The sequence below is a fragment of the Halorubrum salinarum genome, assembly GCF_013267195.1.
Taxonomy (GTDB): domain Archaea; phylum Halobacteriota; class Halobacteria; order Halobacteriales; family Haloferacaceae; genus Halorubrum; species Halorubrum salinarum.
In genome coordinates this window covers 1449783-1562921 of the sequence record NZ_CP053941.1, presented here as the reverse complement: position 1 = coordinate 1562921, position 113139 = coordinate 1449783, and the positions used below count along the sequence as shown (strand labels likewise).

105 protein-coding genes, 3 tRNA genes and 1 pseudogene (2 of these 109 running past the window's edge) are annotated in these 113139 nt (G+C 70.9%); 60 read left to right on the top strand and 49 right to left on the bottom strand.

The window, feature by feature from the left end; genetic code table 11:
• The 4 genes from HPS36_RS07830 to HPS36_RS07815 all read left to right on the top strand — a co-directional run.
• Positions 1-498: the 3' end of a 50S ribosomal protein L10 gene (locus HPS36_RS07830; RefSeq protein WP_121563137.1), read on the top strand. The gene continues 546 nt to the left of window position 1, outside the view; 498 of the gene's 1044 nt are visible here — the last part of the coding sequence; the start codon falls outside the window, past its left edge; its stop codon occupies positions 496-498.
• A 16-nt stretch (positions 499-514) separates the two neighbouring features.
• Positions 515-859 carry a 50S ribosomal protein P1 gene (gene rpl12p, locus HPS36_RS07825; RefSeq protein WP_137717475.1) on the top strand — a complete coding sequence of 115 codons (345 nt, stop codon included), beginning with the start codon at positions 515-517 and terminating at the stop codon, positions 857-859.
• A gap of 124 nt (positions 860-983) precedes the next feature.
• Entirely contained in the window at positions 984-1175 is a 192-nt protein-coding gene (locus HPS36_RS07820) for a hypothetical protein (protein ID WP_137717474.1), read from the top strand.
• Between the two features lie 57 nt (positions 1176-1232).
• A complete protein-coding gene (locus HPS36_RS07815) occupies positions 1233-1448 on the top strand; it encodes a DUF7472 family protein (RefSeq protein ID WP_137717473.1) in 216 nt (71 codons plus the stop codon).
• 55 nt (positions 1449-1503) lie between these two features.
• Here HPS36_RS07815 and HPS36_RS07810 read toward each other — a convergent pair whose 3' ends face one another.
• The 5 genes from HPS36_RS07810 to HPS36_RS07790 form a co-directional block, all read right to left on the bottom strand.
• On the bottom strand, positions 1504-2664 hold the full coding sequence (locus HPS36_RS07810; protein WP_173229630.1) for a DNA primase: 1161 nt from the start codon (positions 2662-2664) through the stop codon (positions 1504-1506).
• Positions 2665-2769: 105 nt separating this feature from the next.
• A complete protein-coding gene (locus HPS36_RS07805; protein ID WP_173229628.1) occupies positions 2770-3420 on the bottom strand; it encodes an HVO_2922 family protein in 651 nt (216 codons plus the stop codon).
• Between the two features lie 85 nt (positions 3421-3505).
• Positions 3506-4150 carry a protein sorting system archaetidylserine decarboxylase gene (locus tag HPS36_RS07800; protein ID WP_173229627.1) on the bottom strand — a complete coding sequence of 215 codons (645 nt, stop codon included), beginning with the start codon at positions 4148-4150 and terminating at the stop codon, positions 3506-3508.
• Positions 4147-5196: an AAA family ATPase gene (locus HPS36_RS07795; protein WP_173229626.1), complete on the bottom strand. Its 1050-nt coding sequence runs from the start codon at positions 5194-5196 to the stop codon at positions 4147-4149. Before HPS36_RS07795 ends, HPS36_RS07800 begins: the two co-directional genes overlap by 4 nt.
• A 60-nt stretch (positions 5197-5256) precedes the next feature.
• A complete protein-coding gene (locus HPS36_RS07790) occupies positions 5257-5913 on the bottom strand; it encodes a DUF4013 domain-containing protein (protein ID WP_173229624.1) in 657 nt (218 codons plus the stop codon).
• 171 nt (positions 5914-6084) lie between these two features.
• Here HPS36_RS07790 and HPS36_RS07785 point away from each other — a divergent pair, with 171 nt between their 5' ends.
• From HPS36_RS07785 to HPS36_RS07770, 4 genes are all read left to right on the top strand, one after another.
• Entirely contained in the window at positions 6085-7383 is a 1299-nt protein-coding gene (locus HPS36_RS07785) for an ABC transporter substrate-binding protein (protein ID WP_173229623.1), read from the top strand.
• 53 nt (positions 7384-7436) lie between these two features.
• Positions 7437-8423 (top strand): carbohydrate ABC transporter permease, encoded by a 987-nt coding sequence (locus HPS36_RS07780; protein ID WP_173229621.1) that lies wholly within the window; start codon positions 7437-7439, stop codon positions 8421-8423.
• Positions 8420-9364, top strand: coding sequence for a carbohydrate ABC transporter permease (locus HPS36_RS07775; protein ID WP_173229619.1), 945 nt, complete (start codon positions 8420-8422; stop codon positions 9362-9364). The genes HPS36_RS07780 and HPS36_RS07775 overlap by 4 nt, the downstream gene beginning before the upstream one ends.
• A gap of 102 nt (positions 9365-9466) precedes the next feature.
• Complete coding sequence (locus tag HPS36_RS07770) at positions 9467-10585, top strand: ABC transporter ATP-binding protein (protein WP_173229617.1); 1119 nt, start codon at positions 9467-9469, stop codon at positions 10583-10585.
• A 48-nt stretch (positions 10586-10633) separates the two neighbouring features.
• On the opposite strand, the gene HPS36_RS07765 is transcribed toward HPS36_RS07770, so the two are convergent.
• Together HPS36_RS07765 and HPS36_RS07760 are read right to left on the bottom strand one after the other, a co-directional pair.
• Positions 10634-11047, bottom strand: a complete 414-nt coding sequence (locus tag HPS36_RS07765; protein ID WP_173229615.1) for an SHOCT domain-containing protein — start codon at positions 11045-11047, stop codon at positions 10634-10636.
• Between the two features lie 64 nt (positions 11048-11111).
• Positions 11112-11591 carry a DUF192 domain-containing protein gene (locus tag HPS36_RS07760; protein WP_173229613.1) on the bottom strand — a complete coding sequence of 160 codons (480 nt, stop codon included), beginning with the start codon at positions 11589-11591 and terminating at the stop codon, positions 11112-11114.
• A 61-nt stretch (positions 11592-11652) separates the two neighbouring features.
• On the opposite strand from HPS36_RS07760, the gene HPS36_RS07755 reads away from it, so the two are divergent.
• Positions 11653-11726, top strand: a tRNA-Val gene (locus HPS36_RS07755).
• 411 nt (positions 11727-12137) lie between these two features.
• Here the strand turns inward: HPS36_RS07755 and HPS36_RS07750 are convergent.
• The 4 genes from HPS36_RS07750 to HPS36_RS07735 form a co-directional block, all read right to left on the bottom strand.
• Positions 12138-12953, bottom strand: a complete 816-nt coding sequence (locus HPS36_RS07750; RefSeq protein ID WP_173229610.1) for an ABC transporter permease — start codon at positions 12951-12953, stop codon at positions 12138-12140.
• Positions 12950-14044, bottom strand: coding sequence for an ABC transporter ATP-binding protein (locus tag HPS36_RS07745; protein WP_173229608.1), 1095 nt, complete (start codon positions 14042-14044; stop codon positions 12950-12952). Before HPS36_RS07745 ends, HPS36_RS07750 begins: the two co-directional genes overlap by 4 nt.
• Positions 14045-14115: 71 nt before the next feature.
• Positions 14116-16284, bottom strand: coding sequence for an NAD-dependent DNA ligase LigA (ligA, locus tag HPS36_RS07740; protein WP_173229606.1), 2169 nt, complete (start codon positions 16282-16284; stop codon positions 14116-14118).
• 82 nt (positions 16285-16366) lie between these two features.
• Complete coding sequence (locus HPS36_RS07735; RefSeq protein ID WP_173229604.1) at positions 16367-17566, bottom strand: metal-dependent hydrolase family protein; 1200 nt, start codon at positions 17564-17566, stop codon at positions 16367-16369.
• A gap of 118 nt (positions 17567-17684) precedes the next feature.
• Here HPS36_RS07735 and HPS36_RS07730 point away from each other — a divergent pair.
• Positions 17685-19444: pseudogene (locus tag HPS36_RS07730) on the top strand (HVO_2922 family protein).
• Between the two features lie 29 nt (positions 19445-19473).
• Here the strand turns inward: HPS36_RS07730 and HPS36_RS07725 are convergent.
• The 8 genes from HPS36_RS07725 to HPS36_RS07690 form a co-directional block, all read right to left on the bottom strand.
• Entirely contained in the window at positions 19474-19782 is a 309-nt protein-coding gene (locus HPS36_RS07725; protein WP_121563216.1) for a glutaredoxin family protein, read from the bottom strand.
• Entirely contained in the window at positions 19779-20159 is a 381-nt protein-coding gene (locus HPS36_RS07720) for a DUF7126 family protein (protein ID WP_173229602.1), read from the bottom strand. Before HPS36_RS07720 ends, HPS36_RS07725 begins: the two co-directional genes overlap by 4 nt.
• Positions 20159-21076 carry a glutamine-hydrolyzing GMP synthase gene (gene guaA, locus HPS36_RS07715; RefSeq protein WP_137717456.1) on the bottom strand — a complete coding sequence of 306 codons (918 nt, stop codon included), beginning with the start codon at positions 21074-21076 and terminating at the stop codon, positions 20159-20161. Before guaA ends, HPS36_RS07720 begins: the two co-directional genes overlap by 1 nt.
• The gene (locus HPS36_RS07710; protein ID WP_173229600.1) at positions 21077-22732 is read right to left on the bottom strand and encodes a CTP synthase; all 1656 of its coding nucleotides are present in this window, start codon (positions 22730-22732) and stop codon (positions 21077-21079) included. It abuts the gene before it with no gap.
• Positions 22733-22838: 106 nt separating this feature from the next.
• On the bottom strand, positions 22839-24164 hold the full coding sequence (locus HPS36_RS07705) for an outer membrane protein assembly factor BamB family protein (RefSeq protein WP_173229598.1): 1326 nt from the start codon (positions 24162-24164) through the stop codon (positions 22839-22841).
• Between the two features lie 165 nt (positions 24165-24329).
• Positions 24330-24413: transfer RNA gene (locus HPS36_RS07700), tRNA-Leu, on the bottom strand.
• A gap of 30 nt (positions 24414-24443) precedes the next feature.
• Positions 24444-25496, bottom strand: coding sequence for a PAS domain-containing protein (locus HPS36_RS07695; RefSeq protein ID WP_173229596.1), 1053 nt, complete (start codon positions 25494-25496; stop codon positions 24444-24446).
• Positions 25497-25556: 60 nt separating this feature from the next.
• Complete coding sequence (locus HPS36_RS07690; RefSeq protein ID WP_173229594.1) at positions 25557-26438, bottom strand: EamA family transporter; 882 nt, start codon at positions 26436-26438, stop codon at positions 25557-25559.
• Positions 26439-26543: 105 nt separating this feature from the next.
• Between HPS36_RS07690 and HPS36_RS07685 the strand changes: the two genes are divergently transcribed.
• Both HPS36_RS07685 and HPS36_RS07680 read left to right on the top strand, forming a co-directional pair.
• A complete protein-coding gene (locus HPS36_RS07685; RefSeq protein ID WP_173229592.1) occupies positions 26544-27095 on the top strand; it encodes a DUF309 domain-containing protein in 552 nt (183 codons plus the stop codon).
• Between the two features lie 87 nt (positions 27096-27182).
• Positions 27183-27986: a M14 family metallopeptidase gene (locus HPS36_RS07680; RefSeq protein ID WP_137717449.1), complete on the top strand. Its 804-nt coding sequence runs from the start codon at positions 27183-27185 to the stop codon at positions 27984-27986.
• Between the two features lie 37 nt (positions 27987-28023).
• On the opposite strand, the gene HPS36_RS07675 is transcribed toward HPS36_RS07680, so the two are convergent.
• Positions 28024-28404: a cupin domain-containing protein gene (locus HPS36_RS07675; RefSeq protein WP_173229590.1), complete on the bottom strand. Its 381-nt coding sequence runs from the start codon at positions 28402-28404 to the stop codon at positions 28024-28026.
• Positions 28405-28517: 113 nt separating this feature from the next.
• Between HPS36_RS07675 and HPS36_RS07670 the strand changes: the two genes are divergently transcribed.
• The 3 genes from HPS36_RS07670 to HPS36_RS07660 all read left to right on the top strand — a co-directional run bounded on the left by HPS36_RS07670 (position 28518) and on the right by HPS36_RS07660 (position 32934).
• On the top strand, positions 28518-29702 hold the full coding sequence (locus HPS36_RS07670; RefSeq protein ID WP_173229588.1) for a CBS domain-containing protein: 1185 nt from the start codon (positions 28518-28520) through the stop codon (positions 29700-29702).
• Between the two features lie 76 nt (positions 29703-29778).
• Positions 29779-31827 (top strand): DUF460 domain-containing protein, encoded by a 2049-nt coding sequence (locus tag HPS36_RS07665; protein ID WP_173229586.1) that lies wholly within the window; start codon positions 29779-29781, stop codon positions 31825-31827.
• Positions 31828-31947: 120 nt separating this feature from the next.
• Positions 31948-32934: a tyrosine--tRNA ligase gene (locus tag HPS36_RS07660; protein ID WP_173229584.1), complete on the top strand. Its 987-nt coding sequence runs from the start codon at positions 31948-31950 to the stop codon at positions 32932-32934.
• A gap of 21 nt (positions 32935-32955) precedes the next feature.
• On the opposite strand, the gene HPS36_RS07655 is transcribed toward HPS36_RS07660, so the two are convergent.
• Entirely contained in the window at positions 32956-33723 is a 768-nt protein-coding gene (locus HPS36_RS07655) for an endonuclease NucS domain-containing protein (protein WP_173229582.1), read from the bottom strand.
• An 89-nt stretch (positions 33724-33812) separates the two neighbouring features.
• Positions 33813-36155, bottom strand: coding sequence for a DEAD/DEAH box helicase (locus HPS36_RS07650; RefSeq protein WP_173229579.1), 2343 nt, complete (start codon positions 36153-36155; stop codon positions 33813-33815).
• Between the two features lie 201 nt (positions 36156-36356).
• Between HPS36_RS07650 and HPS36_RS07645 the strand changes: the two genes are divergently transcribed.
• From HPS36_RS07645 to HPS36_RS07610, 8 genes are all read left to right on the top strand, one after another.
• The gene (locus HPS36_RS07645) at positions 36357-36719 is read left to right on the top strand and encodes a TRAM domain-containing protein (protein WP_173229577.1); all 363 of its coding nucleotides are present in this window, start codon (positions 36357-36359) and stop codon (positions 36717-36719) included.
• Positions 36720-36811: 92 nt separating this feature from the next.
• Complete coding sequence (locus HPS36_RS07640; RefSeq protein WP_173229575.1) at positions 36812-40867, top strand: LAGLIDADG family homing endonuclease; 4056 nt, start codon at positions 36812-36814, stop codon at positions 40865-40867.
• On the top strand, positions 40868-41167 hold the full coding sequence (locus HPS36_RS07635) for a DUF7854 family protein (protein ID WP_173229573.1): 300 nt from the start codon (positions 40868-40870) through the stop codon (positions 41165-41167).
• 107 nt (positions 41168-41274) lie between these two features.
• Positions 41275-41613, top strand: coding sequence for a DUF7855 family protein (locus tag HPS36_RS07630; RefSeq protein WP_173229571.1), 339 nt, complete (start codon positions 41275-41277; stop codon positions 41611-41613).
• Positions 41610-42425, top strand: coding sequence for a DUF7856 family protein (locus HPS36_RS07625; RefSeq protein WP_173229569.1), 816 nt, complete (start codon positions 41610-41612; stop codon positions 42423-42425). The genes HPS36_RS07630 and HPS36_RS07625 overlap by 4 nt, the downstream gene beginning before the upstream one ends.
• 55 nt (positions 42426-42480) lie before the next feature.
• Positions 42481-43326: a DUF7857 domain-containing protein gene (locus HPS36_RS07620; RefSeq protein WP_173229567.1), complete on the top strand. Its 846-nt coding sequence runs from the start codon at positions 42481-42483 to the stop codon at positions 43324-43326.
• A complete protein-coding gene (locus tag HPS36_RS07615; protein ID WP_173229565.1) occupies positions 43323-43973 on the top strand; it encodes a nucleotide-binding protein in 651 nt (216 codons plus the stop codon). The genes HPS36_RS07620 and HPS36_RS07615 overlap by 4 nt, the downstream gene beginning before the upstream one ends.
• A gap of 75 nt (positions 43974-44048) precedes the next feature.
• On the top strand, positions 44049-44744 hold the full coding sequence (locus HPS36_RS07610) for a M48 family metalloprotease (protein WP_173229563.1): 696 nt from the start codon (positions 44049-44051) through the stop codon (positions 44742-44744).
• 27 nt (positions 44745-44771) lie between these two features.
• Here HPS36_RS07610 and HPS36_RS07605 read toward each other — a convergent pair whose 3' ends face one another.
• Positions 44772-45077, bottom strand: a complete 306-nt coding sequence (locus HPS36_RS07605) for a HalOD1 output domain-containing protein (RefSeq protein ID WP_173229561.1) — start codon at positions 45075-45077, stop codon at positions 44772-44774.
• A 124-nt stretch (positions 45078-45201) separates the two neighbouring features.
• On the opposite strand from HPS36_RS07605, the gene pheS reads away from it, so the two are divergent.
• From pheS to HPS36_RS07590, 3 genes are all read left to right on the top strand, one after another.
• The gene (pheS, locus tag HPS36_RS07600; protein ID WP_173229559.1) at positions 45202-46761 is read left to right on the top strand and encodes a phenylalanine--tRNA ligase subunit alpha; all 1560 of its coding nucleotides are present in this window, start codon (positions 45202-45204) and stop codon (positions 46759-46761) included.
• Positions 46761-48521 carry a phenylalanine--tRNA ligase subunit beta gene (gene pheT, locus HPS36_RS07595; RefSeq protein ID WP_173229556.1) on the top strand — a complete coding sequence of 587 codons (1761 nt, stop codon included), beginning with the start codon at positions 46761-46763 and terminating at the stop codon, positions 48519-48521. Before pheS ends, pheT begins: the two co-directional genes overlap by 1 nt.
• A 119-nt stretch (positions 48522-48640) precedes the next feature.
• The gene (locus tag HPS36_RS07590; RefSeq protein ID WP_158293540.1) at positions 48641-48796 is read left to right on the top strand and encodes a hypothetical protein; all 156 of its coding nucleotides are present in this window, start codon (positions 48641-48643) and stop codon (positions 48794-48796) included.
• Between the two features lie 84 nt (positions 48797-48880).
• Here HPS36_RS07590 and HPS36_RS07585 read toward each other — a convergent pair whose 3' ends face one another.
• Complete coding sequence (locus HPS36_RS07585; RefSeq protein WP_173229554.1) at positions 48881-49519, bottom strand: bifunctional 4-hydroxy-2-oxoglutarate aldolase/2-dehydro-3-deoxy-phosphogluconate aldolase; 639 nt, start codon at positions 49517-49519, stop codon at positions 48881-48883.
• Between the two features lie 203 nt (positions 49520-49722).
• Between HPS36_RS07585 and dgoD the strand changes: the two genes are divergently transcribed.
• The 3 genes from dgoD to kdgK1 all read left to right on the top strand — a co-directional run bounded on the left by dgoD (position 49723) and on the right by kdgK1 (position 52825).
• A complete protein-coding gene (dgoD, locus tag HPS36_RS07580) occupies positions 49723-50874 on the top strand; it encodes a galactonate dehydratase (RefSeq protein ID WP_173229552.1) in 1152 nt (383 codons plus the stop codon).
• 40 nt (positions 50875-50914) lie between these two features.
• Entirely contained in the window at positions 50915-51745 is an 831-nt protein-coding gene (locus HPS36_RS07575; RefSeq protein WP_173229550.1) for an SDR family NAD(P)-dependent oxidoreductase, read from the top strand.
• A 123-nt stretch (positions 51746-51868) separates the two neighbouring features.
• Positions 51869-52825: a bifunctional 2-dehydro-3-deoxygluconokinase/2-dehydro-3-deoxygalactonokinase gene (kdgK1, locus tag HPS36_RS07570; RefSeq protein WP_173229548.1), complete on the top strand. Its 957-nt coding sequence runs from the start codon at positions 51869-51871 to the stop codon at positions 52823-52825.
• Between the two features lie 97 nt (positions 52826-52922).
• Here kdgK1 and HPS36_RS07565 read toward each other — a convergent pair whose 3' ends face one another.
• Positions 52923-53927: a Gfo/Idh/MocA family protein gene (locus HPS36_RS07565; protein WP_173229546.1), complete on the bottom strand. Its 1005-nt coding sequence runs from the start codon at positions 53925-53927 to the stop codon at positions 52923-52925.
• A 149-nt stretch (positions 53928-54076) separates the two neighbouring features.
• On the opposite strand from HPS36_RS07565, the gene HPS36_RS07560 reads away from it, so the two are divergent.
• Positions 54077-54454: a YccF domain-containing protein gene (locus HPS36_RS07560; RefSeq protein WP_173229544.1), complete on the top strand. Its 378-nt coding sequence runs from the start codon at positions 54077-54079 to the stop codon at positions 54452-54454.
• Positions 54455-54511: 57 nt separating this feature from the next.
• Here the strand turns inward: HPS36_RS07560 and HPS36_RS07555 are convergent, their stop codons facing one another.
• Positions 54512-55306 (bottom strand): helix-turn-helix transcriptional regulator, encoded by a 795-nt coding sequence (locus HPS36_RS07555; protein WP_173229542.1) that lies wholly within the window; start codon positions 55304-55306, stop codon positions 54512-54514.
• Between the two features lie 210 nt (positions 55307-55516).
• Here HPS36_RS07555 and HPS36_RS07550 point away from each other — a divergent pair, with 210 nt between their 5' ends.
• Positions 55517-56461: a DMT family transporter gene (locus tag HPS36_RS07550; RefSeq protein WP_173229540.1), complete on the top strand. Its 945-nt coding sequence runs from the start codon at positions 55517-55519 to the stop codon at positions 56459-56461.
• A gap of 151 nt (positions 56462-56612) precedes the next feature.
• On the opposite strand, the gene HPS36_RS07545 is transcribed toward HPS36_RS07550, so the two are convergent.
• From HPS36_RS07545 to HPS36_RS07535, 3 genes are all read right to left on the bottom strand, one after another.
• Positions 56613-56685: transfer RNA gene (locus tag HPS36_RS07545), tRNA-Arg, on the bottom strand.
• Between the two features lie 27 nt (positions 56686-56712).
• A complete protein-coding gene (locus HPS36_RS07540; RefSeq protein ID WP_173229538.1) occupies positions 56713-59298 on the bottom strand; it encodes an efflux RND transporter permease subunit in 2586 nt (861 codons plus the stop codon).
• Positions 59299-61098 (bottom strand): COG1361 S-layer family protein, encoded by a 1800-nt coding sequence (locus HPS36_RS07535; RefSeq protein WP_173229536.1) that lies wholly within the window; start codon positions 61096-61098, stop codon positions 59299-59301.
• A 284-nt stretch (positions 61099-61382) separates the two neighbouring features.
• Between HPS36_RS07535 and HPS36_RS07530 the strand changes: the two genes are divergently transcribed.
• From HPS36_RS07530 to HPS36_RS07500, 7 genes are all read left to right on the top strand, one after another.
• The gene (locus HPS36_RS07530; protein ID WP_137717423.1) at positions 61383-62189 is read left to right on the top strand and encodes a TrmB family transcriptional regulator; all 807 of its coding nucleotides are present in this window, start codon (positions 61383-61385) and stop codon (positions 62187-62189) included.
• A 91-nt stretch (positions 62190-62280) separates the two neighbouring features.
• Entirely contained in the window at positions 62281-64011 is a 1731-nt protein-coding gene (locus tag HPS36_RS07525; protein WP_173229534.1) for a PAS domain-containing protein, read from the top strand.
• Positions 64012-64078: 67 nt separating this feature from the next.
• Entirely contained in the window at positions 64079-64579 is a 501-nt protein-coding gene (rimI, locus tag HPS36_RS07520; protein ID WP_173229532.1) for a ribosomal protein S18-alanine N-acetyltransferase, read from the top strand.
• A gap of 90 nt (positions 64580-64669) precedes the next feature.
• Positions 64670-66469, top strand: coding sequence for an oligoendopeptidase F (gene pepF, locus HPS36_RS07515; RefSeq protein ID WP_173229530.1), 1800 nt, complete (start codon positions 64670-64672; stop codon positions 66467-66469).
• Positions 66470-66597: 128 nt separating this feature from the next.
• Positions 66598-66813, top strand: a complete 216-nt coding sequence (locus tag HPS36_RS07510; protein WP_173229528.1) for a hypothetical protein — start codon at positions 66598-66600, stop codon at positions 66811-66813.
• 123 nt (positions 66814-66936) lie between these two features.
• Entirely contained in the window at positions 66937-67413 is a 477-nt protein-coding gene (locus tag HPS36_RS07505; protein ID WP_173229527.1) for a hypothetical protein, read from the top strand.
• A gap of 408 nt (positions 67414-67821) precedes the next feature.
• Entirely contained in the window at positions 67822-68961 is a 1140-nt protein-coding gene (locus HPS36_RS07500) for an aminopeptidase (RefSeq protein ID WP_173229525.1), read from the top strand.
• 28 nt (positions 68962-68989) lie between these two features.
• On the opposite strand, the gene HPS36_RS07495 is transcribed toward HPS36_RS07500, so the two are convergent.
• Complete coding sequence (locus HPS36_RS07495; protein WP_173229523.1) at positions 68990-70294, bottom strand: O-acetylhomoserine aminocarboxypropyltransferase/cysteine synthase family protein; 1305 nt, start codon at positions 70292-70294, stop codon at positions 68990-68992.
• 159 nt (positions 70295-70453) lie between these two features.
• Here HPS36_RS07495 and HPS36_RS07490 point away from each other — a divergent pair, with 159 nt between their 5' ends.
• The gene (locus HPS36_RS07490) at positions 70454-71665 is read left to right on the top strand and encodes an SPFH domain-containing protein (protein ID WP_173229521.1); all 1212 of its coding nucleotides are present in this window, start codon (positions 70454-70456) and stop codon (positions 71663-71665) included.
• Positions 71666-71811: 146 nt separating this feature from the next.
• On the opposite strand, the gene HPS36_RS07485 is transcribed toward HPS36_RS07490, so the two are convergent.
• The 5 genes from HPS36_RS07485 to uvrB form a co-directional block, all read right to left on the bottom strand.
• Positions 71812-73500: a ribonucleoside-diphosphate reductase subunit alpha gene (locus HPS36_RS07485; RefSeq protein ID WP_173229519.1), complete on the bottom strand. Its 1689-nt coding sequence runs from the start codon at positions 73498-73500 to the stop codon at positions 71812-71814.
• Position 73501: 1 nt separating this feature from the next.
• Positions 73502-74530 carry a ribonucleotide-diphosphate reductase subunit beta gene (locus HPS36_RS07480; protein ID WP_173229517.1) on the bottom strand — a complete coding sequence of 343 codons (1029 nt, stop codon included), beginning with the start codon at positions 74528-74530 and terminating at the stop codon, positions 73502-73504.
• 425 nt (positions 74531-74955) lie between these two features.
• Positions 74956-75540, bottom strand: a complete 585-nt coding sequence (locus HPS36_RS07475) for a hypothetical protein (protein ID WP_173229515.1) — start codon at positions 75538-75540, stop codon at positions 74956-74958.
• Positions 75541-75621: 81 nt separating this feature from the next.
• Complete coding sequence (locus tag HPS36_RS07470; protein ID WP_173229512.1) at positions 75622-76152, bottom strand: hypothetical protein; 531 nt, start codon at positions 76150-76152, stop codon at positions 75622-75624.
• Between the two features lie 98 nt (positions 76153-76250).
• Positions 76251-78305 (bottom strand): excinuclease ABC subunit UvrB, encoded by a 2055-nt coding sequence (gene uvrB / locus HPS36_RS07465; RefSeq protein WP_173229510.1) that lies wholly within the window; start codon positions 78303-78305, stop codon positions 76251-76253.
• 129 nt (positions 78306-78434) lie between these two features.
• On the opposite strand from uvrB, the gene HPS36_RS07460 reads away from it, so the two are divergent.
• Together HPS36_RS07460 and hisG are read left to right on the top strand one after the other, a co-directional pair.
• A complete protein-coding gene (locus tag HPS36_RS07460; RefSeq protein ID WP_173229508.1) occupies positions 78435-78848 on the top strand; it encodes a hypothetical protein in 414 nt (137 codons plus the stop codon).
• Between the two features lie 403 nt (positions 78849-79251).
• Positions 79252-80142: an ATP phosphoribosyltransferase gene (gene hisG / locus HPS36_RS07455; RefSeq protein WP_173229506.1), complete on the top strand. Its 891-nt coding sequence runs from the start codon at positions 79252-79254 to the stop codon at positions 80140-80142.
• A 14-nt stretch (positions 80143-80156) separates the two neighbouring features.
• On the opposite strand, the gene HPS36_RS07450 is transcribed toward hisG, so the two are convergent.
• The 3 genes from HPS36_RS07450 to larB all read right to left on the bottom strand — a co-directional run bounded on the left by HPS36_RS07450 (position 80157) and on the right by larB (position 81627).
• Positions 80157-80405, bottom strand: coding sequence for a GIY-YIG nuclease family protein (locus HPS36_RS07450; RefSeq protein WP_121563268.1), 249 nt, complete (start codon positions 80403-80405; stop codon positions 80157-80159).
• Between the two features lie 109 nt (positions 80406-80514).
• The gene (locus HPS36_RS07445; protein ID WP_004599353.1) at positions 80515-80667 is read right to left on the bottom strand and encodes a DUF7563 family protein; all 153 of its coding nucleotides are present in this window, start codon (positions 80665-80667) and stop codon (positions 80515-80517) included.
• 192 nt (positions 80668-80859) lie between these two features.
• Positions 80860-81627, bottom strand: coding sequence for a nickel pincer cofactor biosynthesis protein LarB (gene larB / locus HPS36_RS07440; protein WP_121563269.1), 768 nt, complete (start codon positions 81625-81627; stop codon positions 80860-80862).
• A 303-nt stretch (positions 81628-81930) separates the two neighbouring features.
• Between larB and HPS36_RS07435 the strand changes: the two genes are divergently transcribed.
• The gene (locus tag HPS36_RS07435) at positions 81931-82098 is read left to right on the top strand and encodes a DUF1931 family protein (protein WP_004047560.1); all 168 of its coding nucleotides are present in this window, start codon (positions 81931-81933) and stop codon (positions 82096-82098) included.
• An 84-nt stretch (positions 82099-82182) separates the two neighbouring features.
• Here the strand turns inward: HPS36_RS07435 and rpiA are convergent, their stop codons facing one another.
• The 3 genes from rpiA to HPS36_RS07420 form a co-directional block, all read right to left on the bottom strand.
• Complete coding sequence (gene rpiA / locus HPS36_RS07430) at positions 82183-82917, bottom strand: ribose-5-phosphate isomerase RpiA (RefSeq protein ID WP_173229504.1); 735 nt, start codon at positions 82915-82917, stop codon at positions 82183-82185.
• 64 nt (positions 82918-82981) lie between these two features.
• A complete protein-coding gene (locus tag HPS36_RS07425; RefSeq protein WP_173229502.1) occupies positions 82982-84106 on the bottom strand; it encodes an ORC1-type DNA replication protein in 1125 nt (374 codons plus the stop codon).
• A gap of 147 nt (positions 84107-84253) precedes the next feature.
• The gene (locus HPS36_RS07420; RefSeq protein ID WP_173229500.1) at positions 84254-85303 is read right to left on the bottom strand and encodes a methyltransferase domain-containing protein; all 1050 of its coding nucleotides are present in this window, start codon (positions 85301-85303) and stop codon (positions 84254-84256) included.
• 84 nt (positions 85304-85387) lie between these two features.
• On the opposite strand from HPS36_RS07420, the gene HPS36_RS07415 reads away from it, so the two are divergent.
• Positions 85388-85948: a TATA-box-binding protein gene (locus HPS36_RS07415; RefSeq protein WP_053770359.1), complete on the top strand. Its 561-nt coding sequence runs from the start codon at positions 85388-85390 to the stop codon at positions 85946-85948.
• Positions 85949-86028: 80 nt separating this feature from the next.
• Positions 86029-86388 (top strand): DUF7473 family protein, encoded by a 360-nt coding sequence (locus tag HPS36_RS07410; protein ID WP_053770358.1) that lies wholly within the window; start codon positions 86029-86031, stop codon positions 86386-86388.
• 60 nt (positions 86389-86448) lie between these two features.
• Here HPS36_RS07410 and HPS36_RS07405 read toward each other — a convergent pair whose 3' ends face one another.
• On the bottom strand, positions 86449-88665 hold the full coding sequence (locus HPS36_RS07405; RefSeq protein ID WP_173229498.1) for an ATP-dependent DNA helicase: 2217 nt from the start codon (positions 88663-88665) through the stop codon (positions 86449-86451).
• Between the two features lie 185 nt (positions 88666-88850).
• On the opposite strand from HPS36_RS07405, the gene HPS36_RS07400 reads away from it, so the two are divergent.
• From HPS36_RS07400 to argF, 14 genes are all read left to right on the top strand, one after another.
• On the top strand, positions 88851-89321 hold the full coding sequence (locus HPS36_RS07400; protein WP_121563274.1) for a histidine kinase: 471 nt from the start codon (positions 88851-88853) through the stop codon (positions 89319-89321).
• A 56-nt stretch (positions 89322-89377) separates the two neighbouring features.
• Positions 89378-89878: an ACT domain-containing protein gene (locus HPS36_RS07395; RefSeq protein WP_053770355.1), complete on the top strand. Its 501-nt coding sequence runs from the start codon at positions 89378-89380 to the stop codon at positions 89876-89878.
• A gap of 227 nt (positions 89879-90105) precedes the next feature.
• On the top strand, positions 90106-91137 hold the full coding sequence (radA, locus tag HPS36_RS07390; RefSeq protein ID WP_173229496.1) for a DNA repair and recombination protein RadA: 1032 nt from the start codon (positions 90106-90108) through the stop codon (positions 91135-91137).
• Between the two features lie 497 nt (positions 91138-91634).
• Complete coding sequence (locus HPS36_RS07385) at positions 91635-93311, top strand: ammonium transporter (protein WP_137716861.1); 1677 nt, start codon at positions 91635-91637, stop codon at positions 93309-93311.
• Between the two features lie 94 nt (positions 93312-93405).
• Positions 93406-94743, top strand: coding sequence for a glutamate-1-semialdehyde 2,1-aminomutase (gene hemL / locus HPS36_RS07380; RefSeq protein ID WP_173229494.1), 1338 nt, complete (start codon positions 93406-93408; stop codon positions 94741-94743).
• Between the two features lie 359 nt (positions 94744-95102).
• A complete protein-coding gene (locus HPS36_RS07375; protein WP_173229492.1) occupies positions 95103-96341 on the top strand; it encodes an argininosuccinate synthase in 1239 nt (412 codons plus the stop codon).
• Positions 96342-97856, top strand: coding sequence for an argininosuccinate lyase (gene argH, locus HPS36_RS07370; protein WP_173229490.1), 1515 nt, complete (start codon positions 96342-96344; stop codon positions 97854-97856).
• 222 nt (positions 97857-98078) lie between these two features.
• Positions 98079-98267, top strand: a complete 189-nt coding sequence (gene lysW / locus HPS36_RS07365; RefSeq protein ID WP_004599337.1) for a lysine biosynthesis protein LysW — start codon at positions 98079-98081, stop codon at positions 98265-98267.
• Positions 98268-98308: 41 nt separating this feature from the next.
• Complete coding sequence (lysX, locus tag HPS36_RS07360; RefSeq protein ID WP_173229488.1) at positions 98309-99226, top strand: lysine biosynthesis protein LysX; 918 nt, start codon at positions 98309-98311, stop codon at positions 99224-99226.
• Positions 99223-100299 (top strand): N-acetyl-gamma-glutamyl-phosphate reductase, encoded by a 1077-nt coding sequence (gene argC, locus HPS36_RS07355; RefSeq protein WP_173229486.1) that lies wholly within the window; start codon positions 99223-99225, stop codon positions 100297-100299. Before lysX ends, argC begins: the two co-directional genes overlap by 4 nt.
• The gene (locus tag HPS36_RS07350) at positions 100296-101228 is read left to right on the top strand and encodes an acetylglutamate/acetylaminoadipate kinase (RefSeq protein WP_173229484.1); all 933 of its coding nucleotides are present in this window, start codon (positions 100296-100298) and stop codon (positions 101226-101228) included. The genes argC and HPS36_RS07350 overlap by 4 nt, the downstream gene beginning before the upstream one ends.
• A complete protein-coding gene (locus HPS36_RS07345) occupies positions 101225-102352 on the top strand; it encodes an aspartate aminotransferase family protein (RefSeq protein WP_173229482.1) in 1128 nt (375 codons plus the stop codon). Before HPS36_RS07350 ends, HPS36_RS07345 begins: the two co-directional genes overlap by 4 nt.
• Complete coding sequence (locus tag HPS36_RS07340; RefSeq protein WP_137716853.1) at positions 102352-103515, top strand: [LysW]-lysine hydrolase; 1164 nt, start codon at positions 102352-102354, stop codon at positions 103513-103515. The genes HPS36_RS07345 and HPS36_RS07340 overlap by 1 nt, the downstream gene beginning before the upstream one ends.
• 57 nt (positions 103516-103572) lie before the next feature.
• The gene (gene argF, locus HPS36_RS07335; RefSeq protein WP_173229480.1) at positions 103573-104472 is read left to right on the top strand and encodes an ornithine carbamoyltransferase; all 900 of its coding nucleotides are present in this window, start codon (positions 103573-103575) and stop codon (positions 104470-104472) included.
• Between the two features lie 28 nt (positions 104473-104500).
• Here argF and HPS36_RS07330 read toward each other — a convergent pair whose 3' ends face one another.
• The 6 genes from HPS36_RS07330 to HPS36_RS07305 all read right to left on the bottom strand — a co-directional run bounded on the left by HPS36_RS07330 (position 104501) and on the right by HPS36_RS07305 (position 110046).
• Positions 104501-104656 (bottom strand): hypothetical protein, encoded by a 156-nt coding sequence (locus HPS36_RS07330; protein WP_173229478.1) that lies wholly within the window; start codon positions 104654-104656, stop codon positions 104501-104503.
• 369 nt (positions 104657-105025) lie between these two features.
• On the bottom strand, positions 105026-105898 hold the full coding sequence (locus tag HPS36_RS07325) for an NmrA/HSCARG family protein (protein ID WP_173229476.1): 873 nt from the start codon (positions 105896-105898) through the stop codon (positions 105026-105028).
• Between the two features lie 314 nt (positions 105899-106212).
• Positions 106213-107073, bottom strand: a complete 861-nt coding sequence (locus tag HPS36_RS07320) for a DUF4097 family beta strand repeat-containing protein (RefSeq protein ID WP_173229474.1) — start codon at positions 107071-107073, stop codon at positions 106213-106215.
• A gap of 157 nt (positions 107074-107230) precedes the next feature.
• The gene (locus tag HPS36_RS07315; RefSeq protein WP_173229472.1) at positions 107231-108130 is read right to left on the bottom strand and encodes an ArsR/SmtB family transcription factor; all 900 of its coding nucleotides are present in this window, start codon (positions 108128-108130) and stop codon (positions 107231-107233) included.
• An 84-nt stretch (positions 108131-108214) separates the two neighbouring features.
• Positions 108215-109072, bottom strand: coding sequence for an ABC transporter permease subunit (locus tag HPS36_RS07310; protein WP_173229470.1), 858 nt, complete (start codon positions 109070-109072; stop codon positions 108215-108217).
• On the bottom strand, positions 109069-110046 hold the full coding sequence (locus HPS36_RS07305; RefSeq protein WP_173229468.1) for an ABC transporter ATP-binding protein: 978 nt from the start codon (positions 110044-110046) through the stop codon (positions 109069-109071). The genes HPS36_RS07310 and HPS36_RS07305 overlap by 4 nt, the downstream gene beginning before the upstream one ends.
• Before the next feature lie 302 nt (positions 110047-110348).
• On the opposite strand from HPS36_RS07305, the gene HPS36_RS07300 reads away from it, so the two are divergent.
• Positions 110349-111734, top strand: coding sequence for an MFS transporter (locus tag HPS36_RS07300; protein WP_173229466.1), 1386 nt, complete (start codon positions 110349-110351; stop codon positions 111732-111734).
• Positions 111735-111867: 133 nt separating this feature from the next.
• A complete protein-coding gene (locus HPS36_RS07295) occupies positions 111868-112287 on the top strand; it encodes a DUF4260 domain-containing protein (RefSeq protein ID WP_137716847.1) in 420 nt (139 codons plus the stop codon).
• Positions 112288-112400: 113 nt separating this feature from the next.
• Here HPS36_RS07295 and HPS36_RS07290 read toward each other — a convergent pair whose 3' ends face one another.
• Positions 112401-113139 carry the 3' portion of a twin-arginine translocase subunit TatC gene (locus HPS36_RS07290; RefSeq protein WP_173229463.1) on the bottom strand. It continues 524 nt past the right edge of the window, so 739 of the gene's 1263 nt are visible here — the last part of the coding sequence; its start codon lies off the right edge, out of view; it ends in the stop codon at positions 112401-112403.

Genomic DNA, 113139 nt, shown 5'->3' with positions numbered 1-113139 from the left:
GAGCCCAAGGAGGTCGGCCTCGACCTGAAGGCCGTCTACTCCGAGGGCGTGCTGTTCGAGCCCGACGAGCTCGAACTCGACGTCGACGAGTACGAGGCGGACATCCGGTCCGCCGCGGCCGCCGCGCGCAACCTCTCGATCAACGCCGCGTACCCGACGGCCGCCACCGCGGGCGCCCTCATCGCGAAGGCGTCCGGCGAGGCGAAGTCCGTCGGCCTGTTCGCGGAGATCGAGAGCCCGGACGTCGTGCCCGACCTGATCGGGAAGGCCGACGCCCAGCTCCGCGCGCTCGCGGCGCAGATCGACGACGAGGAGGCGCTCCCCGAGGAGCTCCAGGGCGTCGAGGCCGCGCCGGCCGCGGAGCCGGCGACGGACGACGCCGACGAGGAAGAGGAACAGGCGGACGACAACACGGAAGACGCCGAGGAGGCCGACGACGACGCCGACGACGACGACGGCGACGACGGCGGCGAAGGACTCGGCGCGATGTTCGGATAACACGAGGTACACACCAATGGAATACGTTTACGCTGCGCTCATCCTGAACGAGACTGGCGAAGAGATCAACGAAGACAACGTCACCGGCGTGCTGGAAGCCGCCGGCGTCGACGTCGAGGAGTCCCGCGTCAAGGCGCTCGTCGCCGCGCTGGAGGACGTCGACATCGAGGAGGCCATCGAGACGGCCGCCGCGGCCCCGGCCGCCGGCGCCGCCGCGGGCGGCTCCGCGGACGCCGAGGCCGCCGACGAGGCCGACGACGACGAGGACGAGGCCGACGAGGCCGAGGCCGCCGACGAGGCGGACGACGACGACGAGGACGAGGGCGACGGCGGCGAAGGGCTCGGCGAGCTCTTCGGCTGAGCCGGCGCGCGACTCCCTCGACGCCGACCGCGTCGACACGCACCGATTTTTTCGCGACGAGCCGCTATCCGGAGTGATAACGCCGGCCGCGATTTTATATATCGATCTCGGGAACGGGGAGGCGATGAAGATCGTCGACGGCGACAAGGCGGAGTGCGACCGGTGCGAGTCGGTGTTCCCGCTCGCTGACGTCTCCCTGCTGGAGAAGGAGACCAACCGCGACTACGAGCGGGTGTTGTGCGACGACTGTCTCGGGGCCGTCGGCGTTCCGCAGGGGTACACGCTGCGGCGGGACATCACGCACCTCGCGACGTGAGCGGCGGGCGGGGCGCCCATCGAAGTCCTTTTTTAGCGGCGACGGGAAGCCGCGAGCATGGAAATCGATGCGGAGTTCCGTCGGCAGATCGCGGTCTCGCTGGCGGCGGCCGCGGTGTTCATCGTCGGGCTGGTCGCCATCGGGGTCACCTTCGGCGGGTCGGCGGTCCTCCCGGAGACAGGGGCGATCGCGCTCGTCGCGCTCCTGACCGGGTTCGTCCTGTTGATGGCCGGCGTCGGGACGTTCCTGATGCGGGCGAACGACGGATCGTAGACCTCCTGAGCCGCCGCGGTCCGTTACTTCTGCCGTCGCGTTCGGTTCGTCGCGCTCACGCCGCTTCCGTCTCGTCCGTCTCGCGGTCCGCCCGCCAGTCGGTCACCTCGTCGGCCGCGGCCACCCGGGTCTCGTAGTACGAGAGCGGGTCGGCCGCGACCTGCATGTGGTCGTCCTCGTTGTGGCAGATCCCGTAGTTCGCGAGCGTCTCGCAGGTCGGCGGGGGGTACTGGGTCCCGCGGTCGTCGGTGAGGAACTCCGTCTGGTAGCGGATCCCCTCGGCGTCGAGGCTCGTGTCGGCGCAGAAGGCGACGACCTCGTCGGGCGTCATGCCGATGCCGACGAGGAACGCCATCAGCGCGAACGACTCGGCCGCGGAGAGCGCGGCGTCGCGCTCCGCCTTCTCGATCAGGTTCGTCATACACGGCGGGAACAGCGCGGGGGCGACGACGTCCGGCGGCTCGGCGTACGTCCGCTCGGAGAGCAGCCGCCGGAGGTCGGCGACGCGCGACTCCAGCGCCGCGGCGATCTCCTCGTCGGCGCCCAGTTCGAAAGGGAGCCCCTCGGCGACCCGCGCCTCGACGGCGGCCTCCAGCGCCGCGAGCAGCTCCTCTCGGGAGACCCGCACCGCGCCGTCGGCGAGCGCCCGGTTGACAAGCCGCCACGAGTCGCCCCACTCGGGGGAGGTGAGCCGGAGGTACGGGCCGACGTCGATCCGGTAGCTGTCGGGGTCGCGGCCGGCCCCGCCGCCCGTCGCGGCCCCCGCGCCGCGGGCGCCGGCGGGCGCGGTCGCGTCCGGTCGCACGGCGTCGACGAGGTCGAACTCGGCGAGCAGGTCGTCGAGCGCGACCGTCGCGGCCGACACGGAGCGCAGTTCGTCGTCGGTCTCTAAGTCGCGGCGGACCCGCTCCATAGCGGTCGCCGCCTCCGCGGCGGCGTACTTCTCGATGGCGGGGTCGGAGTCGAGCAGCGAGACGAGGATCCGCGCGATGGGGTACGAGAGCAGCTCCGCCTGGGTGTCGTACGCGGACTCGCCGGGGAACGCGCCGCTCTCGGAGGCGACGGTCCCCTCGAGGAGGGCGCGTTCGACGCGCTCGCGGGCGCGGTCGACCGCCGGGGCGTCGGTCGCGACGAGCTCCGGCAGCGACACCGCGGCCGACGCGACCGCCTCGCGGGCGCTCGCGAAGAACGGGTACTTGGCGTCGAGCGCGTCCATGTCGCTCAGAGGTAGTGAAGGCCGGCGAATAAGCGGTGCGGTCCGCGGTCGCGCCGCGGGCGGGGCGGCGGTCGGACCGCGGGCGCCTCGCCGCGGGACCGAGATCTACTCCGCCGGCTTCTCGACGGCCGCGCCCGGCGCGTTCGACTTGACGCTGTTGAGGCCCTGTTTCGCCTTCTGCTTGGAGGCGTACCCCTGGCCGCTGTCGGCGATGATGTTGCCGTTGTCGTGACGGAGCCGCCAGCGGTACTCGTCCGCCTTGTCGCGGAACAGCTCGAACGCGGCGTCGCTGCCGCCCTCCTCGGGGGCCTCCTCGTCGCGCGAGACGTCGATGACGTGCGCGCCCGCCGCGTTCCGCTGGACGCTCTCGATGCCGGAGCTGGCGTCGCGCTTGTCGGCGTATCCCTCGCCGCCGTCGGCGATGATGTTGCCGTTGTCGTGGCGGAGCCGCCAGCGGAACTTGTCGGCCTTGTCGGTATACAGCTCGAACGTCGCCTTGCTCGCGCTCGCGTCCTCGTCGACGGCGACCTCCTCCTCGGGCCACTCCACCTCTATCTCGAAGTGGACCGTGCCGTCCTCCCGTTCGAGTTCGACCTCGACGTCGCCGGTCCCGGCCGCGTCGACCGTCACCGTCCCGTCCTCGTCGACCGGCACGGGCTCGCCGCGACCGAGCGCGCGGGCGATCCGGCGGAGGTACGTGGCCAGCCCCTGTCGGGTCCGCGACCGGCTCGACTCGTGGATTGTCTCTTCCGTCATCGAAGACACGGTCTCGCGGACGAAACAAAAGCGTATGGCCCGATTCGAACGGCCGACGCGGCGACCGCGTCGCGACGCGGCGGCGCTACCCGTCGTCGCTCGGGCGCTCCGCGATGATCGTCTCGCCCGCGCGGACGCCGTCGCCCTCGGCGACGAGCAGGTCCTCGCGGCCCACGTCCGCGGGCAGGACCACGTCGGCGCGGGAGCCGAACGAGACGTGCCCGACGCGGTCGCCGCGCTCGACGCGGTCACCCGGCTCGACCGACGGGTGGATCCGCCGGGCGAACCAGCCCGCGATGACGAGCAGCTCGTACTCCCCGAAGTCGATCGCGACCTGCTCGTTGCGGTCCGACTCCTTGTCGAACGCCGGGCGGTTCGCGCCGGGCCGGTGGCGGACCTCGCGCACCTCGCCCGCGAGCGGCGCGCGGTTCACGTGCACGTCGGTGACGTTCATGAACACGCCGACGCGGAGTCGCGAGCCCTCCTCGCGGACCACCGAAACGGTGCCGTCGGCCGGGGAGACGACCGTCTCGTCGCCCTTCGGCGGGTCGCGCTCGGGGTCGCGGTGGAACCAGAGGACCCCGACGGCGAGCGCGACGAGCGCGACGCCGACGGGCGGGACGAACGGCAGCGCGACGGCGCCAGCGAGCGCCGGGACGAGCGCCAGGTCCCACGCGGCGTCGACGACCGGGAAGGGGAGCAGCCGCGAGAGCGGCGGGCGGCGGGTCACGACGCCGCCTCCGCGTCCCGGAGTTCGGGGGAGAGCTCGGTCCGTCCCGCCGCCCACGCCGCGAGCAGGTGGACGAGGTGGGTCGTGTCGTGGAGCCCGTCGGACAGGTCGAGGTCGGCCTCGCCCGCGAGCGCGTGGAGCCGCGCGAGGTCGTCGCCGCCGTACTCGGAGCCGGCGCGGGCGACGCGGAGCGTCTCGCGGAGCAGCTCCTGCCCGTCGTATCCCTCTTCGAGCAGGTCGTCGAGTGCCGAGCGGGCGTCCTTCAGGTCGCCGGCGCGGGCGTCGGCAAGCGCCCCGCGGATCGCGTCGTCGTCGCCCACGTCGCCGAGCGTCTCGTAGGCGGTCGACATGGTGACCTCGCCGCCCTCGACCGCGGTCGCCTGCGCCGAGAGGATCGCCTCCCGGAGGTCGCCGCCGGCCGCGCTGGCGACGAACTCCAGCCCGTCGCCGTCGTAGTCGACGCCCTCGCGCTCGCAGATCGCTTCGAGGACGTCGATCGTCTCGTCGGTGGTCGGCGAGCGGACCCGGACCGGGAAGCAGCGCGACCGGATCGGGGCGATGAGCTTCGAGGGCTGGCGCGTCGCGATCACGAACTGGGTGGTGCGGTGGTGCTTCTCCATCACGCGGCGCAGCGCCTGCTGGAAGTCCTCTCGGATCGCCTCCGCGTTGTCCAGCAGGACCGTCTTGTACTCGCCGGACATCGGCGCGTACGACGCCGACTCCTTCAGCACGCGGTTTATCATGTCGCGTTTCGCCATCGAGCTCCGCCCCGCGAGGAACCCCTCGAACCGCGGGTCGGTCCGGATCTCCTTTTTGGTCCGCCCGAAGAAGTCGGCGACGTTGATCTCGATCAGGTCGGCGTCCGGGTCGGCGTGTGACGCCTCGGCGAGCGCGCGCGCCGCCGCCGTCTTCCCGACCCCCGGCGGCCCCTGGACGACGAGGTTCATCGGCTCGTCGACGGCCCGACGCAGGCGGTCGCGGGCCTCGTCCTGCCGGATCTCGTCGAGGTCGGGCGCGTGCGTGTCCGTCCACAGCGGTCCGTCCATGCCGTGTGAGTCCGGGCCGGGCGGTCAAGAATCGGTCGGTCGCGGCGCCGCGCCGTCCCCCTACCGTCGCCGGGCGCGCTCGACGGCGCGCCCCCAGAGGTACGCGGCCACGAGGAGGCCGTACGCGAGGACGAACGTCCCGAACAGCGGGCCCGCGCGCGAGACGGTGAACAGCGCGCCGCCGACGCCGACGGCGACGACGAGCGCGGTGAAGCCGAGGGTCCACCCGAAGAAGTAGGCGGCGTGGCCGGCGACCGGCCGGAGGGCGCCCGGGGAGAACGCCCGGCGGAGCGACCCCTCCCGACCGTAGGTGATCAGCGAGACGGGCGCGAGGTACGTGCCGAAGACGCCGACGAAGAGCACGGCCGTCGATCCGGCGAGGATGCGGCCGACCGGCGCGTTCGCGCCGGGGTCGAGCGTGACGACGCCGTAGAGCGTCACCAGGAGGGCCGCGAACGGGATCCCGAGGAACACCAGACAGACGGCCGTCCCGCCGAGCGACCGGCGGAGGAGCGTCCGGCCGTCGGCGAGGAAGGGCGGCATCGAGTCGCCCCGCTCGCTGGCGGTCAGCACGCGGACGAGGTAGCCGACGACCGGCAGCGCCGGGAGGACCGGCACGACGACGGCCAGCGCGAACAGCAGCCAGACGGCGAGGAGGGGCCGCTCCCGGGCGTCGCCGGCGACGGGATACGTGACGGCGGCGGTCGAGGGGCGCATGCGTACGCCCATCCGCCGGACCGTAGTATGCCCGTCGGTCCGTCGCCGTCCGACCGGGCGTAAAGAACTCCGATTACGACGGGGGTGACGTGCGAATAGATACTTCAAAAATAGTTCTCAAAGAATGAGTAAGTATATATGGCAATCATCCATTGTACACCGTGAAGTACCATGACAGACCAAGACAAGCGGTTATCGCGGCGACATTTCGTCGGAGCGACGGGGGCGGCGACGCTCGCGGGGCTCGCCGGCTGTTCCGGCGGCGGCGACGGCGGCGACGGCGGCGACGGCGGAAGCGGCAACACGCTCGAAGTTCTTCACGCGTGGACCGGCGGCGACGGCGCCCGCGCGGCGGAGGCGCTCGTCACCGCCTTCGACGAGGCGCACCCGGACGTCGAACACGAGTTCAACCCGATCGGCGGCGGCGGGAACCAGAACCTCGACGCGGTCGTCGCGAACCGGCTCCAGAACGGCGACCCGCCGAGCTCGTTCGCCAACTGGCCCGGCCCGAACCTCCAGCGGTACGAGGGCGTGCTGGGCGAGGTCGACGACGTGTGGGAGTCGGAGGGCTTTGCGGACGTGATGGTGGACGAGGCGGTCGACCTCCACCAGTACAACGGCGCCTATCGCGGCGTCCCCCTCGGCTCGCACCGCCTGAACTGCCTGTTCTACAACACTTCGGTCGTCGAGGAGGCGGGGGTCGACCCCGACTCGCTGACGAGCGTCTCGGCGCTCATCGACGCGCTGGAGACGGTCCAGAACGAGACCGACGCGATCCCGATGACGCACGGCGCGAGCGGTACCTGGACGACGACCCAGCTGTTCGCCTCGACGATGCTCGGGCAGGAAGGGTACGACGCGTACATGAGCTTCATCGACGGGAGCCCGGACGAGGCGGCCGTCCGCGCGACCTTCGAGTCGCTCGCCGAGATCCTCGGCAACTACATCAACGAGGACGCCTCCTCGATCGGACTCACGGAGTCCAACCAGAACATCATCGAGGGGAACGCGGCGTTCATCCACCAGGGTAACTGGGCCGCCGGGGCCTACCGGAACGCCGAGGACTTCAACTACAACGAGGACTGGGGCTTCAAGACGTACCCCGGCTCGGAGAACATGTACATGCTCCACTTCGACTCGTTCCTCTACCCGTCGGACAACCCGAGTCCGGAGGCGACCAAGACGTTCCTCTCGTTCGTCGGGAGCGAAGCGGCGCAGGTCGCGTTCAACCAGTACAAGGGTTCGATCCCGACGCGGACCGACGTCGACATGAGCGAGTTCGGGCCGTACCTCCAGGAGACGCAGGAAGACTTCGCCAGCGCCGAGCAGCGGCCGCCGAACCTACAGCACGGGCTCGGCGTCCCCTCGGAGACGATGACGGCGCTGAACGAAGTGATCTCCAGCGAGTTCTCCGGACCGTACAACGTCGACGCCGCCACGCAGGGCTTCGTCGACGCGGTCTCTAACTGACACCGGTCCTCGATGCGACCGGATTTTAGCGGTTTCGGCACACGACGACCCACATGACACGGAACACAGACACCGGCGACGACAGTGGCGACGCGGTCACGGACGGCGGCGTCGCCGAGGAGCGCGGCGGGTCCGGGTTCAGTCCGATCGACGCGCTGAACGAGCGCTTCGGCAGCGACTTCGTCGAGTCCTCGCAGTTCTGGCTGCCGCCGTTCCTGCTGGTCGGCCTCTTCGTCTACGGGGCGATCATCTGGAACCTCCTGATCTCGCTGACCGACTTCAGCGGCTTCGGAACCCCGGACTACGGCGACTTGGACCTCGAGATGTACAGCCGCGCGCTGGCCGACAGCGGGTTCGTCGACGCCGCGATCAACACCTTCGTTCTGCTCGTCGGGTTCACCCTGGTGACGCTCGCGATCGGGCTCGGCCTGGCGATCCTGATAGACCGGAACATTCGGTTCGAGAACACGTTCCGGACGATCTACCTGCTGCCGATGAGCCTCTCGTTCGTGGTCACCGCCCAGTTCTGGGCGTGGATGTTCAACTTCAACAACGGGGTCATCAACATCGTCATCACGTCGCTCGGCTTCGGCCGAGTCAACTGGATCGGCAACCCCGACATCGTCCTCTGGGCGGTGATGTTCGCGCTGATGTGGCAGTTCGCGGGGTACGCGATGGTCGTGTTCCTCGCGGGCCTGCGGGCCATCCCGAACGAGCACTACGAGGCGGCGAAGGTGGACGGCGCCTCGACGGCGCGGATGTACTGGCGCGTGATCATCCCGCAGCTGAAGGGGTCGACCATCAGCGCCTCGGTCGTCCTGATGGTGTTCGCGCTGAAGGCGTTCGACTTCCTCTACTCGCTCGTCGGCGGCTACCGACCGCCCAACGGGTCCGACATCCTCGCGACGAAGATGGTCCGCGAGGCGTACGCGAACCTGAACTGGGCGTACGCGTCGGCGATCGCCATCACCCTGTTCGTGATGACGCTCGGGATCGTCGGCCCGTACCTCTACTACCAGTACAACCGGGGGAACCTATGAACGACGACGCACGAACGGACGGCGGCACGGCATCGGCGACGGACTCCGGCGCGTCCGCGGGGGCGCTCGCGGAGGTCGACGGGTACCGGGTCCTCCTGTACCTCGGGCTCCTCGGGATCCTGGCGTTCTTCATGATCCCGATCGAGTCCGGGCTCGTCACCTCGTTTAAGACGTCGACCGGCGTCACCGGGTCGCTCCCGTTCGCGCCGCCGACGGGGAGCACGTTCACGCTGGAGAAGTGGCGCACGGCGTTCGACGCGCTCGGACGCGGCCTCATAAACAGCGCGCTGTACGCGATCCCGGCGACCGTCATCTCGGCGCTGCTCGGGAGCTTCGCGGCGTACGGCCTCACGCAGTCCGACTGGAAACAGCGGTACAAGGCGCCGGTCCTCGCGCTGTTCGTCGCGGGGATCTTCATCCCGTACCAGGCGGTGCTGGTGCCGCTCTCGCAGTTCTGGTCGATGATCCCGCTCCAGGACGCCCTCGGCTTCCTGTGGGCGCTCGGGATCAACAACGACTACACCGGGATCTTCGAACTGATCGTCACGCACGTGGCCTACGGGCTCCCGATCTGTACGGTCCTGTTCAGGTCGTACTACAAGAACATGAGCGAGGAGATGATCGAGGCCGCGCGGCTGGACGGCGCGTCCATCCGCCGGATCTACCGCCGCATCGTGCTCCCGCTCTCTGGACCGATGTTCGCAGTGGTCCTGATCTACCAGTTCACGCAGATCTGGAACGACCTCCTGTTCACCCTCGTGTTGGTCCAGACCGAATCCAGCGCGGCGGCGCCGATCGTGTTGATCCTCGCCGGGCTGGGCACGTCGCTCGAAGGACAAGACTTCGCGCTCCGCATGGCGGGCGCGTTCATCGCCGCCCTCCCGACGCTCGCGGTCTACATCGCGTTCGGCGAGGAGTTCGCCGAGGGGGTGGCGACATGAACGGCGCCGTTCGCGGGCAGCAATCCATGACTCGACAGCAACCACGCAGCCGACCGAAGGTATCGCTCTCAAACCGCCGCGCCGTTCCGCGGGGGCGATAGCATGGGGACGCTCGAACTCGACGGCGTGAGCAAGGTGTTCCCCGACGGGGACGGCGAGGTCGTCGCCGTCGACGACGTCGACATCGAGATGCGCGACGGCGAGTTCCTCGTCGTGGTCGGCCCCTCCGGCTGCGGTAAGTCGACCACCCTCCGGATGGTCGCGGGACTGGAGACGGTCACCGACGGCGAGATCCGACTCGCCGGGAGCGTCATCAACGACGTGAAACCCCAGCACCGCGACATCGCGATGGTGTTCCAGTCGTACGCGCTGTACCCGCACATGACGGTGCAGGAGAACATGGCGTTCGGACTGGAGGAGTCGACGGACCTCTCCGACGACGAGATCGAGACGCGCGTCACCGACGCCGCGGGGACGATGGGGATCGGCGAGCTACTGGACCGGAAACCGTCCGACCTCTCCGGCGGCCAGCAGCAGCGGGTCGCGCTCGGGCGGGCGATCGTCCGCGACCCCGAGGTGTTCCTCATGGACGAGCCGCTCAGCAACCTCGACGCCAAGCTCCGCTCGGAGATGCGGACGGAGCTCCAGCGGCTCCAGGCCGAGCTGGACGTGACGACGATGTACGTCACGCACGACCAGACCGAGGCGATGACCATGGGCGACCGGATCGCGATCCTCAACGCCGGCGAACTCCAGCAGGTCGCGACGCCGCTGGAGTGTTACCACGAGCCGGCCAACCGGTTCGTCGCCGGGTTCATCGGGGAGCCGTCGATGAACTTCTTCGAGGTCGAGCGCGACGCCGACACCCTCCTCGGCGACGCCTTCGACTACCCGCTCTCCGAGTCCACCCTCGGCGACATCGGCGACATCACCGACCTCACGCTCGGGGTCCGGCCCGAGGACATCTCGCTGGCGGACGACCCGGCCGGCGAGCACACCTTCTCGACGGTGGTCGAGGTCGTCGAGCCGATGGGCGACGAGAACACCGTCTACCTGCGGTTCGAAGACGCGCCGGAGGGCGAGACGTTCATCGCCACCGTCGGCGGCCTCCAGCAGATCTCGGTCGGCGACGAGGTCCACGTGGAGATCCCCGAGGAAACGATCCACCTCTTCGACGGGACCACCGGCGACGCGGTCCACAACCGCGAGATCGACGAGTAGTCCCGGAGGTCTCCCTCCGCGTCGGCGGCGACGGCTGTCCCGGCGCCGTCACTCCCGGATTCGGTCCACTTCTCGCCGGACGCTCTCTCGCACTCGGTCGGCGACATCGCCGCTCGGATCGGTGACGGTCTCGGCGTCTTCGGTCTCCAAGAGGCGGTCCAGCTTGCGCTCGAACTCCTGTTCGTCGATGTCGCCGCGCGCGTAGCGCTCGCGGAGGGCGTCGAGCGCGGGGTCGCCGGTGGCGTCCGCGCGGTCGTCGGCGTCGTCCTCGGGGACCGGCTTCGTGAGGACGTGGAAGACGGGCAGGACGATGACGAGCCCGAAGAACCACACGAGCGGGAGCCACCACCAGACGCCGGTGAGGAGCGGGGCGGCGACGCCGGCGCCGACGACGCAGAGGGCGAACACCCGCCGCCAGCGGTGGCGGAGGTTCCACGCGATCCGGCCGGGGAGTCCGGTCATGGTCGAGGCGACGCCGGCGAGGCCCAAAGCGGTTTCGTCGACCGACCCGGCGGCCGCAGCGGGATCACTCCCGGTCGATCACGAGTCGGTCGCCGGGGCCGACGCCGTGGCGCTCGCTCCACCCGCGCGGCACTTCGAGGACGTACCGCCCCGTCCCCTCGTAGCGGGTGAGCGGCGGCGACTCCGGGGCCGCCTCGTGGACCGTCGTGACGGTCCCGTCGGCGTCGGCGAAGACGATGTCGAGCGCGAACGCCATGTCGCGCATCACGTAGGCGCGCTCGGCCGCCTCGCCGTGGACGAACAGCATCCCCTCGCCGGCGGGGAGATCGTCGGTCGCGGAGAGCCCGACGTAGCGTTTCACGAAGCCGTCGGCGACGCGGACCTCGACGGTCGCGAGCGTCTCGCCCGTCTCGCCGTCGACGGCCTCGACCGTGGCGGTGTCGTACCCGGTGATCAGGAGGGCCGGGTTCGCGGCGGCGGCGCCGACGGCGGCGAGGGCGATCAGCGCGAGCGCGGCCGCGACCCCGACGAGGCGGCGGTTCACGGTCGATCCTCGCGCCCGAGAAAGAAACCGTTTTCCGCTCCCGGCGGGTTCAGACGGGTGAGGGCTCGTGGTCTAGCTGGTTATGACGCGGCCTTTACAAGGCTGAGATCGGCGGTTCGAACCCGCCCGAGCCCATTTCTGGGACGAACGAAGTGAGTCACAGAAATGTATGCGAGGGCGGTCGAACCCTGAAAGACGCAGCGTCGAGCGAAGCGAGACGACCGTCTTTCTTCGGTTCGAACCCGCCCGAGCCCACTATCGGCGCCGCGAACAATTCGTGAGCGGCGCCGCTGTGACTGGTTGAGGGCGGGTTCGAACCAGGGAGCAGGAGGTGAGCGAGCGCAGCGAGCGAACGGGAGCGACTGAGGTTCGAACCCGCCCGAGCCCACTGTTGCTGTCGCGAGCAAAACCGCGAGCGACAGCGAGGTGCGTGTCTGAGGGCGGGTTCGAAGCAGGGAACGGAGCGAGCGAAGCGAGCGGAGTGAGTGAGGTTCGAACCCGCCCGAGCCCACTACCGGCGTCGCGGATGGCGGCCGATTCGGACCGTTACAGGTCGGCCGCGTCGAACTTCAGAAGGCCGGCGAGCGGCGGCGCGAGCGTCCAGAACACCAACATCGCGGCCGCCGACAGCTGCTGGTTCGCGGTCTCGCCGCTGAACAGCTGCTCCGCGAGGAAAGCGTTCGCGAGCGCCTCGACGGCGGTCGTCGGGTTCGAGGCCCGGAGGAACACGTCGACCTGCGTCGCGGACACGGGCAGGGCGTCGAGGGCGGGCCCGACGGCGCCGACGAGCTGGCCGGTGAGCGGGCCCCACAGCAGGACGAACAGGATGTAAATTCCGACGCCGCCGATGAGTGCCCGACGCTGGGTCGGGAACGCGGCCGAGCAGCCGACGGAGATGGCGACGAACACGACGCCGAGCGCGGCCGCGAACACGGTGTAACCGAGGAACGCGCCGGCGTTGAACACGACCGGCGCCGCGATCAACACCAGCGCGGGCAGCAGGAACCCGACGAACACCGCGAGCGCGATCGCCGCGCCGCGCCCGGCGACCTTGCCCAAGACCACGTCGGCCCGCGAGTGCGGCAGCGACAGGAGCAGCTTCAGCGAGCCGGACTCGCGCTCGCCGCTCACGGCGTTGTAGCCGACGACGACGCCGACGAGCGGGATCAGCGTCGTGACGAGGAAGCGACCGACGAAGGCGCTCAGCAGTAGCTCCGTGGCGAACTGCTCGCTCTCGCCGGTGGGCCGCACCGCGTACGCGAACGCCGCGACGAGCAGCGAGAACAGCACCACTAGCGCGATCATGCCGCGGGACCGAACGGTCTCGCGGAAGTCCTTCCGGGCGACGGCGGCGAGGCTCATCGGTCCACCTCCTCGGTCGCCGAATCGTCGTCGGGCGTCGAGTCGGCGTCGGGCGTCGAGTCGGCGTCGGCCGTCGATTCGGAGTCGGCGTCGGCCGTCGAGTCGGCGTCGGCCGTCGATTCGGAGTCGGCCGTCGGGTCGAGTTCGGCGGGTTCCGAGTCGGTTCCGTCGGGCGCCGAACCGGCCGCGTCGCCCTCGGTGTACGCCAAGAAGAGGTCCTCCAGCGAGGCCTCGCGGGTGTGGAAGTCGTCGACTGCGACCCCGGCGTCCTCCAGCGCCGCGATGACCTCCGTCTTCGCGTCGCTGGCGCAGTTCACCACCAGCTCGTCGCCGTCGCGGGAGACCCCGGAGACGCCGGGGACGGCGCGGACCGCCGCGACCGCGTCCTCGTCGGCGCCCGCGGCCGCGACTTCGAGCGTCTCCTCGCCGCCGACGGCCTCGCGGAGCCCCTCGACGGAGTCCTCGGCGACGAGTTCGCCGTCGCGGAGGATGCCGACGCGGTCGCAGACGGCGTCGACCTGTTCGAGGATGTGCGAGGAGAAGAAGACGGTGGCGCCGCGCTCGGCCTCGGCGCGGACGATCTCGCGCATCTCCTTCGCGCCGGCCGGGTCGAGGCCGGAGGAGGGCTCGTCGAGGATCAGCAGGTCGGGGTCGCCGACGAGCGCCATCGCGAGCGCGAGGCGCTGGCGCATCCCCTTCGAGTACTCGCCGGCGGCGCGGTCGGCGGCGTCGGCGAGGCCGACGCGGTCGAGCAGCGCGTCCGGGTCGTCGGCGGCGTCCTTCGACTCGACGGCGAACTCGACGTGTTTTCGACCGGAGAGCCGGTCGTACACCGAGAAGCCGTCGGGGAGCACGCCCGTCCGCCGCCGGATCTCGACGCCGTCGGTCGCGACCTCGGCGCCGAGCACGCGGACCGTCCCCGCGGTCGGGCGGACGAGGTCCAAGAGCATGTCGATCGTCGTGGACTTGCCCGCGCCGTTCGGCCCGAGGAACCCGTACACCTCGCCGTCTTCGACGGTGAGATCGAGGTCGCGAACGGCCGTGACCTCGTCGAACTCCTTGGTCACGCCCCGTAGCTCGATGGCGGTCATGCCTTCCGGTTCCGGCGTGAGTTGATAAAGGGTTGCGGGTCGGGGCGAGCGTCGCGCGGGCGTCGCGGCGCTCACGCGTCGCTTGCGGGCGGCCACGCCACGCCGCGCTCGGCGAGCAGGTCGGCGAACGCGTCCTCGTCGACGACGGGCACGCCCTCGGCCTCGGCGTCGTCGCGCTTGGACCGGCCCGGGCGCTCGCCCGCGACGAGGTAGTCGGTGTTCCCGGAGACGCTGGACGTGGCGTTCGCGCCGTGCGCCTCGACGTGCGCCTGCGCGTCGCCGCGGGGCACCGACAGCGACCCGGTGAACACGAAGGTGAGCCCGTCGAGCGCGTCGGCCGGGCCGGAGGCCGCGTCGGTCTCGAACGGCTCGGGGTCGACCCCGCGCTCGCGGAGCCCCGCGATCGCCGCGCGGTTCTCCTCGCGGTCGAGGAACGTCCGGATCGACGCGGCCACCTCGGGGCCGACGTCGTCCACCTCGCGGAGCGCGTCCTCGTCCGCGTCGAGGAGCGCGTCGAGCGTCCCGAAGTGCGCGGCGAGCGCCCGGGCCGTCGTCGCGCCCACGTCGGGGATCCCGAGGCCGGCGAGGAAGTCGTCGAGGGGCGGGTTCCGCGTCGCGTCCAGTTCGGCGATCAGGTTCTCGGCGCTCCTCGAACCCCACCCCTCCAGTTCGGCGAGGTCGTCGACCGTCAGGTCGTACAGGGCCGGCAGCGACTCGACGAGGCCGGCCTCGCGGAGCTGCTCGACGCGCTCCGGGCCGAGCCCCTCCACGTCGAGCGCGTCGCGGCGCGCCCAGTGCTCGACCGCCCGTTCGAGCTGCGCCGGACAGCCGAGCCCGCCGGTACAGAACGCGAGCGGGCCGTCGCGCTCGACCGCGGCCCCGCAGACCGGGCAGGCGTCGGGGAACTCGTAGGTCCCCTCGCTGCGCTTCTCGACGACCTCCGGGACGTAGGGGATCACGTCGCCGGCGCGGTAGATCCGGACGCGGTCCCCGACGTCCACGCCGAGGGCCTCGATCTCGGCGGGGTTGTGGAGCGTCGCGCGCGAGACGGTGACGCCGCCGACATCGACGGGGTCGAGCTCGGCGACCGGCGTGAGCCGCCCCGTGCGGCCCACCTGGACCGTGATCCCCTGGACGGTCGTCGTCGCGGTCCGCGGCGGGAACTTGTGCGCGAACGCCCACCGCGGCGCGCGCGACGTGCTCCCGAGCGCCTCGCGGTGCGCGAGGGCGTCGACCTTGATCACGACGCCGTCGACCGCGTAGTTCAGGTCGTCGCGGGCGTCGAGGACCGCGTCGCGGTACTCGATCGCGGCCTCGACGTCGTCGACGACCTCGACCCGGTCGTTCCGGCGGAGCCCGAGCGACTCGAACGCGTCGAGGGCGTCGCGGTGGCGCGCGGGGCGCTCCGGGCCGTCCTCGCCCGCCTCCCACGCGAGCACGTCGAAGAAAAAGACGTCGAGGGGGCGCTCGGCGACGACCGCGGGGTCGAGCTGGCGGAGCGTGCCGGCGGCGGCGTTGCGCGGGTTCGCGAACGGCTCCTCGCCGCGCTCGATCAGCTCCTCGTTGTACGCCTCGAAGGCGTCGCGGGGCATGTACACCTCTCCCCGGACGGCGAGCCTGGCGGGGTGGTCGTCGCCGCGCAGGCGGCCGGGGACGGAGGGGATCGTCCGGACCTGCTCGGTGACGTCGTCGCCCTCGCGGCCGTCGCCGCGCGTGGCCGCGCGGACGTACTCGCCGTCCTCGTAGATCACCTCGATCGAGAGGCCGTCGAACTTCGGCTCGCAGACGTACGCGAGGTCGGCGGGGTCGAAATCGGGGAGGTCTCCGGCCTCGGCGGCGTCCGCGAGCCCCCCGCGGACGCGCTCGTCGAACTCGCGGACTGCGTCGGCGTCGGTCGCGTTGTCGATGGATCGCATCGGCGCGACGTGTTCGACGGTCGCCAGCTCGTCGAGGGGCTCGCCGCCGACCCGCCGGGTCGGGGAGCCCTCGGTCGGGAGGTCGAAGGCGGCTTCGAGCGCCTCCAGCCGGGCGAACAGCGCGTCGTACGCCGCGTCGGATATCAGGGGGTCGGCCGCGACGTAGTACCGGTGGTCGTGCTCGCGGACCGCCGCGCGGAGCAGGTCGGCCTGCTCGGCCGCCTCGTCGGCGGAGAGGTCCTCGACCGGGTCGAACTCGGTCGGCGGGTCCTCGACGTACGGGTTCTCGGCCGGGTCCGCGTGCCGGGTCGACGGAGTCGTCATCGACGGGAGATGGGGCCGACTCGGGGTAAAAATGCCCGTTCCGGCGGCGGGAGGGGAGCGGGTGATCCGGGTTCGGTCTCGGTCAGGCGACGCGGTCGCCGCGCGCGAACACGGCCGCGGGGTCCTGCCACGCCGTCACGTCCTCGGTCGGGTCGGCGTCGAGGACGACCAGGTCCGCCGCGTACCCCTCTTCGACGCGGCCGACGTCGTCGAGGCCGAGCAGGTCGGCCGCGTTGACCGTGGCGGCTTCGAGCGCGCGCTCCGGCGAGAGCCCGTAGTCGACCATGTACGCCAGTTCCTGCGGGATGTCGGCAAAGAAGTTGAACGGCGTGCCCGCGTCCGTCCCCATCGCGATGGGGACGCCCGCGTCGAGCGCGTGGTCCCACGCGTCGTCGAAGCGGTCCGCGGCGTCTTCGGCCTTCGCGACCGCGTCCTCGGGGATACCCGCCTCCACGCCGTTGTCGACGATGCCGCGGAGCGCGCTCGCGGTCGGGACCCAGTAGGTGCCGCGCTCGGCCATCATCTCGGCGGCCTCCCGGTCCATGAACGTCCCGTGTTCGACGCTGGAGATGCCGGCCTCGACGGCGTTTTTGATCCCCTCCTCGCCGTGGGCGTGGGCCGCGGTCGGCGTGTCGGTCGGCGCCGCCGCGTCGGTGAACGCGGCCAGCTCCTCGGGGGTCAGCTCCGGCGCGCCCGTCACCGCGCCCTCGGTGAGGACGCCGCCGGTGGCCATGCACTTGAGCACGTCCGCGCCGGCCTTCAGCTGCTCGCGGGCCGCCTTCCGCACCTCGGCGGGGCCGTCCGCCTCGCGGCCGAACCAGTTGCCGTGGCCGCCGGTCATGATCACGTTGCGGCCGCACGCGAGGACTCGGGGGCCGTCGATCTCGCCCGCGGCGACCGCCTCGCCCGCGTCGAGCGCGAGCGTCCCGCGGCTGCCGAGGTCGCGGACGGTCGTGACGCCGGCCGAGAGGGCGGCGTCGAGGTTGCCCGCGGCCCGGTAGCTCGCGGTGTAGTCGCTCTCGGAGACCGCGGTCGAGACGTCCGGGCGCCCATCCATCATCACGTGGACGTGCGCGTCGATCAGCCCGGGCGCGACGACGCGGTCGCTCGCGTCGACGCGTTCGAGGTCCGCGTCCGGAACGTCGTCGACCGCGCGCTCGACCGCCTCGGGGTCGCCGACCGCCGCGATCTCGCCGTCGACGATCGCCACGTCGGCGGTCCGCGTTCCGTCGGCGTCGGCCACTCGACCGCCCGCGAACAGGTACGCCGCTGCGTTTGCCATGTCCGTGTGAGGGAGAGACGAACGGGTAAACGCTCGGGTCGCGGTAGTCCGGCGCGGCGGTCGCGCCGTCGTGTCACTCACCCACACTTATAAGCGGGCCGCCGGAGTTGTCTCGGATATGTCAAGTGATACCGAACCAAACCGAGACGGCGGACTGTACGAGCGACGGATCGGGACGCCGCGGACGACCGACGAGGTGAACGGCTACTGGCTGTTCGGCTTCGGGGTGCTGCTCGGGCTGGCCGGCGTCGCGGTCTTCCTCCTCACCGAGTCGGCGACGGCCGCGCGCGGCATCGGGTACGCGCTGGCGGCGCTTTCGCCCCGTTCGTCATGCTCGGAGCCGTGATCCGGTTCCCGCTCCGCAGGCCGGGGACCGCCCTCGGCTACCTCGGGACGGCCGTCAGCGTCCTCGGCGTCGTCTGGTTCGTGAACGTCTTCCCCGACGGGTGGTTCAGGGCCTCGGGCGACCCCGCCGTGATCACGGTGTACGGCGTCGGACTCCTGCTCATCGGGCTGGCGGGGACGGTCGTGCCGCTGCTCTCCGACCCCGTCTACGAGGACTACGAGCGGATGCGCGGCGAGGCGGCCGCGGCGACCGCGACCGCCGAGGAGACGACCGCGGAGCTGGACGCGGCGCGCGACGAACTCGCGGCCACCGAGTCGGAGCTGGAGGCGACCCGCGAAGAGCTCGGGGACACCGAGTCGGAACTGGAGTCGACCCGGGACGAACTCGCTGACACCGAGGCCGAACTGGAGACCTCCCGGGAGGAGCTCGCGGCCACCGAGTCGGAGCTCGACGCGGCGCGCGAGGACGCGACGGCCGCGGAGGCGGCGGCCGCGTCGCTCCGCGAGAGCAAGGCCCGGTTCGAGCTGTTCGAGGACGCGAGCGGGCGGCCGCGCTGGCGGCTCCGTCACCGCAACGGCAACGTCATCGCGACCTCCGGGCAGGCGTACAGCAGCCGCGGGAAGGCCCAGCAGGGGCTCCACAGCGTGCGGCGGAACGCGCTCGGCGCCGGCCTCCTCCGGATCGAGACGCCGAGCGCGGAGGCCGAGGCGGTCGCCGACGACGACGGGCCGGAGCCGGACGACGCCGCGGCGCCGGACGTGGCCATCCCCGACGAGGCGGCGGCCCCGGAGAGCCGGGCGACCTTCGAGCTGTTCGCGGACAGCGCCGACGAGTGGCGGTTCCGGCTCCGCCACGACAACGGCAACGTGCTGGGCGACTCCGGCGAGGGGTACGCCTCGAAGTCGAACGCGAAGCGCGCGCTCTCGCGGCTGCGCGACCACGCCGCCTCCGCGGACTACCTCCGGATCGATCCCGCGGCGTTCGAGGTGTACGAGGACGCGGGCGGCAAGTGGCGCTGGCGGCTCGTCCACGAGAACGGCAACGTCATCGCCGACTCCGGTCAGGGGTACGCCTCCCGACAGAAGGCTCGACAGGGCCTCGACAGCGTCAGGTCGAACGCCGGGGGGGCCGGGCTCGAATTCCCCGACGGCGACGACGAGGGGCGCGCGTCCGAGAGCAAAGCGACCTTCGAGGTGTACGAGGACGCGGGCGGCAAGTGGCGCTGGCGGCTCGTCCACGACAACGGGAACCTCATCGCCGACTCCGGCGAGGGGTACGCCTCGAAGTCCAACGCGACGGACGCGGTCGAGCGCGTGAGCGAGTACGCGCCCGACGCGGGGGCGCTGGCCGCCGGGAGCGCGGCGTTCGAGATATACGAGGACACCGCCGGGGAGTGGCGCTGGCGGCTCCGCCACCGCAACGGCAACGTCCTCGCCGACTCCGGCGAGGGGTACGACTCCCGGTCGAGCGCCGTCGAGGCCGTGACCCGCGTGAAGGCGAACGCGCCCGGCGCGGAGACGGTCGAACAGTAGGCGACGCGGGCCGAGCGGGTTTTTCCGAGTCAGGTCGCGGCCAAGAGCTTCAGCCGCAGGTCGCGCTCGTCGACCTCGTACTTGAACGCCGGGTTGCCGTCGACCAACACGTACGGGACGCGCTCGCCGTACTCGTCGGCGAGCTCCGGGTCGGTGTCCACGTCGACCACGTCGAGGGCGACCGTCACACCGTCGAGGTCGGCGGCGACCGACTCGATCGTCTCGCGGGCGACGACGCACAGCGAGCAGTCCTCGCGGGTGTAGAGGGTGACCGGGACGGTCGTCGCGTCCGCGGCGCCCTCGCGTCCGGTCGCGTCGCCGGCGTCGTCCCCGCTCACGGCTCGCCGTCGTCGGAGAGCAGCTCCTCGGCGACCGTCGCGGCGTCCAGCAGGCCGGGGTCGACCGCGAGGTCGGCGACCGTCGCGACGAACTCCGGTAGCGACCGGCTCGCGTAGGTGACGACGCGGACCTCGGGGTTCAGCTCCTTGGCCACCGGGATGCCGGTCGCCTCCTCGACGTCGGTGAGGACGAAGTAGGCGGCGTCGGCGACGCCCGCGTCTTCGAGCTTCGACGCTGTGACGAGCCCCTCGATCCGACGGACCTCGACGCCGAGCGCGGCGAGCTCCTCGCCGAGGCCGTGCTGGTCGGGACCGGCGACGACCGCGAGTTGGCCCTCTGCGCGGCCGCCGTCGGGTCGGGCTGACGGCTCCGCCATCACTCGTACTCGATCGTCGCGGGCGGCTTGTGTGTCACGTCGTACACCACGCGCGCCACGTTCTCGTTCTCGCCGGTGATCCGGCTCTGGATGCGCTGGAGCGTGCTCCAGTCGATCTCCTGTGCCCGGGCGGTCATGCCGTCGCGGCTCTCGACGGAGCGCACGGCGACGACCCAGCCGTGGACGCGGTTGTCGCCCTTGACGCCGGTCGCCTTGCCGAGGACCGCGGCGAACGCCTGCCACGGGTCGTACTCCGCCAGTTCCTCCTCGACGACGTGGGTCGCCTCGCGGGCGACCGCGGCCTTCTCGGGCGTGACCTCGCCGACGATCCGAACGGCGAGTCCGGGCCCGGGGAACGGCATCCGCTCGGAGATTATCTCTTCGAGGCCGAGCGCGCGGGCCACCTCGCGCACCTCGTCCTTGTAGAGGTCGCGCACGGGCTCGACGATCCCCTCGAAGTCGACGACCTCGGGGAGGCCGCCGACGTTGTGGTGCGACTTGATGTTCCCCTCCGACTCGATGCGGTCGGGGTAGATCGTCCCCTGGACGAGGTAGTCGGCGTCCACGTCGCGCGCGACCGTCTCGAACTCGTCGATGAACCCCTCGCCGATGACGTGGCGCTTCTCCTCGGGGTCGGTGACGCCCGCGAGGCGGTCGAAGAACCGGTCTTGGGCCTCGATCACCCGCAGCGACTCCATGAAGTCGAACGTGTCGCGGATCTCCGCGGTCTCGCCCTTCCGCATCAGCCCCGTGTCGACGTAGACGGGGGTGAGCTGGTCGCCGACCGCCTCGTACGCGAGCGTCGCCGCGACCGAGGAGTCGACCCCGCCGGAGAGGGCGATGACGGCGTTCGCGTCGCCGATCGCCTCCCGTATCTCCGCTTTCGCCTCCGCGATGAATTCCTCCGTCTCGACCATCTATAGCCTCACGTCCGCGTTCCGCTCTGTTGTGTCCGTCGATCCCAGCGCCGCCTCGACGAGGGAGACGAACGGCGGGCTCGCGCGGTCCGGGCGCGACCGGAACTCGGGGTGCGCCTGCGTCCCGAAGAAGAACGGGTGGTCCGGGCGTTCGAGGATCTCCATCCGGTTGTCCGCGCGGCCGGAGAAGACGAGCCCGTCGGCCTCCAGGTCGTCGATGTACTCGGGGTTCACCTCGTAGCGGTGGCGGTGGCGCTCCGTACAGGCGTCGGCGCCGTACACCTCGGCCGCGAGCGTGTCGGGCTCGATGTCGGTCTCGTGGGCGCCGAGCCGCATCGTCCCGCCCATGTCCTCCGTCTCGTACTGCTCGGGGAGGAGGTCGATGACGGGGTGGGGCGTGTCAGGGTCGATCTCCGCCGAGTGGGCGCCGTCGAGCCCGAGGACGTTCCGCGCGTGTTCGACGACGGCCATCTGGAAGCCTAAGCAGAGCCCGAGGAACGGCACGTCGTTCTCGCGGGCGTAGCGGACCGCCTCGATCTTCCCGTCCGTGCCGCGGGAGCCGAACCCGCCGGGGACGACGACCGCGTCGGCCGTCGCGAGCCGCTGCTCGTGTTCCTCCCGCGTCTCGTCGGCGTCGACCCACAGCACGTTCACCTCGGTGCCGGTCTGGATGCCCGCGTGCTTCAGCGCCTCGTGGATCGACATGTAGGCGTCTTCGAGGGCGTACTTGCCGACGAGCGCCACGTCGATCTCCCGGTCGCGGTCGCGGGTGACGAGGTCCCGCCACTCGGTCGAGCGCTCCGCCTTCGGGAGCGCCTCGTCGGCGAGGCCGAGCCGCTCCATCACGTACTCGTCTAACCCCTCGTCTTCGACCATCAGCGGGACGTGGTAGATGTCCTCCACGTCGGGGTTCGAGAAGACGGCGTCCGTGGGCACGTCACAGAACAGGGCGATCTTCTCTTTCGTCTCCGGGTCGAGCCGGTCCTCGGAGCGCCCGACGAGGACGTCCGGCTGGAGCCCGATCGAGCGCAGTTCCTTCACGGAGTGTTGGGTCGGCTTCGTCTTCTGCTCGCCGTTCTTCGAGTACGGGACCAGGGTGACGTGGGTGAAGAGGATGTCCTCGTCGTCCTCCTCGTGGGCGAACTGGCGGAGCGCCTCGAGGAACGGCATCGACTCGATGTCGCCGACGGTCCCGCCGATCTCGACGAGGCAGACGTCGGAGCCCTCGGCCGCCTCGCGGATCCGGCGCTTGATGTCGTCGGTGACGTGCGGGATGATCTGGACCGTCTTCCCGAGGTAGTCGCCGGCGCGCTCGCGCTCGATGACGTGCTCGTACGTCTTCCCCGTGGTGACGTTGTGGTCGAACGTCATGTCGGTGCCGAGGAAGCGCTCGTAGTTGCCCAGGTCGAGGTCGACCTCGCCGCCGTCCTTGAGCACGTACACCTCGCCGTGCTCGTACGGGTTCATCGTCCCGGCGTCGACGTTGAGGTACGGGTCCACCTTGACGGCGGTCACGTCGAAGCCCGCGTTGGCGAGAAGGCGCCCGGTGCTGGCGGCCGTGATGCCCTTGCCCAGCCCGGACATCACACCGCCCGTGACGAACACGAACTTCCGACCCAGCGAGGGGTCGTACCCCGTGTCGGGATCTGCTGGCATATCGACCGTCCGTCAGGCGCCGGCAAAACCGTTTCGGACCCTCCGTTTCGGGTGGACGTTCGTGACTGTCCGCTGCGGCACCGCCCGACCCCCGACGGGGGCCGGCTCACTCCGGCGCGGCGAGCCGGTAGCACATGCCGGGCTCGTCGGTGTCCTCCGGGGCGCGCTCGGTGTAGTAGACCCCGTCGTCGGTGACGAACGGCGCGCTGGTCACCTCGCCGTTGCCCTCGACCGCCCAGGTCACCGAGCCGTCCCCGCGGTCGAGCGCGTAGAGGTGGTGGTCGTACGAGCCGACGAGGACGTGCCCGTTCGTCACGGTGACGTTCCCGGTGATCCACCCGTCCGTCGGGGTCGACCACAGCTCCTCGCCGGTCGCCAGGTCGATCGCGTAGACGTTCGTGTCGTGGCTCCCGACGTACACCGTCTCGTCGTGGACCGCCGGCGCGCACATGACGCCGCCCGTGCGGATCGGGTCGGGCTCGTCCGACGGCGACACGGACTCGTCGGTCTCGAACGCCCAGAGCCCGGAGCCGTCGGCGACGTCGACGGCGGTGACGGTGCCCGCCCACGACGGCACCACCGCGATCCCGCGGCTGACGGCGATCGGCGCCTTGACGTCGCCGCCGGTGTCGAAGGTCCACGCGCGCTCGCGGTCGGAGACGGACCACGCGTAGACGCGGCCGTCGTTGGCGCCGAACAGGAAGCGGTCGCGGTCGAGGTCGACCGCGATCGTCGAGTGCGGGTGGTCGGTCGGCCGGCCGTCGCGCCACACCTCCTCGCCGCTCTCGGCGTCGAGCGCGACGGCGGCGCCGCTCGGCGGCGTGAACTCGACGGCGAGGTACAGCGTGCCGTCGTGGTACGTCGGGCTGGCGGCGGCCGCGTCGCCGACGTCGGTCTGCCACTCGATCTCGCCGGTCGCGACCGAGACCGCGGAGACGACGCCGTCGTAGGTGCCGACGTACGCCGACCCCTCGGCGACCGCGGGGGTGCCGTGGCTCCCCCACTTGGCGTCGGAGAGGTCAGTCGCCCAGTTCGTCGTCCCGTCGACCGCGATCGACTGGATCCGGCCCGTGTCGTCGGCGACGAGGACGTCGCCCGCCGGCGTCGGCATCGGGCTGCCCTTCGAGGCGGAGTGCTCGCCGCGGTTCGCCGGCACCGACCACCGCACCTCGACGCTCTCGGGTATCGTCGCGTCGATGTGGCCGTGGTTCCGGAGCCCCTGTCGGAACTGCGACGTGAGCCCGTCCGACGACTGCGGTCGGGCGGCGAGGTCCAGCGGCAGGTCGACCTCGTCGAATCCCGACCCGGCGCCGGCGGCGGGCGAGTCGCCGTCGCCCGGCGAGTCGCCGCCGAGCGAGCTACACCCGGCGAGGCCGGCGACGCCGACCCCGCCGGCGACGCGGAGCCAGTCGCGGCGCGTGCGATCTCTCATAGGGACCGATTCGGGGGTGAGGATAAAAATCCACCTCGCTCGGAGCGAGCGGAGTCGAAGGACGCGACGCGGCCGCGGCTGGTCGGGGCAGCGGTCCGAGTGAAGTTTTGCGAGGGAAGAGCGCTCCGAGAGCGCCTTCCGCATCACGGGGGAGGACCCCGGCGATGCGAGGGGAGGGATTTGAACCCACGGACCTCTACAGGAGCGGAGCTTGAATCCGCCGCCGTTTCCGGGCTTGGCTACCCTCGCACGCGGGCTGGCGTTGGATGGGCGCCTTCTTTACGCCGTCGGTTCCGCGCCGACCAGCGTCGCGCGGAACCCGCCCGCTGCCGACTCGTCGATTTCGAGCGTCCAGCCGTGCGCGGCCGCGACGCGCTCGACGATGGCGAGCCCGATCCCGGTGCCGCCGTCCGGCGAGACGCCGAAGTCGGTCAGCGCCGCGCGGTCGCCCTGGTCGTCCGGAAGGCCCGGTCCGTCGTCGGCCACGTAGATCCCCCGGTCGTCGACTCCGACTCGGACCGTCGGCGCGTCGCCGCCGTGGTCGAAGGCGTTGCCGATCAGGTTGCCGACGGCGCGCCGGAGCAGCGTCGGGTCGCCGGTGACGGGGCCGGCCTCGTCGACGACGAGGTCGGCGTCGGGGGGGCAGTCGCCGAAGTCGCCCGACTCCAGGCAGTCGGCCGCGAGCTCGGAGAGGTCGACCGCGGCGTCCTCGGTCTCGATCTCCTCGGGCTCGCGGGCCATCACGAGCGCCTCGTCGATCATCGTCTCGATCCGGTCGAGCGCGTCCTCGGCCGCCGCCAGCCCCTCCGTCTCGCCGGTCTCGCGCGCGAGGTCGACGTACCCCCGAGCGACAGACAGCGGGTTCCGGAGGTCGTGCGAGAGGAAGCCCGCGAGGCGTTCGAGCCGCTCGTTGAGTCGCTTTAGCTCGCGCTCGCGTTCGACCCGGTCCGTCACGTCGCGGATGACCCCGACCGCGCCGACGATCGACCCGTCGTCCTCGATGGGGGTCAGCCGCGTCTCGACCGTCATCTCGCAGCCGTCGCCGAGCGTCATCGTGAGCTGGACGCGCTCGTCGTCCGCCTCGCCGTCGAGGACCCGTTCGACCGCCGTCCGGTAGCGGTCCCCGGTCTCCGCGCTCCAGTACCCCTCCTCGACGAGCCGCTCCGGGTGTCTCCCGTGGAGGACGGCCTCGTCGAACCCGGTCACCTCGCGGAGGCGCTCGTTGACGAACACCCGGGTCCGGTCGGCGTCGAGGACGTAGGCCCCGTCGCCGAGGGCGTTCACGATCGACTCGGCGTGGTCGATCGGGCTCGACTCCGACGGGGGTTCCATGCGGTCGCTACGGGGCGAACGGTAAAGTCCTCTCGGGTGGCCGACGGCTCGCTCTGCGTGTCAACCAGCTATCATGGCGACGCCGACCACCGCGAGGACGGCCGCGACGAGCCGGAGCCGGAAGTGGCGCTCGCCGAGCAGCACGCCGCCGAGGACGACCGCGACGATCGCCTGCGTGTTGATCACCGGCGAGGCGACGCTCGCGGGCAGCGCCGCGAACGCGACCGTGGTCAGGTGCTCGCCGACGGCGACGAGCGCGCCGGCCGCGAGGAACTTCGGGATGTCTCGCCGGCTCGCGTCGATCGGGGTTCGCACGGCCGCCGGGAGCAGCACGACCGCGACGCCGGCGAGCAGCAGCGGCACCCAGAGCGTGCCGGGGATCGCGAGCTCCTGGAGCGCGACCCGCTTGCCCACGTCGCCGACGGCGTAGCAGGCCGCGCTCGCGAGCGCCAGTTGTGCGGGCCGCGAGCGGGCGGCCCGCGCGAGCGGCGCGAAGAAGCTGCCCGGCTCGTAGTTCGCGACGTACACCGCGAGCGTGGTGACGACGACCCCGGCGACCTGGACCGGCGCCAGCACCTGGCCGAGCAGCCCGACCTCCAGCGGGAGGACGAACATCGGGATCACCTTGTTGATCGGCGCGACGTACGACACCGCCCCGTCCTCGATGGCGCGCAGGAAGAGGACGAACGCCGCCGCCGTCGCGACGCTCGTCCCGGCGACGACGGCGAACCGCCGGGGGACGGCGAGCCCGGCAAGGCCGGCCGCGGCGTCGCCGAACCCGACCGTGAGCCCGGTGCCCGCGAGGAACCACCCGAGCGCCGCGGCGTTGACCGCCACCGTCAGCGCCGCCGGCGGGTACTCGGAGAAGGCGCGCTTCAGGACGAAGAGGTACGCGCCCCAGACGACCGCGGCGGCGACGGCGAAGAGGAGCCCGGTGGCCATTCGTTCGCCCCGAGCGCGACCGGCGGAAAGAGTGGTTCGATCCGGTGCCGCCGGGCGCCGGGCCTCGCGAAACGGTTAGGTCGCTGCCGCGAGAACGCCGCGCACATGGACGACCACACCCGCGACCCGGGCGTCGCCCCGCCGCTCGGGAACCCGACCGGGTGGCACGCGGGCGGCGAGCCGTCCGGCGACGGGGAGGCGTCGGCGGACGGCGCGGGCGACGCGGGGGCCGTCGGGGGGTACTGGGAGCACGCGACGCTCCGGCGCGCGACCGAACACGGGGTCCGGCTGTTCAACGACGGCGCCTACCACGAGAGCCACGACTGCTTCGAGGACGAGTGGTACAACTACGGCCGCGGCACCGCGGAGAGCGCCTTCCTCCACGGGATGGTCCAGGTCGCCGCCGGCGCGTACAAGCGCGTCGACTTCGGCAACGACGCGGGGATGCGGTCGCTGTTCGAGACGGCCCTCCAGTACCTCGACGGCGTCCCGAGCGACTTCTACGGCGTCGACGTCGCGGACGTCCGGGAGACCCTCCGCGCCGCGCTCGACGACCCGAGCGCGGTCGACGGCTGGCGGATCGCCCTCGACGACGCTCGCCCGCCGGCGTACCCCGCGGACTACGAGTACGCGGAGCGCGTCGACGAGGGGCACTGAGGGCGGGCCGGCGACGCCGGCGAGGGCTCGCGGCCGCGGCCGCCGCCGATCCGAACGCCACTTATCCGCCGCCCGCCTGGGAATCGTATGGAGATTCACGACCTGGGCGACGGGGAGCCCGAGGTCGCCGTGGTCGGCGCGATCCACGGCGACGAGCCCTGCGGCGCCCGCGCCGTCGAGCGCCTGCTCGACGCGGACCTCGCCCCCGAGCGTCCGGTGCGACTGATCGTCGCCAACGAGGCGGCGCTCGACGCCGGCGAGCGGTACCTCGACGCCGACCTCAACCGGTCGTTCCCGGGCAACCGCGACGCGGCGGCCCACGAGGTGCGCCTCGCGGCCGACCTCGTCGACGCGCTGGCGGGGTGTACCACCCTCGCGATCCACTCGACGCAGTCGTACGCCGAGCCGTTCGCCGTCATCGACTCGATGGACGAGGTGACCCGCGCGGTCGCGCCGCACCTCCCCGTCGACGCCGTGATCCAGACCGACGCGTTCACCGAGGGCCGGCTGATCGAGCACCCGCACACGCTCGAAGTGGAGGCCGGGCTCCAGGGCTCCGAGGGCGCCGCCGACAACGCCTACTGGCTCGCCCGCGCGTTCCTCGCGGCGACCGGCGCCATCTCCGCGCCCGGCGCCGACGACGTGCTCGACGCCGGCGGCCGCGAGGACGTGTCCGTGTTCCGGCTCCGCGAGCGGATCCCGAAGCCCGACGCGGAGGCGTACGAGGTGTTCGCGCGCAACTTCGAGCGCGTCGAGTCCGGCGAGCGGTTCGCGGCCGCCGACGGCGAGCCGCTGCTCGCCGACGAGCCCTTCTACCCCGTGCTGCTGTCGCCGAACGGCTACCGCGACCAGTTCGGCTACGTCGCCGACCGGGTCGGCACCCTGGAGTAGTCGACCCGCCGCGTCGAGCGCGGCCGGCCTCGCCTCCTTACTCGACGAGCTCGATGGTGTCGTCCCCGTTCGGCACCGCACAGATGAACGCGCCCGGCTCGTCGCCCGCGTTCCGGTACCAGTGTTCGACGCCCGCGGGGATGAGGAGGGCGTCGCCCGGCGACACCCGATGCTCCTCGTCGCCGATCCCGACGACGTACTCGCCGGAAAGGACGTACTGCTCGTGTTCGACCGCGTTGGTGTGGCGCGGGACCTCGGCGCCCGCCGCGAGTTCGAAGCGGCGCATCGCGAAGTTCGGGGCGCCGTCGGACTCGTCGAGGAGGACGGCCTTCGAGAGCCCCTCGGCGGCGTCGACCGGCTCGGACGCGACCGCGTCGGCGCGTTTCACGACCGCCTCGGGATCGCCTGTGTCGCTCATGGGCGTCCGTGACGGGCGGGGGGCACTTAACCGATCACCGCACGGACCCGGTGAGATAACCCATCACCGCACGGACCCGGTGACTTAACCGACCACCGACCGAACCCGAGGGTATGCGTGGAATCAAGATCGGGAGCGCGTTCGGGATTCCGATCCGCCTCAACTGGACGTTCTTGCTCGTTTTGCCGCTGTTCGCGTACCTCATCGGGGGAGAAGTGAGTACCATCGCGGAGGTGATGAACGAGGTCGCCGGGCTCGGCATCGACACGGCCGCGGTCGCGACCGGGACCACGCCGTGGATCCTCGGGCTGTCGGCCGCAGTGGGGCTGTTCGTGGGCGTGCTGCTCCACGAGTTCGGCCACTCGCTCGTCGCCATGCGGTACGGCTACGAGATCGAGTCGATCACCCTGTGGCTGCTCGGCGGCCTCGCCAGCTTCGCCGAGTTCCCCGAGGACTGGAAACACGAGTTCTGGATCGCGATCGCCGGCCCGCTCGTCAGCGTCGCGGTCGGGGTGGCCTGCTACGCCGTCGTCCTCGTCGCGCCGATGGGCTCGAACGCCGTCCTCTTCGTGTTCGGCTACCTCGCGCTGTTGAACGTCGTGCTCGCGGTGTTCAACATGCTCCCCGCGTTCCCGATGGACGGCGGCCGGGTCCTCCGGGCGCTGCTCGCGCGGAACCAGCCGCACGCGCAGGCGACCCAGCGGGCCGCCGCCGTGGGGAAGGTGTTCGCGTTCCTGATGGGGATCATCGGCCTGTTCACCTTCCAGCTGCTGCTCATCGTCCTCGCCTTCTTCGTCTACATCGCCGCCTCCGGCGAGGCCCAGCAGACGACCCTGAAGGCCGCCTTCGAGGGCGTCAGCGTCACCGACGTGATGACGCCCCGCGAGGACCTCCACACGGTGACGGAGGACACCTCCGTCGCCGACCTGATGAGCCGGATGTTCGAGGAGCGCCACACGGGGTACCCGGTCCTCGACGGCGACGACCTCGTCGGGATGGTGACCCTCGAAGACGCGCGGTCGGTCCGCGAGGTGGAGCGCGACGCCTACCGCGTCGACGACGTGATGGCGACCGACCTCGTCGCCGCCGACCCGAACGCCGACGCCCTGACCGCGCTCCAGACCATGCAAGAGCACGGCGTCGGGCGCCTCCCGGTCGTCGACGCCGACGGCGCGCTCGTCGGGCTCATCTCCCGGTCCGACCTGATGACCGCGTTCAACATCATCCAGACCGGCGGGACGCCCGGGGTCATCAGCGGCCGGCGGCGGGGGGCCGGCGACGAGCCGCGGATCCTCTGACCGATCGCTCCCCGGCAGCGGTCGGCCGCACCCCCTCGGCGTGGGGTATATACGCGGCAACGACCTACCTCGGTACGTGACAACCCGGACCATCCGCGCCCGCGACCGGCCGGTGTTCGGCGTCGACGTCCACAGCGGCGACGTCCGCGGCGACAGCCCCTCCTACGCGCTCGTCATCCTCGACCCCGTCGACGAGGACGACCCGGACGCCCCGGACGCGGACGGGCCGATGGCCCGGGTCACCCGCGACGTGGTCTCCTTCCGGAAGCTCTGCCGGCTGATCGACGACCGCGAGCCCCTCTACGTCGCCACCGACAACGCCTACGAGCTGGCGGCCGACAAGAACGAGCTGGTCGGCTTCCTCCGGTCGCTACCGGACGGGACGCGGCTGGTCCAGGTGACCGGCGCCGAGCGCCCGGAGCCGCTCTCGCGGGTCGCCTCCCGGCACGGGATCCCCTACGGGAAGGAGCCGATGAAGGAGGCGGAGGCGGCCGCGCGGCTCGCCGCGGCCAACGTCGGCCACGAGGTGACCGCCTTCACCGACGAGACGACGGTGAAGGTGTCCCGCGGCCGCTCGACGGGCAAGGGCGGGTGGAGTCAGGACCGCTACACCCGGCGAATTCACGGCAACGTCCGGAAGCGGACGCGGCAGGTCCAGTCGAAGCTGAACGAGGCGAACCTCGACTTCGAGCGCGACGTGACCGAGAAGTACGGCGGCTACGCGAACGCGACGTTCACCGTCGAGGCCCGCCCGGAGGACATCCCCGTCTCGGACTCGCGGGCCGGTGACGTGCGCGTCGAGGTCGAGCGCGAGCGCCGCGACGGCATCGAGTACGAGCCCCTCGTCAAGCGGCGCGACCGCGTCATCGTCGGCATCGACCCCGGCACCACCACCGCGGCCGCGGTCGTCGGCCTCGACGGCACCGTCCACGCGCTGTACTCCTCGCGCACCGGCGACACCGCCGAGGTGACCGAGTGGATCGTCGAGCAGGGGCGGCCGATCATCGTCGCCGCCGACGTGGAGCCGATGCCGGAGACCGTCGAGAAGTTCCGGCGCTCGTTCGACGCCGCCGGGTGGCGCCCCACGACGGACCTCCCGGTCGACGAGAAGCTCCACCGCACCCGCGAGGCGAGCTACGACAACGACCACGAGCGCGACGCGCTCGCCGCCGCGCTGTACGCCTACGACGACCACGAGGACCAGTTCGAGCGGATCGCGGCGAAGACGCCGCCGCGGCTCGACCGCGAGGCGGTGATCGCCGGCGTCGTCGCCGGCGGCTCGTCGGTTGAGGCCGTCATCGAGGACCTGAGCGAGGACGACGGCGACGGAGACGACGGGGGCGACGAGGCGGAGACGGACCCCACGGAGCCGGAGCGCACCGAGGAGGAGGAGACGATCCGCCGGCTCCGCGAGCGCGTCGACCGGCTGGAGTCTCACGCCGAGTCGCTGGAGGACGACCTCGACGAGCGCGACGACCAGATCGCTGAGCTGGAGTCGGAGTTGGAGGAGGCGAAACGCGAGGAGCGCATCGAGGCCCGCACGCGGCGGGCGGTCTCGCGGCTCGAACGCGAGACGGACCGGCTGGAGCGCGAGCGCGACGAGGCCCGCGAGCGCGTCGAGGACCTCGAACGGAAGGTGGAGACGCTGAAGGAGCTGTGGCGGCTCGACCACTCGAACTTCGGCGACGTCGCCGAGGGGCAGGGCCTCGTGAGCGTGAAGGTCGTCGAGCAGTTCACGCTCGACGCGCTCGACGCCGCCGACGAGGCGTACGGGCTCGTCGCCGGCGACGTGGTGTTCCTCCGGGACGCCTCCGGGGCGGGCCGCCGGACCGCGGAGCGGCTCGCCGAGGCGGAGCCCCGCGCCGTGATCCGCGGCGAGGGGAACCTCTCGGACGTGGCCGACGAGGTGCTGTTCGAGCGCGGGGTTCCGGTGGTGCCCGCGGACGCGGTGCCGGTCCGCGAGGTGGACGAGCTGGCGGTCGCGAGCGAGGAGGCCCTCGTCGAGGCCGTCGACGAGTGGGAGGAGCGGGCCGCCGAGCGCCGCCGCGACGAGAAGGCCGAGCGGATCGACCGGATCATCTCCGAGCACCGCGCGGGGCGGACGCTGCCCGAGACCGAGGAGTGACCCCGACCCGGTCGCCTCGAAACCGAGGATCCGGCGGTCGACGGCCGCGCTGGCGGCGCTCCGCGTGAGTCGTCGGCACGCATCCAGAAGTCATATGTCCGGGAACGCACACTCGGAGGTATGGACGCTCACGAGCTGATCACCCGGAACGCGGCCGAGGTGGTCACCGAGGCGGAGATCGAGGCGCTGGCCGACGACCCCGAGGGCAAGCGGGCGTACGTCGGCTACGAGCCCTCGGGCGTGCTCCACATCGGTCACATGCTCACCGCGAACAAGCTCATCGACCTCCAGGAGGCGGGCTTCGAGGTCACCGTGCTTCTGGCCGACGTACACGCCTACCTGAACGACAAGGGGTCGTTCGAGGAGATCCGCCACACCGCCGAGCGGATGCGCGACCAGTTCATCGCCTACGGACTTGACGAGTCGAACACGCAGTTCGTCCTCGGCTCCGACTTCCAGCTCGACGACGACTACACGCTCGACCTCCACGCCCTCGAACTGGAGACCACCCTCGCCCGCGCCGAGCGCGCGATGGCGGAGATCAGCTCGGGCGACTCGGTGAAGGTGTCGCAGGCCGTCTACCCGCTGATGCAGGCGCTCGACATCCCGTACCTCGGCGTCGACCTCGCGGTCGGCGGGATGGAGCAGCGCAAGGTCCACATGCTCGCTCGCGACGTGCTGCCGAGCATCGACCGCGAGCCGCCGACGAGCCTCCACACGCCGCTTATCGCCGACCTCGGCACCGGCCGCGGGAAGATGTCCTCCAGCGAGGGCGTCACCATCTCGATGGAGGACTCCCGCGAGGACATCGAGTCGAAGGTGAACGACGCCTACTGCCCGCCGACGGCCGACCCCGAGCCGACCGACGACGGCGCCGAGCGGGAGAACCCCGTCCTCCAGGTGTTCGAGTACCACGTGTTCCCGCGGTTCGACGCGGTGACCGTCGAGCGCCCGGAGGAGTACGGCGGGAACCTGGAGTACGACGCCTACGACGACCTGGAGGCCGACCTGGAGTCGGGCGAGCTCCACCCGGCGGACGCGAAGGGCGCGCTCGCGGAGTACCTCGACCGCCTCATCGCGCCGGGCCGCCAGCAGCTCGCGGAGTAGGCCGGTCGTTCCGCGGCGCCCTCACTCGGAGCCCGCCTCGTTCCTCACCGCGCGACCGTCGAGCGCGCAGGTCCCGTCCAGACAGCCGAGCCCCGCCGCAGTCTCGAAGACGGGGAGCCCGCAGTCGCACTCGTCGACGACGACGCCGGCCGGGAACGAGAAGGTCGTCTCGCAGTCCGTGTAGTTCCCGCAGCCGAGGTAGACGCGGCCGGGCGCGGAGCGGACCCGGAGGTCGCCGTCGCAGTCGGGGCAGTCCCAGACGCCGTCGAAGCGGTCGCTGACGGCCTCCGCCATGGGGTCACAGCCCGGGTCGAGACAGAGGTGGAAGGGCTCGCCGCGCTCGACGCGGATCTTCGGGAGCCCGCAGTCGTCGCAGGTCGCGTCGGTTACGCTGGCGCCCGCCGGCAGGCCGCGCCGCTCCTCGCAGTCCAGGCAGACCACGTCGCCGCGCGAGCGAACGAGCGGCCCGCCGTCGTCGGGGCAGGTCCCGACCGGGACGCCGGCCTCGGTGACGGGGAGCGCGCGGCTCGCGGTCGCCTCCGCCGCGACGACGCGGAGCCGCCGGGAGCCGTCGCGGGCGGTGACGGTGAACCCGTCGCCGTCGCCCTCGACGACGACGCTCTCGGGGCGGGTGAGCCACGCGACGGGCTGGTAGCCGTCGGCGTCGTGGACGAGCGTCGTGTCGTCGGGTTTGATCAGGACGACGACCCGTCCCCGGTGGGTGCGGGTGCGGTCGCCGCGGTCGGTTACCTCGCAGTCGCCGGCCAGCACGCGGAGTCGCTGCGGCATGGGGCGACTGGCCGCGGAATGGCTGAAAAGCGCTCGTGACGGGGTTTATCGGGGATGCGGAGCGCCGGCAGCGGGCGAGGGCGACGCCGTCACTCCACCCGGACCGTCCGCGTCGCGGTGACGGGGAGCAGCGGGAGGTCCGGGAAGGCGACCTCGACGACGAACTCCAGTTCGTCGGCGTCCGGCGGCCCGAACACGCCGACCGGGACCGTCGCGGTCCCGTCGAGGTACGTCGTCGTCGCGGTCATCTCCACGTCGTTGACCGTGACGCGGATCCCGGCGCGCGCGCCGCCGGAAACGGCCTCGACGGCGACCTCGCACATCTCGTTTTCCCCGACCGCGATGGCCTCGGGGAAGTCCCCCCAGTCGACGTCGACGCGGGGGCAGTCGCGCGCGGCGTCGACGATCCGCTCCGCGACGGAGTCGCTCATGCCGGCGCGTTCGAGGCCCGCCGCGCCGGCGTCGACCACGTCGACCGGGGAGGCGAGGCCGGCGTCGGCGAGGCGCTCGGCGCGACCGGAGCCGACCCCCTCGATCGCCGTGAGCGCGACCGCCTCGCGGGAGACGCCGTGCTCGACGCGCGCCTCGACGCGGCGGGCGAGGTTGGCGGCGCGCGGGCCGGCGAAGCGGTCGAGGAACTCCGCGAGCGCGGCGAGCAGACGGAGCGCGTTCTGTCGGATCACCCACGCGTCGGACCGGAGGTCCGAGGGGATCGAGTCCGCCATGCCGGCGAGCAGGATGGCGAACACCTTGCGGTGGCCGTCCTCCAAGTCGGTGTCGCGCCCGTCGAGGATGCGGTCGATCGCGTCCGACTCGGCCGACCGCGCCGAGACGGAGTCGAACTCCCCGGCGGCCGCGACCGTCTCCAGCACCGAATCGACCGTCAGCGTCTCGCGGTCGGCGAGGCGGCGGAAGCGGCGCGCGGTGTCGAGTCGGAGGTAGTACTTCGAGGCGAGCCGGCCGAGGGCGGTCGGCTCGATCGCGAGGTCGTCGTCGGCCGCGACGAACCCGTCGTCGACGAGCGATTCGAGCGTGTCGCGCACGCGGTCGCGGAGCGTCGGGAAGTCGTACGCGTCCGGCTCCGACCGCGCGCGGACGTAGTAGAAGGTGGTCTCCAACCACGCCATCACGTCCTCGAGCCCGCGGATCGTCCCCATCGCGATCTCGGCGTTGAGGTGCGACTCGAGGTCGGCGGCGAGCCGCGACTCGATCTCCTTGCCGTCGCGCAACAGCTCGCGGTACCTGTCGGCGTCCGCGCGGTCGCAGACCACCCAGCCGTACCCCACGTCGTCGTACTCCGGCCGGCCGGCGCGCCCGAGCATCTGGAGCACGTCCAGCGGCGAGATGTCGGTCTCCCCCTCCAGCGGGTCGTGGTACTTGGTGTCGCGGATCACGACGCAGCGCGCGGGGAGGTTCACCCCCCACGCCAGCGTCGACGTCGAGAAGAGGAACTTGATCTTCCCCTGCTTGAACCACTCCTCGACGCGGTCGCGGTCGTCCTTCCCGAGGCCGGCGTGGTGGAAGCCGACGCCGTCCGTGACCGACTGGCGGAGCGTGTCGTTGGTGAGCTCCTTGGCCTCGTTGTGGAAGTCGTAGTCGTCCCGCGAGTCGATCGGGATGTCGCGTTCGGTGATCTCGTCGCGCGCCTTCTTGGCCGCCTGGACCGTGTCCTGCCGCGAGGAGACGAACACCAGGGCCTGCCCGTCCTCGCGGACGTGCGGCTCGGCCAGGTCGAGCGCGCGGTAGAGCCGCCGGTACTTGTCGGCGAAGGCGTTCGAGCCGTGCGAGTACGTCTTCACGCCCGTCTCCAGGTCGACCGGGCGGTACTCGTCGTCGAAGGCGTAGGTCGTCTCCGCGGGCGCGTCCAGCCACTCCGCGACGTCGTCGATGTTCGGCATCGTCGCCGACAGCGCCACGACGCGGGGGTCCTGGAGTCGGCGGAGCCGCGAGACGGTGACTTCGAGCACCGCGCCGCGCTTCTCGGAGTCGAGCAGGTGGACCTCGTCGATGACGACGCAGTCCACGTCGGTGATAAAGGAGTAGCGCGCGGAGTCGTGCTTCCGGGTCGCGCTGTCGGCCTTCTCGGGGGTCGTCACCAGCACGTCGGCGCGCTCGGCGCGGCGCGGGTTGAGGTCGCGCTCGCCCGAGACGACGTAGACGGAGTAGCCGAGCTCCTCGAAGCGCTCCCATTCGCTCTCCTTCTCGTTGGTGAGCGCGCGCAGCGGCGCGACGAAGAGGGCCGTCCCGCCCGCGTCGAGCGTCTTACAGATGGCGAGCTCGGCGAGCGCCGTCTTCCCGGAGGCGGTCGGCGCCGAGGCGACCACGTTGTGGTCGGTCTCTAAGATGCCCGGCAGCGCCTCCCGCTGCATCCGGTTGAACTCGTCGAACCCGAAGGCGTCGGCGAACTCCGGCACCGCGTCCGCGACCTTCACGGCACACCACACCCGTGCGCGAGTCGTCGGGAACCGCGGCTGTGTCGCATCGGATCGAGAGGGGGGCTTCGAGGGCAAAGGCGTTTCTCATGCGGCCGCGGGGGAGCCGAGTCGGTCGGGGGAGACGCAGGCGGGGGGGTCGGCCCCGTCGCGCCGCCGCGTACCCACACCGTTTAGGTGGCCGCGGCCGACCGCACGGGTATGATTCCCACGTCGCCGCTCGTCGTCGGTATCGCCGTGGCGGTCGCGCTGCTCGCGCTGTTCGTGCTCGCCCGCCGGCTCCGCGCGCCGTCGAGCGAGGCGCGCGAGTCGAAACGCGCCCACGAGGCGGCACAGGAGCGCGAGCCGCCCGTCGAGATCGGCGAGACCTACGAGTTCGGCGTCACCGAGCTCACCGACCACCACTCCGGCGACGAGGTCGCCGTCGGGAAGGTCGAGGGGTTCGTCGTCTTCACCGAGGAGATCCCGAGCGGGCTCGAACCGGGCGACGTGATCCGCGCGAAGGTGCTCTCCTTCAACGAGGGGCGTACCTCCGCCGACGCGACGTTCGTCGAACGCGCGTAGCCGAGGGCGGATCGCCGGAGCGAGACGGCGGCCGCGACCACGTCCGCTCCGAACCGGAGGTTCATACGTGATGCCGACGAAGTGGTGTCGCAATGGCTCAGGCCGGCACCCAGGACCTCACGGAGCGGTTCATCCAGTTCTATCGCAACTACTACCGTGAGGAGATCGGACAGCTCGCCCAGCGGTACCCCAACGAGCAGCGCTCGCTGTACGTCTCCTACGACGACCTCTTTCAGTTCGACCGCGACCTCGCCGAGGACTTCCTGAACAAGCCGGAACAGATGCGCGAGTACGCCGAGGAGGCGCTGCGGCTCTACGACCTCCCCGCCGACGTGAGCCTCGGCCGCGCGCACGTCCGCATCGAGGACCTCCCCGAGAGCGTCGACATCCGAGGCATTCGGGTCCACGACGACCACATCGGCAAGCTCGTCTCGATCCAGGGCATCGTCCGCAAGGCGACGGACGTCCGTCCGAAGGTAACCGAGGCCGCCTTCGAGTGCCAGCGCTGCGGCACGATGACGTACATCCCCCAGTCGGACGGCGGCTTCCAGGAGCCCCACGAGTGCCAGGGCTGCGAGCGACAGGGCCCGTTCCGCGTCAACTTCGACCAGTCCGAGTTCGTCGACTCCCAGAAGCTCCGCATCCAGGAGTCGCCCGAGGGGCTGCGCGGCGGCGAGACCCCCCAGTCGCTCGACGTCGACATCGTCGACGACATCACCGGCGAGGTGAGCCCCGGCGACCACGTCACCTGCGTCGGCGTCCTCCACATCGAGCAGGTCGAGCAGGGCAACGAGAAGTCCGCCATCTTCGATCTCTACATGGACGGCGTCTCCATCGCCATCGAGGACGAGGAGTTCGAGGACATGGACATCACTGAGGCGGACAAACGCGACATCATCGAGCTCTCCGAGCGCGACGATATCTACGAGGCGATGGTCGGCTCCATCGCGCCCGCCATCTACGGCTACGAGGAGGAGAAGCTCGCGATGATCCTCCAGCTGTTCTCCGGCGTCACGAAGCACCTCCCCGACGGCTCGCGGATCCGCGGCGACCTCCATATGCTCCTTATTGGCGACCCTGGTACCGGGAAGAGTCAGATGATCAGTTATGTCGAGAATATCGCTCCAAGATCAGTTTATACGTCAGGAAAAGGATCATCTGCGGCGGGCCTCACCGCCGCGGCCGTGAGAGACGACTTCGGCGACGGGCAGCAGTGGTCGCTCGAAGCCGGTGCCCTTGTCCTCGCGGACAAAGGGATCGCGGCGGTCGACGAGTTGGACAAGATGGACTGCGTCACCGGCGACGCGCTGGTTTCTCTCGCCGACGGGCGCGTCGAGCGCATCGGAGAGCTGGCGCGGGAAGCGGCCGAGGACGGCGAGGTCGAGGAGCTCTCGAACGGGCGACGTATCCGCGACATCGACCTCGACGTCTGGTCGATGAACGAGGACGGAAACCTCGTCGAGCGGTCGGTTTCGGCGGTCCACGAGTACGACGTGCCGTCGGAACTGACCCGAGTGACGACGGAGGCGGGCGAGTCCCTGACCGCGACCGCCGACCACCCGTTCTTCGTCCTCGACGACGGCGAGCGCGTCGAGCGCGAGGCGGCCGCGCTGAACGACGGCGACTGGGTGTACGTCCCGCGCGAGATCCCGACGACGGCGGCGGACGGCGGAGCGGTGGCCGCGAGTGGGGGAGAGGGGCCGACGACCGAGCCCGGCGACGGTCCGACGGTCGACGCTGACGGGGTCGACCCCGCTACGGCGAGCGTCCTCGGGTACCTCTCGGGTGACGGCAACGTCTACTACGACCGCGACGAGGGCGTCTACGGCGTCCGGTTCACGAACACTGACGACGACCTCCTCAACGACTTCGAGCGCGCGGCGCGGGCGGCGTTCGACGCGGAGCCGGTGCGGCCGCCGAGCGAACGGCGCGGCGACGGCGTCGAGACGGTCCGGGTCACCGGGAAGGAGCACGCCGACGCCGTCCTCGACGCGGGGATGAACCTCGGTCGGTACGACGAGAAGTGCTTCCCGACCGCCGTGACGACGGGGAGCCGCGCGGCGAAGGCCGCGTTCGTCCGCGCGCTGGCCGACAGCGAGGGCCACGTCGACGAGTCCGCGGGGAACGTCCGGATAGCGTCGGCGAGCCGAGACCTCCTCCGCGGCACCAGGAACCTCCTCTTACAGTTCGGCGTGTCGAGCCAGCTCCAGCACCGTGAGCGAGACGGCGGGCGCGACGTGTACTACCTCACGGTGACCGACGCGGACTCGCTCGCGGCGTTCCGGCGGTACGTCGGTTTCACGGCCACGCGGAAGGCCGAATCTCTCGACCGCATCGTCAACGCCGCCGACGGCGACCGCACGATTCTCGACGTGGTCCCGGAGGTCGACGACGTGCTGGCGCGGTGTCGCGACTCGCTACGGCTCCACCAGAGCGAGTGCGGCATCGGCGCCGTCACGTACCACGACTTCGAGACCGGGAGCGCGAACGTCTCGCTCCACCGCGCCGAACGGATACTCACGGCGTTCGAGAGGCGGCGCGAGCGGGCGGACGAAGACCGCGGCGCGCTCGACGCGACGCCGACGTGGGAGACCCTCTCGGAGCTCCGGAGTCGATACCACGTCTCGCAGTCCGAGCTAGCCGAGGGGACGACGCTGTCCCAGCAGCAGGTCTCCCGCGAGTGGGGGGAGAGCGACGAGGTCCGTCAGACGGTGGCCGCGCGACTCCGGGAGGTACTCACCGACGTCGCGGAGACCGACCTCGACGACCTCCGGGAGTTCGTCCGCGGCGAGGTGAAGTGGCGTCGGGTCGAGTCGGTCGAGACGGTCCCGCCCGAGTCGGTCGAGCACCGCGGCGAGGTGCTCCGGCAGCGCCTCGTCGACGTCATCGGCGGGCCGGTCGACACGGCGGAAGCGCGCGCTCGCGAACTGCTCGACCGCGGTCCGGTCGGCGAGACGCGAGCGGCGCTGTCGGCGGCGCTCGACGCTCACGGCGTCAGTCAGGCGGACGTGGCGTCGGGGCTCGACGTGAGTCAGGCGACCGTGTCGCGCTGGCTGTCCGGCGCCGTCGAGACGGACCGGTTCGACGACTTGCGCGAAGCCGTCGTTGAGGAGGTCGGCGCCGTGAAGGCGGAACTGCGGTCGATCCTCTCCCGGATCGACGACGGCGAGCGACCGAGGGTGTACGACCTGACCGTCGAGGGGACGCACAACTTCGTCGCGAACGGGCTCGTCGTCCACAACTCCTCGGACCGCTCCGCCATGCACGAGGGGCTCGAACAGCAGAAGATCTCGGTCTCGAAGGCGGGGATCAACGCGACCCTCAAGGCGCGGTGCTCGCTGCTCGGGGCGGCGAACCCCAAGTACGGTCGGTTCGACCAGTACGAGCCGATCGGCGAGCAGATCGACTTAGAGCCCGCGCTCATCTCGCGGTTCGACCTCATCTTCACCGTGACGGACAGCCCGGACCCGGAGCATGACTCCCGGCTGGCCCAGCACATCATCAAGACGAACTACGCCGGCGAGCTCAACACCCAGCGCGAGCAGCTGTCGAGTTCGGAGTTCACCTCGGAGCAGGTCGCGGAGGTGACCGAGGAGGTCGCGCCCGAGATCGACGCGGAACTGCTCCGCAAGTACATCGCCCACGCGAAGCGGAACTGCTACCCGACGATGACCGAGGAGGCGAAGGAGGTGATAGAGGAGTTCTACGTCGACCTCCGGTCGAAGGGCGCCGACGAGGACGCGCCGGTGCCGGTCACCGCGCGGAAGCTGGAGGCGCTGGTGCGGCTCTCGGAGGCGAGCGCGCGGGTCCGCCTGTCGGACACGGTCGAGCGGGAGGACGCCGACCGCGCGACCGACATCGTCGAGTCGTGTCTCAAGGACATCGGCGTCGACCCGGAGACGGGGCAGTTCGACGCCGACGTGGTCGAGACGGGCACCTCGAAGAGCCAGCGCGACCGCATCAAGAACATCAAGGGGCTCATCGCGGACATCGAAGAGGAGTACGAGGAGGGCGCGCCGGTCGACGAGGTGCTCGACCGCGCCGGCGAGATCGGGATGGACCGGGGGAAGGCCGAGCAGGAGATCGAGAAGCTCCGGACGAAGGGCGAGGTGTACGAGCCCAAGCAGGGCCACCTCCGGACGACGTAGATGGACCGCATCTCAGCGATACGGAACGTCGAGGACGCGCTCCGCGAGTTCGAGGACGGCGAGGCCGACCTCGCGGCCACGGAGCGGCGCGTCGCGGCCGTGCTCCGCACGTACGCCACCGAGTTCGAGGGCGACGGCGACGTGTTCCGCGCGGTCGGCGACGACCCCGTAGACGGCACCGTGGTCGTCGCGCCCTCGGAGCCGGCGGCGCGGGAGCGCGTCCTCGCCGCCAGCGGCGTCGACGGCGAGCGCGACCCGGACGGCGGGGACGGGCCCGCGTTCGACGTCGAGCGCTTCTGAGGACCCAGCCTCGAAGGCGGGGGCGCCAGCCTGGACGGCGGTCGCTGAAGGCGACTGAAACGTTCCGGTCCGGAACGGCTAAATTGGAAAATCGACCACCCGCGGGCGTGCTGCTGGTCGTGACGTACTCGGCGGCCGCCCGGACCGGCCTCCGGAACCTGTGTCGCCGCCACGAGGGAGTCGTCGCTCGGCGGTTCGGTCGCGCCGCGCTGTTCGACGAGACGGTGTACGCCGCGTTCCTCGCGCTGCGGCTCCGCGAGTCCCACGGCGGGGACGTCCAGATCGAGCGCACCGAGCCGTTCAACGAGTTCGTCGCCGTCGACGAGCCGGTCCGAGAGGCCGCCGCGGCCTACGCGGACCGGAGTGCTGAGTCGACGCCGTACGCGGCCTTCGCGGCGGGGACGGACCACCCGGACCCGGACGCCATGCGCGGCAGAGAGCTGTGACCGAGACGAGACCGACACCGCGGGAGCCGGACCGTGGGGAGGAGGCCGACGGCAACGAGGACGAGTCGGCCGCGGTCGAGGGACCGCCGGAGCCGAGCGCGGTGCTCGGGCGGCTCCCCACCGACGCGGGGCTCCGTCGGCAGCTGGCGGCGGCCGCGCGCTCACGAGGACGGAGCGCCTCGGTCGCGGCTGAGATCGAGGAAGTCGAGGCGGAGCTCGCGGCGATCGAGATCGAGCCGGTGGACCTGACCGCGGCGCGGCGACGGGTCGCCGAGACGAGCGGCGAGATAGAGCGCCTGAAAGAGCGGGTCGCGGCGCTGCGCGGCGACGCCCGGGCGCGCCGCGCGGTCGACGCCGAAGCGGACGAGGCGCTCGACGACCTGGAGGCGGCGGCCGCGGAGCTGTCTGCGGCGCAGACGGAGGCGATCGCCGCCGAGCAGGCGCTCGAACGCGCGCGAGCGGAGGCGGCTCGAAACCGCGACGAGCGGCGACGGCGCCTGCGGCTCCGCGACCGGCTCCGGAACCGTCGCCGCGCCGCCCGCCGCGAACTCGCCGAGGGGATCTATCCGGTGTTTCGGCGCGCGCTCGCGGTCGTCCCGGGCGGCGATCCCGACGCCGCCGGCGCGGCCCCCGACGCGTACGACGGCGACCCGGTCGCGGCGTCGCTCGCGGCGGTCAGGGTCGCGGCGCTCGACAGCGCCGTCGAACTGCGAGGGGAGGCGGCCCGGAGGGTCGCGGCCGCCGACCGGAGCGCGAGGTCACTGCTCCGGACGTCCGAGGTCCGCACGGAAGGGGCAGCCGACGGGAGCTGAATCCGGCTGGTTGTCGCCCCCTGAATTTTAAATACGATTCCGCGGGAGGCGGCGCATGGAACTCGACTGGTCCGTCGACCGCGAGGGGGAGGCGTCGCTCGTCGGTGTCCGGGTTCGCAACGACGGGGCGGTCCCGCGGCGGGTCCGGATCGAGAGTCGGCTGGACGGCCCCGTCCTGCCGCCGCGTCGCGGCGGCGTCCCCGAACGCGGGTGGGACGCCGGCGGCGTCACCGCGGTGATCGACCCGGGCGAGCGCGCGGCGTTCGGGTTCGCGGCGGTGGCGGAGCCGGTCGACCCGCCGGTCGAAATCGCGGGCGTCGAGCCAGCGACCGCGGAGCCGAACGGGGATGACGCGGCGACCGGAGGCGACGCGGACCGCGTGCGGGCGGCGATGCGCGACCTCGACTCCCATCGTCCTCCGCGGCAGGTGGTCGACGGTGCGGCGGCGGTCAACGGTGACGGAAACGTGGTCGACGGCGACGGATCCGGGAGCGCGAGAGGGAGCGACTCGGACGAGGACGAGACCGAGCAGGCGCGAAGCGGGGACGACGCGGGATCCGACGACGACGCGGACTCGATCGAAAGGGCCGGCGAGGGCGACGCGGAGCGGTCGGCGACGGCCGAGTCACCGCCGAGTGCGGCGGGGGCAGACGGGATCGACGCGTGGTTCGCGGCCGTCGAGGACCGGGTCGAGCGGGCGGAGCGGCTGAGCGGCGCCGACCTCGAAACGGCGACGGCGGCCGTCCAGGAGGCCGGCGGGCTCGACGCGGTCGCGTCTCTCGACGAGCGCGTCGCGACCGACGCCGAGCGACTGCGGGCGGTTCGCGACCGCGCCGCGGCGCTGGCCGAGCGGGCGGAAGCGAGCGAGGTGCCGACCGCGGCGCTGGAGGATCTGGCGTGATCCTCGCGGTCGCTGGCGGGAAGGGCGGCGTGGGGAAGACGACGCTCGCGTACAACGTCGCCGCCGCGCTCGGCGGAGTCGTCGTCGACGCGGACCTCGGGATGGCCGACCTGCCGGACGGCCGCGGCCCCGACCTCCACGACGTGCTGGGCGGCGCGGCGGACCCTGTCGAGGCGGTGCGGCCGGGTCCGGTCGACATCGTCCCGTGCGGGCGGACGCTGGCCGGGGCGCGGGCGGCCGACCTGACGCGGTTGGAGGGGGCCGTCGCCGCGGTCGAACGGGAGTTCCGGACCGTCGTCCTCGACTGTCCCGCGGGGCGCCGCGCCGACGCCGGCGTGCCGCTCGCGGTCGCGGACGCCTGCCTGCTCGTCGTCTCGCCACGGGCGTTCGCGCTGGCCGACGCGATCCGCACCCGGGAACTCGCCCGCGAACTCGACGCCGGGCTGGTCGGCTGCGCGGTCAACCGCGTGACCGAGCAGCCGCCGGTCGAGGCGATCGGCGACGCGCTCGGCGCGCCGGTCGAGGTGGTCTCGGCCGATCCCCGTGTCGGCCGGTCCGTCGCCGCGGAGCGGCCGGTCGTCGACGCCGCGCCCGACAGCGAGGCCGCGGCGGCGGTCCGGGCGCTCGCGCGCCGCGTTCCGGAGTGACCGGCTGGGGCGGCGACCCCGCGGCCCGTCGCGACACCGCGCCTTTTTACTCCGGGCGTCCCGTCGGCGAGAGCGATGATCAGGGTCGCGCTCGTCGCCGGCGTCGCCGTCGTCGCCGCGCTCGCCGTCGCCGTCGGACCGCTGTACGCGGCCGACCGCTTCCGGGACCTCCGAGAGCCGACGGACGCCGAGCGGGCGCAGATCGCGGCGCTTGCGGACCCCGGCGGGCTCGGCGTCGACCGGATCGCGATCGAGTCCGTCGACGAGGGGGACGCGGCGGGCGGCGACGGCGCCTCGGCGGCCGCCGGCCCCGCGGAGGTGTCGGTCCGGGGACCGCCCGGTCGACGGGTGCTGTTCCTCACGGAGGACGTGCTGACCGACCTCGACGAGGACGCGGCGATCGGTCTGTTCGCGGCGGAGGCGGGGCGCGTCGCGACGTACTACGCCGAGTTCCGCGCGGTCGCGGTCGGGGCGGTGCTGGCGGCGCTTTCGGCCGTCGTCACGGCGCTCGTACCGTTCGAGTCCGGCTTCGCCGCCCTCGTCGCCGTCGGGCTCGTCTCCTTCTGGGCCGGGCGGCGCGTTCAGTACGCGGCGGACGGCCGCGCCGCGGACGCCGTCGGCGCCGACCGCGTCGCGGACGCGTTCGAGCGGGTCGCGGCGCGCCGCGGCGCCGAGCCGGAGACCGGCGACTGGTCGACGTGGTTCGAGGTCCAGCCGCCGCTCGGGGACCGGATCGCGCGGCTCCGCGAACGGGCGGCCGAAGAGGAGTAACGACGGCGTTCGGTACCGGTTCCCGAGTTAGTTCCGGGCTCGACGAGCGACCGCGGAGTCGGGGCCGACGCGGACGTCGTAGCCCGCGACCGTGAGCGAGACGTCGACGTCGCCGTCGGAGCGACTGGCGACGAGCGCGTTCAGCGCGTCGGGGTCGACGTGGTCGTACAGTACGACGCCCTCCTCGGGGAGCTCGGTCGGGTCGACGTCGGCGAGTTCGGCGATCGCCTCGACGACGGCGAGGCTGGGTGCGGGGCCGTCGCCGCCGTGGCTGACGCGCGCCGTCTCCGGGACCGGCCCGGAATCGCTCGATCCGGTCGTTGCGCTGCTCATAGCCCCCTCTACTCCGATCTACTATATAACTCGGTCGTTCAACTTATCAGAAATGATTACCGAAGGGCGCGGTCCGGTCCCGGAACCGTTACCAACCAGCCGCCCGCGTGTAGGGATAACTCGAATGCGACTCCCGGAACGACAGCTCGCGGTCCTCGAGGCCGCGAGCGCGACGGACGAACGAACGGTGGCGGAGATAGCCGACGAGACGGGGCTGAAGCCGGAGACGGTCGCCGGCGCCGCCTTCGACCTGGCCGACGAGGGGCTCGTTGAGGTCGGCTCGGCGACCGACGAGACGCTCGATATCACCGACGAGGGGCGCCGCTACGTCGAGGCCGGGCTGCCGGAGACGCGGCTCTACCGGGCCGGGCTCGACGCGGGCGCCGACGCCGAGCCGGCCGCGATGGGGGCGGTCATCGGCGCGGCCGAGTTAGACGGCCCCGAGGTCGACATCGCCCTCGCGAACTTCGCGCGGAAGGGCCTCGGGAGCGTCGACGGCGGCGAGCTCTCGGTCGACCCGGACGCCGACCCGGACGCCGACCCCGAGGCGACGGCGCTCGCGGCGCTCGCTGACGCCGACAGCGAGGGGGTCGACACCGACGCCCTCGACGGCGAGGGGCTCGACGCGGAGGCCCTCGGCGTCGACGAGGCCGTGATCGAGCAGCTCGACTCGCGCGGGCTCGTGGCGGTCGGCGAGTCGGTCACCCGGACGGTGACGCTGACCGACGACGGCGTCGACGCGCTGATGACCGGCGTGGAGGCGACCGAAACGGTCGGCGCGCTCACGCCCGAGCTGCTCGCGAGCGGCGACTGGCGTGACGCCGAGTTCGCCGAGTACAACGTCGAGGCCGAGGCGGAGACGGCCCGCGGCGGCCGCAAGCACGTCCTCCGTCGGACCGCCGACCGCGTGAAGGACGTGCTGGTCGGCATGGGGTTCCAGGAGATGGAGGGCCCCCACGCCGACGCCGACTTCTGGATCAACGACTGCCTGTTCATGCCCCAGGACCACCCGGCGCGGACCCACTGGGACCGGTTCGCGCTCGACGTGGACCCGATGGACTCGATCCCGGACGAGCTGATGGCCCGGGTCGAGGCCGCCCACCGCGACGGGTGGGGGATCGACGGCGACGGCTACCACTCGCCGTGGTCGGCCGACTTCGCCCGCGAGGTGGCGCTCCGCGGCCACACCACGTCGCTGTCGATGCGCTACCTCTCCGGGGTCGCGGGCGCGGAGCTGGAGCCGCCCCAGCGCTACTTCTCCGTCGAGAAGGTGTACCGCAACGACACGCTCGACCCGACGCACCTCCTGGAGTTCTTCCAGATCGAGGGGTGGGTGATGGCCGAGGACCTCTCGGTGCGCGACCTGATGGGCACCTTCGAGGAGTTCTACCGCCAGTTCGGGATCACCGACATCCGGTTCAAGCCGCACTACAACCCCTACACCGAGCCCTCCTTCGAGCTGTTCGGCGAGCACCCGGAGACCGGCGAGGAGATCGAGATCGGGAACTCCGGCGTCTTCCGCGAGGAGGTCACCGGCCCGCTCGGCGTCGACTGCGACGTGATGGCGTGGGGGCTCGCCCTCGAACGCCTCGCGATGTTAACTACCGGCGCCGAGGACATCCGCGACCTCCACGGCACCCTCGCCGACATCGACTTCCTGCGGAACGCGGAGGTGAGCTACTGATGCCCGTCGTCGACGTCGACCCCGACGAGCTGCGCGAGCTCACCGGCCACGACGAGAAGGGCGACGCGGAGCTGAAAGACGACCTGTTCGGGCTCGGCTTAGAGTTCGAGGGCGAGACCGACGACGGCATGTTCCAGTTCGAGTTCGCGCCCGACCGCCTCGACCGGCTCTCCGTCGAGGGGGTCGCCCGCTCGCTGCGCTACCACTACGGCGACGCGCGCGGCGTCTACGTGCCGAACACGAACGACCCCGAGTGGAGCATCGAGGTCGACGAGTCGGTGCCCGACGAGCGGCCGTTCGTCACCGGCGCCGTGGTCCGCGGCGTCGACCTCGACGAGGCGGCGCTGGAGTCGCTGATCCAGCTCCAAGAGAAGCTCCACGCGACGATGGGCCGCGGCCGCGCGAAGGGCGCCATCGGGATCCACGACCTCGCGATGGTGAAGGGCGCGCCGCTCCAGGAGGGCGCGGAGCCGTCGATCACCTACCGCGGCGTCGACCCCGAGGGCGACACGTTCGTCCCGCTCGACGCGAACGACGAGCTGACGCCCGCCGAGGTCTTGGCGGAGCACGACACGGGGACGACCTACGCGGACCTCGTCGAGGACCTCGACCGCTTCCCGGCGATCTACGACGAGCTCGGCCTCTTCTCGTTCCCGCCCGTCATCAACGGGAAGCGGACCGAGGTGACGACCGGCTCGCGCGAGCTGTTCGTCGAGCTCACCGGCACCGATCAGTGGACGATCGACCGGATGTGTACGATTATCTGTTACGCACTGTCGGCCCGCGGCGCGACGATCGAGGAGGTCGAGGTGAACTACGCCGGCGGCGCGACGCACCCGAGCGAGTACGGGGCCGAGCTGGTCCGCCCGAACCTCGACACCGACGAGAAGAGCGTCTCGCACGACCGGATCGAGACGCTGCTCGGCGTCGACTTCGAGCCCGAGGAGGTCGTCGACTGCTTCGAGCGCGCCGGCCTCGACGCCTCCTACACGCTCGGCGAGGACGTCCGGTACGACGTGGAGATCCCGCCGTACCGCGTCGACGTGCTCCACCCGCTCGACCTCGTCGACGACGTGGGGCGCGCGTACGGCTTCGACAACTTGGAGCCGCGCTACCCCGACGTGGGCACCGTCGGCGGGCGCCACGAGCGCTCCCGGCTGGAGGACGCGGTCCGGACGAGCCTCGTGGGGCTCGGCTTCGAGGACCTGCTGAACTTCCACATGACGAGCGGGACAGAGAACTACGACCGGATGCGGATCGAGCCGGGCACCGGCGGCGCCGCGGTCGACGGGGACGGCGTCTTCGGCGGGGGCGACCCCGTCGAGATCACGGAGCCGTACAGCGAGGAGTACACCCAGCTCCGCACCTGGGCGCTCCCGTCGCTCGTGATGCTCTTGGAGCGGAACACCCACAACGCCTACCCGCAGGACGTGGCCGAGGTCGGCTTCGTCGCCGAGCGCGACGACGCCGCGGACACGAACGTCGCCGAGTCGCGCCGCGTCGCGGGCGCGGTCGCCCGCCGCGACGCCTCCTACGAGGCCGCGAAGGGACGGCTCCAGGCGCTCTGTGACGACTTCGACGCCGACCTGACAACCCCGCGGACCGAACACCCCTCGTTCATCGGGGGCCGCGCCGCCGCCGTCGCGATCGACGGCGAGCGCGTCGGCGTCATCGGCGAGCTCCACCCCGAGGTCCTCGTCGAGCACGACCTGGAGGTCCCGGTCGCGGCCTTCGAGTTCGACCTCGACGCGCTGCGCTGAGCGGCCGGGAGGCTCGATCGGAGGACGGCGGAACTTCCGTTTCGGCGGTTCCGTCACGAATTATCACGAATCCGACCCGGAGCAGAAGACATATATTCGTCTTGCCGTACCCGCCGAGCATGAACTGCGACAGATGCGGCGTCGACGCCTCGCTCGCGCACCGGGACGTCGACGGCTTCGCGTACTACCTGTGTGACGCCTGTATCAACGGGTGGGACGCGGTCCGCGGCTCGTCGCCTGAGGCCGGCGACGAGACGCGCTCGACCGCGCAGTAGCGCGCGTCGCTCGCGACGGCGACGCCGAAGTCGGAGCGTCGGCGCACGGAGCGGTCGCTCCCGACGCGCCGGAGCGCGGAGCGGTCACTCGCGGGCCGCCGCGACGGCCTCGACCACCGCGCGCGCGTTCGACCGGACCGCGTCGAAGTCGTCGGCGGCGATCGCCTCGTCGTCGACGATCGAACTGCCGACGCCGACCGCGACCGCGCCCGCGTCGACGTAGTCGCCGGCGTTGTCGGGACCCACGCCGCCGGTCGGGACCAGCGGGATCTGGCCGAGCGGGCCGCCGAGCGCCGCGACGTGGTCCGGGCCGCCGGTCGCCGCGGGGAACACCTTCACCAGGTCGGCGCCCGCCTCGAAGGCGTCGAGCGCCTCGGTCGGCGTGTACGCCCCGACCGCGATCGGCGTCCCGTACCGGTTCGCGGTGCGGATCGCGTCGCGGTTCACCGTCGGCGTCACGAGGAACTCGGCGCCGGCGAGCTGCGCCGCGCGCGCGGTCTCCGCGTCGAGGACGGTGCCGGCGCCGACGACGGCGTCGTCGACGCGGTCGGCGATCGCCGCGATCGACGCCGTCGCGTCCGGCGTGTCCGCCGTCACCTCCAGCGCCGTCACGCCGGCGTCGACGACGGCGTCCGCGACCCGCACCGCGTCGTCCCGTTCCACGCCGCGGAGGATCGCTATCACGCCGCCGTCCGTGATCCGGTCGAGTCGGTCGGTTCGCATGGTCGGTACCTGCTCGTCGCGGGGGCTTAAATCGAAGTGTGTCGCGGCCGCGTGGGCGAACCGCGGCCGCACCCGCCCGCTATTTAAGAGACGGACGGGCAAGTACGACCGAGGCGACGGACCGGTCCGCCTCGGGCGCCGGCGGCGACGGGCGAAGCCCGAGTCTCGCGACCGCCGGACCGGTTCGGAGACCCCAACACACCATGCACATCACCGACTACGAGCTGTTCGAAGTGCCGCCCCGCTGGCTGTTCTTGAAGCTCACGACGAGCGACGGGACCGTCGGCTGGGGGGAACCGATCGTGGAGGGCCGGTCCCACACGGTCGTCGCGGCCGTCGAGGAGCTGCTCGACGACTACCTGCTCGGCGAGGACCCGGCGCGGATCGAGGACCATTGGCAGACGATGTACCGCGGCGGGTTCTACCGCGGCGGGCCGGTCCTGATGAGCGCCATCGCCGGTATCGACCAAGCGCTGTGGGACATCAAGGGGAAGCGGTTCGGCGCGCCCGTCCACGAGCTGCTCGGCGGCCGCGCGCGCGACCGGATCCGCGTCTACCAGTGGATCGGCGGCGACCGGCCGGCGGACGTGGGCGAGGCCGCCCGCGAGAAGGTCGACGCCGGCTTCTCCGCGCTGAAGATGAACGCCACCCCGGAGCTGGAGTCGATCGACTCGCCGGCCGCGGTCGACGCCGCGGCCGACCGGATCGCGGCCGTCCGGGAGGTGGTGGGCGACGAGGTCGACATCGGCGTCGACTTCCACGGCCGGGTGGCGAAGCCGATGGCCCGCCGGCTCGCGGCGGCGCTGGAGCCGTACGACCCGATGTTCATCGAAGAGCCGGTGCTGCCCGAGAACAACGACGCGCTGCCGGCGATCCGGGCGTCGACTACGATCCCGATCGCGACCGGCGAGCGGATGTACTCGCGGTGGGACTTCAAGGAGGTGCTGGAGGCGGACGCGGTGGACCTGATCCAGCCGGACGTCTCCCACGCCGGCGGGATCACCGAGCTGAAGAAGATCGCCTCGATGGCCGAGGCGTACGACGTGTCGGTCGCGCCGCACTGCCCGCTCGGCCCGATCGCGCTCGCGTCCTGTATCCAGGTCGACGCCTGCACGCCGAACGCGCTCATTCAGGAGCAGTCGCTCGACATCCACTACAACGAGACGAGCGACGTGTTGGACTACCTCGCCGACCCCTCGGTGTTCGAGTACCGCGACGGGTTCGTCGACATCCCCGGCGGCGACGGGCTGGGGATCGAGATCGACGAGGATCACGTGCGCGAGCAGGCCGAAGAGGAGGTCGACTGGCACAACCCCGTCTGGCGCCACGACGACGGGTCGGTCGCGGAGTGGTGATCCCGATGGCGACCGACACGCGGCGACGGAGGGAGAGCCGATGACCCGGCGACGGGAGTCGCCGACCGAGGGCGCGGTCCCGGGCCGGTTCGCCGGCGAGACCGCGATCGTGACGGGGTCGACCAGGGGCATCGGCGCCGGCATCGCGGAGCGGCTGGCCGCCGAGGGGGCGAACGTCGTGGTCAGCGGGCGCTCGGAGGCGGCCGGCGAGGCCGTCGTCGAGCGGATCGCGGCGGGAGGCGAGCGAGGAGACGCGACGTTCGTCCGCGCCGACATGCGCGACCCGGACGACGTGGCCGCGCTGGCGGAGGCGGCCGCCGAGCGCTACGGCTCGGTCGACGTGCTCGTGAACAACGCCGGGGTCCAGACGGAGACGGCCGCCGACGAGGCGACGCTCGACGACTGGGCGTTCGTCGTCGAGACGGACTTCCGGGCGTACTGGCTGGCGGCGCGGGCCGCCCTCGAACACATGGACCGGGGCGCGATCGTGAACGTCTCGTCGAACCACGCGTACGCGACGATGCCGGCGCACTTCCCGTACAACGCCGTCAAGGCGGGCATCAACGGCATGACGCGGTCGCTCGCGGTCGACTTCGGCCCCCGCGTCCGGGTGAACACGGTCGTCCCCGGCTGGGTGGAGGTCGAGCGGACGCGCGACGAGCTGCCCGAGGGGCGGCTGGCGGAGGTCGAGGCGATCCACCCGACCGGCCGGATCGGGACGCCGGCCGACGTCGCCGGCGCCGTCTCCTTCCTCGCGAGCGGCGACGCCGCCTTCGTCACGGGGGCGGCGCTGCTCGTCGACGGCGGCCGCGGCGCGGTGATGCAAGACGACACGCTCCCGGACTACCGGGCGCGAGAGGACGCGGAGTAGGCGCGCGCCGCGGCGGCGGATCGGGCGGGCCGCGCGGTCGACGGCGATCACCCGTTCTTATAATCGGCCGAGAGTAGCACCCAATATGAACCCGTCCGAGACCTGCGCCGCGGGGTGGCGCCGATGACCGACCTCGTCACGTTCGGCGAGACGATGCTCCGGCTGTCGCCGCCGCGCGGCGAGCGGCTGGAGACGACGCGCGAGTTCACCGTCCAGGCCGGCGGGGCGGAGAGCAACGTCGCGGTCGGGGCCGCGCGGCTCGGCGCCGACGCCCGCTGGCTCTCGAAGCTCCCCGACTCGCCGCTCGGCCGGCGGATCGTGACCGAGCTGCGGAGCCACGGCGTCACCCCGAGCGTCGCGTGGGCCGACGGGGACGAGAGCCGCGTGGGGACCTACTACCTCGAGCACGGCGGCGAGCCGCGCGGGACGAACGTGATCTACGACCGCGCCGACGCGGCGATCACGACCGTCGAGCCCGACGAGCTCCCGACCGACGCGGTGGCGGCGGCGGACTGGTTCCACACGACGGGGATCACGCCCGCGCTCTCCGAGGCGACGGCCGAGACGACGGCCGCGCTGTTGCGGACCGCCGGCGAGGCGGGGACCACGCGCTCGTTCGACCTGAACTACCGGGCGAAGCTCTGGGACCCGGAGACCGCGCGGGCGGCCTACGAGGACCTGTTCGAGCACGTCGACACGCTGTTCGTCCCGCGGCGGGACGCCCGGGAGGTGCTCGACCGCGAGGGCGGCGCCGTCGAGATAGCCCACGGGCTCGCCACGGAGTTCGGCTTCGACACGGTGGTCGTCACCCGCGGGCTGGAGGGGGCGGTCGCGCTCCACGACGGCTCGGTGTACGAGCAGGACGTGTACGAGGCGGAGACGTTCGACGCGATCGGCACCGGCGACGCGTTCGTCGCCGGCTTCGTCGCCGAGCGGCTGCGCGGCGGCGACCTCCCCGCGGCGCTCCGGTGGGGGTCGGCGACCGCGGCGCTGAAACGTACCACCGACGGTGACCTCGCGGTGACGACCCGGGCGGAGGTCCGCGACGTCATCGACGGCGAGGGCGGGATCGACCGGTAGGCGCGGGAGCGACCGGTGAGCCGCGCGGCGCCGAGCGAGGACTGACGGACACCGGGGCGCTGCGCCGGCGACCGGGGCTCGGATCCGGTCCCCGACGTTAGAGGTCGACCGGGCCGCCGTCGGCGGCGCTCTCGGCGAGCGCGTCGATGACCGCCATGTTGGCGACCGCCTCCTCGCCGTCGGTCAGGGGCGCGCTCCCGTCGGCGACGCGCTCGGCGAAGTGCTCGACCTGGAGCCGGTACTGGTCGACGGCGGGGAACGTCTCGGCCCCGCGTCGGCCGTCGATCTCGTACGTCAGCTCCACCGGCTCGTCGGTCGGCGCGTCGAACGCGCGCTCGACCTCGACCCAGCCGTTCGTCGCGTCGACGCGGTACCGCTGGACGAGCTGGGTGTCGAACCCGGACGCGACCCGCGCCGAGCGGCCGTCGTCGTACGAGAGCACGCCCGCGAGCTCCGTGTCGACCCCGGCGCCCCGGGTGTCGCCGGCGTGGGCGTAGGCGCGGTCGGGCTCGCCGAGGACCGTCCGGGCGAGCGAGACGGGGTAACAGCCAACGTCCATCAGCGACCCGCCCGCGAGGTCGGGGTCGAGCCGCACGTCGTTCGGGCGGTCGTACAGCGGGAAGCGGAAGGTGGCCGTCACCGTGCGCACGTCGTCGAGTTCGTCCGCCGCGAGCGCGACGGCGCGCTCGGTGCGGGGGTGATAGCGGTACATGAACGCCTCCATCAGCGTGACGCCCCGCTCGTCGCAGTGGGCGACGGCGTCGCGCGCCTCGTCGGCGTCGGCGGCGAGCGGCTTCTCGCAGAGGACGTGGAGGCCGGCGTCGGCGGCGCGTTTCGTCCACTCGGCGTGGGCCCCGTTCGGGAGCGGGACGTACACGGCATCGAGCGCGTCGTCGTCGAGCAGGGCCTCGTAGGAGCCGTAGCTGCGGGGGATTCCGTTCTCGGCCGCGAACCGCTCCGCGCGGGCGGCGTCGCGGGACGCCACCGCGCCGACGGTGTGGTCGCTGGCGGCGATAGCCGGGATGACCGCTTTGCGGGCGATCCCAGCGGTGCCGAGGACGCCGAATTCGAGGCTCGTCGAGCCGGCCGGTGAATCGGACATGGCCGGGGCGACGCGCCCGCCGGGCAAGTCGGTTGGGGTCGGCGAGCGCGACGGCGGCCGGGACGGCGACCGCCGCCGACGCCCGTGTGGGAGTGTCGACGCTTCCGTGCGACGACACGGGTTTCCCCGCTGAGAACCTATCGGGAGCGATGGCACAACGGTCCCTGCTCGTTCGCGCGCTGTGGTTCGTCTTCGTCGGCTGGTGGGCGACGCCTATCGTCGTCAACGTCGCGTGGCTGCTCAACGTCACGGTCGTCCTCCTCCCGGTCGGTATCAAGCTGATCAACCTCGTGCCGACGGTGCTCACGCTCGCGGAGCCGCGGTCGCTCTCGGAGCCCGACTCGGCCCGCGGCCAGCGGTCGCTCGTCGTGCGGGCGGGCTACTTCGTCCTCGTCGGGTGGTGGCTGAGCCTGCTGTGGGCGAACGTCGCGTCGGCGCTCGCGGTCACGGTCGTGGGGGTGCCGGTCGCGGTGTGGATGCTCAACCGGCTGCCGTACGTCACGTCGCTGTACCGGTTCCACGGGTGAGGCCGGCGGCTCGCACCCGGCCCCGCTCGTCGAGGTGCCCCTTCCGCCGCGGACCGGTCACGCTTCGAACGTCGCCGGATCGAACGGCGTCGCGTCCGCCCAGTACTCGGAGAACGTCTCTCCGGCCCAGTCGCGGACGGCCGGGTCGTCGGTGTGGATCGCCGCGCGGAGGATCCCACCCTCGTCGCGGACGAGCAGGTAGACGGTGCCGTCGGCGACGGTGACCGAGAGCGGCACCTCCCCGTCGGCGACGCGGATCTCGGCGTCGTCGTGGTCGGCGAGCGCGCGCACCTGCGTCCACAGCCGGTCGTCGGCCGCGAGCGCCGCGAGCGCGCTCGGCGAGAGCACGGCCTCGAACGCCTGTCGGCCCGCGACGACGCGGTCGTGCGCCGTCGAGAGGCTCTGCTCGTTCAGGGTGTGCGAGACCGCGCGCAGCGTCGACGCGCCCTCCATGCCGTCGAGGACGCGCTGAAGCGGCGCGCTCGGTCGCGTCCGGCTCGGCACCGTCACCGTCGCGTCGGCGAGCCGACGGAGGTCGAAGCCGAACTCGGCCGTGGGCAGGTACGCGACCACGTCGCGGAGCTTGCCCTCCGTCTCCAGGACGGTGACGAGGTCGTCGATCCCGTCCGCCACCAGCTCGCCGGTGGCGGTCGCGACGTGTCTGCCGCCCTCCCGCGTGACCCACGAGCGCTCGGCGAAGTCCTCGAGGATGCGGCCGAGTGTCGCCTGTGACGCCCCGGTCGCGGCCGCGAGTTCGCCCCGCGTGTGCGGCCGGGTCGCCAGCAGCCGCAGGACCTCGACGCGGTTGGTCGAGCGCGCGAGGAACTCGATCGCTTCGAGCGGCGCCTCCATAAGGCGGTACAGTGCCCTCGCGGATAAACCGGCTTCGCTCCCCGCGCGGATTTCACGGGCTGAAACGCTGTCGAGGTGGGCGGGCGTTTCGCGAGTCCGAACATTTTCTGAATTTCGTTATATGCCTGGGCGACTTTCGTCGAAGTGTGACCGAGATTCCCGCTCCGATTGGCCGTTCGTCTGACGGCGAGACCGAGGTGTTACGGTAACGTGTTCACCCGACGGTCCGCCGCGCTGTTCGCCGTCTCGGCGCTGCTGTTCGGTGGGACGTTCGTCGCGGCCAAGACCGGCCTCGCGCACCTGCCGCCGCTGTTCTTCGTCGCCGTGCGGTTCGACATCGGCGCCGTCGTCCTCGCCGCGTTCGCGGCGACGCGCCTCTCGTGGGCGGACCTCCGCCCGCGGACCGCCGGCGACGTCGCCGGGATCCTCGCGACCGGCGTGCTGGTGATCGGACTGACGAACGCGCTGCTGTTCGTCGGGCAACAGTACGTGACGAGCGGGGTCGCGGCCGTCGTCTTCAGCCTGAACCCGATCCTCACCCCGGTGTTCGCCGGGATGCTGCTCGCGGACGCGCGGCTCACCCCCCGCGGCGTCGTCGGGATGGGGCTGGGACTGCTCGGGGTCGTTCTGGTGGCGAACCCCTCGCCGTCGGCGCTGCTCGGCGGCGGGATGGGCGTCCCGCTCCTCTTCGCGGCCGCGGTGACGAGCGCGTTCGGTGCGGTGGCGATCCGCCGCGCCGAGGCGACGCTGTCGAGCACCGCCCGCACCGTCTGGGGGGTCCCGCTGGCCGCCGTCCTCTCGCACGCCCTCAGCGTCGGCGCCGGCGAGTCCGTGGCCTCGCTCGCGGTGCCGCCCGTCGCGGTCGCCGCGCTCCTGTACGTCGGCGTCTGTTCGGGCGCCGTCGCGTACCTCGCCTACTTCGCGCTGATCGACGAGACCGACGCGACGCGGGCGAACCTGCTGTTCTACTTCGTCCCGGTCGTCTCGGCCGTGGGCGGGTGGGCGCTGCTCGGGGAGACCCTCTCGGCGCTGTCCGTCGCCGGGTTCGGCGTGATATTCGTCGGCTTCCTGCTCGTTAGCGGGCGCGCCGTGCGCCCGTCCCGGATCGTTCGCTCGGTCGCCCCGGAACGGTTCGTCGGCGACCGGTCGGCCTGAGCGGCCCGTTGGCGATCGCGTCGGCGGAGCGGTTCTGGGTCGGAGTGACACCTGCGCGACCTCGGCGGCGGCAGCGAGACGCTCGTTACTGGGGTTCGACAGATACACGCCTGACCGCCGTCGTGTCAATCCGTCTCGTCAGAAAACGTAACGGGCGCGACGGGATTTGAACCCGCGGCATCTTGGTCCGGAACCAAGTGCTCTGTCCGCTGAGCTACGCGCCCTCACGAGCCGGTACCCGCGGCGAGCGTTTAACGCTTCTGACTCGGATCCTCGGCGGGGGGCCGCGGATCGGTCTGCCACTCGAAGGCGCCGTCGTCCGTGCCGCCGTCGGTCCGGGCACGGTCGGTCGCGTCGCCCTCGGCGTCGGCGTCGATAGCGCCCGCAGCGTCGAGGAAGCGCCCGACGAACAGGAGTTCGGGGCGGCGCTCGACGACGGCGACCCAGACGACGAGCGCCGGGGGCAACACGATCAGCGACGCCAGGTACGCGAGCGTGATGCTGGCGGCCGTGAGCAGCCCGAACTGACCGAGGATCGGGGTGATAGCGAGGACGAGCACGCCCGTGCCGAGGGCGGTCGTCGCCCACGTGCCGGTGAGCGCGCCGCCCGTCCCGCGGAGCGTGGTGACCACCGCGGCGTCGACGTCGCCGCCCGCGGCGTACTCGTCGTGGAACCGGTGGGCGACGTGGACGGTGTAGTCCACCCCGAGCCCGATGGTGATCGCGAGGATCGTCGCGGTGATCGCGTTGAACGGGATGCCGCCGAGCCGCATCGTGGCGGTGAGCGTCGCGACCGCGACCGTCACCGGGACGAGCGTGACGAGCCCCAGCGTCGGGCTGCCGAGCAGCAGCCAGAACAGGATGACGAGGAACACCGCGGAGAGCCCGAGCGCGGCCGCCAGCGAGACGATCGCGGACTCGAAGATCGTGTCGGCGACCGCCTGGAACACGACGATCTGCCCGGTCGCGGTCGCGTCGCCGCGGTAGCGGTCGGCGACGCGGCGGGCGTCGGCGGTGATCTCGGCGTCGCTGGCGTCGGATTCGACGGCGTAGACGATCCGGGTCGACCGACTGTCGTCCGCGAGGTACTCGCCGGTGAAGTCGTCGTAGCCCGAGTTCCGCAGCTCGGCGTAGATCCGGTCGAGGTTCCGGTTCGGGCGGCCGTCGTCGAGCGCGGAGTTCTCGACCAGCCGCTCGAACTCGGGATTCTCGGCGGCGTACGCGTCGATCGCGCTCTGGACGCTCTCGGCGCTGGCGCGACCGTCGACCGTGACGAACGTGTCGGGCGGGTCGCGCTCTGCGCGCGCGAGGCTACGGAGGGCGCTGTCGCTGGTCATGCGCCGCTCCACGTAGATGGTGACGGTGTCGTCCTCGCTCGTGGCGAAGTTGTCGGAGAGGAAGTTGATCGTCTCCGTCGCGGTGTACTCGCCGGGCTGGAGCGGGCCGGGGAAGTAGTCGACGTACGCCGGCTCCTCGCTCGGCGGCAGGAAGTCGTCCTGCTCGAAGGTGGTGTCGACGCCCGCGCCGTAGCCCGCGGCGCCCGCGGTGACGAGCAGGACGACGACGAGGAAGACGGCGGGCGCGGGCCGCGAGATGGCGGACAGCTTGGGGAGGAAGCGCCCGAGCGCGGACTCCTCGGAGCCGAGCGGGCGCGAACCGAACTCGGGCAGCGAGCGCTCGGCGCGCCAGCGGTCGAGCATCAGCTTGGCGGCCGGGAGGAAGCCGACGAAGATGACGAGGGTGAAACAGATGCCGAGTCCGGCGACGACGCCGAACTCGCGGAGCGGGGGCAACGAGCTGGTGAGGTTCGCGAGGAAGCCGATGATCGTCGTGCCGGCGATGATCGAGTACGCCACCACGAGCTGGCCCAAGGCGCCGCGCATCGCCGTCTCGGGCGGCGCGCCCGCAGCACGGTCCTCGCGGTAGCGGTTCACCGTGTGGATCCCGAAGTCGATCCCGATCGCGAGGAGGAGGACCGGCACCGCGATCAGCACCTCGGAGAAGGCGATCCCCGCGTAGCCGGTGAAGCCGAACGTCCACACGACCGTCATCAGGAGCGCGATCCCGCCGAGCACGAAGTCGAAGGGGTCGCGGTAGGCGTACGCCAGGAGGCCGAGGATCACGGCCAGCGCCGCGGGCACGACGATCGACAGCGAGTCGAAGATGACGCGCTGGAACTCGTCGTCGACGATCCCGCCGCCGAACGCGGTGATGTCGCCGGGGGCCTCCTCGGCGACCGTGCGAGCCTCCTGCTGGATCGCCTGCGTGTCGGCCGAGGCCGGGAACGAGTGGGAGACGACGCCGAGCGACGCGGAGGCCGTCCCGGACTCGCGGTTGAAGTCGTCGGACAGCAGCGTCGCGAAGCCGGGGTCCTCCGCGGCGGCGTCGACCGCGTCGTCGATCTCGCCGTCGCTGGCCCGTTCGATCGCGTCGCGGGCCGCCGCGGGCGTGTCGGCGTCCTCGTCCAACTCGGCCGCCACGTCCATCGCGGGCGCGGAGAAGTCGGTTACCCGCAACCCGTCGCGCTCGTCGAGCCGCTCGGCGGTCGCCAGCATGTCGAGCAGGCCGCGGCGGTCGAGCACGTTCGCGTCGCGCTGGATCAGCTGCGTCGTCGGGTCGTCACCCCCGAACGCGGGCTCGAACCGCTCGTTCACGCGGTCGAGGGCGTCGGCCTCCTCGATCCCGTCGGTGAACTGGTCGCTGCCCGCGCTCGCCTCCAGCAGCGCCATGCCGGGCGCGAACAGGGCGGTGACGACGAGACAGGCGATCACGACCCGGCGCGGCCGCTCGACGACCCGGTCGGTGATCGCGCCGAACAGCCGACTGACGGGGTCCATCTATCGAGAGCGGAGCCGGCTGCGGAGCCGAGCGATCGCCGCGCTCACCCGACCGCGCTGCCAGACGACCGCGCCGCCGACCGCGACGGCGCCGAGCAGGGCGACGATCCCCAGCGGCGAGGAGAGCGCCCCGCTGTCGTCGGTGTCGGTCACCTCGACCGGGAGCCGGTAGGTGTCCGAGAGCTGCTCGTCGCCGTCGGCGTCGTCGTACCGGAAGTCGACCGCGGCCGCGTACGTCTTCGGCGTCGCGCCGCCGTCGACCGCCACCTCGAAGGTGATCGTGGTCTGCTCGCCCGGGTCGAGGTCGGTGACGAACGCCTCGTCGTCCGACGAGGAGAGCGGCGAGTCGACGAACAGCTTCGCCTGGACGTTGGAGATCGGCTCCGGGCCGGTGTTGCGGACGACCGCGCGGTACTGGACCGTCGACCCCGGCGTCACCGCCGCCGGCTCGGTCGCGTTCGCCGCGGGCGACACCGCGAAGACGTCCGCCTCGGGCGCGACGTCGACGACCACGTCGAGCGAGTCGGAGACGATGACGTCGCCCGCCGACCCCGTCGAGACGAGCGAGACGCTCCCGTCGTCGGTCCGGCTGGCGCTCACGCCCTCGTCGGTGGGGATCCCGCGGTAGCGGACCGCCACGTTGACCGTCCGCAGCCCGGGGTTGGCGTCGGTGCGGAGGCCGGCGTCGAACGTCGCGGTCGCGGTCTCGCCGACCGCGAGGTCGCCGATCGTGTCCCGCGTCGAGCGCGGGACGATGTTCTGGTCCGTCTGGACCGTGTCCTGGCCGACGCCGTCGGGCGCGGGCGCTTCGTTGCTGAACACGACGACCGCGTTCTCGACGTCCCGGGGCCCGCGGTTGCGCACCTCGACGGTGAAGGAGCCGTCCTCGCCGACGCGCAGCGTGCTGTTCAGACCGCGCGCGGTGAACGCCTGCCGCGAGAGCGGCGTCACGCCGGTCCGGACCGTCCGCGCGGCGGCGTTCGCGCGCTCGGCGTCGCGGTAGTCGACCTCGAACTCCAGCGTCGACGCGCGCGCGGTCGCCTGGCCGGCGGCGGCGAACCGGTAGGCGAACGTGCGGTTCTCGCCCGGCGCCCACGCGCCGACGTACGTCTCGGTCGTGCCCGCGTCGGTGGCGAAGGACAGGTCGGGGTCGATCGGGTTCGCGGCGACGCTCGCCTCGTAGGCCGTCTCGTTCCGGACGTTCCGCATCGTCACCTCGACGATGCCGTCGTCGCCGGCCTGGACGACGCCGTCGACGTCGACGACAGCGAACTGCGCGCGGTCGGTGATCTCCACGGACACGTACACCGTCTCGGTCACGATCTCCTCGTCGCGGACGGTGGAGCCGTCGTCCACCTCGGCGCTCTCGACGTTCCGGTACTCCAGCCGGATCGGGACCTGATAGACGCCCGGCTCGGCGTCCGCGTCGGGGACGACGGTGAACTCGATCGGTCCCGTGACGCCGCGCGCGACGTCGCCGACCGTCTGCTCGCCGGTCCGCACGTCGAAGGGGACCTCGCGGTTCGTCGCGTCGCCCGTGAGGATCCGGGCCGTGGTCTCGTGGGCGGTCACCACCTCGCTCTCGAGGTTGTCGGCGCCCTGCGCGTCGATGTCGCCGCGGTTGTTCAGGCTCACCTGGAGCGTCGACTCCTCGCCGGGGACGAAGGCCGTCTCCGGCGCGAACGCCTCGATGTCGGGGTCGCCGCGCACCGTGTCGTTCGCCTGCTGCGCGACCACCGTCCCCGTCGCGAGAAGCGACGCGACGAGCACGAGGACGGCCGCCGTCCGAATTCGACTCATGTTGGTTGCGAACTGGTACGGGGCTGCGACGTAATACCCTTCGGGAACCTGTGACAACAACGTATCTGTTTCCGTAGATAATTCGCCGTGACGGACGGCGGAACGAATCGTTCCGAAACCGCCGCGAAGCCGTTTACGGCTCCGTCAAAGCGATTCATCGAGCAACGACCGACCGAGTTCATCGGGCGGTCTTCGAAACAGTCGACCGTTGTGCGTCCGTTCTTTTATATATCGGCGCGAGAGGGAACGCCGACGCTTTGTAGCGGGACCGCCACGGTGAACGCATGGAGTCGCTCCGAGACCTCGGCCTGTCGAGCTACGAGGACCGGGCGTACCGCGCGCTGCTGACGCTCGGCACCGGCACCGCCGCGGCCGCCGCCGAGGAGAGCGGCGTGCCGAAGGGGCGCATCTACGACGCGCTCGGCGGGCTGGAGTCGCGGGGGCTCGTCCGCGTCCAGACCGACCGCGAGCCGAAGCGGTACGCGCCCGTCGAGCCCGCGGTCGCCGTCGACCGCCTCGTCGAGGCGAAGCGGCGGGAGCTGCGACAGCGGATCGAGACGTACGAGTCCGGCAAGTCGGAGCTGATCGACCGGCTGGCCGACGCCGAGGCGACCGACGACGAGTTCTGGACCGCGGCGGTCGGCGCCGACGACTCGCTCGACCTCCTCTTCGAGCGGATCGACGCCGCCGAGGAGTCGATCGTCGTCGTCGCCACCGACGTCTCGGCGCAGTTCGACGTCGACCGCGAGGGGCCGGAGCTGCTCGACCGGCTCCTCGCGTCGATCCGGAGCGGCGTCGACGTGTCCGTGCTGCTCTCGCCGAGCGTGTTCGACGACGCCCGCGCCGCCGTCGACGAGGACCGCGCGACGCTGACGATCGCGCAGGGGCCCTTCGAGCTGCGGATCACGCAGGACGCGTACGGGAACTTCTACCTCATCGACGGCGAGGAGGTGTGCCTGGAGGTCGCCGACCCGCTCGCGCCCGACCGGCTGTTCGGCATGCTCGACCTGCGCGACCGCGGGTTCGCCGCCCGCGTACGCGAGGGCTTCGAGGCCGCGTGGGCCGAGGGCACCGTCGTCGACGAGGTGTGAGGGCCGGGGCGACGGTATCCAATTATCAGTTCTGATTTCGAGGGCGCGCGGTTTTATCACCTCGTAGTCGTACCATTTGGTAGAACTGACTGTGACCCTCCGGCCATCCGACACGTCGACGCCGGGCCGCGGCGCCGACGAGGGCGACGCCCCCGACGCCAAGGACCGATCCGCCGTCGACGCCCCGCCCGCCGGCGGGGAGCGGGCGACCCCGTCGGACGACAGCGGCGACGGTGGCCGATCGACACCGCCCTCAGCCGACGCCGACGAGGCGTCGGCCGGCGTCGACGCGACGCCCGCCGAGCGCCGGTCTCGGCTCGCCGAGGCGGACCGCTTCCTGCTCGCCGTGGCCGTCGACGGCGAAGTGCTGTTCGCGGGGCCGTCGGCGCCGGACGTCGTCGGTGTGAGCCGGGGCGCGCTCGTGGGCAGCGACCTCCTCGACCGCGTCCACCCGAGCGACCGCGAGCCGGTCGCCGACGCGCTGTCCGCGGTCGCGACGAGCCGGACGGTCACCCACCGCATCCGCCGCGCGAGCGGCGGGTACGCGTGGGTCGAGTCCGTCGTCGACGAGGAGCTCGCCCCGCAGTTCGGCGGGCGGATCGTCACGGTCCGGCGCGTCGACGTCGACCGCACCTTCCCGGAGCGCTATCGCGCCTTCTTAGAGTACGGCAGCGACCTCGTCACCGTGGTCGACGAGGACGGCCTCGTCGTCTACGAGAGCCCCTCCGTCGCGGAGGTGCTCGGCTACGAGCAGGGGTCGACCGTCGGGCGCTCCCCCCTCGGCTACGTCCACCCGGACGACCGCGAACGCGTGACCGAGCGGTTCTACCGCGCGCTCAACGAGCCGGACACGTCCCCGACGCTGGAGTACCGCTACCGAACCGCCGACGGCGACTGGGTCTGGCTGGAGTCGCGGACCCGCTCGCTCCCGGCCGACAGCCCCGTCGGCGAGCTGCTCATCAACTCCCGGGACGTGAGCACGCGGAAGGCGCGCGAGCGGCGGCTCGCCGACCGCAACGAGCGGCTCGACCGCTTCGCGAGCATCGTCTCGCACGACCTGCGGAACCCGCTGTCGGTGATCCGGGGGTCGATCGAGATGGCGCGGCTGCGCGGCGAGGCGGAGCCCCTCGAGCGCGGCGAGCGCGCCGTCGACCGGATCGACCAGCTCGTCTCGGAGCTGCTCACCCTCGCGCGGCAGGGGACCGGGATGGACGAGCCGACCGAGTTCGCGCTCGCCAGCGTCGCCCGCGACGCCTGGGAGACCGCCGCCGAGGGCGAGGACGACGCGGACCTCGTCGTCGCCCGCGACGCGCGGGTGTACGGCGATCGCGGCCGGGTGCGCCAGGCGCTGGAGAACCTGTTCCGAAACGCGACGGAACACGGGAAGCCGGACGCCTCGGAGGCGGGAGCGTCCGAGTCGAGCGACGACGCGACCGACTCCGGCGGCGACGCGCCCGACTCCCGGGACGACGCGACCGCGTCTGCCGACAACGACGCGGACGGCGATCTCACCGTCCTCGTCACCGCCACCGACGAGGGGTTCCTCGTCGCCGACGACGGGACCGGGATCGACCCCGACGACCGGGACTCCGTGTTCGACTCCGGGTACACGACGCGAGCGGACGGGACGGGCTACGGGCTCGACATCGTCCGCGAGGTGGTCGAGTCGCACGGGTGGCGCGTCGAGCTGCGGACGACCGCGGACGGCCCCGTGGACCTCGCCGACGGTCGCCGGCTCCGGCCGCCGGACGGCGCCTGCTTCGAGGTGCGTGCGCCCGGTCCCGCCGACGCCGACCCGGACGAACCCTGGATCGACGCGTGAGCGGGGCGGCGCGCCGCCGCCCCGGTCGACCCGGCGCGTTTATTCCCCGCGGGCCGCAAGCTGACCCGTGAGCGCCGCCGACGTCACGATCCGAGGGGCCGAGTCCGCCGACCTCCTCGCGGTGGTCCGGATCGAGCGGGCCTGCTTCTCGGACCCGTGGCCGCACGACGCCTTCGAGCGACTGCTGGACGAGCCGGCGTTCCTCGTGGCGGAGCGGGCGGGCGCGGTCGTCGGGTTCGTCGTCGCCGACCGGACGCCGAACCACGGCCGCGACATCGGCCATGTCAAGGACCTGGCCGTCGACCCCGACGCCCGCGGCGAGGGGATCGGCCGGACCCTTCTCCGGTCGGCGCTGGTCAGGCTCCGCGCGACCGGCGTGGCGGTGGTCCGGCTGGAGGTGCGCGAGGGGAACGACCCCGCGCGGTCGCTGTACGCCGACGAGGGGTTCGAGCCGGTCCGACGGGTCGGCGGCTACTACCGCGACGGCGAGGACGCGCTCGTCCTGGTCGTCGACCTCGCGGCGTGGGCCGGGAGCGAGGACGGCGGCGGGCGGAACGAGTCGCGTTGACACGCCACGGGTGGCGCCGGTTCACACGCATATCGGTCCGCCACGCGGGGTTTGACAAGGCTTAGTGTGCGGGAGGCCGACCCGAACGGTATGAGTTCGGTTCCCGAGCGGTCCGAGATCGACACCGAGTACAAGTGGGACCTCGACGGCATCTACGCCGACGACGAGGCGTGGGAGTCGGCCTACGAGACGGTCGCCGACCGGATCGACGAGCTGGCCGCCTACGAGGGGCGGGCGGTCGAGGACGCCGCCACCCTCCTCGAACTGCTCGAACTGCGCGAGGAGATATTCCGCGAGCTCCAGCAGGTGATGACCTACGCCCGCCTGCGCAGCGCCGAGGACACGCGGAACCAGGAGTACCAGGCGATGTCCGCGCGGGCGTCGTCGCTCGGCTCCGAGGCGTCGAGCGCGGTCTCGTACCTCGAACCGGAGATCCAGTCGCTCACGGAGGCCGACGTCGAGGCCTTCGTCGACGACGAGCCCGCCCTCGCCGAGTACGAGCACTACCTCGACGACGTGCTGCGAAAGAAGCCGCACACGCGGTCGAGCGAGGTCGAGGAGGTGCTGGCGGACCTCTCGGAGGTCACCGACGCGCCGAGCGAGATCTACTCGATGCTGACGAACGCCGACATGACCTACGGCGTCGTCGAGGACCCCGACGGCGAGGAGGTGGAGATCACGCAGGCGAACTTCACGAAGCTCCAGACGAACCCGGACCGCGAGTTCCGCGAGCGCGTCCACGAGACGTTCTACGACGAGTGGGCCGACGTGCGCAACACGGTCGGCACCTCCTTAGAGAAGGCCGTCCGCGAGCACGTCACGAGCGCCGAGATCCGCGACTACGACTCCGCGCGGGCCGCCGCGCTCGACGACTCGAACGTCCCGGTCGAGGTGTACGACACCCTCGTCGACACCGTCGACGACAACCTCGACGTGCTCCACCGCCACGCGGCGCTGAAGGAGGCGGCGCTCGGCGTCGACCAGCTCCAGAGCCACGACCTCTACATGTCGCTGACGGGCGACCAGGGGCCGGACGTGGAGTACGAGCAGGCCCGCGAGTGGGTGATCGAGGCGGTCGCGCCGCTCGGCGACGCCTACCAGGAGCGGCTGGCCGAAGGGCTCGACTCGCGGTGGGTGGACGTGTACGAGAACCGCGGGAAGCGCTCGGGCGCGTTCTCCTCGGGCACGTACGACACCCAGCCGTACATCATGATGAACTACCAGGACGACATCGCGTCGATGTACACCCTGGCCCACGAGCTCGGCCACTCGATACACTCGGAGCTGGCGGGCGACGCCCAGCCGTGGCACGACGCGAGCTACGAGATCTTCGTCGCGGAGATCGCCTCCACGGTCAACGAGACGCTGCTCACCCACCACCTGCTCGACACCGTCGAGGACGACGAGCTCCGCACCCACGTCCTCGACGAGTACCTCGAACGCTTCCGCTCCACCCTCTTCCGGCAGACGATGTTCGCGACGTTCGAACAGCAGATCCACGAGCGCGTCGAGGCCGGCGACGCGCTCACCCCCGACGCCTTCGACGAGATGTACGGCGACCTGAAGGCCGACTACTACACGCCCGCCGAGCTCACGGGCGGCATCGAGCGCGAGTGGCAGCGCATCCCCCACTTCTACTACGACTTCTACGTCTACCAGTACGCGACCGGCATCTCCGCCGCGGCCGCCATCGTCGAGCGCGTCCTCGACGAGGGCGAGTCCGCGGCCGCCGACTACCGCGAGATGCTGAAGGCCGGTGGCTCGAAGTACCCGCTGGAGGTCGTCGAGCTCGCCGGCATCGACATGGCCTCTCCCGACCCGATCGAGTCCGCGGTCGGCGTCTACGACGACTACCTCGACGAGATCGCGGCGCTACTCGACCTGGAGTAATCCGGTCGGCGCGGTCCCGCCCGAGTCGCGGCCCCTCGGGGTGACGACGCGCGACGGCGCGGACAGGGCGGTTCCGGGCGGAGGGCTGTCGCAGACAGCTATTTCTCGTTGTCACGCGTACACGTAGCATGTCTACGAAGACCGTGCTTCAGGCGTTCACCGCGGGGATGCTCATGCTGGGGTGCCTCGGAATCGCCGCGTCGTACGCGCCCGCAGTCCCGTTCTTCTGGGCAGGCGAAGAGGCGCTGTTCGTCGGCGCCGGCCTCCTGTCGATCGGGGTGGTGATGTTCGCCGACCTGCGACGCCGGAACTGGGGCGAGGACCCGGCGACGGAGAGCATCTGAGCGGCCGAACCCGGAGCGTCTGGCGAGTCCGTAACGTCGCCGCACGGCGGTCGACGGTCCAGCCACGTCGCCGGGCGCACCGCATAAAGCATATGCCGCGCTCGCCCGAATCCGTCCGGCGCGATGGACCGCCGACTCCTCGCCGTCCCGGGCGCCCTCCTCCTGCTCGCCGCCGCCGCGGACGTGAGCGTCGTCGGCTGGGAGGCGACGTTTCGGGCGGGCGCGGGGCTCGACCAGCACGCGACCGTGAACGCCGCCGCCCTTCCCGCGCGCTGCGCCGACGCCGCGGTCGCCCTCGCCGACGGGCGCAACGTCTCGATCCGGGGGTATCGGGTCGCGCCCGGATCGGTCGACCTCCTCGTCGAACGCACCTCGACCGCCGGGGAGTGGGCGCTCGGTGACGCCAACTGCGCCGACCGGCTCGCCGGGACCGACGACCTGCGCGTCGACGGGGAGTCGTACAGGGTCCTCGGAAGCTACTCGCGGGAGCGGCTGGACCGGACCCCGCTCTTCGGACTGGCGAGGCTCGGCGGCGGGCTCGGCGGCGTCGCGCTGCTCGCGGTCGGGCTCTTTGAGGCCATTCACGGGGAGCGCGAGTGACGGCCTCGCCGTCTCCTCCACGAGCCATTTAAATAGCGCGGTGGCGCGTGCCGGCGAGCGGCCGCCGAAGGCGGTCGCGAGTCGCACGCGCGAGGGAGTCGCTGGCGCCGTCGGCGCCAGCGACGAGGCTGGGGAGGCACGAGGTGCTGTGCGGGGCGGGGTGGGACTCAAAGGGGCAGTCGTGAGGGGGTCGCAGGCGACGTAAGGACCGCAGGGAGTGAGCGGAGCGAACGACTGAGGACCGCAGCGAGCGTGCGCCGCCCTCGCGGCTGGGGCTTTGGCGGTGTTTTTCGCAGGTCCGACAGAACAAGTGGTCGACGCGTCGGCGAGGGATGTCGCGCCCTCGATTACGTGTGATTGATCACCGTCCCGGCACCGATTTACCGCTCCTCCACGACACACCGCGTAATGGACGAACGCGTACGCGAGCACGCCGAGGTGCTCGTCGACTGGAGCGCGCGGGTCGAGGCCGGCGACGACGTCGTCGTGAGCGTGGCGGAGGACGCCCACGAACTGGGCGTCGCGGTCGCCGCGGCGCTCGGCGAGCGCGGGGCGAACGTCACGACGCTGTACGGGTCGAGCGAGGTCTCCCGGGCCTACCTCAAGGGCGTCGAGGCCGGGACCGACGGCGACGTCGAGGCCGACGACTTCGATTCGGACCCCGCCGTCGACCGCGCGATCTTCGAGGCCGCCGACGCCTACCTCCGGATCGGGGGCGGGCGAAACACCACCGCGTCGGCGGACGTCGCTCGACAGACCCGGCAGTCGTACGCGACGGCGCGCAAGGGCGTCCGCGAGGCGCGGATGGACACCGACTGGGTGTCGACGGTCCACCCCACCCGCTCCCTCGCCCAGCAGGCGGGGATGGCCTACGAGGAGTACCGCGACTTCGTCTACGACGCCGTCCTCCGCGACTGGGAGTCGCTCGCCGAGGAGATGGCGCAGATGAAAGACGTGCTCGACGCGGGCGAGGAGGTCCGGATCGTCACCGAGCGCGACGACGCGCCCGACACCGACGTGCGGATGTCGATCGCGGGCCGCACCGCGGTCAACTCCGCGGCCTCCGTCGCGTACGACTCGCACAACCTCCCGAGTGGCGAGGTGTTCACGGCGCCGTACGACACGGAAGGCGAGGTCTTCTTCGACGTGCCGATGACCATCGACGCGACGCGCGTCCGGAACGTCCGCCTCGCGTTCGAGGGCGGGGAGGTCGTCGACTTCTCGGCCGAGTCGGGCGAAGAGGCGCTCGCGGACATCCTCGACACCGACGCGGGCGCCCGGCGGCTGGGCGAGCTGGGCATCGGGATGAACCGCGGCATCGACCGGTTCACCGACTCGATCCTCTTCGACGAGAAGATGGGCGACACCGTCCACCTCGCGGTCGGCCGCGCCTACGACGCCTGCCTCCCCGAGGGGGAGTCCGGCAACGACAGCGCGGTCCACGTCGACATGATCACGGACGTGAGCGCCGACTCGCGAATGGAGGTCGACGGCGAGGTCGTCCAGCGGAACGGGACGTTCCGGTGGGAAGAGGGATTCGAGGAGTAAGTCGGGAGGACGCGCCGCGAGACTGCCCCTACGCCGTCGCCGCCTCGATGGCGTCCTCCAAGTCGGCGACGATGTCCGCGGGGTCCTCGATGCCGACCGAGAGGCGAACCATGTCGTCGGTGACGCCCGCGGCCTCCTTCTCTTCGTCCGTCAGCTGCTGGTGAGTCGTCGACGCCGGGTGGATGACGAGCGTCTTCGCGTCGCCGACGTTCGCGACCAGCGAGGCGAGGTCCGCCTCCTCGACGGTCGCGCGCGCCGCCTCGTAGCCGGCCTCCAGCCCGAAGGTGAGCATGCCGCCGTACCCCCCGTCGAGGTACTCCGTCGCCTCCTCGTGGGTCTCGTGGTCCTCGAGGCCGGGGTAGTTCACCCACGCGACCTCGTCGTGGTCCGCGAGGTACTCGGCGACGATCCCGGCGTTCTCGCAGTGACGGTCCATCCGCAGCGGGAGCGACTCCGTCTGCTGGAGCGTGTTCCAGGCGTCGAACGGCGACTGCTGGTCGCCCAGGTCGCGGAGCCCGCGGGTGATCGCGGCGAAGGTGAACGCGGCGTCGCCGAACCGCTCGGCGAAGTTGATCCCGTGGTAGGCGGGGTTGTCCTGCGCGATCTCCGGGTACTTCTCGGCGTGGTCGGCCCACGGGAACGAGCCGCCGTCGACGACGACGCCGCCGACCGTCGTGCCGTTGCCGGTGAGCCACTTCGTCGTCGACTCCCAGACGAGGTCGGCGCCGTGTTCGAGCGGCCGGCAGAGGTACGGCGTCGCGAACGTGTTGTCGACGAACAGCGGGGCGCCGTGCTCGTGCGCGATGTCCGCGATCCGCTGGATGTCCGGCGTGACGAGGGCGGGGTTGCCGATCGTTTCGAGGTGGACGTAGGCGGTGTCCTCGTCGATGGCCTCGGCGTACCCCTCGTAGTCGAGCGGGTCGACGAATCGCGTCGAGACGCCGCGGCGCTCGACCGAGTGGGTGAGGTAGGTGTACGTGCCGCCGTACAGCGCCGACGAGGAGACGATGTTGTCGCCCGCCGAGGCGAGCAGGAACGTCGTCACGTCAAGCGCCGCCATGCCCGAGGCGGTCGCGACCGCGCCGACGCCGCCCTCCAGCGAGGCGATCCGCTCTTCGAGGGCGGCGTTGGTCGGGTTCATCAGCCGGGAGTAGACGTTGCCGGCCTCTTCGAGCGCGAAGAGGTCCGCCGCGTGGTCGGCGTCGTCGAACTGGTAGGCGGTCGTCTGGTAGATGGGCGTCGAACGGGCCCCGGTCGTCGGGTCCGGGTCCTCGCCGGCGTGGACGCTTCGCGTGCTGAATTTGGGCTCGTCTGTCGCCTCGTCGGATGGCATACCACCCGGTTCGGCCGCCGCCCAATTAAAGCCGGCCGGCCCGTGCCGGCCTTTCCGGTATCTCGGAGTCCGGCGCCGCGGGGGAGAATCGACGGGCGCGACGCGGATCGGGCGCGAGCTCGTGCGAACCGTTAACAGCGTCCGGCCGTAACTCCGGGTATGGGAACACAAGGTCCGCGCGGCGAGTCCCCCGAGCTGGAGGATCTGCTGGCGGGGGTCCCGGACGGGGTCTGGCAGTACCTCGCGCTCGGCGTCGCCCTCCTCGTCGGGGTCGCCCTCCTCGGGCAGAGCCTCGTCTTCGGCGTCGCGGCGCTCGCGGTGCTTTTAGCGGCCGTCACGGTCGTCAGCGCCGTCGAGATCGTCGACGCCTACGACAAGGAGGCGCTCACCGTCTTCGGCGAGTACCGCAAGCTGCTCGACCCGGGCGTTCACATCATTCCGCCGTTCGTCTCCCGGACGTACGCGTTCGACATGCGGACGCAGACGATCGACGTGCCGAGCCAGTCGGCGATCACGCGGGACAACTCCCCGGTGACCGCCGACGCGGTCGTCTACATCAAGGTGATGGACGCCAAGAAGGCGTTCCTCGAAGTGGACGACTACAAGAACGCCGTCTCGAACCTCGCGCAGACCACCCTGCGCGCGGTCATCGGCGACATGGAGCTCGACGACACGCTCTCGCAGCGGGAGCTCATCAACGACCGGATCAACGAGGAGCTCGACGAGCCCACGGACGAGTGGGGGATCCGCGTCGAGGCCGTCGAGGTCCGCGAGGTGAGCCCGTCGCAAGAGGTCCAGCGCGCGATGGAGCAACAGACCGGCGCGGAGCGCCGCCGGCGCGCGATGATCCTCGAAGCGCAGGGGGAACGCCGCTCCGCCGTCGAGCAGGCGGAGGGTGACAAGCAGTCGAACATCATCCGCGCGCAAGGTGAAAAGCAGTCCCAGATCCTCGAAGCGCAGGGGGACGCCATCTCGACCGTGCTGCGGGCGCGGTCCGCCGAGTCGATGGGCGAGCGCGCCATCATCGAGCGCGGCATGGAGACGCTCGAAGAGATCGGCAAGGGCGAGTCCACCACCTTCGTCCTCCCGCAGGAGCTGACGAGTCTGGTCGGCCGCTACGGCAAGGCCCTCTCCGGCTCCGACGTCCAGGAGATGGAGGGGCTCGAAAGCAAGGAGTTCGACGCGGAGACGGAGCAGATGCTCGGCTTGGAGGACATCGAGTCCGCGTTGGAGGAGCTCGACAGCTACTCCGACGAGAACCTCTCGGCGAGCCGCGACGGCGAGGAGATCCCGGACGCGGAGGTGGAGGAGTTCGAGGTCGACGAGGCCGACATCGACCTCGAAACGGAGAGCGAGCGGCCGAGCGATTAGGCCGGGAGCGGGGTCGCGGCCGCGCGACGGGGCGCGTTCTCAGGCCGCCGGCGTTCTCGGGGTCGACAGCCCGGAGCAGGCCGACGGCGACCTGGATTCGAAGACGGAGGGACCGGGGTGACGGGCGGGCCGACTACGAGCAGCGATCAGCTCTCACAGGCCCGACACTCGAGAATGTCTCGACTGAACTTCTGTGCGGCGTTCACGCTGTGCTGATAGTAGAGGCTCTTGACGCCCTTCTTCCACGCTTCGATGTAGAGCTGATTGATCTCTTTCACGCTCACTTCGCTCGGGTCGATCGAGACGTTCACGCTCTGTGCTTGGTCGATGTGTTTCTGCCGCTGTGCCGCCTGATTGATGATCGCCATCTGCGGAATCTCGGCGAAGGTCTTGAACACCTCTTTCTCTCGGTCGGTCAGGCAGTCGAGGTGCTGGACGCTCCCGTCCTTGTTCGCGATGCTGTCCCAGACCTCGCGGGTGTCTTTGCCTCGCTCCGCCAGTATCGCCTGAAGGAACCTGTTCTTTTGCGTCGACTTCAGCTTCGCACCGTCCCGCACGAAGTAGTTCGACTTCAGCGGCTCGATGCTCGGACTGACCTGCCCCAGAATGACGCTGCTCGACTTCGTCGGAGCCACGCTCATCGTCGTCGTGTTCCGCCTGCCGTACCCTTCGAGCACCTCCGGCTCCCCGAACTCGTCGGCGAGCGCTTCGCTCGCCTCGTAGCTCCGCTCGCTGATGGTCCGGAATATCTCCTCATTCTTCTCCATCGCCTCCATGCTGTCGAAGGGGATCATGTTGCGCTGGAGGTAGCTGTGCCACCCGAGGACGCCGATCCCTATCGCTCTGTGTCGCTTCGCGAACCGCACGGCCCGCTCCATGAACCGGACGCCCTCTGTGCGCTGGATGAACTCCTCCATCACCGCGTCCAGGAACCGGGTCAGCGTCTCCACCGCATCGGTGTCCTTCCATTCGTCGTAGTGGAGCGCGTTCATGCTCGAGAGACAGCAGACGAAGCTCTCGTCCGCGGTGGCCGGCAGCGCTATCTCGGTACAGAGGTTGGACGCGTTTATCTGGTAGTCCTTGTCCTTGTAGACCTGCGGCTTCCCCTCGTTCATGTTCCCCCGGAAGATGATGTACGGAACGCCGACGTTGATCCGGGTCTCGATGATGTCCGCCCAGGTCTCTCGCTTCTCCTCGTCGCCGTCGATCATCGCCTGGAACCAGTCGTCACCGACGATGACGCCGTAGTAGATGTCCTGTACCGGGTCCCCCTCGGTTTTGATGTTGAGCCATTCCTCCAGGTCGTCGTGTTCGACGTCGATGTAGCCGGCGAACTGCCCGCGCCGGGTTTCCCCTTGGCTGATGACGTTGATGATCGTGTCGAACAGCTCCGTGAAGCTGTAACTCCCGTTGCTCTTGCCGTTGTTCGTTATCGGACTGCCCCGTGGCCGCAGCTCGCCGAAGTACCCGCTCGTGCCGCCGCCCTGCTTGGTCATCTCACCCACCTCGGCCTGGGTGTAGAGGATGCTCTCGATGTTGTCTTCCATGTAGCTGCCGAAGCAGCTGATGGGAAGCCCCCTGTCCAGTCCGAAGTTGGCCCATATCGGGCTGGCGAGGCTGTAGAAGCCGCGGCTCATGTACTCGTAGAACCGGTCCGCGAACCCATCCTCACCGAGGATCTCTTCGGCGCGCTCGGCGATCTGTCTGACCCGCTCTTCCGCTTCGACGCCCTCGATCAGGTACCCCTCTCTGAGGAACTCCCTGCTGTCCTCGTTCAACCAGTAGAACGGTTCCGTGTACTGTTCCGAAACGCCGTCGAGTGCTGTTTGTGCCATTTTAGAACATGTCCTCCGCGGTAACGCTCTGCGTGTGCTTGTTGTACGTGGTCGACCGCTTGCTGAAGAAGTCGTTATCCTTCGTCATCATGATGTCCTCGTCGAACCAGCGCGTCTCTTCGAGCAGGTCGTCGTCCGGCTCGAATATCGGGTCCACGCCGACGTTGTCCAGGCTCCGATTGAACCGGTCTCGCAGGAACGCGTCGACGTGGGGGCGGGGGAGGAACTCCAGTTCGCCGTCCTCGAATATCCAGTCCAGGATCTCCGTCTCCGCCTCGTAGGCCTGCCGACAGGCCGCCTGGACCTCGTCCTCGAAATCGTCGTCGAAGAGGTCCGGGTTCTCCGCTCTGATCGTCTCTACCAGTTCGACCCCGAACAGCCCGTGAATCTGCTCCTCCTTGCTGGTCGCTTCGACGGCGTTCGCTATCCCCGTGAACTTCTTTTCGTGCTTGTCGAAGCTCGTCATGATGAGGAACTGGCTGAACAGCGATACGTGCTCGACGAACGCGCTGAACAGCAGGATGCTCATCACGTACTCCCGTTCGTCGTCGCTCTCGCTTCTGTCCAGGTACTCGTCGAGGTACTCGATCCGCTTTTTCATCGCCGGCTCCTCCGTCACCTGCTCGAAGTCGTCCGTGATCCCCAAGACGTCGAGGAGGTGACTGTAGGCGTCCATGTGGCGCACCTCGCTTTCCGCGAAGGTCATGCCCACGTTCCCGACCTCGGCTTTGGGCATCTCCGCGTAGATGTCCGACCAGAAGGTCTTCACCTGTACCTCGATCTGTGCGATGGCCAACATCGTCCGCTTGATAACGGTCTGCTCGGCGGGAGTCGTGTTGACCTTGAAGTCTTGGACGTCGCCGTCGAAGTTGAACTCCGTGTGGACCCAGTAGCTGTTCCGGATCGCCTCGACGTAGTCGAGAAAGTCGCCGTACTCGTAGGGCTTCAGCTGCGTTCTCTCCGAGAAGATGTCCCTCTCCGTATCTGCGCCTGTGCTCGCGTTCGTGTTCGCGTTGTCGCTTTCACTCATCTTGGTCATCTCGAACGTGACCGATTTCGTTGGGTTGCCTCTGCCACTCCAGCGTCGGTCCGGTGAGTCCGACCGCAGTCGTGTCGCTCGGGGGACGGTCTCACAGCGTGACGTGAGCGTAGCCGCGTGAACCGTGTCAGACCACACAGACTCCACTGGTATAAGTATTACCAACAAAGTTGTAATACTACAAATTCACTTTCACACTGCGAGATCGGAGTCGTTCGTCCGATTGACGAACGAGCGGTGCCGTGACGGTGACTCAGCGGTGAGGTCCGGTCACGGGAGGTCGCGACAGCACCCAACTGGCGGCGTCGACGCTGGTCCAATCGCGAGGGCTCCGCCGGACAGTTCGGCGAGAGGGACGAACTCGAATCTGGGCGCGAACGAGGGAGCGTCGAGACGTGAGCGGTTGATCCCCGGACTCAGGGCCGCCAGCGTTCGGGGTCGACCGCCCAGAGCAGGCCGACGGCGACCGCACCGCCGAGGCCGCCGGCGAGAAGCGAGAGGGGGAGAGACGCTCCCGCCGCGATCGCCGCCAGTAACAGGACTGCGCCGGCGAGGAGCGCGGCGGTGTCCTCCGTGAGCGACGCCTGAACCACCGGCGCCAGGGCCGCACCGACGACGGCGCCGGCGGCGATTCCGCTGCCACGGCCGATGAGGACCGCGTGCGCCGCCGGGTTCGTCGCCGTTTCGGGGACCGACGCGGGCGCGAGTACGAGACCGACGCCGAACGCGGCGGCGGCGCCGAACGCGGGCGCGACCAGCGCGGCGCGCGCGGAGCGGTCGGTGCCACCCGCGGCTGCCGCGCCGCCGACGAGCAAGACCGACCCGGCTGCGAGGAGCGCGGGGGCGGCGAGGAGCGAGACGTGTGAAGGGTTGACGAACGAGATTCCATTGGGCGACGACGGCGAAGGGACGAAGCCGGGCGCGACCGTTCCGGCCAGCCCAAGCGCGGCGACGCCGACGGCGAGGAGGGCCGAGCCGAGGAGCCGACTGCGGAGTGACATGGTCGGGGAGAGACGTTCCGGCCACAAAACGATCGCGGGACGGAGGCGCGGTCGGTGGGGAAGGCGAGGCGACCCCGACCGTCAGATCGTGATCCCGGCGCGGCCGTCCCCGATGACGACAACCGCTCGCTTCGGCGGGCCGCGCTCGTCGGAGAGCCGCAACAGGAGCGTCTTGACCACCGGGTCGTCGGTCTCGATCTCGCCGCGGACGCCGCTCTGGTCGACCGCGATCCGGAGCGAGTGGTCGCCCGTCCGGCTGATCCCGCCGAGCCGGAGCTTGACCTCGGGCGCCGTGAGCCGCTGGGCGATCACCAGCACCGCGTCGCCGCCGTCGTCGACGAAGTCGGTGCGCTCGACGAACTCGCGCGACTCGGTCGCGTCGGGCTTGAGCGCGCCGCGGGCCGAGGAGGCGGAGCGGAAGGAGGCCGCGTGCGTCAACAGCTCCTCGGGCCGGGCGAGGACGCTGCGCGAGTCGACCATCGGGTTGCCGTCGATATAGCGGCTCCGCACGCCGAGATCGCCCGGCGCCGAGGCGGCGACGTCGTGGAGGCGGTCGACGCACCCGCCGGTGGCTGCGGCGAGCGCTCCGGCGACGACGGCACGACGGTACACGGCCGAGAGTGTGCGGTTCCGAGGTAAAAATCCCGCCGTCACGGTGACGCGGACTGAGAATCGGGCGTCGCCCGCGTCTGTCCCGGCGCGGAGGGTCGCTACTCGTCGATCGCCGGCGCCGGGACGCCCTCGTCGCCCGCGTCGATCTCGAAGGCCCGGCGCAGCTCCGCGATCCGGTCGCGGATGTCGGCCGCCAGCTCGAACTCCAGGTTGCTCGCGGCCTCGTCCATGCGGTCTTCGAGCGCCTCGATCTGCGCTTTCGCCTCGTCTTCGCTCTCCACGTCGCCGACGCTGACGTTGGAGGTGTCCGTCTTCGACCCGGGGAGGTTCGTCTCGCTGACCGGCTTGTCGATGGTGGTCGCCTCGTAGCCGTGTTCCTCGTTGTACTCCAGTTGGATCTCGCGGCGGCGCTGGGTCTCCTCGATGGCCGCCTCCATCGAGTCGGTCACCTCGTCGGCGTAGAGGACGACCTCGCCGTTGACGTTGCGCGCGGCCCGGCCCATCGTCTGGACGAGGGTCGTGGTGGAGCGGAGGAACCCCTCCTGGTCGGCGTCGAGGATTGCGACGAGGCTCACCTCCGGGATGTCGAGCCCCTCGCGAAGCAGGTTGATGCCGACGAGCACGTCGATGTTTCCCAGGCGGAGGTCGCGGATGATCTCGTGGCGTTCGAGGGTGTCCGTCTCGTCGTGCATGTACGCCACGTCGACGCCGGCCTCCTCGAGGTACTCCGTGAGGTCCTCGGCCATCCGCTTGGTGAGCGTGGTGACGAGGACGCGCTCGTCGCGCTCGATCCGGTCGTCGACGCGGTCGAGGAGGTCGTCGACCTGCCCCGTCGCGTCGGTCACCTCCACCTTCGGGTCGACGAGGTGGGTCGGGCGGACGATCTGCTCGACGATCTGATCCGAGGTCTCGCGCTCGTAGTCGCCGGGCGTCGCCGAGACGTAGAGGGTTCGGTCCGTCTTCTCCTCGAACTCCTCGAACGTCAGGGGGCGGTTGTCGTACGCGGTCGGGAGCCGGAACCCGTTCTCGACCAGCGAGTCCTTCCGCGACTTGTCGCCCTCGTACTGCCCTTTGATCTGGGGGATCGTCTGGTGGGACTCGTCGACGACGGTGAGGAAGTCGTCGGGGAAGTAATCGAGCAGGGTGTACGGGGCGTCGCCCGACTCGCGGTCGTCCATGTGGACCGAGTAGTTCTCGATCCCGGAGCAGTAGCCCGCCTCCCGCAGCATCTCGATATCGAAGGTGGTACGCTCCTCGATGCGCTGGGCCGCCACGAGGTCGCCCTGCCGCTCGAAGTAGCTGACCCGCTTCTCCATCAGGTCCTCGATCTCGGCGATCGCCTGCTCCAGCTTGTCGTCCGGGATCGAGTAGTGCTCCGCCGGGTGGAGCATCACCGCCGGCTCCTCGCTCACGACCTCGCCGTGCATCGGGTCGACCTTGATCATCCGGTCGATCTCGTCGCCCCACAGCTCGACCCGGACCGCGTACCGGCCGTACATCGGGTAGATCTCGACGGTGTCGCCGCGAACGCGGAACGTGCCCTGCGTGAAGTCCACGTCGTTGCGCTCGTAGTTCAGGTCGACGAGCCGGGTGAGCAGCTCCTCGCGGCCGATCCGCTCGCCGACCTCCAACCGCAGCGCCATGTCGCGGTAGTTCTGCGGGTCCCCGAGCCCGTAGATGGCCGAGACGCTCGCGACGACGATCACGTCGTCCCTGGTGAGCAGCGAGCGCGTCGCGGAGTGGCGGAGGCGGTCGATCTCCTCGTTGATCGACATCTCCTTGTCGATGAACGTGTCCGTCTGCTCGACGTACGCCTCCGGCTGGTAGTAGTCGTAGTAGGAGACGAAGTACTCGACGGCGTTGTCCGGGAACAGCTCGCGGAATTCCTCGTACAGCTGGGCCGCGAGCGTCTTGTTGTGGGCGAGGACGAGCGTCGGCTGATCGAGCTCCTCGGCGACCCACGAGACGGTGTTCGTCTTCCCGGACCCCGTCACGCCGAGCAGCGTCTGCTTGTCGGCGCCCGACTCGAACCCCTCGACCAGCCCCTCGATGGCCTCGGGCTGGTCGCCCGCGGGCTCGAACGGGGCGTCGACGCGGAGCGGGCGGTCGACGGTCGGGCGGTCCTCCGAGAGGGGGGAGTCGGCGTCGCTCACGATACGCGTCGTTGGGCGGCGATACACTTGAGCGGCGCGGCCACGGGGACGACGGCGACGACGCGACCGCGACGGAGCGTCTCGGATTCGGCGAAAAGACCTACCTGTCGCCCGGACGCACACGGAGGCGTGTCCCTCCAACTCACGCCCGCCGTCGCCGTCGGCGTCCTCTGCTTCCTGCTCGTCTGGGTCGCGATCGGCGCGTGGGTCAACTTCGACTCGCACGCCCGCGGAAGCGACCACCCGGGGTTCTGGGGCGTCCTCGCCCCGGTCTCGGGGATCGTACTGTTGTACTACATGCTGTGGTGGCGCCGCGGGCGCTCCCGACGGTACCCGGCGTCGCGGTGGGAGGAGGCCACCGCGATCGTCGCCGTCGCCGGTCCCGCGGGGCTGGTCGTCGGGAGCCTCGTCTCGCCGCCCGACCCGATCTCGCAGCTGACCGTCTGGCCGGTCGCGTTCGCCGGCTGTCTCCCCGTCGCGTACTTGATGGTCAGAAGGAGGTTCGACACGACCGGCGGTTCGCCTGTGAATAATCGATTGTAGATCGACGGCAAACACCCCAAAGGGCCGGTCGCTCGCTCACAAACGGCCACTCACGGACCGGCCGCGAACACCTCCAAAGCCCCAGCCGCGGGGGCCGCGTACACTCGCTATGCTCCTCACTCGGTCGCTCACTCCGTTCGCTCCCTCGTTGCGGTGCTTACTTCGTCTACGCGGCCCCCGCGGCTGCCCCTTTGAGTCCCGCCCCACACAGCACCGCACCTCACGCCTCCCCAGCCTCGTCGCTGGCGCCGTCGGCGCCAGCGACTCCCTCGCGCGTGCTCCTCACGCCCTGCGGGCGCTCGGAGGCACGCGCCACGGCGTTTGTTTATAAACAGTCCCGCGTCGACACCCGCCTCGCGCTCCGGACGAAAACGTTTCCCCCTGTCCCCGCGAGTCGTCGCGTATGCGCATCGCCGTCCCCAACAAGGGCCGCCTACACGAGCCGACGCTCTCGCTGTTGGAGCGCGCGGGGCTCCACGTCGAGGAGACCGCCGACCGCCAGCTGTACGCCGACACCGTCGACGAGGACGTGACGGTGCTGTTCGCGCGGGCGGCCGACATCCCGGAGTACGTCCGCGACGGCGCCGCCGACCTCGGCGTCACCGGCCTCGACCAGGCGGCCGAGTCGGGCGGCGTCGTCGATTCCGCGGACGAGGCGGCCGACGGCGACCTCGTCGACCTGCTCGACTTGGGGTACGGCTCCTGTAAGCTCGTCCTCGCGGCGCCGGAGGACGGCGACGTGGCGGCCGTCGAGGACCTCGCCGGGCGGACGGTCGCCACCGAGTTCCCGAGCGTCACGGAGGCGTACCTCGACCGCGTGGGCGTCGACGCCGACGTGGTCACCGTGACGGGCGCGACCGAACTCACGCCGCACGTCGACATGGCCGACGCCATCGTCGACATCACCTCGACGGGGACGACGCTGAAGGTGAACCGCTTGGCCGTGATCGACGACGTGCTCGACTCCTCGGTGCGCCTGTTCGCCCGGCCGGACGTGGTCGACGACCCGAAGGTCGAGCAGGTACTGACTGCCTTCGAGTCGGTCCTCGCGGCGGACGGCCGCCGCTACCTGATGATGAACGCGCCCAAGGCGCGGCTCGACGCGGTGAAGGACGTGATCCCCGGGCTCGGGGGCCCGACCGTGATGGACGTGGAAGCCGACGAGAACGGCAACGGGATGGTCGCGGTCCACGCCGTCGTCGACGAGCGCGACGTGTTCGAGACCATCTCGGAGCTGCGCTCGGTGGGCGCGACCGGTATCCTCGTCACCGAGATCGAACGCCTCGTGGAGTAGCTCCGAGACGGGGCCTACCCGTCGTCGATCAGCCGCTCCTTCTCGGCGCGCGACAGCGACTTGACGGCGTGCTCCCGCGACATCGCCGCCGACCGCGAGTCGAACGACTCGACGTGACGCAGCGTTACGGGGGTCCGCCCGCGGGTGTACTTCGCGCCCTCCCCGGCGTCGTGCTCGGCGACGCGGCGCTCGACGTCGGTCGTGTACCCGGTGTAGAGGGTGCCGTCGGCGCACTCGATCACGTACACGTAGTGGTCGGCCACGGCCGACTGTGCGAGCGCGAGCGCAAAGTGGGTACGGATGTGCCCGGAAGGGGGACTGGACGGAGCCGCCGCTCTCCGTGCGCTCGGTCTCACATCGGCGGTTCGGCGGTCAGTCCCCGGTTCGCGTCCGCTCGCGAGACACCTCGGCGATGCCCGCGTTCGCGGAGCACTTCGGGCACGCGTTCAGGTCGCCGTGCTCGTCCGCGAAGACGCGCGCGAAGCGGTCCGAGACGTGCGACCCGCAGTGGTCACAGCGTGGCATGTGATGCCGACGTGCGTCGGCACGATCGGTAGGGACTGGACGAACAAATACCCTTTCTCGGGCCCGTCGACTTCCGGTATTCGCGCGTTTAATCCCCCCGCGATCCGCGGCGATCGAGGGGGACATCGACGGGGCGATCCGCGCCGTCGACCGGGGCTCCGCTCGGGGGCCGACCGCGGCAGACGGGCGCCCTCACTCGGCCCGGGCCGCGTCGACCGCGCGGGCGATCAGGCCGGCCTGCGCGCCGGCGACGAACCCGGCGTCGACGTTGACGGTCGTGAGCACGGAGCACGACTGGAGCGCCCCCTCCAGCGCCGCGACTCCCTCGCCGCCGACCCCGTAGCCGGTCGAGACGGGGGCGGCGATCACGGGGGCGTCGACGAGGCCGGCGACGACGGTCGGGAGGGCCCCCTCGCGGCCGGCCGCGACCACGACCGCGTCGGCCTCGCGGACCCGGTCGACCTGGTCGAGGATCCGGTCGAGGTTGGCGACCCCCACGTCGTCGACCCGGTCGACCGCGGCCCCGACCTCGCGGGCGACGACCGCCGCCTCGCCGGCGACCGCCGCGTCCGCGGTGCCGGCGGCCACGACCGCGACCGCGGCGTCGAGCGACGGGGGCTCGAAGTCGGCGGCGTGGACGACGACGGTGCCGGCGCGGTCGTCGCGGTCGACCGTCGCGTCCGCGTCGGCGTCGCCGACAGCCGCGGCGACCGCGGACGCGGCGGCCTCGTCCGCGCGGGTCACGAGCGCCCGGCCGGTGGTGTCGAGCGCCGTGGTCGCCAGCGCGGCGACCTCCGCGGGCGTCTTCCCCTCCGCGAGGATCGCCTCGGGGATCCCGCGCCGCCGCTCGCGGGCGGCGTCGAACCGCCCCGCGTCCGTGGTCGCGTAGCCCGCGAGCCGCGACTCCGCCTCCTCGATCCCGATGTCGCCCGCTTCGAGCGCCGCCAGCGTCTCTCGCATGGACGGTGGTGCGCGGCGGCCCCGGTCGAACCTGTCGGTTCGCGGCCCGGCCCGCCGCGCGCCGACATCGGCCGGAGGCGGAGCGAGCCCGCGGGCGTCACGCGACGGGGGTGCGACTCGATCGAGGCCGGACCGACTCGGGATCCGAGGCGGTTCCGAGCGCCGTCGCGGCGGAGCGCGGACGAGAATCCCACAAGGCTTATAAGCGACTATCCTCGCAGCCCCCCGCGAACCGGCGTCACGGCGTCCCTCGCGGGCGAATTCAGGAACTCTTATTAACCATCACCGGGTAGGCCCGATCGCATGGCAGACCTCATTGTCAAAGCGGCCGTCAAGGAAGCCCTGGACGACAAGAACGTCGCTTCGGACTTCTACGACGCGCTGGACGACGAAGTGGACGAGCTGCTCGAAGACGCCGCGCGCCGCGCCGAGGCCAACGACCGGAAGACGGTCCAGCCGCGCGACCTGTAAGGCGGACCCGTTTCCGTTCCATTTTATTTGAACGCCGACCGGCCAGCGACCGCGCCGTCGCCCGCGTCGCCGCTCGACGACGGTTCAGACCTCGTCGACCCGGACGCCGGACTCCGTCCCGACGTGAACCTCGTCCGCGAGCCCGACGAAGAGCCCGTGCTCGACCACGCCCGGGACCGCCGACAGCGTCGCCGACAGGGCGGCCGGGTCGGCGATCTCGCCGAACGCGCAGTCCAGCACGAGGTTCCCGTTGTCCGTCACGATGGGGCCGTCCTTCCGCTCCGCGCGGCGCAGCGTCGGCTCGCCGCCCGCGTCCCGGATCGCCGCCGCGACCGCGGTCCGCCCCGCGGGCAGCACCTCGACCGGCACGGACCGGTCCAGCCGCGGCGACTCCTTCGAGGGGTCCGCGACGACGAGGAAGCGGTCCGCGGCGGCGTCGACGAGCTTCTCGCGGGCGTGGGCCGCGCCGCCCCCCTTGATCAGCGCGCCGCCGGAATCTGGGGAATCAGACTCCTCCGCGCCCGTCGCCACCTGATCGGCGCCGTCGATCGCGACGTCGATCCCCGGTCCGTCGGGGCCGACCGCGTCCGGGAGGTCGAGGAGCGGAATTCCCGCCTCGGCCGCGAGTTCGCGGCTCGCGAAGGAGGTGGGGACCCCCCGAATATCGAGGCCGGCGTCGACCCGGTCGCCGAGGCGCCGGATGGCGTGCGCCGCGGTCGACCCGGTCCCTAGGCCGACCACGTCTCCGTCAGTCACCGCCTCGGCCGCCGACTCGCCGGCGCGCCGCTTCATCGCGTCGCTCCCGCCGCTCGTCTTCATGTGGTCGACTGCGTGCGGCGGCGTTGAAAAGGCGTCGGGGTGGCGAGGCGCGGGCGCGGGAGAGCTATTCCAAGCGGTCCAGCACCGCCTCCGCGTCATAGGCGAGGGAGAGCTCGCGGGAGCGGCCGCGGCCATCGACGTCGGCGTACTCGGCGTCGATCACGCCGAGCTGGTCGAGCTTGTTGATGATCTCGGAGTAGCGGGTGTAGCCGAGGTCGGTCGCGTCGTTGAAGGCGTCGTACACCGCGCCGGCGCGCTCGCCGTCGTGTTCGGCGAGGACCCGGACGAGGTCGCGCTCGGAGTCGGAGAGGCCGCGGAGCGACCGCGAGAGGTGGACGTGCTTCGACTTGTCGTAGGCGTCCTCGACGTCCTCCTCGGAGACCGTCTTCGAGGCGCGCATCTCGGCGTTGAGCCCGGCCCGGCGCAGGAGGTCGATGCCGACGCGGAGGTCGCCGCTCTCGGCGGTGAGGTCCGCGACGCGGTCCAGCTCGGCGTCGCCGATGACGCCCTCGTGGAAGCCGCGCTTGGCGCGCTCCGCGAGGATGTCGTAGATCTCGGTCGCGTCGTAGACGGGGAAGTACACCTCCTCGGGGCGGAAGACGGACTGGACCCGGGTGTCGAGGTCGTCGATCACGTCGAGGCCGAGGTCCGAGGAGACGACGATGACGCCGATCTTCGCGCCGGAGTGGGCCTCGTGGGCCCGCAGGAGCGAGTAGAGGGTGTCGGAGGCCTCGTTCTCGTAGAAGAGGTAGTTCACGTCGTCTAAGGCGACGACGAGGACCTCGTCCTCCTCGACGAGCCGGTCGGTGATCTGGCCGAACAGCTTCTTGAAGGAGATGCCGGAGGAGGGCGGCTCGTACTCGAAGATACCCTCGAACAGACGGGAGAACACCGCGTAGCGTGTCGAGTCGACCTGGCAGTTGACGCGCACCGTCCGGACCTCGGTCCGGGCGCCCAGCTCGCCGAACAGCTTCTGGACCGCGGTGGTCTTCCCGGTGCCGGGCGGGCCGCGGACCATCGTGTTGAGGGGGCGGGAGCCGCGGACCGCGGGGCGGAGCGCGTACTTCAGGTTCTCCAGCTGGCTCTCCCGGTGGCGGAACGTCTCGGGGACGTGGTCGATCTCGAACACCGACTCATCGCGGAACACGGACTCGTCCCACGAGAGCATGTCCCCGGCGTCCCCGGTCATGCGAGTACCACGAGAGGCCGCGCACTTAACCGTTGCCCGGCGCCGGGGCGAAACTGAAACTTGTCGCACGAGCCTCCGAAAGAAGCGATTCCGCCGATCGGTCGTTCACTCTCGGTCCGGCGGAATCCCCGCCGCGCTCGCTGCCGATCACCCCGCGTCGCCGCGGCGCAACACCAGCACGTGGCGCGTCAGCGAGCGGTGGACGCGGCGCTCGAAGGCGGCGTCGACGGTCCAGCCGGCGGCGCGGGCGGGGGCGCGCCAGTCGCGGTCCGCAACCAGCACCGCGCGCGGCGCGACCCGAGCGGCCTCGTCGAGCGCGCCACCGACGAGGTCCGCGAGCTCGTGGCGAGCGATCTTCGACTGCCGGCCGTACGGGGCGTCGAACGCGACCCCGTCGACGGCGTCGTCGGGGAGGGGGAGCGCGGTCGCGTCGCCGCGCGCGACGTGCCAGTCGGGGGCCCCGTCGCCGCCGGCCTCGCCCAGGTACTCGCGGAGGTTCTCCCGCGCGCCGCGGACCATCTTCGCCTGCGCGTCGCAGGCGACGGCGTCGGCGCCGACGAGGCCGGCCTCCAGCGGGAGGCCGCCGGTACCGCACATCGTGTCGAGGAGGGTCCGGCCCGGGGCGGCGCCCGCGAGGTTGGCGTAGGCGCGGGCGTCGGCCGGGGCCATGCTCCCCGGCTGGAAGAAGGGGCGGTCGGTGGGGTCCGGCGCGAAGTCGCGGGCCGCCTCGACCGCGACCCAGCCGAGGGCGCACAGGTCCGCGTCGCCGCCGTCCGCGCCGGCCACCGCGTCGTGCTCGGCGCGCGGGCCGGCCGCGAACAGCGCGCGGAGGACGTGATCAGGGTCGTCGAGGTCGACCTCGAACCCGCGGTCGACGAGGACGCTGCCGAGCGCGCGCTCGGCCGCCCCCGTCGAGACGCCGGCCGTGGCCCGGACGTCGCGGGCGCGGACCGCCACGGTCCCGGAGCGGTCGAGCGACGCGGCCCGGAGCGCGGCGGCCGCGGCGTCGACGTCGGCGTCCGTCCGCGCGATCGCCTCGTGCGCGGCGCGGGTGTACGCGAGCCGACCGGCGTGATCGCGGTCGATCCCGCCGGTGCGCGCGACGCCCGGCGCGAGGAGGTCGACGCCGGTCGCGGCGGTGGCGGCCTCGCGGGCCGCGAAGGCGTCCGTCTCGCCGGCGAGTTCGAGCCAGTACACGCCGACGGCTCCGCGCGGCGGCGGCAATAGCGTGGCGGTTCCGGCCGGCCACCATTTAAGTGATCTCGGGCGAGAATCGAAGTGATGACGGCCGACCCGAAGGAGACGATCACCGTAGAGAACGTCGTCGCCTCAACGGGGATCGGACAGGAGCTCGATCTCCAGAGCGTCGCGATGGACCTCGAGGGCGCCGACTACGACCCCGAGCAGTTCCCCGGGCTCGTCTACCGGACCACGGACCCGAAATCGGCCGCGCTGATCTTCCGGTCGGGGAAGATCGTCTGTACGGGGGCGAACTCGATCGAGGCGGTCCACGAGAGCCTCGACACCGTGTTCGGGGAGCTCCGCGCGCTCCAGATCCCCATCGAGGACCCGGAGATAACGGTCCAGAACATCGTCACCTCGGCCGACCTCGGCGAGAGCCTGAACCTGAACGCGATCGCGATCGGCCTCGGCTTAGAGCACATCGAGTACGAGCCGGAGCAGTTCCCCGGGCTCGTCTACCGCCTCGACGAGCCGGAGGTCGTCGCGCTGCTGTTCGGCAGCGGCAAGGTCGTCGTCACCGGCGGCACCAGCGCCGACGACGCGGCCGCCGCCGTCGACGTGATCGTCGAGGAGCTGAACGGGCTCGGGCTGCTGGGGTGACGCCGCGACCCCGCGACGGGAGCGGGACCGACGCGGCCGCGTTCCGCGACCACTTTTAGTCGTCGCCCCGTAGGCCGACCATGCTCTTACAGACGGTGACGCCGGTCTCCGTGCTCGGGACGACCGTCCTGTTGGCGCTGTTCCTCTCCGTGACAGCGCACATCGCGGCCCGGAACGTCCTCGGCGACGTCGACCCCCGGCGCGCCCTCTACGTCGGGCCGCTGCCCGCCGTGATCAGCGTCGTCGGGAACGCGTTCGAGCTCTCCGGGGCGCTCATCCTCCTCGCGGCGCTCCTCGTCGACGGGACGATGTTCTGGTGGAGCTACGAGCAGCCGCGGCGGACGGTGCTCGCGATGACGCTGATCCACGGCGTGGTCACGACGCTGCTCAGCGGGCTCCTGCTCGTGGCCTCGATCCTGATTGCGTCGATGCCGGGGTAGGGTCGGCGGCGGTCCTCGCGAAGGACCGCGGTACGGCGGCGGACCCCGCCCGCGACCGACTCACGGCGACGGCGGCTGGCCGTCGTAGGCGTCGTGGTCCTGGTAGAAGTTCAGCATCGCGAACTTCAGCTTCGTCGGGTCGACGTCGAGCAGCTCCTCGCGCTCCTCGGGCGGGAACGCGGACCGGACCGAGTACTTCCCCATGTCGGCGGTCGTGTAGCGGCGGTCCGCGAGGATCCGCACCCCGAAGTCGTCGGGGCCGCGGATCACTCGCCCGAGCGCCTGTCGGGTCTTGCGGATCGTCGGGATCTCGACCGCGTAGGTCCACCCCGGGTCGCGGGCGCGGTCGCGGTCCGCGAACGCCCGGTCGTAGGCGTCCTGAACGGCCTGGGTGCGGTCCGAGAGGTGCGGGTACGGGACGCCCACGACGACGACCGTGCGGGCGTCGTCGCCGTCGAAGCTCACCCCCTCGCCGAGCGTCCCCCACAGCGACGTGAACAGCGCGGCGCCGTCGCTCTCGACGAACTCGCTGCGGAGCCGCTCCTCGTCCTCGCCCGGGCCGTCGAGGTAGACGGGGCCGAGGTCGGCCGCGCCCGCCCCGCCGGAGCCCCGGGCGGCGGCGCCGGACGCCGCGCCGCCCGGGCCGGTGAGCCGCTCGTGGTAGCGCTCGGCCTCCGCGTACGAGGGGAAGAAGGCGAGCGTGTTGCCCGGGGTGAACCGGATCGCGTCGCGGAGCAGCGACGACACCGCCGCCTGGGTCTCCGGGTCGTTGCGGTCCGAGGCGAAAAGCGGCGGCACGTCGGCGGCGAACGTCCGGCGGTTCGCCTCGGGGTAGCCCATCTCGTAGGCCATCGACGCGGCGTCCTCCAGCCCCAGCACGTCCTCGGTCACGTCGAACGGGCGCAGCGTCGCGCTCATCAGGACCGAGGCGGCCACCTCGTCGAACAGCTCGCCGGTGACGTTCCGCGGGATACAGGTGTACAGCTCCGCGCGCCCGTACACCTCGTCGGTGCCCGCGTCGCGCCGGACGGAGACCACCGGGTACTGGCCGAACTCCGCGCCCTCGTCCATCCACGTCGCGACGAACCGGGCGGCCGCGAGCGTCTGCGACTCCGAGCGGGTCGTCGCCTCCCCGTCGCGGTAGCGGCGCTCGTACTCCTCGTCTATCGCCTGGCCGAGCTGGACGGCGAGCTCGGCCTCGGTGTCTATCCCCCGCCCCTCGTAGTTGCGGAGGAACGCCAGCGTGAGGTCGTCGCGGCGGTCGTCGTTGGCGATCGAGACGTCCTCCCAGTTCTCGTCGACCCCGCCGAACCCGAGCCCGTCCTCGTAGGTCTCGACGAGGGCGTCGCGGAAGGCGCGGAGGACGTTCTCCGCGGGCTCCGCGCGGGAGTCGTCGCTGTCGGCCAGCTCGTCGAGCGCGGCGTCGAGGGTGTTCTCGGTCAGCGTCCGGGTGGCGTGGTCGCGCGCGGCGTCCTCGATGTTGTGCGCCTCGTCGAAGACGGTGATTATCTCGCTCGGGTCGCGGTCGATCCACCGGAAGAACTGCTCGCGGATGTTCGGGTCGAGGAGGTGGTGGTAGTTACAGACGACGAGGTCGACGCCCTCCATCCCCTCCTTCAGCAGCTCGTAGCCGCACAGCTCGCGCTCGTCGGCGTACGCGTACACGTCCTCGGGCGTTCGGACGTCCTCGAACAGCCACCCGAAGAACTCGTCGGTGTCGCGGGTGAGGTTGTTCCGGTAGTGTTCGCAGACGTTCGCGGCCTCGTACTCGTCGAGCTCGGCCTCAAGCTCGTCGAGCTCGTCCATGATCGCCTCGCGGGCCTCCGCGGCGCCCGCGTCGCCCTCGCGGCTCTCGGCTAACAGCTCGCGCTGTCGCGACTCCAGTTCGCGGACGTCCGACTCCGTCTCGACCATCTCGCGGGTGGTGTCCCGGAGGGTCTGACACTCTTGGTAGTCGACGTCGATGTGGCACATCGACGACTTCCCCTTGAAGACGACCGCGCGGATGGGTTCCTCGCGGGTGATGGCGCGGGCGTCCTCGACGAACTGCCGCATCTGCTGGTGGACGTTGGTCGTGATGACGACCGTGCGGTCGTGCTCGCGGGCGTGTTCCAGGGCGGGCACGAGCGCGGAGAGCGTCTTGCCCGTCCCGGGCGCGCCCTCGAACAGCACGTCCTGCCCCCGGTCCAGCGCGTTGGCGACCCTGTCCATCGCCTCGCGCTGGTTCGGGTAGGGCTCCTCGTACGGGAAGAACCGCAGGTGCGGCGACTCTGACACGGGGTGGGGTTCGGCGCCATCGGGCAAAAGGGGTGGGGTGGCGGGGCGGAAGTGGTCCGGCGGGGACGAACCGGATTTAGTCCATACCAGAGGCTTCAATAAGTATATATATCTTTGGGGCCGGTGCGAGCGAATCGCATTATTCCGGCAGCTATTACCGGTTTTCTGCCCACCTCAGGAGTGACATGGCGACAGAAACTGCGACGGCGACCGACGTACCGACCGAGACCGGACACTGGCAAGCGGGCGTAACGGGCGGCATCGTCGGAGCGCTCGTCTTCGGCGCGATGATGTCGATACTGACGCCCGGCGTCCTCGAGATGGGGATCCCGGCGATGTACGGCATCGCGGGGCCCGCCGGCGCCCTCGGCTGGGTGATCCACGTGTCTCACGGCGCGATCATCGGTCTCGGATTCGTCGCGATCACGAGTCTGAGACCCGCTCTCGGCGACTCGATCGGGACAGGTGTCGGCGCCGGCGCGGGCTACGGCCTCGTCGTGTGGGTCGCGCTCGCCGTTGTCGTGATGCCGATCTGGCTGGGCGCCGTTGGCTTCGCGGGCGCGCCTCCGCTGCCGAACATCGGCGTCGAGAGCCTCGTCGGCCACGTCGTCTACGGCGCGGTCCTCGGCGGCGTCTACTCGGCGATGGCGAACTGACCGCCGCGACGGAACCCCGTTTTTTAACCCCTCGTCCCGCGGATCCGTAGCAACGAATGTTCGACGAGATCCTCGAGAAGTTCGAGGGGTCACCCAGCCAGCAGGCGGTGATCCGGCTCTTCCTGGAGCGCGGCTTCTCCGTCAACGAGGAGGGCCGGGTCGTCTCCGGCGGGATCGAGATCCCGTACACCGGCATCGCGCGCGAGCTCGACGTCGACCGCCGCGTCGTCGACTCGACGACGGACGCGATCCTGGCCGACCCCGAGCTGAAGCGCATCTTCACCAACATCTCGTCGGTGCCGAGCCTGATGGATCTCGCTCCCGTCTTGGACCTCACGGTGCTCACCATCGAGGTCGCGGCCGCCGACGAGGCCGGGATCGTCGCCGAGGTGACCGGAATCCTGGCCGACCGCGGCGTCTCGATCCGACAGGTGCTGAGCGAGGACCCCGAGTTCACCGACGACCCGAAGCTGTACGTGATCACCGACGCCGACCTGTCCGGCGACCTGCTCGTGGAGATCCGCGACCTCGACTACGTCCGCCGCGTCGGCTTCTGAGACCGCGTCGGCCGGCATAGCGTCCTTTTCGCGGCGGCGACGGCGGAGGCGCGCACCCGCCGCGGCGGCGCCCCGCCGACCAGTTTCACCGGCCGGTCGGCGCGTCCGCTCCGGCGAGTCCGTGCGAGAGCGAGCGGACCGCGAGCGAGCGGACTCGCCGCGTCCGTTTCACTTTCACTCGGGTGTAAACCAGTCTTTATACCCGATGGCGAACAAGGACCGGGTACATGCCTGAAGACGAACTCGAGGACCTCCCCGGCGTCGGCCCGGCGACCGCGGACAAGCTCGTGGACAACGGATTCGAGAGCTACCAGTCGATCGCGGTCGCGAGCCCCGGCGAGATGTCGAACACCGCCGACATCGGCGAGTCGTCCGCCGCGGACATCATCAACGCCGCCCGCGAGGCCGCCGACGTGGGCGGGTTCGAGACGGGCGCGAGCGTGCTGGAGCGCCGCCAGGAGATCGGCAAGCTCTCCTGGCAGATCGACGAGGTCGACGACCTCCTCGGCGGCGGCATCGAGACCCAGTCGATCACCGAGGTGTACGGCGAGTTCGGGTCCGGGAAGTCGCAGGTCACCCACCAGATGGCGGTCAACGTCCAGCTGGAGCCGGAGAACGGCGGTCTCGACGGCGGCTGTATCTTCGTCGACTCCGAGGACACGTTCCGCCCGGAGCGGATCGACGACATGGTCCGCGGGCTCGACGACGAGATCCTCGCCGACGAGATGGAGCGCCGCGAGATCGAGGGCACCCCCTCTGACGAGGAGGCGTTAGAGGAGCTCGTCGAGGCTTTCCTCGACCAGATCCACGTCGCGAAGGCGTTCAACTCCAACCACCAGATCCTCCTCGCCGAGAAGGCGAAGGAGCTGGCCGGCGAACACGAGGAGACGGAGTGGCCGATCCGGATCGTCTGCGTCGACTCGCTCACCGCGCACTTCCGCGCGGAGTACGTCGGCCGCGGCGAGCTCGCCGAGCGACAGCAGAAGCTCAACAAGCACCTCCACGACCTGATGCGCCTCGGCGACCTGTACAACACCGCCATCCTCGTCACCAACCAGGTCGCGTCGAACCCGGACTCCTACTTCGGCGACCCGACCCAGGCGATCGGCGGCAACATCCTCGGGCACGCCTCCACCTTCCGGATCTACCTCCGGAAGTCGAAGGGCGACAAGCGGATCGTCCGCCTCGTCGACGCGCCGAACCTCGCCGACGGCGAGGCCGTGATGCGCGTCCAGAACGAGGGGCTGAAGCCCGAGTAAGCGACCGGCGGTCGGCGCGGATCGATCGGGGGTCACGCTCGATCGCGACCGATCGATCGAATCGACCGGCGGACCGGGAGTCGGGTTGACGAACGTCAGATTTTATCGAGAAGGCCTCAGAACCGCGAATTCGCGAAGAACGGCTCGTACGACGGCGAATCGCGAGACGGCGGGGCGGCAATACTCGCCGGGGCGGCCCGCGCACGGCCCCAGAGCGCCCGGTAACGACCGATTTCGGTCGAATAGATAACATTTTGACACAACGATCGTTGGCTTCCGGCGCAACGATTGCCGCGAAATGCCCGAGAAAACGTCCTTATATTCCATAGCCACGTCCTTATATCGGACGACTGCCGTATTATCAACCACACTTCTTGTGAAACTCAACTCTAACGTTTATGTATAGCCGTTCCCCGGAGTCGAAACGTGATTCAGCACATGAACACGAGCGAAGCACGGTTTGAATCGGACGAGCGTTCAGTAGGGGTGGTCGAATCGTGACGACCGGCGTACTCGCCTCGATCGATCCGAGCGTCCTCGCCGAGGGCGTGAACCTGATGTGGGTCGCGGTGGTGTGTTTCCTCATCTTCTTCATGCACGCCGGCTTCGCGATGCTCGAAGCGGGGCAGGTGCGCGCGAAGAACGTCGCCAACCAGCTCACCAAGAACCTGCTGACGTGGAGCGTCGGCGTCCTGTTCTACTTCCTGATCGGGTTCGGCGTCGAGGGAATCGCCGGCGGCGCCGGCTTCTCCGCGGCGGCCGCGCTCGGTGACGGCGGCTGGGTCAACAGCTGGCTGTTCGGCGCCGTCTTCGCCATGACGGCGGCGACCATCGTCTCCGGCGCGGTCGCCGGCCGCGCGAAGCTCCGCGCGTACGTGGCGTACACGATTGCCATCTCGGCGGTCATCTACCCGGTGGTCGCGGGGATCACCTGGGGCGGCGGCTTCCTCGGCGGGGCCGGCCTCGGCTTCACCGACTTCGCGGGCGGGATGATCGTCCACGGCATGGGCGGTATCGCCGGCCTCACTGCGGCGTACGTGCTGGGTCCGCGGATGGACCGCTACGCCGAGGACGGCTCCACGAACGTCATCCCCGGGCACTCGATGACGTTCGCGGTGCTCGGCACGCTCATCCTTGCGTTCGGCTGGTACGGGTTCAACGTCGGCACGACCGCGACGGTGTTCGCGGTCGACGGCGGCGAGCTCGTCCTCGACGGCTACGCGTCGGTCGGCCGCGTCTCGCTGGGCACGACGCTCGGCATGGCCGCGGGCGGCGTCGGCGCCGCCGTCGCGTCGGTGGCGCTCTCGAAGAAGGTCGACACGCTGTACGTCGCGAACGGGCTGCTCGCGGGGCTGGTCGGCGTGACCGGCATCGCGAACCTCGCCACCTGGTGGGGCGCCATCGCGGTCGGGCTCCTCTGCGGCCTCCAGCTCCCGCTGGTCTTCGAGTTCGTCGCCGACCGGATGAAGATCGACGACGTCTGCGCGGTGTTCCCCGTCCACGGCTCGGCCGGGGTGCTGGGCGTCCTCGCGCTGCCGTTCGTCAGCATCAACGGCTTCTCCGTCGACCTGCTCGTCTCGCAGGTCATCGGCGTGGTCGTCATCGCGGCGTGGACCGTGGTCGCGACGGGGCTCGTCTTCGGCGCGTTCAAGGCCGTCGGACAGGCCCGCGTCACCCCCGAACACGAGCGCGACGGCCTCGACGTCAGCGAGCACGGCGTCGAGACGTACCCCGAGTTCGGCAAGCCCTCGGTCGCGACCGACGGCGGCTCGTCGGTCGTCGACGCCACGGAGGGCTCGCCCCGCGCGGACGGCGGCGAGGAGGAGGGCGCGGAGATCAAGATGGTCACCGCGGTCGTCCGCCCCGACAAGCTCGGGGCCATCAAGCAGGCGCTCGCGGAGATCAACGCGCCCTCGCTGACGGTGACGAACGTCTCCGGCCGCGGCAGCCAGCCCGCGAAGAAGGGCCAGTGGCGCGGCGAGGAGTTCACCGTCGACCTCCACCAGAAGGTGAAAGTCGACGTGGTCGTCGCCGACATCCCGGCCGACGAGGTGGCCGAGGCGATCGCCGACGCCGCCGAGACCGGCGAGCCCGGCGACGGCAAGGTGTTCGTCCTGCCCGTCGAGGACGCGCTCCAGGTCCGCACGGGCGCGACCGGGCCGGAGGCGGTGTAGGCGCGGCGCGCGATCCGATCGGCTCCTTTTGAATCCGCGAACCGGTTCGCCCGGTTCGGCAACTACTTTCAGCCCGACGCACCAACCGTTCGGTATGAACCACGAGCGCTCGCGCGGGCTGTACGACCGCGCGCTGTCGGTCATGCCGGGCGGCGTCAACTCCTCCGTCCGGGCGACGATGCCGCATCCGTTCTTCGTCGAGCGCGGCGACGGCGGCCACGTGATCGACGCCGACGGCAACCGCTACGTCGACTGGGTGATGGGGTACGGCCCTCTGCTGTACGGCCACGACCTCCCGGACCCGGTCGAGGCGGCGGTCCAGTCGCACGTCGCGGAGGGGCCCATGTACGGCGCGCCCACGGAGGTCGAGGTCGAACACGCGGAGTTCGTCGCCCGCCACGTTCCGAGCGTGGAGTCGATCCGCTTCGTCAACTCCGGCACGGAGGCGACGGTGTCGGCGGTGCGGCTCGCCCGCGGCCACACCGACCGCGACAAGATCGTCGTGATGCAGGGCGGCTACCACGGCGCGCAGGAGTCGACGCTCGTCGAGGGGTCGCCGGGGGACGCGCACCCGTCGACGGCGGGGATCCCCGAGTCGTTCGCCGAGCACACCCTGCCGATCCCGTTCAACGACCCGGCGGCGGCCAAGGAGGTGTTCGCGGAGCACGGCGACGACATCGCCGCCGTCCTCGTGGAGCCGATCCTCGCTAACATGGGCATCGTCATGCCGATCGACGGCTACCACGAGACGCTGCGGGACCTCTGTGACGACCACGGCTCGCTTTTGATCTTCGACGAGGTGATCACCGGGTTCCGGGTGGGCGGCCTCGGCTGCGCGCAGTCGAAGTTCGGCGTCACCCCCGACGTGACGACGTTCGGCAAGATCATCGGCGGCGGCTTCCCCGTCGGCGCCATCGGCGGGAAGGCGGAGATCATCGAGGGCTTCACCCCGGCGGGCGAGGTGTTCCAGTCCGGCACCTTCTCCGGGCATCCGGTGACGATGGCCGCCGGGAAGGCCGGCCTGGAGTACGCCGCCGAGAACGACGTGTACGAGCACGTCAACCGCCTCGGCCGGAAGCTCCGCGAGGGGATCGCCGAGATCTGCGCCGAGCGCGCGCCGGAGTACACCGTCGTCGGCACCGACTCGATGTTCAAGACGGTGTTCACCCGCGAGGCGCCCGACGACGTCGACGCCTGCTGCGCGGGCGGCTGCCGGCAGGACCCCGACTGCGCCCGGTACGACGCCTGCCCGAAGACGGGCGCCGACGTGGCCGACGCCGCGACCGACCGCTGGGAGCGCGTGTTCTGGCAGGAGATGAAAGACCGCGGCGTGTTCCTCACCGCGAACCAGTTCGAGTGCCAGTTCACCTCCTACGCGCACACCGAGGAGGACGTCGAGAAGACGCTGGCGGCGTACCGCGAGGCGCTGTAGTCCGGCGGACGCCCTCTGGAACCGGTCCGGCAAGCCTTGCGACGGTCGAGCGGTGCGGAACAGTTTTATACCGGAGATCGGGTACGTACACGTGATGACCGCAGCGGCTCGTCTCGACGCCGCCCTTCTCCGAGGCCGACGAGCCCTGCGACCGCGACGAGACGTCCGACCGCCGCGACCGGCCTCCGGCGCGGCGCGACGACGAGGCCCTTCGGGCCAGTAACCTTCACCTCTCGTCGCGTTCGCGCCGATCCGTTCCGAAGAGTCTCGACTCCGCGTTCCGCGAGCGGCCGCTTCGCCTTTTTCTTACAGTATTGAAACCGCTGAATTTAAGGGTGTAGGCCGGGTGTACTCTGGTAATGACGAGCGTTGCACTCGCGTTCAGCGGGGGACTCGACACCACGGTCTGCGTACCGCTACTGAAAGAGGAGTACGGCTACGACGAGGTCATCGGCGTCAACGTCGACGTCGGCCAGCCGACCGAGGAGTTCGACGAGGCCGAAGAGACCGCGGAGGCGCTGGGACTCGACATCCACGTCGTCGACGCGAAGGAGGAGTTCGCGGACCTGTGTTTCGACGCGGTGAAGGCGAACGCCAGCTACCAGGGCTACCCGCTCGGCACCGCCCTCGCGCGCCCGGTCATCGCCGAGGCGATCCTCGGCGTCGCCGAGGAGCAGGGCTGTGACGCCATCGCCCACGGCTGTACGGGGAAGGGCAACGACCAGCTCCGCTTCGAGGCGGTCTGGCGCGGCTCCGACCTCGAAGTGATCGCCCCCGTGCGCGAGCTGGGCCTCACCCGCGAGTGGGAGATCGACTACGCCGCCGAGAAGGACCTGCCCGTCGAGGCCGGCGACGGCGGCGTCTGGTCCATCGACGAGAACATCTGGTCGCGCGCGGTCGAGGGCGGGAAGCTGGAGAACCCGGACTACGAGCCGCCGGAGGACATCTACGAGTGGACCGCGGAGCCCGAGGGCGAGACCACCATCGAGGTGACGTTCGAGGAGGGCGTCCCGGTCGCGGTCGACGGCGAGGCGATGGACCCGGTCCCGCTCATCCAGCACCTCAACGAGTACGCCGGCGGCTACGGCGTCGGGCGCACCGACGTGATGGAGGACCGCATGCTCGGGCTGAAGGTGCGCGAGAACTACGAGCACCCGGCCGCGACCGTCCTCTTGACCGCGCATCAGGCGCTCGAAGACCTCGTGTTGACGAAGAACGAGCGCTCGTTCAAGAAGGGGATCGAGCAGGAGTGGTCCGAGAAGGCCTACGAGGGGCTCGTGTTCGCGCCCGTCGTCGACGCGCTGAACGCCTTCGTCGACGAGACGCAGGACGTGGTCACCGGCACGGCGACGGTGAAGGTCTCGGGCGGCGACTGCCGCGTCGTCGCGCGCGACTCCGAGTACGCCGTCTACTCCGAGGAGATGGCCTCGTTCAACACCGAGGACGTGGCGGGCATCGCCCAGTCCGACGCGACTGGCGTCGCGAAGTACCACGGGCTCCAGGAGCGCCTCGCGAACGACGTGAAAGCGAGCGTCTCGAAGCCCGAACTGGCCACCGACGGATCCGGTGACCCGGACGCGACGGACGACGGGAAGTAGATGACCGACGACGATCCCGACGCCGCGACGGACGCCGACGGCGGAGCGGGCGGCGGGAGCGACACCGCCGTCCGCCGCGACCGCTTCAGCGGCGGCCCCGCCCGCGAGTTCCTGTCGAGCCTCGCGGCCGACGCGACCATCTTCGAGGCCGACCTCGCGGTCGACCGCGCGCACGTGGTCATGCTCGCGGAGCAGGGGATCGTCGACGACGCGGTCGCGGGCGAGATCCTCGGCGCGCTCGACGCCGTCGAGGCCGCCGGGCACGGCGAACTCCCCGGCGGCGAGGACGTTCACGAGGCCATCGAGACCGCGGTGATCGACCGGATCGGCCCGGACGGCGGCCGGATGCACACCGCCCGCTCGCGCAACGACGAGGTTGCGACGTGCATCCGGTACCGGCTGCGCGAGGACCTGCTCGACGCCGCCGAGGCGACGGTCGCGGCCCGCGAGGCGCTCGTCGAGGTCGCCGAGGAGCACGCGGAGACGGTGATGCCAGGGTACACCCACCTCCAGCCGGCCCAGCCGACGACGGTCGGGCACTATCTGCTGTCGTACGAGGGCGGGCTCGCGCGCGACACGGAGCGCCTGCTCGACGCGTACGACCGCGTGAACCGGTCGCCCCTCGGCGCGGCCGCGTTCGCCGGGACGCCGTTCGACGTCGACCGCGACCGCACCGCGGCGCTGCTCGGCTTCGACGGGACGGTCCGCAACTCGATGGACGCCGCCTCCGCCCGCGACTTCCTCGCGGAGTCGGCGAGCGCGCTCGCGACGCTCGCGACGACGCTGTCGGGGCTCGCGGAGGACCTGATCGTATTTTCGAACAAGGGGGTCGTCGAGCTCTCCGACGCCTACTCGTCCACCTCCTCGATCATGCCCCAGAAGAAGAACCCCGACACGCTGGAGCTGACCCGCGGCGTGGCGGGCGACGCGATCGGCGAGGCGACCGGCACCCTGAGCCTGCTGAAGGGGCTCCCGCGCGCCTACAACCGCGACCTCCAGCGCGCTCACGCGAGCGTCTTCGAGATCGCCGGCGACGTGCGGGAGGCGACCGAGGTCGCCGCGGGCGCGGTCGCGACCGCGGAGTGGGACGAGGCCGCGCTCGCGACGGCCGCCGGGGAGGGGTTCTCGACGGCCACGGGCGTCGCCGACCTGCTCGCGACCGGCGGGCTCCCCTTCCGGACGGCCCACGAGATCGTCGCGACCGCGGCGGAGACGGTCGCGGACGACGACTCGCCGGCCGCGGCGGCCGCAAAAGTTGACGAGGCCGCTCGAAAGGTGACGGGCGAGCCCCTCTCCGCGTACGTGAGCCGCGAGGACGTGGAGTCGGCGCTCGACCCGGCCGAAAGCGTCGCGAGCCGCGACTCCGCCGGGGGACCGGCCCCGGAGGCGGTCGCCGACGCGCTCGCCGGCGCCGAGGCGGGGATCGAGGGAGACGAGGCCGCGCTGACGGCCGAGCGCGACGCGCTCGCCGACGCGAGCGAGGCGCTGGACGCGGAGGTCGACCGCTATGTCTGAGCCGCGACGCCCGCGAGGTCCGCGTCGGCTCGGTCGGGACCGACCCGACCGACGCCGACGACCGTCCCCGTAGGGGGACATACTTACTACCGAGATCTGACATTCGATCTCGACACACCGGTATTTCGCCGATCTATTCCCGTTAGCGACCGATCCATTTTGTATAAATTATCCGATAAGTTCGAAGCCTTTATGCCCGTTCACGGCGGAGGTGCTGGCACGATGACGAGCGACACCGACACGCTGACCGCGGAGGACCCGATCACGGGCGAGGAAATCGAGATCCCGGCCGACGTCGAGGTCGGCGAGATCATCGACAGTCCGGTCACCGGGACCGAACTGGAGGTCATCTCGCTCGACCCGGTCGTCTTGGAGGAGGCGCCGGAGCTCGAGGAGGACTGGGGCGAGTAGATGGCGACGACCGCCACGGCCGCGACACGCGAGTGGTCGACATGCACGTAGGGATCCTCTACTCCCGGATCCGGAGAGACGAGAAGCTCCTCCTCAACGAGCTCCGCGACCGGGGCCACGAGGTCGAGAAGATCGACGTCCGGACGGAGCGGTTCGGGTTAGAGTCCACGACGGCGGCGGTCGACGACCTCGACATCGTCGTCGACCGCTGCCTGTCGACGAGCCGGTCGCTGTACGCGACCCGCTTCCTCGACAGCTACGGCGTCCCGGTGGTGAACTCCCCCGAGACGGGCGACGTCTGCGCCGACAAGGCGAAGAACTCGCTCGCGCTCGCCGAGGCGGACGTGCCGACCCCGGCGACGGAGGTGGCGTTCACGAAGGAGGCCGCCTTGGAAGCGATCGAGGAGTTCGGCTACCCGTGCGTCCTCAAGCCGGTCACCGGCTCGTGGGGCCGGCTGATGGCGAAGATCGACTCGCGCAACGCCGCCGAGGCGATACTGGAACACAAGGAGACGCTCGGCCACTACGAGCACAAGGTGTTCTACGTCCAGGAGTTCGTCGACAAGCCCGGGCGCGACGTCCGCGTCTTGGCGGTCGACGGCGAACCGGTCGCGGCGATGACGCGGTCGTCCGACCACTGGCTCACGAACGCCGCAAAGGGCGGCGAGACGGAGTCGTTCGACCTCGACGAGCGGGCGACGGAACTGGTCGAGAGGGCCTCGGACGCGGTCGGCGGCGGCATGCTCGGCGTCGACCTGATGGAGGTGGGCGTCGACGCGGACGCCGACCCAGCCGACGGCGGCGCGGAGGACTACACCGTCCACGAGGTGAACCACACCGTCGAGTTCAAGGCGCTCGATTCGGCCACCGACGTGGACGTTCCGGCGCGGATCGTCGACTGGCTGGAGGCGAAGGCCGCGGAACTGACCGACGAGCGCGCCGAGGAGGCGAGCGCATGACCGCGGACGCCGAACCCGGCGCGGCGACCGCGGAGACGTACACCGCGAGCGTCGTCGGCGGCACCGGCTTCACCGGCGGCGAGCTGCTGCGGCTCCTCGCCGGGCACCCGGGCTTCGAGGTCGTCCAGGCCACCTCGCGGTCGGCCGACAACATGACCGTCGGGCGCTCGCACCCGAACCTGCGCGGGCTCGACCTACGCTTCTCGGACCCGGACGACCTGGAGTCGGTCGACGTGCTGTTCGCGGCGACGCCCCACGGCGTCTCGATGGGCCGGATCGACGAGTTCTTCGAGGCGGCCGACACGGTCGTCGACCTCTCGGCGGACTTCCGGCTCCCCGAGGCCGACGCCTACGACGAGTGGTACGACGGCCACGAGTCGCCGGAGTACTTAGAGCGCGCCGAGTACGCGCTCCCGGAGCTGAACCGGGAGAACCTCCGCGGCGCGGACCTGATCGCGGGCGGCGGCTGCAACGCGACCGCGACGATCCTCGGGCTGAAGCCGCTCGTCGACGCGGGCGCGCTCGGTCCCGAGGCCGGCGAGGTCGTCGTCGACGTGAAGGTCGGCTCCTCGGAGGGGGGCGCCGGCGGCGGCGCGGCCTCCTCGCACCCGGAGCGCTCGGGCGTCGTGCGCCCGTACGCGCCTACCGGTCACCGCCACGAGGCGGAGATCGAGGCGTACCTCGGCCTCTCGGTCTCGTTCACCGTCCACGCGGTCGACATGGTGCGCGGCGCGAGCGCGACCTGCCACGTCTTCCCCGACGAGCCGGTCTCGAAGGGGGACCTGTGGGGCGCGTACCGCGACGCCTACGCCGACGAGCCGTTCATGCGGATCGTCTCGGGCGGGGGCGGCGTCTACCGCTACCCCGAGCCGAAGTCGGTCGCCGGGACGAACCACGGCGAGGTCGGCTTCGAGCTCGACCCCGGGAACCGGCGCGTCGTCGTCTTCTCGGCCATCGACAACATGACCAAGGGCTCGGCGGGACAGGCGGTCCACGCGGCGAACGTCGCGCTCGGGCTGCCCGAGACCGCCGGCCTGGAGTTCGACGGGCTCCACCCGGTGGGTGCGCCATGAGCGGGGAGCGGACCGACGGCGCGGCCGCCGACGAGCCCCCGGTCGTCGTGAAGGTCGGCGGCGCGAAGGCGGTCGACCCCGCCGGCGCGGTCGGCGACGTGGCGCACCTGACGGCGAACGGCCGCGAGGTCGTCGTCGTCCACGGCGGCTCGACGGTCGTCGACGAGACGCTCGGACGGCTCGGCATCGAGCCGGAGTACGTCGAGTCCGCCTCGGGCGTTACCGGCCGCTTCACCGACGCAGAGACGATGGAGGCGTTCTCCATGGCGATGGCGGGCAAGCTCAACACGGAACTGACGGCGGAGTTCCGCTCGGCCGGGGTCGACGCGGTCGGCCTCTCGGGCGTCGACGGCGGGCTCCTCTCCGGGCCCCGCAAGTCGGCGGTCCGCGTCGTCGAGGACGGCAGGCGGAAGATCCGCCGCGGCGACCACTCGGGGAAGATCGAGTCGGTGAACGCCGACCTGCTCGCCGGCCTCCTCGACGACGGCTACACCCCCGTCGTCTCGCCGCCGATGGCGGGCGACGAGGGCGACGGCGAGGTGACCCCCGTCAACGCGGACGCCGACCGGGCGGCCGCGGCGGTCGCCGGCGCGCTCGGCGCCGACCTCGTCCTCCTGACCGACGTGTCGGGCGTGTACGCCGACCCGGACGACCCCGAGACCCGCATCGACGCGGCCGCGACGCCCGAGGAGCTAGCAGCCGTCGAGGACGCCGCCGAGGGGTTCATGGGCAAGAAGGTGATGGCCGCGAGGGAGGCGCTCGAAGGCGGCGCCGGCCGCGTCGTGATCGCGGACGCCAACGTCCGCGACCCGGTCGTCGCCGCGCTCGGCGGCGAGGGGACGGCCATCGAGCGGTCCGCGCTCGGCGACGGCGCGGGAGGCGACGCCGACGGCGGCGAGGCCGCCGAGGAAGGGGGTGAGACCGCGTGAGCGGCTTCGTCTTCTCGGAGAAGCCGATCGAGATCACGTCCGGAGACGGGGTCCACCTCACGGACGCGAACGGCACCGAGTACCTCGATTTCGGCGCCAGCTACGCCTGTACGCCGGTGGGCCACTGCCACCCCGAGGTCGTCGACGCCGCGACGAGCCAGCTGGAGGAACTCATGTACGTCCAGGCGTCGTACCCGCACGCGGCGCGGACGGCGCTGTACGAGCAGTTGGCCGAGGTCGCGCCCGTCGACGTCGACAACGTCTGGCTCTGTAACTCCGGCACGGAGGCGAACGAGGCCGCGCTGAAGTTCGCCCGGCACGCGACGGGCCGCGAGAAGATCGTCGCGACCACGCAGGGGTTCCACGGCCGGACGATGGGGACGCTCGCGACGACGTGGAAGGACAAGTACAAGCAGGGGTTCGGCCCGCTCGCGGGCGGCGTCGAGTTCGTCGAGTACGGCGACGCCGACGCGATGCGCGAGGCCGTCGACGAGGACACCGCCGCGGTCATCCTGGAACCGCTCCAGGGCGAGGGCGGGATCAACCCCGTCTCGACCGAGTACCTCCAGGCCGTCCGGGTCGCGACCGCGACAAGCGGCGCCGCGATGATCCTCGACGAGATCCAGACCGGGCTCGGTCGGACCGGGTCGATGTGGGCCGCGGAGAATCACGACGTGGTTCCGGACGTCCTCACGACCGCGAAGGGGCTCGGCAGCGGGCTCCCGATCGGCGCGACGCTGTGCCGCGACTGGATCGCCGCGGACGCCGGCGACCACGGCTCGACGTTCTCCGGCGGCCCGGTCGTCTCCGCGGCCGCGGGCGCCACCCTCGACGTGATCGAGCGCGAGGGCCTGCCCGCGCACGCCGACGAGGTGGGGTCCTACCTCCGCAGCGAGCTCCGCGACCGCCTCGGCGACGACGTGCGCGACGTGCGCGGCGACGGGCTGATGGTGGGGATCGAGGTGCGCCGCGGCTCGAACCGGCTGCTGCGCGACCTCGCCATCGAGCACCAGATCCTCGCGCTCCCCGCGGGACGGACCGTGCTCCGGCTGCTCCCGCCGCTGACGATCGAGCGCGAGCACGCCGACGCGGTCGTCGACGCGATCGAGGAGGTGATCGGCTGATGGCGGCCGGAAAGGGACGGGAGGCCGACGCCGCGTCCGACGACGGCGGCGACGTGGTCGCCGGCGGCGGCTACCCGGCGGCCTGCGACACGCCCGCCCGGAAGCTGCTGTACGACATGGTCTCGATCCCCTCGCCGTCCGGCGAGGAGGAGCGGGCCGCGGAGCGGCTCGTCGACTTCTTCGAGGCGAACGGCCGGGAGGCGTGGATCGACGAGGTCGGGAACGTCCGCGCGCCGGCGGACGACGCCGTCCTCCTCACCTCCCACGTCGACACGGTGCCGGGGGACATCCCGGTCGAGGTGCGCCCGGCGCCGCCCGAGGGCGAGCTCCCGGAGCCGTCCGACGTGCGCGTCGGCGACCCCGGCGACCCCGTGCTGTGGGGCCGCGGCGCGGTCGACGCGACCGGCCCGCTCGTCGCGATGGCGGTCGCGGCGGTGAAGACGGGGGTCTCGTTCGCGGGCGTCGTCCGCGAGGAGGTCGACTCCGGCGGCGCGCGCGCCCTCATCGACGACCGCGACGCGCCCGAGGCGGTGATCAACGGCGAGCCGTCCGGCTGGCAGGGGATCACCCTCGGCTACCGCGGCCTGCTGGAGGGGACGTACGTGAACACCAGCGAGTCGGGCCACTCCTCGCGGCCGGAGCCGAACGCGATCCAGCACGCGATCGACTGGTGGCACGGCGTCGAGGAGACGTTCACGCCCGACGACGCCGAGACCGCCGTCTTCGACCAGGTGACGACGAAGCCCATCTCGGTCGACGGCGGCCTGAGCGACGACGGCCTCGCCGTGGAGGCGACGATGGACGTCCAGCTCCGGATCCCGCCCTCGCGGCCGGTCGACGAGATACACGAGCTGGCGGAGGCGGAGCTGACCACCGGCTCGGTCCACTGGGGCGAGCCCATGCCGCCGGTGATGGAGAGCCCCCGGACCGACCTCGCGCGGGCGTTCCGCGTCGCGATCCGGGGCGCCGGCGGCGACGTGCGCCTGCTCCGGAAGACCGGCACGAGCGACATGAACCTCTTCGCGGCCGCGTGGGACTGCCCGATGGTCACCTACGGCCCCGGCAACTCCGACCTCGACCACGCGCCAGACGAGCGGCTCCCGCTGCCCGACCTCGACCGCGCCGTCTCCGTGCTGACCGAGGTCTGCCGCGAGCGACGCTGACCGACCGCCGCGACCTTCGAACTCGACCGTTCTCCAACGATACCACACCACCCAACGATGCCACTCGCCACCGACGACTTCCTCGACATCGACGACGTGACGCCCGCCGAACTGGACGCCCTGCTCGACCGCGCCGCCGCGATGAAGGCGGGCGAGACCGACCCCCGACTGGCGGACGCGACGCTCGGGATGATCTTCGAGAAGCCCTCGACGCGCACCCGCGTCTCCTTCGAGACCGGGATGACGCGGCTCGGCGGCCACGCCATGTTCCTCGGCCCCGACGACATCCAGCTGGGCCACGGCGAGCCGCTGCGCGACACCGCGCGCGTCCTCGGCCGGTACGTCGACGGCGTGATGGCGCGCCTGTTCGACCACGCGGACGTCGAGACCCTCGCGGAGTACGCCGACTGCCCCGTGATCAACGGGCTCACCGACGAGGCGCACCCCTGTCAGACGCTCGCGGACCTCCTCACGATCCGCGAGACGGTCGGCGAGGACGCCACGGTGGCGTGGGTCGGCGACGGCAACAACGTCGGACAGTCGTTCGTCGTCGGCGCCGCGATGGCGGGCATCGACGTGGAGGTGGCCACCCCGGCCGACTACGGGATGAACCCCGACGTGTTCGACCGCGCCGCCGAGTTCGGGCTGGACGTGGCGCCGACGACCGACCCCGAGGTCGCCGTCGAGGGCGCCGACGTCGTCTACACCGACGTGTGGATCTCGATGGGTCAGGAGGACGTGCGCGACGAGAAGCTCGCCGCCTTCGACGGGTTCCAGGTGAACGCCGACCTGCTCGCCGGCACCGACGCGACGGTGATGCACTGCCTGCCCGCGCACCGCGGCGAGGAGGTCACCGACGACGTGCTCGAATCCGACCGCGCCCTCGTCTGGGACCAGGCGGAGAACCGGATGCACGCGCAGAACGCGCTGCTCGTCGAACTGCTCGGCGGGGAGTGACGGGCGACGCGCCGCGGGCGCCTTCGGCTCACTGACGCCGTGGGGGGTCGCGGTCGTCCACGAGGAAGACGCTGTCCTGATTCGGGTCGAAGTACACCTCCAGCGCGCGGAGGGCGCCCACGTACGCCGCGACCGCGGCGAACACGAACGAGATAGCGGCCGGAACGACGAGACCGAGGACCATACCGGGCTGATCGCTCCGCCGCCGACAAATGCGTAACGACGGCGTGTGCTGGTTAGCGCCGCACCGCGGCGCGAACCGCACGAGCGAGGGACGCCGCGAGCGAAGCGAGCGGGAACGTCTTCGGGCTGGATGGGCTTCAAAACGGCTGGGGCTCTGGGGGAGTTCGTCGCAGGACTCTAACAACGGCTCATAACCGAGCGGTTGGGAATTCCGAGGCGTTCGCCGGCGCTCTCCGGTTAGCTGCTTATGAACGAACGGCTCTGTTGAAATCCTCGGCAACTGGTGGGATCGGCGTGCGAGATACGGAGGGTGAATTCCTCAAAGTGGGTGGACCAAAGCGACGCACCGCTCGACGCCTACGCGGGAACGTCAGGCCGCAGGCGAGACCGGTTGGAACGCATCGCTGTTCGAGAGGTACGACGCGAACTCGGTCGGTTCGATGCCGTACGCCTCCGCATCGGCCGTCGGGTTCGACCCGTAGCCGACCTCCTCGAACCAGGTGTACATTTCGGCCATCTCCTCGCCGGCCATCGCGCGGTAGTCGTCGATCTCGGGACGGACGTGCGTGATTTCGCGACCGAGCATGTCCGAGAGCGCCGCCGCCAGTTCGACGGGCGTGCGGTTGTCGCCGGCGAGTTCGATGGTTTCCCCGACGAAGCGCTCGGGGTCGGCCAGCGCCATTACGGCGGTCTTGCCGATGTCCGTCGCGTCGACGATCGCGAGCGGCCTGTCGCCGGACAACGGCATCGAGAGCGTCCCCTCCGAGAGCTCCTCCCCGTGGAAGTGGGCGAAGTTCTGCATGAAGAAGACCGGCCGGATGATGGTGTACTCGAAGTTCAGCGCCTTGATCCGGCCTTCGACGTCCGCCTTGGACGTGAAGTGCGCCAGCGGAGCCTCGTTCGCGCTCCCGACCGAGGAGTAGACGAAGCGCTCGACGCCGGCGTCCGCCGCGGCTTCCGCGAGGGTGACGCCCTGCGCTTTCTCCGCGTCGGTCCCGGCTTCGAAGAACGTCGTCACGCAGAAGACGGCGTCCATTCCCGCACAGCACTCGCGCATGCGCTCGGCGTCGGTGAGGTCCCCTTCGAGAACGGTCACGCCGGCCGATTCGAGCGCCCGGGCCGCCTCGCTGTCGGCGGTGCGGGTCAGACCGTACACGTCGTACTCACCGAACTCGCCCGAGAGGAGGTGGTCAACAACGCTGCCGCCCTGTGTGCCAGTCGCGCCGGCTACGAGAACTTTCATGCCCATACAGGTACTCAGACGGACGCTGAGGAGATTAATTAGCAGTGATGCGTGGTAGCATTCCGTCGATAGCGTCTGCCGATGGCAAAACGGACGGGGCGAGGGGTTCGCGCCCGCTGTTCAGCACGGAAGCGACAAGCCGCCCAGCAGCTGTTCGGAAGCGACAAGCCGCCCAGCAGCTGTTCGTGACTGGCTGACGGACTCAGAGAGCGGGGAGGCCGGTTGATCTCTAATTTCCTGTCCCTCGGTGAACAGTCGAGCGTGGGGCGATCAGGGTGGCACAATTCGTCTCGCTTCACGGTCAGGCGTCTCGATCAGCGATCCGTGCGTCGCAGGTCGACGCGGCCGAAATCGCTGGCAGCGTGAAGTCGGTGGCCACCGTCGTTGAGACGGCCGGCCACGCGGTTGCGGCGAGACCGCTGGTCCGACAGCTCAAGGTCCGAGGACACCCGCCCGTCGGCCTCGGCCAGTACGTCGAGGTCGAGGTCGGCAGCCACACCCACCACGACGTCACCCATCTCGGAGCGGATAGCGGTATCACGGCGCAGGCCCAGCACTTCGACCTTCACGCGGCCGATTTCGGTTCGCACGTCGTCGAGTCCGGTCACGGACGCGGCCTCGATGTGGCCGGCAGTCGAGCGAAGCGAGAGGTAGCCGTCCACCCCGCTCGCGACGATAGCCCCGGCGACCGTCTGGATGCGGGCGTCACCGCGCGTGTCGGTCAGAGTCACGTCGCCGAAGTCGGTGGTGACCCGGGTGACAGCCGGCCCCTCGGCGCCAGCCGGTACGCCGATCGTGAGGTCCACGCGAGGCGTCTGGTCGGTCCTGATCCGCCCGGTGTCGGCCGTCGAGACGACCGTGAGGACCCCGTCCACTAGGTCGGCGTCGACCGCGAGCGCGTCAAGGCCGCGCTGCCCGTTCCACGACCGCTTCGTTGCGCCCACCTCGACGGCGTCGGTTGACCGACCGGCGACGGTCACGGACCCGACGTCGCTGGCCACGCGTAATTCCGTGACGGCTCCCGGGGCGAACGTCCACTCGCGGCGGTCGGTCGTTTCGCCGGTCCCGAGGCCTCGGGCAGTACAGCCCGCGAGAGACGTGGCGGCCACAACCGCGCCCGCGCCCAGAAACGCTCGTCGGCTCATCCCGCCATTTCGATTCGTCGTCGTGTTCATCAGCAGTGTAGAAGCTGGAAGACGACTTAACCGGGCCCAGAAGGCCGCTTCTGTACGATAGCGAGTGTCCCGCTCGGATCGACGCCCTACCCGATGGCGACACGCTCGACGCCGTTCAGTTGATTCCGCTCACCGGCCGTGGTCCGCGAGCCGGTACTCACCCGACCGTGATCCGCTCGACGCTGCTGATGCTCATGTCGTCTTCCAGCGTCGTAACGACCCGTTCGCCGTCGTGTTCCAGTTGGACCCTCATCCGAGGCGGCGATTCGGAGAGGAGTTCCCCGGTCGGGAGTCCGACTGCGCCGAGCTCCCACGTCGGCGTCCGACCGTTTTCGAAGCCGTGGTCGTAGAGGAACCCCGCGACCGCCGGGTGGTACAGCATCGGAGCACCGCCGGAGGTGGTGGCGGTGCTGCCGCAGCGGTCGCATTCGAACTCCGCGTGGGCGGGCAATCCGCCTATCCCCTCGTCCGCGTCGTCGACCACCAGCCGGCCGTCCATCCGGCCGGCACAGGTGTAACAGAACCCGTCGATGACGCCGCGGATAACGTGGCACATCCACCGGTCGAAGGCGAGCGGGAGCTCCTCGGGCTCGAACTGGTCGAGGCTGCCCGGCGGGAACCAGAAGTCGTTGTGGAAGTCCTCGCATGCGGTACAGTCGACGCTCGCGGTCTCCTCGGCGTACTCCGCGACGAGGCCACCCCCGCAGACGGGGCAGCTCCCCTCGACGGGGATGGCCTCGACGGTCGCGTTGGCGGTGTAGAGGCCGGCGTATATCGCGCCGATGACCTGCCGGCCGGCGTATGTCAGCTCGTACCCGTCGTCGGTCCGGCGGACGAAGGTCCCGCGCAGCTTCCCCAGGTGGTAGTTGAACCGGCCGCTGTCGTCCACCCCCGACCGGCGATGTAGTTCGGCGAACGGAACGGGCTCATCGGGCGTCTCACCGAGGGCTTGGAGGATTTGGAGGCGACTCTCGTCGCCCAGCAGCCCGAAGACCGCCCCGGGAGACCGCCCCTCGACGCTGATGGCGCCGCTTCCGGGGTCGTACTCGTTGCTCATGTGCCACTAATCGATGTCGTAGTATATCTTCGTGTCGGCGTGAAAGGAAGTCGCACTGCGGCCGGGCCCGATCCGAGGCCCGGTTCAGAGGTCGGCGCGGGCGAACCGGCGGTAGCCCAGTGCCAGTGGGACGACGAGCCACGCCGCGAGGACCGCCATGCTGGCCCAGCCGGTCAGGTAGAACGGGACCGGCCCCGCGAGCTGTGCGCCCAACGCCGCCGCGGTCGCGGAGCCGTCCCCGAGGAACCACCCCAGAGCGTTCGTGTACGCCGTGCTCGGCGTGATGACGTTCAGGAACGCCACCCAGGCCGGAACCGCGGCGCCGCCGGAGGGAACCGAGAAGCCGTTGACGACGAAGAGCGCCGCCAGCGGGACGATGTCTGCGAGGATCTCGAGGACGACGAAGGCGCCGATGCCGAAGGCCATGGCGCGGCCGCCGCTCCCCGTCGTGGCAGAGATGGCGACCATGACGCCGATGTACACCAGCGCGAGCACGAGCGTCATCGCCGTGAAGACGGCGTAGTCGACGGGGGCGAACGAGTCGAACAGAGCCAGCGCCACGACGAGCGTGATGATCAGGCCGACCACGATGGCCGCGCCGAGGACGGCAGTCCGACCGACGAGCTTGCCGAGGACCACGTCCGCGCGGCTGTGGGGGAAGCCCAAGAGGAGCTTTCCCGACCCGCTGGCGCGCTCGCCGGCGATGGCACCGGCGCCAACGACGATGGCCGCGATGGAGACGAACAACGTCACGGCGCCGATGAGCAGCGTGAGGAACCCCAGCGTGCTCACCTCGCCGATATCCTGACTCACCGCTGGAACCGTGCCGTACAGCACCGCGAAGCCGACCGACATGAGGACGAAAAGGCCCGTGACGGCCCAGAGGCCCCGGGAGAGGCGCGCGTCCTGGAAGTCCTTCCGCGCGACGACGACCCAGCTCATGCGCGCACCTCCGTCGCCTCGTCGTCGACTGCCGGCGTGTCCGCAGCCGTCTCCGCGGACGCGTCCGGCGCGTCCTGGGTGTAGGCGGCGAACAGCTCCTCCAGCGACACGTCCTCCGTGTCGAAGTCGAGTAGGCGAGCCCCGGTAGCCTCGACGGCAGCGAGGACCGCCGTCTTCGCGGCTTCCTCGCAGGCGACCGATAGCCGCTCGTCGCCGTCGTCACGGACGCTGGAGACGCCCTCGACCGCCGCGATGGCAGCGATGACTTCGTCGCCCATCGGCTCGACCGCGAGGGTGAGCCGGGCCTCGCTGTCCAGCGCACCGCGCAGCGCGTCGATGGTGTCGACCGCGACGATGCGACCGTCGCGGAGGATGCCGACGCGATCACAGACCGCCTCGACCTGTTCGAGGATGTGCGACGAGAAGAACACCGTCGCGCCGCGGTCTCGCTCCTCGCGGATGATCTCGCGCATCCGGCGCGCGCCGTTCGGGTCCAGCCCCGTCGTCGGCTCGTCGAGGATGAGGACGTCGGGCTCGCCGACCAGCGCCATCGCGAGGACGAGGCGCTGTTTCATACCCTTCGAGAACCCACCGGCCGTTCGGTCGGCGGCGTCGGCGAGGCCCACGCGTTCCAGAACGGCACCGATGTCGTCGTCCGCTTCCTTCGAGTCGGCCGCGAACTCGAGGTGCTGGCGCGCGGTCAGCCGATCGTACAGGTGATACCCGTCCGGGAGCACCCCGACCCGCTGCCGGACCGCCAGCGAGTCGGCTTGGACGTCGCGTCCGAGGACCGACGCCGAGCCGGCCGTCGGGCGCACGAAGTCGAGCAGGATGTCGATGGTCGTCGACTTCCCGGCGCCGTTGGGGCCGAGGAAGCCGAATATCTCGCCCTCCGCCACGGAGAGGGTCACGTCGTCGAGTGCGGTCACGTCGCCGTACCGCTTCGTTACGTTACTCAGTTCGATTGCGTTCATCGTCCGATGGATCGCCGTAAGGTGATATAGCGGCTCGCAGAAGACGCGTTCTGTGTGCGATAGCGTAGCGCTTCCGGCACCTCCCGAGTCCGTGGCGACGTGGCGGAACCGGAGTGGATGAGCGCTGAACGCCACACGGAGCGGTCCCGCGATGCTCGGGCGGCGACGCTACCGTGTCTGCCTGAAAAGCATCGCCTCGTTGGGTCGGGGCGCGGACCTGTAGCCGGCGGAGTTCCGGTCAAGAGCCCTACAGAACGACCCTTCTGGGCCCGCTTATCACGCGCTTCAGCGTCCACTCGCTCATGAGAACGCTCCTCAACAACCCCGATTTCCGGCGCCTGTTCGCCGGTCGCTTAGTCACCAATGCCGGTGACAGCCTCTACTTCGTCGCTGCGATGTGGCTGGTCTGGGACCTGACCGGCAACGAGCTCTACACCGGGCTGGCGGGCTTCTTGACGCTCGCACCCGCGGGACTTCAGTTCCTGTTCGGTCCGCTGGTCGACCGGTGGCCGCTCCGGCGCCTGCTGGTCGCTACGCAACTCCTACAGGGGCTGCTCGTCCTGTCAGTCCCTGCGGCTCATCTGACGGGTCACCTCTCGGTGTGGCTGGTGCTCGCGGTGATGCCGTCGCTTGCGCTGCTCAATCAACTGGTCTACCCCGCACAGACCGCCGCAATCCCCCGTATCGTCGACACGGACGAGCTCGTGGCCGCAAACTCGCTCTTCGCGCTCGCTTACCAAGGTGTCGACGCCGTGTTCAACGCGCTGGCCGGCGTGCTCGTCGTGGTCGTCGGTGCTGTGGCGCTGTTCACCCTCGACGCGGTGACCTTCGCGCTGGCTGCTGCCCTCTTTTCGACGCTCTCGGTGCCGCGGGCCGACGACACGGGCGTTGATCGCGGCCCCGAGTCCGAGACACCTACCGAGGCGCCGACCCGGGGCGTCGAGCCGACTCCCGACGGCGGACGGGTGCCGGAGGAAGCTGTCCCGGAACGCGAGGAGACAGCCGCGGACGGGTCCCCCGACGCTGCCGCATCCGACGGAAACGGCGGTGCGTCCGGGTACCTCGCTGACCTCGGGGAGGGCATCGCCTACCTCCAGGGGACGTTCCTCGTCCCGATGCTCCTCGGAAGCGTTGTGATCAACTTCGCCCTCGGAGGGACCGTCGCGATACTCCCGTCGTACGCGGCTCACGTCGGGGGCGTCGACGGGTACGGGTACCTGATGGCGGCGCTGGCCGTGGGTATCCTGGTCGGGTCGCTGGCCGCCTCATCGCTGGCCGGACTGGCCTTCGGCCGGTTGTCGATCGCGGCGTTCCTGCTGTCCGGCGCCGCGTGGCTCGGCGCCGTCGCGGCCGGCCGGCTGCCCGTCACTGTCGCTCTGTTCGTCATTGCGTTCGTCCCGGTTGGCGTGACGAACGTCCTGATCGTCTCGGTCGTCCAGGCCGTGGTCCCCGAGACGCTACTGGGTCGGGTAACGGCCGTACTGGGGAGCGCCTCGGCGGTCTCGACGCCCTTCGGAGCTCTCGCGGGAGGTGCCGCCGCTTCCTTTGTCGGGCCGGTGGCCGTGATAACGGTCGCCGGTGTCGCGTTCCTGCTACTGGCTATCTATCTCGCCAGTGTCCCCGCGCTTCGACGGCTCCCCGCGGTCGGCGACATCGACACGTTGGCAACCGAGCGACGGCCGACGTAGTTTCTCGCTCCGATCGCGGCTGCCTGTCTCCCTGCGTCGACTCGCAACCGCGAGTAACTCGCAGAGACGTCTCGTCCGGCGATGCTACACCGTCTCACTACGAGTATTTCCGCTTGGTCAGCGTCCCTTGATTATGCAACCGACACAGATTCTTCGACTGGAGGGGGCTGGCCTCGCCGCCGTGGCGACCGCGACGTATTTCACGATCGGTGGCCCGATTTGGCTGTTCGTCGTTCTTGCGCTTGCGCCTGACGTCTCGATGCTGGCGTACCTTGGAGGCGCTCGGGTCGGCAGTACGGTCTACAACGTGTTCCACACCTATCTCGCCCCGGCCGCGCTCGGAGTGGTTGGGGTGTGGTTCACCGTGACGCCGCTCACCTTGATCGCGCTCGTCTGGGCTGCTCACATCGGCGTTGACCGCGCCGTGGGGTACGGACTCAAGTATCCGACCGGGTTCAAACACACGCATCTCTCCGGTGACACCGACGACGGCACTCCGGCGGGGAATCCAGCCGAGCTAGTCTCCAGTGCCGCCGGGAAGAGAGACGACTGAGACACGGATCCGTCACGGAATTACAGGATTCGCGCGCTGCGTTCGGCACGGCTCCGGAAACACATCGGCTACTGAGGTGTTCAACGGAGCCAAACGAGTGACACCGCCCGGACCTAGTTCCCGGTCCAGCGGAGTATCGCGAGCGTCCCCTCGAATAAGGCGATCATCGTCAGCGTCACGATGATCGGCGCCATCCCGGTCGGGTCGGGGCTGAACAGGAACGCGATCCCGAGGAACGTCCCCCAGAAGATCAGCCGCTTCGCCTCCAGCCACTGCCGGGTGACGAGGTTCATCATGATCGCGAGCATGATGAAAAGCGGGATCTGGAAGACGATCGCCATGAACGCGAGCATGATGACGATCAGGTTGAACGTCTCCGCGAGCCCGAAGGCGATCGTCGCCGCGTCGGAGGTGTAGGTGGTGAAATACGAGAAGATCGCGGGCAACACGAGGAAGTGCGCGAACGCGATCCCGATCCCGCCGAGGATGAGGCTCGTCGGCACCGCCGCGAGGTAGTAGCGGCGCTCCGTCTGGTAGAGCCCCGGCCGCATGAACCGGTACGTCTCGTAGACGAACGCCGGGAGCCCGACCACGACCCCCGCGAGGCCGGCCACCTTCAGCCGCGTGAGCGGGAGTTCGAGCGGACCGTACAGCCGCGGGCGGTTCTCCATCGGCGCCGGGATGTGGTAGCTCCAGAAGTAGTTGATGAGCTCCGTTGACTCGGTGACGACGACGAGCGTCGCGAGCCCGCCGATGAGGAACACGACCGCCAGCCGGCGCATCATCTCCTCGATGTGCACGGCGAGCGGCATCTCCTCGTCCGTCTCGGGGCCCTCGATCCCGCCGAACGGC

Coding starts and splice junctions, on each gene's coding strand:
- HPS36_RS07530 (WP_137717423.1), top strand. CDS start 61,383: ATGGAGTCGCTCCGAGACCTCGGCCTGTCGAGCTACGAGGACCGGGCG.
- HPS36_RS07310 (WP_173229470.1), bottom strand. CDS start 109,072: ATGAGCTGGGTCGTCGTCGCGCGGAAGGACTTCCAGGACGCGCGCCTC.
- HPS36_RS07510 (WP_173229528.1), top strand. CDS start 66,598: ATGTCTACGAAGACCGTGCTTCAGGCGTTCACCGCGGGGATGCTCATG.
- HPS36_RS07775 (WP_173229619.1), top strand. CDS start 8,420: ATGAACGACGACGCACGAACGGACGGCGGCACGGCATCGGCGACGGAC.
- HPS36_RS07705 (WP_173229598.1), bottom strand. CDS start 24,164: ATGAGAGATCGCACGCGCCGCGACTGGCTCCGCGTCGCCGGCGGGGTC.
- dgoD (WP_173229552.1), top strand. CDS start 49,723: ATGCACATCACCGACTACGAGCTGTTCGAAGTGCCGCCCCGCTGGCTG.
- HPS36_RS07490 (WP_173229521.1), top strand. CDS start 70,454: ATGGGAACACAAGGTCCGCGCGGCGAGTCCCCCGAGCTGGAGGATCTG.
- HPS36_RS07655 (WP_173229582.1), bottom strand. CDS start 33,723: ATGCCGCAGCGACTCCGCGTGCTGGCCGGCGACTGCGAGGTAACCGAC.
- HPS36_RS07605 (WP_173229561.1), bottom strand. CDS start 45,077: ATGAGCAGCGCAACGACCGGATCGAGCGATTCCGGGCCGGTCCCGGAG.
- HPS36_RS07695 (WP_173229596.1), bottom strand. CDS start 25,496: ATGGAACCCCCGTCGGAGTCGAGCCCGATCGACCACGCCGAGTCGATC.
- pepF (WP_173229530.1), top strand. CDS start 64,670: ATGAGTTCGGTTCCCGAGCGGTCCGAGATCGACACCGAGTACAAGTGG.
- HPS36_RS07610 (WP_173229563.1), top strand. CDS start 44,049: ATGATCAGGGTCGCGCTCGTCGCCGGCGTCGCCGTCGTCGCCGCGCTC.
- HPS36_RS07330 (WP_173229478.1), bottom strand. CDS start 104,656: ATGGTCCTCGGTCTCGTCGTTCCGGCCGCTATCTCGTTCGTGTTCGCC.
- guaA (WP_137717456.1), bottom strand. CDS start 21,076: ATGGTCGAGACGGAGGAATTCATCGCGGAGGCGAAAGCGGAGATACGG.
- HPS36_RS07815 (WP_137717473.1), top strand. CDS start 1,233: ATGGAAATCGATGCGGAGTTCCGTCGGCAGATCGCGGTCTCGCTGGCG.
- HPS36_RS07590 (WP_158293540.1), top strand. CDS start 48,641: ATGAACTGCGACAGATGCGGCGTCGACGCCTCGCTCGCGCACCGGGAC.
- HPS36_RS07785 (WP_173229623.1), top strand. CDS start 6,085: ATGACAGACCAAGACAAGCGGTTATCGCGGCGACATTTCGTCGGAGCG.
- HPS36_RS07480 (WP_173229517.1), bottom strand. CDS start 74,530: ATGAGTGAAAGCGACAACGCGAACACGAACGCGAGCACAGGCGCAGAT.
- HPS36_RS07415 (WP_053770359.1), top strand. CDS start 85,388: ATGACGGCCGACCCGAAGGAGACGATCACCGTAGAGAACGTCGTCGCC.
- HPS36_RS07645 (WP_173229577.1), top strand. CDS start 36,357: ATGATTCCCACGTCGCCGCTCGTCGTCGGTATCGCCGTGGCGGTCGCG.
- HPS36_RS07320 (WP_173229474.1), bottom strand. CDS start 107,073: ATGAACACGACGACGAATCGAAATGGCGGGATGAGCCGACGAGCGTTT.
- HPS36_RS07720 (WP_173229602.1), bottom strand. CDS start 20,159: ATGGCGGAGCCGTCAGCCCGACCCGACGGCGGCCGCGCAGAGGGCCAA.
- HPS36_RS07790 (WP_173229624.1), bottom strand. CDS start 5,913: ATGCGCCCCTCGACCGCCGCCGTCACGTATCCCGTCGCCGGCGACGCC.
- HPS36_RS07565 (WP_173229546.1), bottom strand. CDS start 53,927: ATGTCCGATTCACCGGCCGGCTCGACGAGCCTCGAATTCGGCGTCCTC.
- HPS36_RS07820 (WP_137717474.1), top strand. CDS start 984: ATGAAGATCGTCGACGGCGACAAGGCGGAGTGCGACCGGTGCGAGTCG.
- HPS36_RS07635 (WP_173229573.1), top strand. CDS start 40,868: ATGGACCGCATCTCAGCGATACGGAACGTCGAGGACGCGCTCCGCGAG.
- HPS36_RS07560 (WP_173229544.1), top strand. CDS start 54,077: ATGGCACAACGGTCCCTGCTCGTTCGCGCGCTGTGGTTCGTCTTCGTC.
- pheT (WP_173229556.1), top strand. CDS start 46,761: ATGCCCGTCGTCGACGTCGACCCCGACGAGCTGCGCGAGCTCACCGGC.
- argF (WP_173229480.1), top strand. CDS start 103,573: ATGCCACTCGCCACCGACGACTTCCTCGACATCGACGACGTGACGCCC.
- HPS36_RS07295 (WP_137716847.1), top strand. CDS start 111,868: ATGCAACCGACACAGATTCTTCGACTGGAGGGGGCTGGCCTCGCCGCC.
- HPS36_RS07750 (WP_173229610.1), bottom strand. CDS start 12,953: ATGAGCCTCGCCGCCGTCGCCCGGAAGGACTTCCGCGAGACCGTTCGG.
- rpl12p (WP_137717475.1), top strand. CDS start 515: ATGGAATACGTTTACGCTGCGCTCATCCTGAACGAGACTGGCGAAGAG.
- HPS36_RS07810 (WP_173229630.1), bottom strand. CDS start 2,664: ATGGACGCGCTCGACGCCAAGTACCCGTTCTTCGCGAGCGCCCGCGAG.
- HPS36_RS07505 (WP_173229527.1), top strand. CDS start 66,937: ATGGACCGCCGACTCCTCGCCGTCCCGGGCGCCCTCCTCCTGCTCGCC.
- HPS36_RS07680 (WP_137717449.1), top strand. CDS start 27,183: ATGGAGATTCACGACCTGGGCGACGGGGAGCCCGAGGTCGCCGTGGTC.
- HPS36_RS07350 (WP_173229484.1), top strand. CDS start 100,296: ATGAGCGGGGAGCGGACCGACGGCGCGGCCGCCGACGAGCCCCCGGTC.
- HPS36_RS07690 (WP_173229594.1), bottom strand. CDS start 26,438: ATGGCCACCGGGCTCCTCTTCGCCGTCGCCGCCGCGGTCGTCTGGGGC.
- pheS (WP_173229559.1), top strand. CDS start 45,202: ATGCGACTCCCGGAACGACAGCTCGCGGTCCTCGAGGCCGCGAGCGCG.
- HPS36_RS07710 (WP_173229600.1), bottom strand. CDS start 22,732: ATGCCAGCAGATCCCGACACGGGGTACGACCCCTCGCTGGGTCGGAAG.
- argH (WP_173229490.1), top strand. CDS start 96,342: ATGACCGACGACGATCCCGACGCCGCGACGGACGCCGACGGCGGAGCG.
- HPS36_RS07535 (WP_173229536.1), bottom strand. CDS start 61,098: ATGAGTCGAATTCGGACGGCGGCCGTCCTCGTGCTCGTCGCGTCGCTT.
- lysW (WP_004599337.1), top strand. CDS start 98,079: ATGACGAGCGACACCGACACGCTGACCGCGGAGGACCCGATCACGGGC.
- kdgK1 (WP_173229548.1), top strand. CDS start 51,869: ATGACCGACCTCGTCACGTTCGGCGAGACGATGCTCCGGCTGTCGCCG.
- HPS36_RS07325 (WP_173229476.1), bottom strand. CDS start 105,898: ATGAAAGTTCTCGTAGCCGGCGCGACTGGCACACAGGGCGGCAGCGTT.
- HPS36_RS07375 (WP_173229492.1), top strand. CDS start 95,103: ATGACGAGCGTTGCACTCGCGTTCAGCGGGGGACTCGACACCACGGTC.
- HPS36_RS07575 (WP_173229550.1), top strand. CDS start 50,915: ATGACCCGGCGACGGGAGTCGCCGACCGAGGGCGCGGTCCCGGGCCGG.
- HPS36_RS07340 (WP_137716853.1), top strand. CDS start 102,352: ATGGCGGCCGGAAAGGGACGGGAGGCCGACGCCGCGTCCGACGACGGC.
- larB (WP_121563269.1), bottom strand. CDS start 81,627: ATGCGAGAGACGCTGGCGGCGCTCGAAGCGGGCGACATCGGGATCGAG.
- HPS36_RS07500 (WP_173229525.1), top strand. CDS start 67,822: ATGGACGAACGCGTACGCGAGCACGCCGAGGTGCTCGTCGACTGGAGC.
- HPS36_RS07425 (WP_173229502.1), bottom strand. CDS start 84,106: ATGACCGGGGACGCCGGGGACATGCTCTCGTGGGACGAGTCCGTGTTC.
- HPS36_RS07495 (WP_173229523.1), bottom strand. CDS start 70,294: ATGCCATCCGACGAGGCGACAGACGAGCCCAAATTCAGCACGCGAAGC.
- HPS36_RS07640 (WP_173229575.1), top strand. CDS start 36,812: ATGGCTCAGGCCGGCACCCAGGACCTCACGGAGCGGTTCATCCAGTTC.
- HPS36_RS07620 (WP_173229567.1), top strand. CDS start 42,481: ATGGAACTCGACTGGTCCGTCGACCGCGAGGGGGAGGCGTCGCTCGTC.
- HPS36_RS07780 (WP_173229621.1), top strand. CDS start 7,437: ATGACACGGAACACAGACACCGGCGACGACAGTGGCGACGCGGTCACG.
- HPS36_RS07410 (WP_053770358.1), top strand. CDS start 86,029: ATGCTCTTACAGACGGTGACGCCGGTCTCCGTGCTCGGGACGACCGTC.
- HPS36_RS07475 (WP_173229515.1), bottom strand. CDS start 75,540: ATGTCACTCCGCAGTCGGCTCCTCGGCTCGGCCCTCCTCGCCGTCGGC.
- HPS36_RS07300 (WP_173229466.1), top strand. CDS start 110,349: ATGAGAACGCTCCTCAACAACCCCGATTTCCGGCGCCTGTTCGCCGGT.
- HPS36_RS07540 (WP_173229538.1), bottom strand. CDS start 59,298: ATGGACCCCGTCAGTCGGCTGTTCGGCGCGATCACCGACCGGGTCGTC.
- HPS36_RS07445 (WP_004599353.1), bottom strand. CDS start 80,667: ATGCCACGCTGTGACCACTGCGGGTCGCACGTCTCGGACCGCTTCGCG.
- HPS36_RS07435 (WP_004047560.1), top strand. CDS start 81,931: ATGGCAGACCTCATTGTCAAAGCGGCCGTCAAGGAAGCCCTGGACGAC.
- hemL (WP_173229494.1), top strand. CDS start 93,406: ATGAACCACGAGCGCTCGCGCGGGCTGTACGACCGCGCGCTGTCGGTC.
- ligA (WP_173229606.1), bottom strand. CDS start 16,284: ATGACGACTCCGTCGACCCGGCACGCGGACCCGGCCGAGAACCCGTAC.
- HPS36_RS07485 (WP_173229519.1), bottom strand. CDS start 73,500: ATGGCACAAACAGCACTCGACGGCGTTTCGGAACAGTACACGGAACCG.
- HPS36_RS07670 (WP_173229588.1), top strand. CDS start 28,518: ATGCGTGGAATCAAGATCGGGAGCGCGTTCGGGATTCCGATCCGCCTC.
- radA (WP_173229496.1), top strand. CDS start 90,106: ATGCCTGAAGACGAACTCGAGGACCTCCCCGGCGTCGGCCCGGCGACC.
- lysX (WP_173229488.1), top strand. CDS start 98,309: ATGCACGTAGGGATCCTCTACTCCCGGATCCGGAGAGACGAGAAGCTC.
- HPS36_RS07395 (WP_053770355.1), top strand. CDS start 89,378: ATGTTCGACGAGATCCTCGAGAAGTTCGAGGGGTCACCCAGCCAGCAG.
- HPS36_RS07400 (WP_121563274.1), top strand. CDS start 88,851: ATGGCGACAGAAACTGCGACGGCGACCGACGTACCGACCGAGACCGGA.
- HPS36_RS07315 (WP_173229472.1), bottom strand. CDS start 108,130: ATGAGCAACGAGTACGACCCCGGAAGCGGCGCCATCAGCGTCGAGGGG.
- HPS36_RS07805 (WP_173229628.1), bottom strand. CDS start 3,420: ATGACGGAAGAGACAATCCACGAGTCGAGCCGGTCGCGGACCCGACAG.
- HPS36_RS07675 (WP_173229590.1), bottom strand. CDS start 28,404: ATGAGCGACACAGGCGATCCCGAGGCGGTCGTGAAACGCGCCGACGCG.
- HPS36_RS07770 (WP_173229617.1), top strand. CDS start 9,467: ATGGGGACGCTCGAACTCGACGGCGTGAGCAAGGTGTTCCCCGACGGG.
- HPS36_RS07555 (WP_173229542.1), bottom strand. CDS start 55,306: ATGGAGGCGCCGCTCGAAGCGATCGAGTTCCTCGCGCGCTCGACCAAC.
- hisG (WP_173229506.1), top strand. CDS start 79,252: ATGCGCATCGCCGTCCCCAACAAGGGCCGCCTACACGAGCCGACGCTC.
- HPS36_RS07585 (WP_173229554.1), bottom strand. CDS start 49,519: ATGCGAACCGACCGACTCGACCGGATCACGGACGGCGGCGTGATAGCG.
- HPS36_RS07765 (WP_173229615.1), bottom strand. CDS start 11,047: ATGACCGGACTCCCCGGCCGGATCGCGTGGAACCTCCGCCACCGCTGG.
- HPS36_RS07660 (WP_173229584.1), top strand. CDS start 31,948: ATGGACGCTCACGAGCTGATCACCCGGAACGCGGCCGAGGTGGTCACC.
- HPS36_RS07795 (WP_173229626.1), bottom strand. CDS start 5,196: ATGGACGGACCGCTGTGGACGGACACGCACGCGCCCGACCTCGACGAG.
- HPS36_RS07735 (WP_173229604.1), bottom strand. CDS start 17,566: ATGGCAAACGCAGCGGCGTACCTGTTCGCGGGCGGTCGAGTGGCCGAC.
- HPS36_RS07685 (WP_173229592.1), top strand. CDS start 26,544: ATGGACGACCACACCCGCGACCCGGGCGTCGCCCCGCCGCTCGGGAAC.
- argC (WP_173229486.1), top strand. CDS start 99,223: ATGACCGCGGACGCCGAACCCGGCGCGGCGACCGCGGAGACGTACACC.
- HPS36_RS07745 (WP_173229608.1), bottom strand. CDS start 14,044: ATGACCGCCATCGAGCTACGGGGCGTGACCAAGGAGTTCGACGAGGTC.
- HPS36_RS07305 (WP_173229468.1), bottom strand. CDS start 110,046: ATGAACGCAATCGAACTGAGTAACGTAACGAAGCGGTACGGCGACGTG.
- rpiA (WP_173229504.1), bottom strand. CDS start 82,917: ATGAAGACGAGCGGCGGGAGCGACGCGATGAAGCGGCGCGCCGGCGAG.